At 40.4% G+C, this 115,343-nt stretch carries 98 protein-coding genes (2 of these 98 only partly in view); 16 read left to right on the forward strand and 82 right to left on the reverse strand.

Annotated elements, in window-relative coordinates; translation table 11 throughout:
• From B9Y67_RS07515 to B9Y67_RS07535, 6 genes are all read right to left on the reverse strand, one after another.
• A protein-coding gene (locus B9Y67_RS07515) for a LamB/YcsF family protein (RefSeq protein WP_085506125.1) crosses the window boundary here: on the reverse strand, positions 1 to 618 show its 5' portion. It extends 150 nt beyond the left edge of the window; only the first 618 of its 768 coding nucleotides appear in the window; its start codon is at positions 616 to 618; its stop codon lies off the left edge, out of view.
• Between the two features lie 15 nt (positions 619 to 633).
• Positions 634 to 1,584 (reverse strand): 5-oxoprolinase subunit C family protein, encoded by a 951-nt coding sequence (locus tag B9Y67_RS07520; protein WP_369668753.1) that lies wholly within the window; start codon positions 1,582 to 1,584, stop codon positions 634 to 636.
• A 16-nt stretch (positions 1,585 to 1,600) separates the two neighbouring features.
• The gene (pxpB, locus tag B9Y67_RS07525; protein WP_085506127.1) at positions 1,601 to 2,347 is read right to left on the reverse strand and encodes a 5-oxoprolinase subunit PxpB; all 747 of its coding nucleotides are present in this window, start codon (positions 2,345 to 2,347) and stop codon (positions 1,601 to 1,603) included.
• 235 nt (positions 2,348 to 2,582) lie between these two features.
• On the reverse strand, positions 2,583 to 4,169 hold the full coding sequence (locus B9Y67_RS07530) for a sodium:solute symporter family protein (RefSeq protein WP_085506128.1): 1,587 nt from the start codon (positions 4,167 to 4,169) through the stop codon (positions 2,583 to 2,585).
• Between the two features lie 2 nt (positions 4,170 to 4,171).
• Positions 4,172 to 4,303 carry a hypothetical protein gene (locus B9Y67_RS20980; protein WP_254901743.1) on the reverse strand — a complete coding sequence of 44 codons (132 nt, stop codon included), beginning with the start codon at positions 4,301 to 4,303 and terminating at the stop codon, positions 4,172 to 4,174.
• A gap of 37 nt (positions 4,304 to 4,340) precedes the next feature.
• Positions 4,341 to 6,296 carry an oxidoreductase gene (locus tag B9Y67_RS07535; protein ID WP_085506129.1) on the reverse strand — a complete coding sequence of 652 codons (1,956 nt, stop codon included), beginning with the start codon at positions 6,294 to 6,296 and terminating at the stop codon, positions 4,341 to 4,343.
• Positions 6,297 to 6,511: 215 nt separating this feature from the next.
• Between B9Y67_RS07535 and B9Y67_RS07540 the strand changes: the two genes are divergently transcribed.
• Positions 6,512 to 7,081, forward strand: coding sequence for a helix-turn-helix domain-containing protein (locus B9Y67_RS07540; protein ID WP_139823751.1), 570 nt, complete (start codon positions 6,512 to 6,514; stop codon positions 7,079 to 7,081).
• Between the two features lie 1,175 nt (positions 7,082 to 8,256).
• On the opposite strand, the gene B9Y67_RS07545 is transcribed toward B9Y67_RS07540, so the two are convergent.
• The 23 genes from B9Y67_RS07545 to B9Y67_RS07650 form a co-directional block, all read right to left on the reverse strand.
• Entirely contained in the window at positions 8,257 to 8,907 is a 651-nt protein-coding gene (locus B9Y67_RS07545; protein ID WP_085506131.1) for a bifunctional 4-hydroxy-2-oxoglutarate aldolase/2-dehydro-3-deoxy-phosphogluconate aldolase, read from the reverse strand.
• A 28-nt stretch (positions 8,908 to 8,935) separates the two neighbouring features.
• A complete protein-coding gene (locus B9Y67_RS07550) occupies positions 8,936 to 9,784 on the reverse strand; it encodes an SDR family oxidoreductase (protein WP_085506132.1) in 849 nt (282 codons plus the stop codon).
• A 1-nt stretch (position 9,785) separates the two neighbouring features.
• On the reverse strand, positions 9,786 to 10,859 hold the full coding sequence (gene uxuA / locus B9Y67_RS07555; RefSeq protein WP_085506133.1) for a mannonate dehydratase: 1,074 nt from the start codon (positions 10,857 to 10,859) through the stop codon (positions 9,786 to 9,788).
• A 40-nt stretch (positions 10,860 to 10,899) separates the two neighbouring features.
• A complete protein-coding gene (locus B9Y67_RS07560; RefSeq protein ID WP_085506134.1) occupies positions 10,900 to 11,916 on the reverse strand; it encodes a zinc-binding alcohol dehydrogenase family protein in 1,017 nt (338 codons plus the stop codon).
• Between the two features lie 18 nt (positions 11,917 to 11,934).
• Entirely contained in the window at positions 11,935 to 13,209 is a 1,275-nt protein-coding gene (locus tag B9Y67_RS07565; RefSeq protein ID WP_085506135.1) for a TRAP transporter large permease, read from the reverse strand.
• On the reverse strand, positions 13,206 to 13,691 hold the full coding sequence (locus B9Y67_RS07570) for a TRAP transporter small permease (RefSeq protein ID WP_085506136.1): 486 nt from the start codon (positions 13,689 to 13,691) through the stop codon (positions 13,206 to 13,208). The genes B9Y67_RS07565 and B9Y67_RS07570 overlap by 4 nt, the downstream gene beginning before the upstream one ends.
• A gap of 67 nt (positions 13,692 to 13,758) precedes the next feature.
• Complete coding sequence (locus tag B9Y67_RS07575; protein WP_085506137.1) at positions 13,759 to 14,757, reverse strand: TRAP transporter substrate-binding protein; 999 nt, start codon at positions 14,755 to 14,757, stop codon at positions 13,759 to 13,761.
• A gap of 59 nt (positions 14,758 to 14,816) precedes the next feature.
• Positions 14,817 to 15,827: an ureidoglycolate dehydrogenase gene (gene allD / locus B9Y67_RS07580; protein WP_085506138.1), complete on the reverse strand. Its 1,011-nt coding sequence runs from the start codon at positions 15,825 to 15,827 to the stop codon at positions 14,817 to 14,819.
• A 12-nt stretch (positions 15,828 to 15,839) separates the two neighbouring features.
• Positions 15,840 to 16,391, reverse strand: a complete 552-nt coding sequence (gene hxlB, locus B9Y67_RS07585) for a 6-phospho-3-hexuloisomerase (protein ID WP_085506139.1) — start codon at positions 16,389 to 16,391, stop codon at positions 15,840 to 15,842.
• Complete coding sequence (gene hxlA, locus B9Y67_RS07590; RefSeq protein ID WP_085506140.1) at positions 16,388 to 17,005, reverse strand: 3-hexulose-6-phosphate synthase; 618 nt, start codon at positions 17,003 to 17,005, stop codon at positions 16,388 to 16,390. Before hxlA ends, hxlB begins: the two co-directional genes overlap by 4 nt.
• A gap of 10 nt (positions 17,006 to 17,015) precedes the next feature.
• Entirely contained in the window at positions 17,016 to 17,966 is a 951-nt protein-coding gene (locus tag B9Y67_RS07595; protein ID WP_085506141.1) for a sugar kinase, read from the reverse strand.
• Entirely contained in the window at positions 17,963 to 18,985 is a 1,023-nt protein-coding gene (locus B9Y67_RS07600; protein WP_085506727.1) for a LacI family DNA-binding transcriptional regulator, read from the reverse strand. Before B9Y67_RS07600 ends, B9Y67_RS07595 begins: the two co-directional genes overlap by 4 nt.
• 370 nt (positions 18,986 to 19,355) lie before the next feature.
• The gene (locus B9Y67_RS07605) at positions 19,356 to 20,378 is read right to left on the reverse strand and encodes a TRAP transporter substrate-binding protein (protein ID WP_176223932.1); all 1,023 of its coding nucleotides are present in this window, start codon (positions 20,376 to 20,378) and stop codon (positions 19,356 to 19,358) included.
• A 19-nt stretch (positions 20,379 to 20,397) separates the two neighbouring features.
• Entirely contained in the window at positions 20,398 to 21,675 is a 1,278-nt protein-coding gene (locus tag B9Y67_RS07610) for a TRAP transporter large permease (protein WP_085506143.1), read from the reverse strand.
• Complete coding sequence (locus B9Y67_RS07615; RefSeq protein WP_085506144.1) at positions 21,672 to 22,151, reverse strand: TRAP transporter small permease; 480 nt, start codon at positions 22,149 to 22,151, stop codon at positions 21,672 to 21,674. Before B9Y67_RS07615 ends, B9Y67_RS07610 begins: the two co-directional genes overlap by 4 nt.
• Positions 22,152 to 22,187: 36 nt before the next feature.
• Positions 22,188 to 23,291: an ADP-ribosylglycohydrolase family protein gene (locus B9Y67_RS07620; RefSeq protein ID WP_085506145.1), complete on the reverse strand. Its 1,104-nt coding sequence runs from the start codon at positions 23,289 to 23,291 to the stop codon at positions 22,188 to 22,190.
• Positions 23,292 to 23,310: 19 nt separating this feature from the next.
• Positions 23,311 to 23,757 (reverse strand): ribose 5-phosphate isomerase B, encoded by a 447-nt coding sequence (rpiB, locus tag B9Y67_RS07625; RefSeq protein ID WP_085506146.1) that lies wholly within the window; start codon positions 23,755 to 23,757, stop codon positions 23,311 to 23,313.
• A 1-nt stretch (position 23,758) separates the two neighbouring features.
• Complete coding sequence (gene rbsK, locus B9Y67_RS07630) at positions 23,759 to 24,703, reverse strand: ribokinase (RefSeq protein ID WP_176223933.1); 945 nt, start codon at positions 24,701 to 24,703, stop codon at positions 23,759 to 23,761.
• Between the two features lie 26 nt (positions 24,704 to 24,729).
• Complete coding sequence (locus tag B9Y67_RS07635) at positions 24,730 to 25,719, reverse strand: LacI family DNA-binding transcriptional regulator (RefSeq protein ID WP_176223934.1); 990 nt, start codon at positions 25,717 to 25,719, stop codon at positions 24,730 to 24,732.
• Between the two features lie 472 nt (positions 25,720 to 26,191).
• Entirely contained in the window at positions 26,192 to 26,932 is a 741-nt protein-coding gene (locus tag B9Y67_RS07640; protein WP_085506149.1) for an acetoacetate decarboxylase family protein, read from the reverse strand.
• 12 nt (positions 26,933 to 26,944) lie between these two features.
• A complete protein-coding gene (locus tag B9Y67_RS07645) occupies positions 26,945 to 28,381 on the reverse strand; it encodes a sodium/proline symporter (RefSeq protein WP_085506150.1) in 1,437 nt (478 codons plus the stop codon).
• The gene (locus B9Y67_RS20985; protein WP_254901744.1) at positions 28,378 to 28,500 is read right to left on the reverse strand and encodes a hypothetical protein; all 123 of its coding nucleotides are present in this window, start codon (positions 28,498 to 28,500) and stop codon (positions 28,378 to 28,380) included. The genes B9Y67_RS07645 and B9Y67_RS20985 overlap by 4 nt, the downstream gene beginning before the upstream one ends.
• Positions 28,501 to 28,641: 141 nt before the next feature.
• Positions 28,642 to 30,078 (reverse strand): sigma-54 interaction domain-containing protein, encoded by a 1,437-nt coding sequence (locus B9Y67_RS07650; RefSeq protein WP_085506151.1) that lies wholly within the window; start codon positions 30,076 to 30,078, stop codon positions 28,642 to 28,644.
• A gap of 523 nt (positions 30,079 to 30,601) precedes the next feature.
• Between B9Y67_RS07650 and B9Y67_RS20870 the strand changes: the two genes are divergently transcribed.
• Both B9Y67_RS20870 and B9Y67_RS07655 read left to right on the forward strand, forming a co-directional pair.
• Complete coding sequence (locus tag B9Y67_RS20870; RefSeq protein WP_217807565.1) at positions 30,602 to 31,069, forward strand: aconitase X swivel domain-containing protein; 468 nt, start codon at positions 30,602 to 30,604, stop codon at positions 31,067 to 31,069.
• A gap of 62 nt (positions 31,070 to 31,131) precedes the next feature.
• Positions 31,132 to 32,412, forward strand: a complete 1,281-nt coding sequence (locus B9Y67_RS07655) for an aconitase X (RefSeq protein ID WP_217807566.1) — start codon at positions 31,132 to 31,134, stop codon at positions 32,410 to 32,412.
• 57 nt (positions 32,413 to 32,469) lie between these two features.
• Here B9Y67_RS07655 and B9Y67_RS07660 read toward each other — a convergent pair whose 3' ends face one another.
• From B9Y67_RS07660 to B9Y67_RS07685, 6 genes are all read right to left on the reverse strand, one after another.
• Positions 32,470 to 33,954, reverse strand: coding sequence for an aldehyde dehydrogenase family protein (locus B9Y67_RS07660; RefSeq protein WP_085506152.1), 1,485 nt, complete (start codon positions 33,952 to 33,954; stop codon positions 32,470 to 32,472).
• The gene (dapA, locus tag B9Y67_RS07665; protein ID WP_085506153.1) at positions 33,951 to 34,859 is read right to left on the reverse strand and encodes a 4-hydroxy-tetrahydrodipicolinate synthase; all 909 of its coding nucleotides are present in this window, start codon (positions 34,857 to 34,859) and stop codon (positions 33,951 to 33,953) included. Before dapA ends, B9Y67_RS07660 begins: the two co-directional genes overlap by 4 nt.
• A 21-nt stretch (positions 34,860 to 34,880) precedes the next feature.
• A complete protein-coding gene (gene nhaC, locus B9Y67_RS07670) occupies positions 34,881 to 36,302 on the reverse strand; it encodes a Na+/H+ antiporter NhaC (protein ID WP_085506154.1) in 1,422 nt (473 codons plus the stop codon).
• A gap of 62 nt (positions 36,303 to 36,364) precedes the next feature.
• Positions 36,365 to 37,276, reverse strand: coding sequence for a proline racemase family protein (locus B9Y67_RS07675; protein WP_085506155.1), 912 nt, complete (start codon positions 37,274 to 37,276; stop codon positions 36,365 to 36,367).
• 14 nt (positions 37,277 to 37,290) lie between these two features.
• Positions 37,291 to 38,313, reverse strand: a complete 1,023-nt coding sequence (locus B9Y67_RS07680; RefSeq protein ID WP_085506156.1) for a proline racemase family protein — start codon at positions 38,311 to 38,313, stop codon at positions 37,291 to 37,293.
• Complete coding sequence (locus B9Y67_RS07685; protein ID WP_085506157.1) at positions 38,313 to 39,488, reverse strand: NAD(P)/FAD-dependent oxidoreductase; 1,176 nt, start codon at positions 39,486 to 39,488, stop codon at positions 38,313 to 38,315. The genes B9Y67_RS07680 and B9Y67_RS07685 overlap by 1 nt, the downstream gene beginning before the upstream one ends.
• A 160-nt stretch (positions 39,489 to 39,648) precedes the next feature.
• On the opposite strand from B9Y67_RS07685, the gene B9Y67_RS07690 reads away from it, so the two are divergent.
• From B9Y67_RS07690 to istB (B9Y67_RS07715), 6 genes are all read left to right on the forward strand, one after another.
• Entirely contained in the window at positions 39,649 to 41,367 is a 1,719-nt protein-coding gene (locus B9Y67_RS07690) for a sigma-54 interaction domain-containing protein (protein WP_085506158.1), read from the forward strand.
• Between the two features lie 55 nt (positions 41,368 to 41,422).
• Positions 41,423 to 41,692 (forward strand): (2Fe-2S)-binding protein, encoded by a 270-nt coding sequence (locus B9Y67_RS07695; protein WP_085506159.1) that lies wholly within the window; start codon positions 41,423 to 41,425, stop codon positions 41,690 to 41,692.
• Positions 41,689 to 42,027, forward strand: a complete 339-nt coding sequence (locus B9Y67_RS07700; protein WP_085506160.1) for a (2Fe-2S)-binding protein — start codon at positions 41,689 to 41,691, stop codon at positions 42,025 to 42,027. The genes B9Y67_RS07695 and B9Y67_RS07700 overlap by 4 nt, the downstream gene beginning before the upstream one ends.
• Positions 42,020 to 43,237 (forward strand): NAD(P)/FAD-dependent oxidoreductase, encoded by a 1,218-nt coding sequence (locus B9Y67_RS07705; RefSeq protein ID WP_085506161.1) that lies wholly within the window; start codon positions 42,020 to 42,022, stop codon positions 43,235 to 43,237. The genes B9Y67_RS07700 and B9Y67_RS07705 overlap by 8 nt, the downstream gene beginning before the upstream one ends.
• Positions 43,238 to 43,568: 331 nt before the next feature.
• Positions 43,569 to 45,113, forward strand: coding sequence for an IS21 family transposase (istA, locus tag B9Y67_RS07710; protein WP_139823775.1), 1,545 nt, complete (start codon positions 43,569 to 43,571; stop codon positions 45,111 to 45,113).
• A complete protein-coding gene (istB, locus tag B9Y67_RS07715) occupies positions 45,113 to 45,877 on the forward strand; it encodes an IS21-like element IS643 family helper ATPase IstB (RefSeq protein WP_085506700.1) in 765 nt (254 codons plus the stop codon). Before istA (B9Y67_RS07710) ends, istB (B9Y67_RS07715) begins: the two co-directional genes overlap by 1 nt.
• On the opposite strand, the gene B9Y67_RS07720 is transcribed toward istB (B9Y67_RS07715), so the two are convergent.
• Positions 45,804 to 46,337, reverse strand: a complete 534-nt coding sequence (locus B9Y67_RS07720) for a metallophosphoesterase family protein (RefSeq protein WP_085506162.1) — start codon at positions 46,335 to 46,337, stop codon at positions 45,804 to 45,806. The two genes, istB (B9Y67_RS07715) and B9Y67_RS07720, sit on opposite strands and share 74 nt — an antisense overlap.
• Positions 46,338 to 46,496: 159 nt before the next feature.
• Between B9Y67_RS07720 and istA (B9Y67_RS07725) the strand changes: the two genes are divergently transcribed.
• Complete coding sequence (istA, locus tag B9Y67_RS07725; protein ID WP_085506163.1) at positions 46,497 to 47,999, forward strand: IS21 family transposase; 1,503 nt, start codon at positions 46,497 to 46,499, stop codon at positions 47,997 to 47,999.
• Entirely contained in the window at positions 47,996 to 48,709 is a 714-nt protein-coding gene (gene istB, locus B9Y67_RS07730; protein WP_085506164.1) for an IS21-like element helper ATPase IstB, read from the forward strand. Before istA (B9Y67_RS07725) ends, istB (B9Y67_RS07730) begins: the two co-directional genes overlap by 4 nt.
• Here the strand turns inward: istB (B9Y67_RS07730) and B9Y67_RS07735 are convergent.
• The 21 genes from B9Y67_RS07735 to B9Y67_RS07835 form a co-directional block, all read right to left on the reverse strand.
• Positions 48,706 to 49,014 carry a metallophosphoesterase family protein gene (locus B9Y67_RS07735; protein WP_085506165.1) on the reverse strand — a complete coding sequence of 103 codons (309 nt, stop codon included), beginning with the start codon at positions 49,012 to 49,014 and terminating at the stop codon, positions 48,706 to 48,708. The two genes, istB (B9Y67_RS07730) and B9Y67_RS07735, sit on opposite strands and share 4 nt — an antisense overlap.
• 85 nt (positions 49,015 to 49,099) lie before the next feature.
• Complete coding sequence (locus B9Y67_RS07740; RefSeq protein WP_085506166.1) at positions 49,100 to 49,645, reverse strand: 3-dehydroquinate synthase II domain-containing protein; 546 nt, start codon at positions 49,643 to 49,645, stop codon at positions 49,100 to 49,102.
• Between the two features lie 450 nt (positions 49,646 to 50,095).
• Positions 50,096 to 51,190, reverse strand: coding sequence for a non-hydrolyzing UDP-N-acetylglucosamine 2-epimerase (gene wecB / locus B9Y67_RS07745; RefSeq protein WP_085506167.1), 1,095 nt, complete (start codon positions 51,188 to 51,190; stop codon positions 50,096 to 50,098).
• A 131-nt stretch (positions 51,191 to 51,321) separates the two neighbouring features.
• The gene (locus B9Y67_RS07750) at positions 51,322 to 52,518 is read right to left on the reverse strand and encodes a polysaccharide pyruvyl transferase family protein (RefSeq protein WP_085506168.1); all 1,197 of its coding nucleotides are present in this window, start codon (positions 52,516 to 52,518) and stop codon (positions 51,322 to 51,324) included.
• A gap of 6 nt (positions 52,519 to 52,524) precedes the next feature.
• Positions 52,525 to 54,012, reverse strand: coding sequence for a flippase (locus B9Y67_RS07755; protein ID WP_176223935.1), 1,488 nt, complete (start codon positions 54,010 to 54,012; stop codon positions 52,525 to 52,527).
• Positions 54,013 to 54,218: 206 nt separating this feature from the next.
• Positions 54,219 to 55,589 carry a sugar phosphate nucleotidyltransferase gene (locus B9Y67_RS07760; RefSeq protein ID WP_085506170.1) on the reverse strand — a complete coding sequence of 457 codons (1,371 nt, stop codon included), beginning with the start codon at positions 55,587 to 55,589 and terminating at the stop codon, positions 54,219 to 54,221.
• Positions 55,590 to 55,764: 175 nt separating this feature from the next.
• Positions 55,765 to 56,889 (reverse strand): hypothetical protein, encoded by a 1,125-nt coding sequence (locus B9Y67_RS07765; protein ID WP_085506171.1) that lies wholly within the window; start codon positions 56,887 to 56,889, stop codon positions 55,765 to 55,767.
• Complete coding sequence (locus B9Y67_RS07770) at positions 56,879 to 58,012, reverse strand: glycosyltransferase family 4 protein (protein WP_085506172.1); 1,134 nt, start codon at positions 58,010 to 58,012, stop codon at positions 56,879 to 56,881. The genes B9Y67_RS07765 and B9Y67_RS07770 overlap by 11 nt, the downstream gene beginning before the upstream one ends.
• A 10-nt stretch (positions 58,013 to 58,022) precedes the next feature.
• Positions 58,023 to 58,796, reverse strand: coding sequence for a glycosyltransferase family 2 protein (locus B9Y67_RS07775; RefSeq protein ID WP_085506173.1), 774 nt, complete (start codon positions 58,794 to 58,796; stop codon positions 58,023 to 58,025).
• A 13-nt stretch (positions 58,797 to 58,809) separates the two neighbouring features.
• Positions 58,810 to 59,856, reverse strand: coding sequence for a glycosyltransferase (locus B9Y67_RS07780; RefSeq protein WP_085506174.1), 1,047 nt, complete (start codon positions 59,854 to 59,856; stop codon positions 58,810 to 58,812).
• 36 nt (positions 59,857 to 59,892) lie between these two features.
• Positions 59,893 to 60,993: a glycosyltransferase family 4 protein gene (locus tag B9Y67_RS07785; protein WP_176223936.1), complete on the reverse strand. Its 1,101-nt coding sequence runs from the start codon at positions 60,991 to 60,993 to the stop codon at positions 59,893 to 59,895.
• Between the two features lie 726 nt (positions 60,994 to 61,719).
• Positions 61,720 to 62,937, reverse strand: a complete 1,218-nt coding sequence (locus tag B9Y67_RS07790; protein ID WP_139823752.1) for a glycosyltransferase — start codon at positions 62,935 to 62,937, stop codon at positions 61,720 to 61,722.
• 50 nt (positions 62,938 to 62,987) lie between these two features.
• A complete protein-coding gene (locus B9Y67_RS07795; protein WP_085506177.1) occupies positions 62,988 to 63,857 on the reverse strand; it encodes an NAD-dependent epimerase/dehydratase family protein in 870 nt (289 codons plus the stop codon).
• Positions 63,854 to 64,483, reverse strand: a complete 630-nt coding sequence (locus B9Y67_RS07800; RefSeq protein WP_085506178.1) for a sugar transferase — start codon at positions 64,481 to 64,483, stop codon at positions 63,854 to 63,856. The genes B9Y67_RS07795 and B9Y67_RS07800 overlap by 4 nt, the downstream gene beginning before the upstream one ends.
• A gap of 638 nt (positions 64,484 to 65,121) precedes the next feature.
• Positions 65,122 to 65,202 (reverse strand): prepilin-type N-terminal cleavage/methylation domain-containing protein, encoded by an 81-nt coding sequence (locus B9Y67_RS21135; protein ID WP_085506179.1) that lies wholly within the window; start codon positions 65,200 to 65,202, stop codon positions 65,122 to 65,124.
• Positions 65,203 to 65,451: 249 nt separating this feature from the next.
• Positions 65,452 to 66,330, reverse strand: a complete 879-nt coding sequence (galU, locus tag B9Y67_RS07810) for a UTP--glucose-1-phosphate uridylyltransferase GalU (RefSeq protein ID WP_085506180.1) — start codon at positions 66,328 to 66,330, stop codon at positions 65,452 to 65,454.
• A 21-nt stretch (positions 66,331 to 66,351) separates the two neighbouring features.
• Positions 66,352 to 68,202 (reverse strand): polysaccharide biosynthesis protein, encoded by a 1,851-nt coding sequence (locus tag B9Y67_RS07815; RefSeq protein ID WP_085506181.1) that lies wholly within the window; start codon positions 68,200 to 68,202, stop codon positions 66,352 to 66,354.
• A gap of 41 nt (positions 68,203 to 68,243) precedes the next feature.
• Positions 68,244 to 69,017, reverse strand: coding sequence for a tyrosine-protein phosphatase (locus B9Y67_RS07820; RefSeq protein ID WP_085506182.1), 774 nt, complete (start codon positions 69,015 to 69,017; stop codon positions 68,244 to 68,246).
• 258 nt (positions 69,018 to 69,275) lie between these two features.
• Positions 69,276 to 70,082, reverse strand: coding sequence for a tyrosine-protein phosphatase (locus B9Y67_RS07825; RefSeq protein ID WP_369668747.1), 807 nt, complete (start codon positions 70,080 to 70,082; stop codon positions 69,276 to 69,278).
• A gap of 145 nt (positions 70,083 to 70,227) precedes the next feature.
• On the reverse strand, positions 70,228 to 70,923 hold the full coding sequence (locus B9Y67_RS07830; RefSeq protein WP_085506184.1) for a CpsD/CapB family tyrosine-protein kinase: 696 nt from the start codon (positions 70,921 to 70,923) through the stop codon (positions 70,228 to 70,230).
• On the reverse strand, positions 70,895 to 71,671 hold the full coding sequence (locus B9Y67_RS07835; protein ID WP_085506185.1) for a YveK family protein: 777 nt from the start codon (positions 71,669 to 71,671) through the stop codon (positions 70,895 to 70,897). Before B9Y67_RS07835 ends, B9Y67_RS07830 begins: the two co-directional genes overlap by 29 nt.
• A gap of 405 nt (positions 71,672 to 72,076) precedes the next feature.
• Between B9Y67_RS07835 and B9Y67_RS07840 the strand changes: the two genes are divergently transcribed.
• Positions 72,077 to 73,636, forward strand: coding sequence for a phosphodiester glycosidase family protein (locus B9Y67_RS07840; protein ID WP_085506186.1), 1,560 nt, complete (start codon positions 72,077 to 72,079; stop codon positions 73,634 to 73,636).
• 107 nt (positions 73,637 to 73,743) lie between these two features.
• Here the strand turns inward: B9Y67_RS07840 and B9Y67_RS07845 are convergent, their stop codons facing one another.
• Positions 73,744 to 74,682 (reverse strand): M14 family metallopeptidase, encoded by a 939-nt coding sequence (locus B9Y67_RS07845; RefSeq protein WP_176223937.1) that lies wholly within the window; start codon positions 74,680 to 74,682, stop codon positions 73,744 to 73,746.
• Between the two features lie 450 nt (positions 74,683 to 75,132).
• On the opposite strand from B9Y67_RS07845, the gene B9Y67_RS07850 reads away from it, so the two are divergent.
• A complete protein-coding gene (locus B9Y67_RS07850; RefSeq protein WP_254901745.1) occupies positions 75,133 to 76,161 on the forward strand; it encodes an LCP family glycopolymer transferase in 1,029 nt (342 codons plus the stop codon).
• A 249-nt stretch (positions 76,162 to 76,410) separates the two neighbouring features.
• Complete coding sequence (locus tag B9Y67_RS07855; protein WP_085506189.1) at positions 76,411 to 77,475, forward strand: LCP family protein; 1,065 nt, start codon at positions 76,411 to 76,413, stop codon at positions 77,473 to 77,475.
• A gap of 46 nt (positions 77,476 to 77,521) precedes the next feature.
• Here the strand turns inward: B9Y67_RS07855 and B9Y67_RS07860 are convergent, their stop codons facing one another.
• The 5 genes from B9Y67_RS07860 to B9Y67_RS07920 form a co-directional block, all read right to left on the reverse strand.
• Positions 77,522 to 78,688, reverse strand: a complete 1,167-nt coding sequence (locus B9Y67_RS07860) for a YheC/YheD family protein (protein ID WP_254901746.1) — start codon at positions 78,686 to 78,688, stop codon at positions 77,522 to 77,524.
• A 196-nt stretch (positions 78,689 to 78,884) separates the two neighbouring features.
• On the reverse strand, positions 78,885 to 80,162 hold the full coding sequence (locus tag B9Y67_RS07865; RefSeq protein ID WP_085506191.1) for a peptidoglycan-binding protein: 1,278 nt from the start codon (positions 80,160 to 80,162) through the stop codon (positions 78,885 to 78,887).
• A gap of 200 nt (positions 80,163 to 80,362) precedes the next feature.
• Positions 80,363 to 81,640, reverse strand: coding sequence for a peptidoglycan-binding protein (locus tag B9Y67_RS07870; RefSeq protein ID WP_085506192.1), 1,278 nt, complete (start codon positions 81,638 to 81,640; stop codon positions 80,363 to 80,365).
• Positions 81,641 to 81,819: 179 nt separating this feature from the next.
• Positions 81,820 to 86,034 carry a peptidoglycan-binding protein gene (locus B9Y67_RS20430; RefSeq protein ID WP_139823753.1) on the reverse strand — a complete coding sequence of 1,405 codons (4,215 nt, stop codon included), beginning with the start codon at positions 86,032 to 86,034 and terminating at the stop codon, positions 81,820 to 81,822.
• A gap of 175 nt (positions 86,035 to 86,209) precedes the next feature.
• The gene (locus tag B9Y67_RS07920) at positions 86,210 to 88,750 is read right to left on the reverse strand and encodes a peptidoglycan-binding protein (RefSeq protein WP_085506193.1); all 2,541 of its coding nucleotides are present in this window, start codon (positions 88,748 to 88,750) and stop codon (positions 86,210 to 86,212) included.
• A gap of 243 nt (positions 88,751 to 88,993) precedes the next feature.
• On the opposite strand from B9Y67_RS07920, the gene B9Y67_RS07925 reads away from it, so the two are divergent.
• Positions 88,994 to 89,989, forward strand: coding sequence for a YheC/YheD family protein (locus B9Y67_RS07925; protein WP_085506194.1), 996 nt, complete (start codon positions 88,994 to 88,996; stop codon positions 89,987 to 89,989).
• Positions 89,990 to 90,035: 46 nt separating this feature from the next.
• Here B9Y67_RS07925 and B9Y67_RS07930 read toward each other — a convergent pair whose 3' ends face one another.
• From B9Y67_RS07930 to galU (B9Y67_RS07990), 13 genes are all read right to left on the reverse strand, one after another.
• Positions 90,036 to 91,595, reverse strand: a complete 1,560-nt coding sequence (locus B9Y67_RS07930; RefSeq protein ID WP_085506195.1) for a YheC/YheD family protein — start codon at positions 91,593 to 91,595, stop codon at positions 90,036 to 90,038.
• Positions 91,596 to 91,681: 86 nt separating this feature from the next.
• Complete coding sequence (locus B9Y67_RS07935) at positions 91,682 to 93,325, reverse strand: acylphosphatase (protein ID WP_085506196.1); 1,644 nt, start codon at positions 93,323 to 93,325, stop codon at positions 91,682 to 91,684.
• 41 nt (positions 93,326 to 93,366) lie between these two features.
• Positions 93,367 to 94,992 carry an acylphosphatase gene (locus tag B9Y67_RS07940; RefSeq protein ID WP_085506197.1) on the reverse strand — a complete coding sequence of 542 codons (1,626 nt, stop codon included), beginning with the start codon at positions 94,990 to 94,992 and terminating at the stop codon, positions 93,367 to 93,369.
• A gap of 30 nt (positions 94,993 to 95,022) precedes the next feature.
• Positions 95,023 to 96,447, reverse strand: coding sequence for an ATP-grasp fold amidoligase family protein (locus B9Y67_RS07945; RefSeq protein WP_085506198.1), 1,425 nt, complete (start codon positions 96,445 to 96,447; stop codon positions 95,023 to 95,025).
• A complete protein-coding gene (locus tag B9Y67_RS07950) occupies positions 96,431 to 97,693 on the reverse strand; it encodes a hypothetical protein (protein WP_085506199.1) in 1,263 nt (420 codons plus the stop codon). The genes B9Y67_RS07945 and B9Y67_RS07950 overlap by 17 nt, the downstream gene beginning before the upstream one ends.
• Positions 97,686 to 99,635, reverse strand: a complete 1,950-nt coding sequence (locus B9Y67_RS07955) for a glycosyltransferase family 2 protein (RefSeq protein WP_085506200.1) — start codon at positions 99,633 to 99,635, stop codon at positions 97,686 to 97,688. The genes B9Y67_RS07950 and B9Y67_RS07955 overlap by 8 nt, the downstream gene beginning before the upstream one ends.
• A 24-nt stretch (positions 99,636 to 99,659) precedes the next feature.
• On the reverse strand, positions 99,660 to 101,336 hold the full coding sequence (locus tag B9Y67_RS07960; RefSeq protein WP_139823754.1) for an ABC transporter ATP-binding protein: 1,677 nt from the start codon (positions 101,334 to 101,336) through the stop codon (positions 99,660 to 99,662).
• 63 nt (positions 101,337 to 101,399) lie between these two features.
• Positions 101,400 to 102,176: an ABC transporter permease gene (locus B9Y67_RS07965; RefSeq protein WP_085506202.1), complete on the reverse strand. Its 777-nt coding sequence runs from the start codon at positions 102,174 to 102,176 to the stop codon at positions 101,400 to 101,402.
• Between the two features lie 54 nt (positions 102,177 to 102,230).
• On the reverse strand, positions 102,231 to 103,010 hold the full coding sequence (locus B9Y67_RS07970; RefSeq protein ID WP_085506203.1) for a glycosyltransferase family 2 protein: 780 nt from the start codon (positions 103,008 to 103,010) through the stop codon (positions 102,231 to 102,233).
• A gap of 7 nt (positions 103,011 to 103,017) precedes the next feature.
• On the reverse strand, positions 103,018 to 104,163 hold the full coding sequence (locus B9Y67_RS07975) for a glycosyltransferase (protein ID WP_085506204.1): 1,146 nt from the start codon (positions 104,161 to 104,163) through the stop codon (positions 103,018 to 103,020).
• A gap of 27 nt (positions 104,164 to 104,190) precedes the next feature.
• Positions 104,191 to 105,309 carry a glycosyltransferase gene (locus B9Y67_RS07980; RefSeq protein ID WP_085506205.1) on the reverse strand — a complete coding sequence of 373 codons (1,119 nt, stop codon included), beginning with the start codon at positions 105,307 to 105,309 and terminating at the stop codon, positions 104,191 to 104,193.
• A 251-nt stretch (positions 105,310 to 105,560) separates the two neighbouring features.
• Positions 105,561 to 106,868, reverse strand: coding sequence for a UDP-glucose dehydrogenase family protein (locus B9Y67_RS07985; RefSeq protein WP_085506206.1), 1,308 nt, complete (start codon positions 106,866 to 106,868; stop codon positions 105,561 to 105,563).
• 13 nt (positions 106,869 to 106,881) lie between these two features.
• The gene (galU, locus tag B9Y67_RS07990) at positions 106,882 to 107,769 is read right to left on the reverse strand and encodes a UTP--glucose-1-phosphate uridylyltransferase GalU (protein WP_085506207.1); all 888 of its coding nucleotides are present in this window, start codon (positions 107,767 to 107,769) and stop codon (positions 106,882 to 106,884) included.
• Positions 107,770 to 107,978: 209 nt separating this feature from the next.
• On the opposite strand from galU (B9Y67_RS07990), the gene B9Y67_RS07995 reads away from it, so the two are divergent.
• Positions 107,979 to 109,292, forward strand: a complete 1,314-nt coding sequence (locus B9Y67_RS07995) for a nucleotide sugar dehydrogenase (protein ID WP_085506208.1) — start codon at positions 107,979 to 107,981, stop codon at positions 109,290 to 109,292.
• A 33-nt stretch (positions 109,293 to 109,325) separates the two neighbouring features.
• On the opposite strand, the gene B9Y67_RS08000 is transcribed toward B9Y67_RS07995, so the two are convergent.
• From B9Y67_RS08000 to B9Y67_RS08025, 6 genes are all read right to left on the reverse strand, one after another.
• The gene (locus tag B9Y67_RS08000) at positions 109,326 to 110,417 is read right to left on the reverse strand and encodes a glycosyltransferase family 4 protein (protein WP_085506209.1); all 1,092 of its coding nucleotides are present in this window, start codon (positions 110,415 to 110,417) and stop codon (positions 109,326 to 109,328) included.
• 525 nt (positions 110,418 to 110,942) lie between these two features.
• Positions 110,943 to 111,575 (reverse strand): hypothetical protein, encoded by a 633-nt coding sequence (locus B9Y67_RS08005; protein WP_085506210.1) that lies wholly within the window; start codon positions 111,573 to 111,575, stop codon positions 110,943 to 110,945.
• Between the two features lie 159 nt (positions 111,576 to 111,734).
• The gene (locus B9Y67_RS08010) at positions 111,735 to 112,214 is read right to left on the reverse strand and encodes a VanZ family protein (protein WP_085506211.1); all 480 of its coding nucleotides are present in this window, start codon (positions 112,212 to 112,214) and stop codon (positions 111,735 to 111,737) included.
• A 91-nt stretch (positions 112,215 to 112,305) separates the two neighbouring features.
• Positions 112,306 to 113,565, reverse strand: a complete 1,260-nt coding sequence (locus tag B9Y67_RS08015) for a tetratricopeptide repeat protein (RefSeq protein WP_085506212.1) — start codon at positions 113,563 to 113,565, stop codon at positions 112,306 to 112,308.
• 11 nt (positions 113,566 to 113,576) lie between these two features.
• The gene (locus tag B9Y67_RS08020) at positions 113,577 to 114,845 is read right to left on the reverse strand and encodes a tetratricopeptide repeat protein (protein ID WP_085506213.1); all 1,269 of its coding nucleotides are present in this window, start codon (positions 114,843 to 114,845) and stop codon (positions 113,577 to 113,579) included.
• A 414-nt stretch (positions 114,846 to 115,259) separates the two neighbouring features.
• On the reverse strand, positions 115,260 to 115,343 hold the 3' end of the coding sequence (locus tag B9Y67_RS08025; RefSeq protein WP_085506214.1) for an AEC family transporter. The gene runs 816 nt beyond the window's last position; 84 of the gene's 900 nt are visible here — the last part of the coding sequence; the start codon falls outside the window, past its right edge; its stop codon occupies positions 115,260 to 115,262.

Raw genomic sequence — 115,343 nt, forward strand, 5'->3', positions numbered from 1 at the left:
CTTACCTTCTGTGACCATCTTAAGTACTCTATCAGCTACTTTATCAGGATCATGAATAACAGCATCTTTATTCTTTCTTGAAACCAAAGAAATGTCATTATTGTATTCTCTATCGGCAAAAATCTCTAAAACAAAAGGCAAACCCTTAGCTTCTGCAACCTTGTGTAATTGTGAGTTGGGTTTGACCATTAAGGGTAAATCCTCATTTATTTCTAGAATGGCATCTACAATGTTTGTTGCCATTTCCTCATCGGTATCTGCCATATTGTTCATATTGCCATGTGGTTTCACATGACGAAGGGATACCTCATGTTTTTCACAAAAAGCATTTATTGCCCCGATCTGATAGATAATCACATTCATTAAATCCATTCTTTCCACATCAATATTACGACGTCCAAAACCAATTAAATCTTGAAAGCCAGGATGGGCACCGACCCCAACTCCGTATTTCTTTGCCATAGCCACAGTATGATCCATAATATTAGGGTCTCCACCATGAAATCCACAGGCAATATTCACGGAAGAAATCAATGGGATGACTTCATCATCATATCCAAGTTTATAAACACCGAAGCTTTCCCCCATATCACAATTCAAATCAATCGTTTTACTCATTTTCACCGCTCCTGTTCATCTGTAAGAGTATGTTTTCATAATCGATAAATCTTTTTCTTTCTCCCTCAACAATTCATGAGCTTCTTCAACTGTGGTTTGTTCAAAGGTTATACTATCTCCAGGTTTGACTTGGGCGAGTTTTGGTAAGTCGGTTGTTATGACACCTCCGATCTTTGTATATCCACCTATGCTTTGCCTACCGACTAGAAAAACGATGGGCTGTCTATTTTTAGGCACTTGAATGGCACCGAAAAAGATACCTTCTGAAATAATGTCAGCTCCTGCTATATGCTCAATTTCCGGACCTTCTAACCTACAACCCATTCGGTTTACGTCCTTTGTTGCTTTATAAGTAGAAGTTAAAAATGTTTGAATAGCTTCTTCCTTGAAAGCATTTTCCTGAGGGCCAAGCACAACTCTTAGATGAAAAGTGTTCGTATATTCAGGAATCAAATGATCTGGTAATCGGCGTCTGATTCCTTTGAAGTCTTGAATCGGCTGTTCATTTGAAGGAATAATATCATCTTTTTTTAATACTCTTCCTTCCATACCACCTATGCCTCCAACCGTATCAGTAGATTTACTGCCAAGTACTTTTGGGACGGAAACGCCTCCTCCCGCTATGCTTAAGTACGCTCTGCATCCAGACTTACACCCATTGAATTGAAGGATATCTCCCTCTTTAACCGTTAGTGAGCTCCACAATGGGGCTAAAACTCCATTGATAGTGAAATTAAGATCCCCTCCTGTAACGGCTATAATCGCTTCTTTTATAGCTTTCATTTTTAAACCCATAAGCGTTATTTCCAAAACCGCTGAAGATTCAGGGTTTCCTACAAGAATATTGGCTATCCGATGGGAATATTGATCCGCTGATCCTGCCACGGCAAGTCCATATTTTTGGTATCCCGTCCTACCTAAATCTTGTATGGTTGTAAAAACTCCTGGATTAATTATCTCAAAAATATCAGTCTCCCCCTTTCTAAGAAGTAGCCTCTATATTTTTGTTCTTATTATGCTTGATATTTGGGGTGTAATTTTGCGAAGCAACTTGTTCTTTGATATGTTCAAATTCATCCAATGCCACCTGTTTAAATGTGACATGATCACCGGGATGGAGCAAAAAGGGGTCTTCTGCTTCAGCATTGTATAATTTTACAGGGGTTCGTCCGACTAGTCTCCATCCACCTGGACTTTCCACAGGATAAATCCCTGTTTGATTGTTTGCTATACCTACACTGCCTGGAGGTATTGAAATGCGTGGTTTTTCTAATCGCGGGGTTGCTATTTTTGAGGACATTCCACCTAAAAAAGGATAGCCAGGGGTGAAGCCTAAAAAATAAACTAAATATCGGGATTCTGAGTGAATGGAGATGACTTCTTCGGTTGATAGGTTATTATGGGAGGCGACACTTATTAAGTCTGGCCCATACTCCCCTCCATAAAGGACAGGGATTTCAATTTCTCTCCCTTCATCACGGCTCAGTTTATCTGTTATTACATCTATATTTTTTAGTTTATCGATTGCTTGGGAATAAGAGATTTGGAGGGGATTATATTGTACGAGTAGCGAGCGATACCCAATAATCACTTCACCAAAAACATCCTGCTCATTTTGCTCAATAAAATCAGCTAAACTAATAAGACGCCTATTAGTGCTTTCATTAATTTCTACTTCTAATTCCATCAAAATGGATGAGTCACCAGCAGGTTTATAACTAAATTTCAATATAACCATCCCTTAATTAGAATTTCTTGGTGTTTCACTATGTGAAATAACGTTTTATTTTTCATTTAAAACAATGATAACGGTTAATTATTAAAAAATCAATATATTTTTCAGAATTTTGTAATATTATCGACTATTCAGTCGATTTGTGTGAAGTTTAATATTTAAACAACCAAAAATCCAATCCACACTTAAAAGCTGCCCTTTTTGCCAGGACAGCTTTTACATGTATTTTTTACATATATAGCGGAATATAATAAAAGACTAATGTAAGGAAAATAAGGGTCGTACCACTGACAACTAATATATTTGGGTATTTATTTGTAGTCGACATATCACCTCTGCCCATAAATTCCTTTGGAGGCTGCAACAGTTTTTCCCTGAATATCTTTTCCTCATTTGTAATCGTCCCTAATTTAGAACCGATGATTAAGGAAATTATAGATAAAACCCCACCTAGTATGGCTGAATTTAAATAAACCGGTAAAATAACTCCTGCTTTACTTAATAGTTCTCCAATAATAACACCAACAAATCCCATTATAATTGCCCAAAAAGCACCTTCTTTATTTACATGTTTGGAATAAATACTTGAAAATGCAACCGGTCCCCATGAAGCAGCAAATAAAGTGGCTGCAAAGTACCCTATCCACATGATTGCGGGTGGCTGCCATAGAGCTATACCAAATATGAAAATACTTACTACGAGCATAGATATTCTACTTGACCTTAAAGCGGTTGAATCTTTTCTGTCTTTAAAAATCAAGTCATGGGCGACACTATTCCCTATTAATTGAAGGAATGTAGAGCAAGAAGAGAGAGCAGCAGCCATTATACCTGTTAATGCTAGGATTCCTAGCGAGGTAGGCAATATATTTATAGCTGACCATACAAAGACTTTTTCTGATGGTGAGATTCCTGGGTTTATAGTCGCTACTGCAGAAATACCGATTTGCAAGAAGAAATAAATGAACATTAAAGCGATCATCGCTATAATACCAGACCGAATAGCTACATGCTCATTTTTGGCCATAAGATACCTGCTTGTTTGCCATGGACTTACTGAAACAACCGTTCCCCACACAAGCCCTAGAATAATTGCCCAAATAAGTGCTTCCGTAGGAGTTCCCATATAGGCTGTATCTCCTGTCAGCCCATGCCAAGTCAAAACATCAGGTCTTGACTCGAGACCAGCCGTTTTTATAAGTGCGTCCGGCCATCCACCCGCTACATAAATTATGTAAGGTATAGATATAGCAGTCGCCACTACAAAAATAAAAAACATAATCGTGTCATTGAATAGAACACCTTTTGCTCCTGATAAGAAGGTAAAAGACGTATAGGCAATCCACATAATCACTAAAGCAACGGAGTAAGGTACGTCCAAAATAGACCCTAATAAAAGTGCCCCTCCCTGTGTAACAGCTATTAAATAAGCTGACACACCAACGATAGTCGTAATCCCTGCCGCTCTGCGAACCTTATGAGAATTAAATCTTCTTCCAAAGAACTCCGGAATGGTAAGAGCTTCACTTCTTCTAAGATACCTGCCAAATAAAAAGACACCGAGAACATAACCGCTTGCATTAAAAATCGTTAAGATAAGCAGTAAAATGGGATACCCATCATATGAAAAACCTACCTCTCCCATAAAGGAAACAGTGCTTAAAAAAGATGCAACAAGTGATCCTGTAATCATCAAAGTGGAAGCATTTCTTCCGGAGACATAATAATCAGCAACATTAGATATGTTCCTGGAAAGAAATACACCGATAAGGATATAGATTAGAAACGAGGCTAAGACACCAATAGCATAAACCATGTTTAAATAATCTCCTCCTCTTCATTGATTTTGGAAGAGTCTTTTGTCTGAGTGCGTCTCAACATCCATTTCACAAAGAACGCCATTAGCACAAGTGAACCACCATAAGATAATGTGAATAGAAATTCTCCCATACTCATTCTCCTTCTTCTTTTATTTCATGTAGATGAATTAAACTTTCATCCCTGTGTTGAAGCCCTCCCAAACCGCCTCATCCAATGATCTTGGGCTGTACGCATCTCCTACACGGTGAACTTCTTTCAGCTGTCCTTTTAAACTTCTATACAGTTGCAGAGAATCAGTTGAATCATTCCCAATAGCCAGTACAACAGCCTCTGGGTGTCTTATTTCTTCCCTCCCACTAAACAGATGCTTTAATTTCAATCTATTACTCTCCATATCTACCAACTTAAATTGAGGGGTCTGTTTGACACCATACTTATCCAAATTTTCTAATGCTTTGTGCCGAATATACTGCTGTAATGATTCTCCAATCCCATAGGTTGCAGAAACCAACTCTGTGTTTTTTCCTTGACTTGCCAAGTATTCTGCTGCTTCTACTCCAGGCCAGTCTCCTTTCCAATCAATAACCAAAACAGATTCCTCCATAATTTCTTGACCCTTCAATACATCCCAGGCAGAGTACACGGTATATTCTAAATCTGTACTGAATGCCGGGACTGACGGTTTAGACCCTGTGGCTAAAATTAAAGCGTCTACCTCTTTATTTTTTACCTCATCCGCGTGAAAGCGCTTACCTAAATGGACAGGAATTTCCAGCCTTTTCACTTCATTAATTAAAAAATCATGCCAAGTCTCAACTTGTTCTTTGTGAATCGCGCCTAACATCACCTTTAATTGACCGCCCAAATCTTTTTTGGCCTCGATAATTTCTACTTGATGTCCTCTTTTTTTTGCAATGATAGCAGCTATTAAGCCAGCAGGACCTCCCCCTACCACAGTTACATTGCGGGAAACTTCGGCTGAATCAACTTCATCAAAGTATCGTTCTCGTCCTGTTCTAGGATTCACTGTACACCGGATTGGTAAATGTTCTTGATAACGGCCAATGCAGCCCTGGTTACATGCAATACAAGGAATCACTTGATCTTCTTTATCTTCAAGCGTTTTGTTGGGCATGTGGGGATCTGCAATCAATGCCCTCGTCATTCCCATCACATCACCTATTCCTTGCGCCAGCATATTCTCGGCAATAGCAGGTTGATATATTCTGGAGGTAATGATTAAAGGGAGAGGATTTATAATTTTTCGTACTTCATTTGTTCTGTGAAAAAGGTTATCTGCTGACTCAGTTTGAGGGGGTACAATAAATGAGCTGCCTTTGTGTGTAGCTGAGGATCCTATAACTAAACTCCAGTAATCCAGTAAACCAAGGTCATTTAAATGTCTGATTATTTTAAGTGACTCTTCTGTAGATGCACCAACGTCGTCCATCGATTCTAACGATATTCGCATTCCCAGTGTGAGATCACTCCCAACAGCAGATCTCACCCGCTTGATCACTTCTCTGGCGAACCTCAATCGGTTTTCGAATGATCCTCCCCATTGATCCTTTCGAATGTTCATTTTTGGGCTCCAAAATTGTGCTAATAGATATGCATGAGAACCTACCAACTCTACCCCATCTACCCCGGCTTCCTTACAATGAATAGCCGATTTTACGAAGCCTTCAATAATATCTTCAATCTCTTCTTCCTCGAGTTCTCTTGGAATAGTATGAAACCGTTCTGTAGGGATGGCTGAAGGTGCTACGGTAACTGTTTGATCATCACTCGGATAGGCCTCTCTTCCATTGTGCATTAATTGTGCAAACAGCCGAGAACCGTACTTATGTACATTATCCGCAAGCTCCGAGTGGATTTTTATAATTTCAGGGTTGGATGCATCAATAGCGTGAGGGGTGTTAAGTCCTGTTTTATGAACACCATGAGCTTCCATAACTATTAATCCTACCCCGCCTTTAGCACGTTCCGTATGATAGGCGACAAAATCATCGGTTGGAAGATGCTCATCAACAAGCGTCGTTTGATGCCCACTCGTCATAATACGATTTTTAATCGTTAATTTTCCAATATCAAGTGAAGAATACAAATGAGGATATTTCATTTTTCCACCCTTTCAAGAAATTAATTAAGTATTAGTTAATTAACCTATACTTAATTTTATCTCATTATAATCTCAGGGAATTCTCCAGTCAACACAATATACAGAATATTTTAAACATTGCAATTGTTATAAATGATAATTTTACTTGCATCCATATCCTGTTATATTAATGGATATAGACGTTGACGACACGACATTAAGGAGTGGCAAAAGTGATGGAGGATCAGACAAATTCAATCGGGGAAAAATTACGAGTTATAAGAATGGAACAAGGGGTAACGATTAATAAGCTCGCTAAACAGACAAACCTTACCCCCAGCTTTATCAGTCAATTTGAAAGAGGTATAACAAAAGCATCTGTTGCATCAATCCAAAAAATTACCCAAGCCCTAAATACATCATTAGGTTCCTTATTTGAAAATGGATATGAATTTAAGCCAAATAATGATATTACATTAATTCGTAAAGAAAACCGCCGCCAATTAACATTTCCTAAACCAGAAAATACGAAAGATTATTTATTAACAGGCTTAGAAGGAAAGCTTCAAGTTATATATTCAAAAATTGAACCAGGTGGCGGAAGTGGAACACAGTATACGCATAAAAGTGAAGAAGAATGTATCGTAATACTTACAGGAGAAATGAAATTGTCTATTGAAGAAAAAGAATATATTCTTTATGAAGGCGATTCTATAACATTTTGTAGTCGTCAATTACATGGGTGGAAAAATATAGGCGAAGGCCCCTTGGAAGCCATGTGGATTATGACACCACCAACTTTTTAGCATAAAGCTTCATCACAAAGAAATTGTAGATGCTTTAAAGAACCGGGGTAGGAAGGAAAAGAAAAAGCTAAATTGCTGTAATGCTTAATCTTAATAAATAAAATCCAAATAAAAGTGCCTCCCACAAAATTTAGTGCGAAAACGTACTGGGGTCAGCTTATAATAGCTAATAAGTCAGCAGATAGATTCTTCATAAAAAGACCGACCTTAACAAAAGTTCATTTAACTTGTTTTAAAACGAATCCTAAAAACATATATAAAGGAATTCTCTAGGATGTAAGAGAATCTGCTTCTTTATCTTATAGGGGTGTAGCCTAACAAGTATAAACTTTAATTTCACGTATTTTTTTATTTGCAGGGAAGAATAAATAACGCTGACTCACGAGGTCTCCAATTAGCCTCATGAACCATGAAATATGTGATAGGTAATGACGAATTATCATAAAAGCAAAAATTATGTCAGCTCTTAATTTATTCTTAATAATGTATACGAGCACTTATATGTATCGTGAGATTCATAGATTTATACTGAAAACGGGGATCTATATATGTTATGTCTATTTACTACAAAAGGCATCGAAATTCTCCAACTTTTTCAAATATAGAGAAAACGTATTAAAAGCCTATCCCCATAATAAGGGCAGGATTTTACACTGATGCGTTCATTAATAAGTTCAGCAGTACATCTATCAGAGGGTAATCAGAAGCTTCTATATCTTTTAGTAATCCAGCTAAATTATAAGTCGTCCTTACAATGAAGGCTTGCCCCCATTCTCCCTGATATCTAACAATATATTAGATTGCTGGGCCAATTCATCAAAAGGAAACCAACGATCCGTGTATTGACCACCATTTTTCCATTGAAGACATACTGCTTATGAATATGCCCGTAAATATAGCCATCAGCCAGATGGTGCCATCAAGCGATCTTTCTTTTCTTACCCTGTGGCCTCGGTAAACCACTTCAAATAGGTCAACAGGAAGACTACTACATTTGAAAACGTCTCGAAAAGGAATTGACTGCCAAGCAATGGAAATGTGTAAGGTTACCCCTTAGACGAAAAAAAGCAAAGATGATAGTAGTTAAATCGTGCCTTTCCCTAACTAGGGAGGGGCACTTCCATACACTTTCACAAAAAAAGAGCCTCCTAATCAGAAGACCCTCTACTAACCTATTATTTTTCTGAGCGCACCTCAGCAACTTTATCTACATAGTTTTTAGCTAATTCTTTCAACCCTTGCCAATCCTCTTGTTCAATCATAGTTTTATTCACAAGAGAACCACCGACACCAGCTGCAACGGCGCCAGCTCTTAAAAAGTCGCCCAGGTTCTCGAGGTTGATTCCTCCGGTCGGCATTTTCTGAATATGGCCGAGCGGTCCGTTGACATCTTTGAAAAATTGAGGACCGACTACGGTCGCTGGAAATACTTTCACCATATTTGCTCCCCATTGATAAGCCTGATAGATTTCGGTTGGTGTAAATACACCTGGAATCATGATGACTCCCTGGCTTCTGGTGTATTCAATCGTTTCCTTATCTAAGGTTGGGGCGAAGACAAAGTCAGATCCTGCGTCGATTGCTTCTTTTGCCTGATCCTTATTTAATACCGTTCCGGCTCCAACTAACACCGTATCCCCATAGCGTTCCTTGAGCTCACGAATAATTCGTACAGCCCCTTCAGATTCCATGGTGATTTCAATACTTGATACGCCGCCATCGACAAATGCCTGGACGACGTGATGCACCTTTTCTGTATCTACTTTTCGCACTACCGCTACAATTCCCGATGATACTAGTCGCTCTAATAAAGCTTCCTTACTCATTATAAAACTCCTTTCCGCTCAGACCGTGTTATACACCGGAATATGCCATGAATCCACCATCAACAGGTATAGTAATACCTGTTACAAATCCTGACATATCCTCATCTGCCAGCCAAAGCAACGTTCCAAGTAAATCTTCCGGCTTACCGAATCGTTGCTGTGGGGTATGACTGATAATTTTATCGGAACGTTCCGTTAAAGAACCATCTTCATTCAGCAATAGTTTACGGTTTTGCTCGGTCAGGAAGAAGCCTGGTGCAATGGCATTAACACGGATGCCAACATCGGCCATATGAACAGCCAGCCATTGGGTAAAGTTTTCAATTCCTGCTTTTGCTGCACTATAGGCTGGCACTTTCGTCATCGGAGACGGGGCACTCATCGATGACATATTAATGATTGTTGCTCCCTTACGATTCATCATTTTTTTCGAGAAGACTTGCGTAGGGATAAACGTTCCAACTAAATTTAAATTAAAAACAAATTGAAACCCGTCGTTGGTCATATCAAAGAACGTAGAAATATCCTTGTTCTCTAAATCCTCCGGCTTCAGTGTTTCGTTTGTCGTCGTTCCGTCTGGATGATTGCCGCCGGCTCCGTTGATCAATATGTCGCAGACACCTAATTTTTCCGTAATGATTTGTTCCGCTTCACGAACACTTTCCACATCAAGAACATCGCAGGAAACCGCCAAGGCTTCTCCTCCAGCGTCCACAATATCCTGTTCCACTTGTTTACCCGCTTCAATATTACGGTTTAAAACGGCAACCTTTGCACCCTGACGGCCAAGCTCCCGAGCCATGGCGCTACAAAGCACGCCGCTGCCCCCTGTAATGACAGCTACTTTTCCTTTTACATTTTCGTTCAGAGTCAACATGTTACTCCACCTCTTTTTCCTGTCTCTTGAGGGAATCCCATATGCCCCATAAGTACATAATGCCTAATCCCCGATCATACAGGCCGTAACCAGGTCGACATTCTTCTCCCCAAATGTGACGCCCATGATCAGGACGTGCATAACCAGTGAAACCTATTTCGTGATAAGCTTTTACGATTTCATAGATATCGACGGAACCGTCCTGTGTACGATGGGACGTTTCAATAAAGTCACCATTCTCATAGGTTTTGACATTACGAATATGTGCAAAATGGATGCGGTCAGAAAACGCCCGGACCATATCGGCTACATCATTCTCCGGATTGGCGCCTAAGGAACCACTGCAGAGGGTAAGGCCGTTATACGGATCATCCACCAGCTTTAAGAATCTCTCAAGGTTTTGCTTATTCGTGATAATACGCGGGAGGCCAAATACAGAAAATGGCGGATCATCGGGATGGATCCCCATTTTAATATCATTTTCCCTTGCGACCGGAATCACCTTTTCTAAGAAATACTGAAGGTTTTCCCATAAATCCTCTTCCGTTACGTTCTTATATTTTTCAAATAGATCGGCCAGATCAGCGAGCCTTTCCGGCTCCCAGCCAGGCATCGTATAAGCGGAGTTTTCGGAAATGGTATTCACCAATTCCATCGGTTCGATATCTTTCAATTTATCATTCTCAAAAAATAAAGCGGTTGAGCCATCTTCCATTTCCTTGAATAAATCGGTACGAGTCCAGTCAAAGACCGGCATAAAATTATAGCAAATGACCTTCACACCGACCTTGGCCAGTTTTTCAATCGTTTTGATGTAGTTTTCGATATATTTATCCCGTGTCGGCAGACCAAGTTTAATATCTTCATGCACATTGACACTTTCAACGACATCAATATTCAGTCCGTGGCGGTCCGCCTGTTCCTTCACTTCTGAAATTCGTACCATCGGCCATTCCTCACCGGCCGGAATATCATGTAAGGACCAGACAACACCTTCAACTCCTGGGATTTGCTTGATATGTTCCAATGGGATTCGGTCATTTCCTTCGCCGAACCAGCGCATCGTCATCCTCATAGACTATGCCTCCTTGCATACCTCTTCCAAATAAATAGCTTTATAGATTAATAATCACCTTACGAACATCTGGTGACGCGTTGTCCATTAATTCAAATGCCTTTTCTGCTTCCTCTAATTCAAATTGGTGACTCACCAAATCTTTCACATCAAACTCCAGCGTGTTAAACAGTTCAACTACTTTCGGGAAGCGGTGAGTTTGTAAACGGGAACCGCAGATGGTCAACTCTTTCTTGGTAATATTCACTTGAGCAATTTCAGACATTTTCGTATCAAAACCAAGTAAAACCACTCGAGCCGCGACGGAAGTCACTTCTATCGCTTGTTCCACTGTCTGCGGAAAACCAACGGCATCGATGACAACATTGGCACCCATTCCACCAGTCCAGTTAAACACCTCTTCTTCTACTTTAGAGTTTTGCGGGTTGATAACATGATCGGCTCCCCACTCTTTGGCAAAATCAAGGCGTTGATCATTGAAATCTGAAATTGCGACCTTAGCACCGGCTTGCTTTGCCATTTTCAAACAACATAAACCAATCGGTCCAGCACCGATGATGAAGACATAATCCCCTTCTTGCACTTGGCCGCGATAGATGGACTGTGCCCCAATCGTAAAGGGTTCAATCAAGGCAATTTCAGGCCAGTCCAATTGATTGTTTAATTTATGGACGAGGTGTTCTGGCATGACCATCAATTCACGGCCTCCGCCTTCCCTGTGTACGCCGTAAACCTGTACGTTTTCGCAAACGTTTGGACGATCTTGTCGGCAGGCGTAGCATTCCCCGCAGGAAGTCATTGGTTCGACTACCACTTTGTCCCCTACAGACAGGTCAGAAACAGCATCTCCAGTTTCGACAATTTCCCCGGCAATTTCATGACCAATCACACGCGGATAGCTGGCAAAAGGATTTTCCCCATGAAGAATGTGCATATCCGATCCACATATCCCCATAGCTTTCATCCGTATTTTCACTTGATTGGATTGCTCAATCGCTGGCTCTTCCATTTCAACAACTTTCAGGGTGCCTGGTTCTTTTACTTGAATCGCTTTCATGACCAACCCTCCTTCTTATTAATCAAATAAGCTTGGTAAATATAGCGTTATACTTGGAATGAAACTTACCGCTAATAAAACGAGTAAACTAACGCCTAAGAATGGCAATAATGCCTTAGACGCCTGACCTAAGGATACTTTTCCAATACTGGAGGCAACGAATAAACAAACGCCCACTGGAGGAGTAGATAAACCAATCATCAAGTTGAGCACCATCAACACCCCAAACTGTATTGGGTCCATTCCGATTTCCATTGCAACCGGCAGTAATACCGGAAACAGGATAACAAGTGCTGCGATCGTCTCCATGAACGTTCCAACAAATAACAACAACACATTAAGCAGCAGAATAACGATAATCGGATTTTCGGAGATGGCAAGAATGGAGTCTGCGACCAATTGTGGAATTTGTTCACTAACGAGAATCCATCCAAATAGGTTGGCCATTCCAACTAAAACCAAAATCCCAGCTGTACTGACCATAGAATCCAGGAGAATTTTCGGAAGCATATGCAGCTTAAGGTCACGATAGATAAAAAGACCGACTAGCAAGGCATACACAACAGCCACGATAGATGCTTCGGTTGGTGTAAAGTACCCGCTTAATATTCCGAACAAAATGATCACTGTCATCATCAGAGCCCAAAAAGCGCCAAAGAATGATTTGGCAATGACGGAGAACTTTTGACGTTCGCCTTTCGGATAATTATTCTTTTTCGAAATGATATAAGTAACGGCCATTAAACTAAGTCCAAGTAATAGACCAGGGATTGTACCTGCTATAAATAAATCCCCGATCGATACCGTTGCAAGTGTCCCTAGGATGATCATCGGAAGCGAAGGCGGGATAATCGGCCCAATAGTAGAAGAGGATGAAGTTACAGCTACTGAAAAAGGAGCATCATACCCTTCTTTTTTCATTGCGGGGATCATTACCGACCCGATGCTCGCAGTATCCGCCAGCGCCGTCCCAGTGATACCGGCAAATCCCATGGATGCACCCACATTTGACAGACCTAAGCCACCACGGATATGGCCCACAAGCTTGTTTGCGAAATCGATGATTCGTTCGGTAATACCACCGGCATTCATTAAATTCCCTGCCAGAATGAACCCGGGAATACAAAGTAACGTAAAGGAGTTAATGCCCCCGAACATTTTCTGAGGGATGACATTTAACGGAATATCAGCGATCCATATATAGACAAGGGAAGATAAGCCTAAACTAAAGGCGATGGGAACGCTGAGAAATATTAAAGCGATAAAGGTTACAAACAATATGGCGGCCATCATAGTTGAACACCTTCTTCCTCTTCGTGCTGGCCTGTGAGTAAGGCATAAATATTGATAAAACTATACAGTGCTAAAAACACAAATAAAATAACCATGCTTATATTAATGTAGAACATTTTAATCGAAAGCGTGGCAGACGCCTGATTTTTACCTAGTAAGGAAAACTCATACGCATAAGATACCAGGTAAGCAGAGAACAAACCTACGATAAGGTAAATCAATGCCTCAACATATTTTTTTGCCTTTTTTGGAAGAATGGAGAGGAATAAATCGACTCGAACATATTCCCGTTGCTCCATCGCAATTGGTGCGGCAAAGGCAATGGAAAAGATAAATAAGAAACGTGAAAGCTCCTCTGTCCAAACAAATGTAAACGGGGAGTAACGCCCTGTGATTTGTATGATGACAACGATAACGAGGGCGGTAAAACAGAGAATGGTCAAAAGCTTTAGTATTCGACTAAGAATGTTAACTGCCTGCATGTTGCTCACCCTTTATAATGGGTAACATACCACCCTTTAATAGAATGGTATGTTACCTGGAAAGTTGTTATTGTCCTGCTTCTACAATTCTTTGATAAAGTTCAAGTTGCTCGTCTGACAGGCTTTCCTCCACAGCTGGCTTCATAGCTTCTCCGAAAGCTTCCTGATCTACTTCAACAAATTCCATTCCTTGATCCTTAAGGTCCTGCTCAATTTCTGCCGTTTCTGTTTCATATAGTTCCAAGCCATATTCTTGCGCTTCCGCTGCTGCTTCTTGGACAGCTTTCTGCATATCTTCATCAAGGGAATTGAACTGCTCATTTCCTACAACCACATAGATCCAGGAATATACGTGCTCGGTAACGTTTACATAATCCTGTACTTCAGGGAAGCTGGCACTTTGAATCAAGTCAACCGGGTTTTCCTGACCATCAATAACCCCTTGTTGCAGCCCGGTAAATACTTCACTGAAATCCATTACCTGTGGTCTAGCTCCAGCAGCTTCCCAAGCATCCATGAATAATGGTACGTTTGGTACACGCATCTTAAATCCACCTAAATCTTCCGGGGATTCAATTGGTTTATTGGAAGTCAAGTTTCTAGGTGCACGCATATGATAGTAAAGTGGTGTTACGCCAACATTCTCTTTCACAGACGCTTCGATTTCTCCACCGATTTCGCCCTCTACTACCGTTTGCAAGTGCTCTTGCCCAGTAAAGGCGTAAGGCACGGCCATTAATGCAGCTTCTGGTGCCCAGTTCTGCATCGTTTCACCGGAAATCGTCATATCGACGGTACCAGCTTCAATTCCATTTAGGACTTCAGTTTCAGAACCTAATTGCTCATTAGGATAAATATCGATTTCTAACTTCCCGTCTGTTTTCTCATTAACCAGCTCACCAAACTTTTCTGCTGTTTTATGCCATTGGTGATCTTCGTTAGATAAGTGTCCCATTTTCCAAGTGATTGTCTCTCCAGATCCTGATGCTTCTTCTCCATCTCCGCCACAGGCAGCTAAAACCAAAATCAGTGCAGATACGACCAAAAAGCTTAGTAATTTCTTCATGAAAAGTATCCTCCCATTTTTAATAGATTAATATAAAGCAGAGGTTTTGCCCTCTTAACTTACGAACTCAAATAGTTGTAAATACTTTCTGGAACCGGTATTCCTTCCTCTTTTCTTACTTCTTCTTTCAGCTGTTCCGGTTCCCCAGGCACCATTACAGAATCAAAACCTTCTGCTGGTTTGACGTCATGTAACTCATCAATCATCTTATCCATGTTTTGCATGAATTCTTTTTTATCAATGAACAAACCTGGATTGATGGTTATGATGGTGTGACTTAAGCGACGATAGTTTTTATAGTCTCCATACATGGTGGTAATGTTTGGTCCAAACGCAGATCCAGTTAATACGCCTGTTAACACATCGACAACAAGGCCCAGCCCATAGCCTTTAGGTCCGCTGATTGGCAGTAAGTGTTTCACCTGGTTGGGATCGGTAACTGGCGTACCATTTTCATCTACGCCCCAGTTATTCGGAATCTCTTTGCCTGTTTCTCTGGCATGCAGTACCTTCCCTAAAGCAACATTACTGGTTGCCATATCTAATATAATTGGACGGTGTTTACTTGCTGGAAACCCGTACGCAATTGGGTTTGTCCCAAAATAGGAGTCAGCTCCCCCAAACGGTACGACGGCACTATCGGTATGTGTCACGATCATGCTGATGGTATCCTGCTCTGCTGCTTGTTGGGCAAAATAGGACAATGCTCCACAGTGGCTGCTGTTAACGACCCCGACGATTCCAATGCCGTTGTTTTTTGATAGCTGAATGGCATGGTCCATCGCTTCTCTGGTAATCAAATGGCCCATTCCGTTATCGCCATCAAATAAGATAGCGGAAGAACCTTTTTGCTCGGTATGGAATTCCGGGTTTGGGTTCATGCCCCCTTCTCCCAGTCTTTTCACATAGTGCTCGGTACGCAATACCCCGTGTGAACTTACCCCGCGAAGGTCTGCGTGAACGAGTACATCTGCAACAACCTTGGCGTGTTCTTCATTCACCTTTGCGCCCGTTAATTTTTTGATAACCAAAGACTTTAATTCATCTTTTTGTACAACGATATCTGACATATTCTCTCCCTCTCATTGCAGATTGGCATGATTCCTTTTCATCAAGTCATGAATATCCTTTTCATCGCTGGTCATGGAAATGACGACACCATCCAGTAATAGATGAACCGATTGATCAAATTGATTGCCCATCGGCTGAATGGTCGCTGGCTCCTCTTTTCTACGATGCTTTGTAGCTGCTGGTACAATCACTTGATGGTTGGCTATTTTTTGAATCCTGGATTCTTTATTTGTCGTGACTAGATGAACGTCAGCATTTGAATTAGCTGCCTGCTCGGCTACGAGGGCAACGGAGGGAGTGTTTCCCGACCCACTGATGGCAACAAGCAGATCACCCTCCTGAATACTTGGGGTAATCGTCTCCCCGGTCACATAAACGGGATAACCTGCATGCATCAACCTCATCGCAAAAGCTTTCCCCATCAATCCTGATCGCCCTTCACCACAAACAAAAATACGTTTGGCCTGCTTCAGGGCCTCTATGAAAGAAGTTACTTGTTCATTTTCTACCTGTTCCGCTACTTGCTTCAATTCTTCTATAATTTGAAAATACACGCTCTTCATTTCTTCGGAATCACCCCCTTCATGACGCGGCTGGCTTCACCAGGATCATCAGCGCCCGTGATGTAACCGCCTACAATAAAGACATCAGGATTAAGCTTTTCAAAATGTTGAACGGATTCCGGGGAGATCCCTCCTGCCGCAAAAACCATAAAATCATCCGATAAGCCATCGTATTGGTTTAAGGAATCCCCAGTTGTCTGACCTTGTGTGTCTTTACCGATATGAACGGATACTAGCTCTACTCCTAATTCCTTCAATCTGGCCAATCGCTCGGGTGGGACCTGCAATAAATCGACTAAAACCTTCTTATCCAATTCTTCTGCTACTTGAATGGAATCAAGAATGGTTTGATCATGGGCAAAACCCATTACTGTTGTAATATCGGCTCCCGCTTCCAGCGCCTGGCGGGTTTCATGTTTTCCTGCATCGCAGGTTTTCATATCTGAGACAATCCGCTTTTCGGGAAACCGCTTACGAAATTCACGAATAATATCCATCCCGTACTCCTTGATAACGCCGGTTCCAATCTCGATAAAATCGACATATTCATACGTCTCTTCTGTAATAGAAATACACTCACTTTTAGTCAAACGATCCAGAGCCACTTGAAGCATCTTTTGTCACCTACCTTACAACAGAATCTTTTTCCCCGAGCCTTTCCAGGACGTCTTCATAATACGGGAGGCCTTCATTATCTCCATACACGCCGACGACCATGGCTCCAATGGTATTGGCAAATTGCAGGATTCGTTTTGGCTCCCAGCCATTTAATAATCCACAAATCACTCCAGCATCAAATCCATCTCCTGCACCGACAGTATCAGCTACTTTGTCTACTTTGACCGCTGGGGCTTCGATGGTTTCATCGCCGGTCCAGACTAATGAACCGCCTTCTCCAAGCTTGACGAACAAATGACTGATATTATACTGCTTCGCTCTTTCAATAAGTTCCGATACGTCACTTGTACCAAACAGCAATTCAGCCTCGTCCAGCCCAGTCAGTAAGTAATCAACGTAAGGCATCCATTTCAACAGCGTTTCCCGCGCCTGTTCTTTCGTCCAAAGCTTCAAGCGAATATTCGGATCCATGGAAATTTTCACACCATGTTTATGGGCTAAGGTAACAGCCTGATCAATCACACGAATATTCTGATCACTAATCGCTGGGAAAACGCCTGTAATATGGAGCAGCTTCGCATGTTTAAAGTAATCTTCATTCAAGGTCTCTGGAAGTAATGTCTCTGTTGGTGATTTATGGCGATAGTAAAACGTTTTTCCAGAGCCATCGGCCTGAATTTCTTTAAAATTCAAGGAAGTTGGGTAACCTTCTTCCAGCTTGACCTCGGATACATCAATGCCTTCTCCTCTGGCAAAGTTATATATGTATCGGCCAAATTCATCTTTCCCTAGACGGCCAATCCATCCGGACTTAAGACCCAGCCGGGAACATCCAATTGCAACATTGAATTCAGCTCCCCCTACCTTCCTCTTAAAAGAACCGGAAAACCGGAGGGGACCAGTAGAACTGGGATCAAATGTAATCATGGCATCCCCGATCGTTATGATATCGTTCATAATTGTGCACCTGCTTTCTCTGATGATTTTCTAACAATAATAGAAGGAGCAAACCGATATATTTTAGGATCATTGCTCTTTTTGGAATCGAACTTATGAAGCAGTAATTCTACCGCCTTTTCCCCCATTTCAAAAGTTGGCTGCGCAATCGTCGTGAGAGGCGGGTTATGAATACTCGCGTAAGGCACTTCATCGATGGTGACTAAACCGACGTCCGTACCGATTTTCATATTATGTTCTGACGCATATTTTAAGAATTCCATTAAGGTTAAGTCATTTCCTGAAACAATCGCCTGTGGCGGTTTTTCTAACTGAAAAAGTTCAGCTATCCCATCTTTCATAACCGAAAGATCCATGGATTTGATGTAATCTTCACGTAAAGGGAGCTCGAACCTTTCCATTGCACTCCGATACCCTTGAATACGCTCTAACCGGGGTACAACCGCATTTTCCAGTGAAGTAGTTAATACCGCTATATCTTCATAACCATTGGTTAATAGATGTTCCACCGCCAGATGAATCGCTTTTTCATTATCCAGCATGACGGCATCGGCATTTAAATCACTTACATAGCGGTCGACGAAGACGATTGGAAAATTGGAGTCTGCCAATCTTTTATAGAGCTCCTGGTTTCCGCTGGTAGGAAATACAATCAAGCCATCCACCTGTCTGGCTAATAACGTTTCGATGTATTTCTTCTCTTTGGCCGGATCATCATCCGCATTACAAATAATGGTTGAAAAATCATTTTCATTTAATTTATCTTCAATGGCACGTATCACCTGGGTAGAAAAGGAATGAAGAATGTTCGCCACAATCACTCCAATCGTAGCCGTGCTTTTTAGCTTTAAACTTCGTGCCACGTTGTTCGGTTGATAGTTTAGTTCTTTAATAGCTTTTTCAATTCTTTCTCGTGTTTCTTCTCTCATGTACTCAAATCGTTCATTTAAAAATTGAGATACCGTACTTTTCGATACTTGTGCATGTTTTGCTACATCACTGATCGTCGTTTTTTTGATAGGCATTTAAGTCATCCTTTAACAAAACCGTTTTACTAAATCGGTTTACTAAACCGGTTTAATGAAACTATAACATAATGAAAACGCTTTTAAAATAGAAAAATTAAAATTTTCCCTAGGAGTAATATGTAAGTGCTTAAATTATTAAAATTATCACCTGTAATAATGTGTGGGGGAGATGTGAAGTAAAATATGAAGAAGAGACTGACATAAGTATAAGAAATTATCATTTAAATTTATATCTCACCCTTATTTAACGCTTTAATCTATCATTTTTAAGAACGTCAAATTCAGATGTATAACTTGCGCTGGCCCAGATAAAAACAAGGAACACTTCCATAAAGAAGGTTCCTTGTTTTTAAGGTAAATGCTATTTTGCTTCTTTTATTTTTTTAATGTAAGATTCGTATTCTGGATACTCTTCATATACAGATTCCACAGCTTCTCTAAAACCAGAAACATCAGGATTTGTGAAGGTTACTCCTTGTTCCTCAAGTATTGACTTTTGTTCCGCCCATTCTTCTTCTGCAAGTTCAAATTCATATTCTTGTGCTTCTTCGGAAGCTCTTTGAATTGCATCTTGAACATCTTCTGGGAAGCCTTGATATTTTTCTTCAGAAATTAATACCCAAACTGGAGAGAATTGATGGTTTGTCAAAGCAACATGATCATTAACTTCATAAATATTTCTGGCATTAATAATCGACATAGGGTTCTCCTGGCCCTCAATTACACCTTGCTGTAATGCTGAGAACACTTCATTCATTGGCATTGGGACAGGTGTAGCCCCCATTGCTTCCCATGATTTTGTTACAACATTACTTCCTGCGACTCTAATTTTAAGCCCTTTTACATCATCAACTGATTCAATTGGATTGTTTGTGGTTAACTGTCTACCATCACGTAGGTAAGACATTAATACACGCATTCCAGCTTTTTCTTTTACTAACTCTTTTAATTCTTGTCCTACTTCTCCCTCGTCAACTGTCCGAAGATGTTCCACACTATCAAATAAAAACAGGAAATTATAAACCCCTATTTCTGGAACCCACTGGGTTAATGGTTCGAATACATAGGTCATATCAACAGTGCCAAGTTCGATACTTTCCAAGACTTGTTCTTGAGAGCCTAATTGTCCCGAATCATAAATTTTAATATCTAATTTACCGTCGGCATATTCTTCAGCTAACTCTGCAAATTTCTCAATACCTAACGTCCAACTAAGACCTTTTTCTCCGTTGTGAGCAATTACTAATTCATGTGTGTCACTCGAACCGTTTCCATCATTGTTATTCGTTTCCCCATTAGCCGCCTCATCTTCTCCACATCCTGCCAATAATAAAAATGCAGATAGAAAAAATAATGGTAAAACGTTCTTAAAATTAATTTTCATTTCTTCCCCTCCTAAAAGTTTATTTACCATAAATCAAATCTGGTAAAAATAACGAAACGGCTGGAATAAATGCTACAAGTAACAATACCACCACACAAGCTACCAAAAATGGAATAGTCTGAATCGCAATAGCTCCAACAGACCTTTTACTTACACTCGATATAATAAATAACGCTGGTCCAATTGGCGGAGTGATCGTACCTAGCATAGTTGCAAGTACAATCATGACAACCATTTGGTAGGGATCCATGTTTAAAAATGGCGCAATCGGAACGAGGATAGGAACAGCAATCAATAGAGTAGCCATTCCTGCTATAAAAGCTCCTAATGCAAGTAGTATCAAATTAATTATGATCAAAAATAGGTACTTAGACATCTCCATGTCAGTAACATATTGAATTAGGTTTTGTGGAATTTGTTCATACATTAAAATCCACCCAAATAATATAGCCACCGCTGCGATTAAGAGTACTTCGGCACTAACGATGATAGATTGATAAGCACATTCTCTGACTTTTCTTAAAGTAAGATCCTTATGGATTACACCTAATACCATCGCTGCCAAAACTGCAACTGCTGCGCCTTCTGTAGGAGTAAATAAGCCGAATACAATTCCTCCAATAACTATTGCTGGTAGCACAAGGTCAAGAATAGAGTTTGTAAAACTTTGCATAATGGTTTTGTAAGAAGCACGCTCAAACTTAGGATGGTCCCGTTTTTTCGCGATAATTGCCACTACAACCATCATCGCTAACCCTAGCAAAATCCCCGGTACAATTCCGCCAATAAAGAGTTGGGTGACAGATAATCCAGCCATGGCACCAGCCACAACCATTGGAATACTTGGTGGGATAATAGGGCCCACTACGGAAGATGACGCTGATACAGCAGCAGCATAGTCTGTTTCATAACCTTCATCTTTCATCGCTTTTATCATAACTGTTCCAACACTTGAGGTATCAGCGACAGCAGAGCCGGATACTCCTGCAAAAATCATACTTGTTAAGACATTTACATGTGCAAGCCCCCCTCTAATATGACCAATTAAGTTTCTAGCAAACTTCAATAAACGGCCAGTCATTCCACTTGCATTCATAAGTTGTGCTGCAAAAATGAATAAAGGAACTGCCAATAGTACAAAATCTGTAAGGTAGTTCACCATAACTTGTGAGACTACAGCTAATGAAACATCGTTAATTAATAAATAGAATAGACATGCAATCCCAATAGAAAAGATGATAGGGAAACCCAGGATTAGCATTAATAAAAATCCAGATACCAACAAAGCCACACTCATTTGATTTCCCCCTCCTTCTTCTCAAACAAGGGAGCTAATAAATAAAGTGTCATCGAGAAGAAAATCAATATGCCTATTACAGTTAGTGCACTATATATATAGCTCATGGGTAAGTTTAGGGCAGGTGTGTAAATAGTGGAACCCCGTTTTACCAGTGCCAGGGACCCATAGGCTAATGTTATAGAAAACCATGCCGATAAAACGAAGATAATTATTTTCAAAGTTTTTTTAGCTTTTCCATGAAGCCGATCAATCACCATCCTTAATCCAATTGGTTCTCGATCCAGTATTAGCAACCCAGCACCAAATGCAATTATCCACACTAACAAATAGCTTCCCACTTCCGTTGTCCAAGAAGGCACCTTTGGCAAGAAGGTCCGTGCGAAAATTTGCAAAATCACATTTCCAAATAATAATAATAGAAAGCTTGTTGCCAAGAACTCTAATATTATTTTGTAGTATTTGCTGACTTTCAATTGATCCCCCCCTTATCCCTATTAGGAGTGCAATTATTAATTGTTTAGTTGATTTGAAAACAAATCAACTTGCATTTTTTTATTTTTAAGACTTGTATCTAATGCTTTATAAAGACCATCTGCGGTTTCATCAATTGTTCTTGTACAAACAGTAACATTTCGATTATACGCTGTTGCCTTATCTACTTGTTCAATCCATCCTTGTGGAAGCCCCTCTGCCCCAGAAAGCGCACCCGCCATACCAGCTGCAATAGCAGCAGTACAGTCTGTATCTCTTCCAAAGTTAACTGCTTCTATTATGGATGCCTTTAAATCAGCATTAGTTTTAATGAAGATTGCTAACCCTCGTGATACAACTTCCTCACCTGAACTTTTTCTCTCACCATATTTGTAAATGAAATATTCATTAATCTTTTTTCTCATGTCCTTTATATCTTCATAACCATATGCAAAATCAAAAACGGTTTCGAATTCTTCTTTAACAAAATTATCAAGACGACTAAGCACTTCATTAATTACGGATTCTACAGTGGCGTTTGGTTTCAATGCCTCCGCAATGCCTGCAGCATACGCAGCAGCTGTTTGCATCCCTGTTCCATTAATCTGGTGATAGATACCCCCTATGTTGTATACATCATCTTCTGCTTGAGTAGGATTTCCTGCATTAATTAAACCAATTGGGTGACAACCTCTTGCAAAGGTCACAATTTCTGGCCATTGACTGAATAAACCAATATAACTTGGCGGCATCCCGGCGTTCAACATGTCGAAGAATTGCTTATCACTCCAGTGAAGTGCATATCCAAATTTATCTTCTGTGATATTTCGCTGCCAGCTCCGTGCTAAATCATGGATATTAATTCTTTCTTGTCTCTCGATAATGGCATCAGCAATAAGCTTCTGCCTCTCAATTCCATCTTCAGTGGAACCCTCCATATAAGTAAATTGTTTCTTACGAGTTTCCGGACCATGTGGCCACCGGAATTTTTTAGCATTTTGTTCTACAGATCTCAACTCTTCAATTCGCCCATATTTTCTATCAATATCGTCAATTGGCATGTGTTCTGTAGGCATTGCCATAGAAGATCCGATTCGTGATCCTGCAATACATCCCTTGATTTTTGAATGTAGAGTAGCCATTTTATACACTCCCCCTATATTAATTTCTACGATCCATTTGAGCTAGCTTTTCTACTCTTCTTCGAAAATGTTCCTCTGTGCTAAACTCTGCTGAAAGATAGGAATCTATTAATTCTTTAGCCAAAACATCGCCTACAATTTGTGCACCTAAACACATTACGTTAACATTGTCGTGCTCTACACACTGATGAGAAGAATAAATATCATGGCACACCGCCGCGCGGATACCTGGAATCTTATTGGAAGCAATGGCAGCTCCTACGCCCGTGCCACAAACCATAATACCTCGTTCAGCTTCTCCGTTATTTAAGGATTGACATAAACTTTGAGCGATATCTGGAAAGTCAACTGGGTTAGGGTCGTAGCTGCCATAGTCTTTGACCGTATGTCCTTCAGATTCTAAATATTTAATAACCTCTACCTTTAACGGGTATCCGGCATGATCTCCTCCGATTGCAATAATCATTTTATCCCTCCATTATTTTATAGGATTTATTTTCAATCGAATTTAACTCTTCTAAACTAGGGATTGACTTTTGAGCGCCATATTTTGTAACTGTCATTGCCGCTACTTCATTTGCAAAAATAGCCGCTTCTTTCAAAGAAACTTGATCCACAAGTTTCTTTGCTAACGCCCCCGCAAAAGCATCTCCGGCTGATGTCGTATCTTTGACCTCAACTATATGTCCTTCGATATGGAAATAGGTTAGATCCGAATTAACAACAACTACTCCTTCTTTACCTAATTTCGCAAAAACGTTTTTAACCCCTTTATTGATAAGCTGTTTTGAAGCTTCTATCGCTGAATCTAAATCAATAACTTCAACATCTGTTAACTTTGTCAATTCCGTTTCATTTGGAGTTATGAAATCTATTTTTTCTAGTAAATCCGAAGGCAACTTTTGTGCCGGTGCTGGATCGAGAAGTACAGGGATTTGATTATCAAAAGCGATTTGAATAGCTTCTTTTACCGCTTCTAAAGGAACCTCTAATTGAATTACTAGTAGTTTTGCGTTTTGTATATATTCTTTATTTTGTTGTATGTAGCTTTTGTTTACAGCACCATTAGCACCAGTGCCTAGAATAATATTATTTTCCCCCGTCTTATCTAAGGTGATGATAGCAACGCCACTTGTGGCATCAGCAGCAGTATGAATTGATTCCGTATTAACCTTCGCTTGCTCTAAGTTTGCCATTAGGGTTTTACCAAAGTCGTCATTTCCAACTATTCCGATAAGGAGCGCTTCCCCTCCCAACTTTGCTGCGGCATATGCTTGATTTGCACCTTTCCCACCACAACTATAAAAAACCTTTTCAGCGTGAATGGTTTCTCCAATTTTCGGTCTATTATCTACTTTAATTACAATATCCATGTTTAAGCTTCCTACCACTACGATTTCTGAATAATACATCACCCTTCCCCCCTCCATTTAATTTTCTAAGAAGACTCTCTTTTAATAAGCTCTACATCTAATTCGGTTACATATTTTTCAACTTTTTTACCATCAATTATTGATAACAAAGTATTCATCGCTCTTTTTCCAATTTCATAAATTGGTTGTTTTATAGTTGTGATGCTTGGTATTGTCATTGCAGAAAGCGAAGTATTATCAAAACCAACTAATTTGATATCCTTAGGCACGCTTATACCTCTTTTATTTAATGCCTTAAGAGCCCCAAGCGCCATTAAATCATTCCCTGCGAAAACACCATCGATTTCGGAGTCCTTGTCTAGTAATTCGTTCATTCCATCGAAACCATGTGAAACATGAAAACCATTTTGGTAAGAAATAAGACTAGGTAGATAGCATGTATTTTTCTTACACGCCTCTTCGAACCCAACGAACCTTTCTCTGGAAGCATAAACTTCAAAAGGGCCAGCTATGTGTGCAATTTTTTTACAACCTTGATCAATTAAATGCTTTACAGCAATATAAGAACCTTCTCTGTTTTTTGAAACAATGGCGGGGATGTTAGAAGAATGAAAAATCCTATCTAGAACGACAACAGGGAATCGATCCTGGTATAAATTTAGGATTTGTTGTTCGTCAATGGTGTAGGAGGCAATGATGATACCGTCAACCTGTTTTGTTTGAAGAACATCAATATAATTTTTTTCTTTCTGAAGATTGTCATCCGTATTACAAAGTAACACGGTATAGCCAATTTCACTTGCAACATCTTCAATTGCACGCGCAATTTCAGGAAAGAATGGGTTCATAATATCCGGAATGATAAGTCCCACAGTATAAGTTTTTTTACCAGAAAGACTTCTCGCAATTGTATTTGGCTTATAATTTAGTTCTTTAATAGCTTTTTGAATCGCTTGTTTTGCATCAGCACTCACATACCCTGACTTGTTAATTACTCTTGATACTGTAGCAACTGAGCAACCAGATAACTTGCTGACATCTCTTATTGTTACCAACCCGAACTCTCCCTTATTCAATTGTTTGTGTAATCGGTTACACATTAAAATATTCAGATATCACAACAGCATTATCAAACATGTGTAACCGGTTACATACATGTTAATACAATATTTCAGAATAGTCAATAAATTTTTGAAATTTATAAAAAAAGGCTGGAATCGCTTGCGAAAGGAACTGACTAGAACAAAGCCCTTGTTTAAAGTCTTATCTTATTGAAGAGCTCTCTAATTAATATTTAGATGGCAAATAACAAACAGCTGTTGATGCTGTAAAAACCGGGGCAGAGAAGCGAAGCAAAAAGAAACTGGTTTTAGTATAATTCCTCCCTTACTAATAAAAGTTGCCTGCCCCCAACACACCGGGGGCAGGCAACGAAATATAGTCCGTCAAACGTATTTTTCCTAATATGCTTTTTATTTGTTCCACTTGCATCTTAAGCTCATAAACCATTTCTACTTTGTCACTACTTCACTTCAACCGATCAATGATTTTCCCCCAGCCATTTTCCTCGGTTGCATAAAAGTCACCCACGGTATACGTGCCACCTAAAATCTCCTTAGGCTGAAGGTCTTCTAAAGGTGTAGTTTTATCTCCACCCATCTTGACGGAAATGCTTCCTGTCTGGCTTGAAGATAGCTCGAAATCTGGAGTAGTATCTCTGGCAATAACATTTTGGTATAACACTCCACCTCCTGGGTGCGGAACGGTTTGCAAGTTGAGGTGAGGGGTCAACTTCAATTCAGGAAGCGATACCGCTTCGCTATTTAGACCAAATTCCAGTCGAATGATTTCCTTTCCAGCTTTCACTGCACTAGCCACCACTTTACCATCTGTTCTTTCAACGGATAGTTCCGCATATTTCTTTGGATAGCCCCATAACTCACGCCCTGCAGCAATCGCGAAATCTTCATTTTCGTATTCAAACAGGTATTGTCCTCCAACGGTGTCTTTATACCTTGCTGGAATGACGACAGCACAATCAATAAATGCTCCTTTATTACAGTTTCCAAAATCAGATACAGTGACAATGAACGTATTATCAACATACTCAAATGGAGTTTGTTCCAGGTATTTTTTTATAATAGCTTCATCAGTCCGGCATATGGCAGTTACTGTTTGGTTATTTTTACACTCATATGGTACAAAAGGGTCTGGAAATAGCGGTGATTGGATCGGTACATTGTTTCCTGTCTTATAGGTTGTTGGCATAAAAATTCCTCCTTAATTAACTTGTTCGATATTATTTGCTTCCTCTGCTGTTGATGTAGTCAGCTTACTGACAACGATAATGACGATAAAGGATACAATAACTCCTGGTATTAGTTCATAAAGGTATGCGGCGTAAGGGGTGTTTACCCAAATGATGGCAGTCAATGCTCCGGCGAGCATTCCTGAAAACGCCCCCCACTTCGTGACAGTGTTTGAATATAAGCTTAATATGAGCAATGGACCAAAAGCTGAAGCCAGTCCTGCCCAGGCATATAATACTAACGTGAACACAGCCTGGATATTCATTAACGCCACAGAGGTTGCTACTATTCCTAACAAAACCATCGTTACCCTGCTGATCTTCAGGTACTGTTGGTCTGTAAATTCTTTTTTAACAACACTCTTAAAGATATCACTCGCAATAGCCTGGGTCGCTACCATCACTTGGGAAGAGAAAGTTGACTGGATAGCAGCGAAGATCGCGCCGATTACAATACCGGAAACCACAGGCGGCATAATATCTGATGTGAGTTGTGGAAAAACATATTCCGCATCACTGAGATTGGGAAGCATGATTCTCCCAATTAATCCAAGTAAGTTAGAGCCAGTCATAACGATTATGACCCAAATCATAGCGATGAATGTGCCTTGGCGGATTGATTGGTCATCTTTCGCAGATAAGAATCGCTGCACTATGTGGGGCTGGCCCGGCTCACCTAACCCGAAGCCAATAAGTCCGATTAACACACCGAAACCTAACGCCCCTGTCGCTCCACCTGTTGAGGACAGCAGCATAGGATCGATATTGGCTGCCTGATTGAAGAATGAATTCCACCCACCTAGCTGGATGATCATGTAGGCCGGGAAGAAAACTAATACTCCCATCATGATGAATCCCTGAATGACATCTGTCCAAACAACAGAGCGATATCCACCAAAGACGGCATACCCTAAAACAAACGCTGCGCAAAGCACCAGTCCTGTATTAAAGTTTAAGTTCACAATAGCATCCAGCGCTTTTCCTGCAGCCGTCAATTGGGAAGCCATATAGGCAACAAAGAAAATCACTATAATGATACTGGTTGTCACTTTCAAAAGGTGGCTTTTATCATAGAACCGCTTTTCAAAAAAGTCTGCCAGGCTAAGACAATTCTTCTCCTGCCCATACCTTCGCAGCTTCGGGGCCACGATGAACCAGTTTAGAAAGTAACCGATAACAAAACCCGGAAGCATCCACATCGTGGAAATCCCACCAACATAGGAAGCCCCTGCAGCACCAATGAAAATCCATCCACTGGTATCGGTAGCTCCAGCACTGATGGCTGTTGCCACTGGCCCAAAGCTGCGATCACCCAGGTAATAGCCTGCTTCGCTTTTCGTTATGAATCGCTCAGCCACTACACCAATTGCGAACACTGCTATCAAATAAATAACAAATGTAGTGATCATGTCTGTTTATCCGCCTCCTTTTTCTTCGTCCATTTCAATAAGACCCCCGTAAGAACCAAGCTTACTACCGGTACAATGATATAAAGGAATGTGACAAGAAATGGTACGGAATCTTCCACTCATTTTCCTCCTTTTTATTCAAAATTTACTTTTCTCTTATAATACTTGCAAGTTACATGCCAACTTTTTAAATGTTTAAATTACGGTGTTTTCAGAATAGTCAGCCTTGTAATTACTAAAAAAACTACTCAAAAATTCACTCATTTTTGAGTAGTTTTTATTTCTTTTATATAGTCTTTCAGATGATATTTCTTCAATTTCTTATCTAAAGTCTGCTGGGGGATATCCAATTCTCTTGCAGCTCGGGAAATGTTACCGTTAGTTTTTCTCAATGCTTTCTTAATCAAATCTGCTTCCAATCGTTGAACTTCCTGTTTTAATAATATCCGTTCCGTAGAGTCAGCACCTTCTGCTTTAGAAGGTTTCGGCATGCTTAAAACGGAATGTGGCTGAACATCATCCAAACAAATTTGCTCACGGTTCGATAAATTCATGGCCCGCTCTATCATATTCCTTAACTCTCGTACATTCCCAGGCCAGTCATGATCAAGGAAAAATGCCATCGTATCTTCGGAAACTGACGTTACCTTTTTTCCTAATCTATCGTTAAAAGAACGAATGAAATAGTCAACCAATAATGGGAGGTCTTCCTTCCTCTCCCGTAGTGGAGGTACCTCGAGATACAAAACGTTCAATCGATAATACAAATCTTGACGCATCTCCCCACTTTCCAAAAGTTCTTCCGGCCTGACATTCAAAGCAGAAATCAACCTTACATCAACGGCTTTTTCCTTATGGTCCCCTATTCTTCGCACTTTTCCCTCTTGCAAGACACGAAGAATTTTTGTTTGCAAAGTAATAGGCATGGAATTGATTTCATCCAGGAAAAGCGTTCCCCCATTAGCTGCTTCAAACAATCCAGGCTTATCCTCAGCCCCTGTAAACCCTCCTTTAGCTGTGCCAAATAAAATGCTTTCCAGCAGCGTTTCCGGAATAGCCGCACAGTTTTGGGTTACAAGGGGTCCGTTTTGCTTTGAATGAATCGCTTGCACAATCAGCTCTTTCCCAGTCCCTGTTTCTCCGTAAATCAAAATTGGTGAAGGACTGCACGCAACCATATTTATCGTTTCTTTCACTTTTTTTATGGCAGGACTCTCTCCAATTATAGTTTGTTCCATAGTATATGTATCATCACTAGCAATGGAGCCTGGAGAATGTTCGTTTCTATTTATCTCTTGTAATTTCTCGGACATGTCTTTCAAACCAGAAATATCCGAGAAGACTTCAAATACGCCTACCACCTCTTCCCCTCTAATAATAGGGTAGGTAGACGTTACTGTTGTCTTTCTTTCCCCTCGATAGGTTACAAATGTTTGTATTTTTTCTTTAATAGGTCGTTTCGTATGAAAAGCATTAATGATCGTGCTATTTTCCTGATTTAAATCAGGAAAAATATCAAATATACTCCGCCCGACTACCGCATTTTCTTTGAAGCCCATCGTTGTGGCTGCTTCATTCAGGTAAATTGCCTCATATGCCTGATTAACGATAATGATTCCTTCTCTCATCGAAGAAAAAACATCTTCTATATATTCCTTTTCTTGAAAAAAAGAATTCAAATCAAGTGAATGAGCCAAGCCCTCTCCCCCTATCCCGCAGTTACTTTACAAGTATTCTATCATAACTCAATGGACTTCTTTCTATGGGAGGTAGAAGAGATAGTGAAAAATAACATAGATGAATAAAATGAATGGAAAGTATTCTTCAAGGGTGGCTTGTAATACCCATTTTTTTCCTATACCACTTTTCACTAAGAACAATATAGTGGCATTTGACTTTGCCCCTTTTTGCTAACTGCATGTTTAATAAAATACATTTTTAAACACTTGTGTAAAAATGTCATCAATAAATATCTTCTATATCAAAATTGAAATAGTATATAATTACGCATCTTAACGATTGGCACGAAACTTGCAAGTATAGTAGCATAATAGATTTTTCATAACTGATTTTTTGGGGAGGTGGAAAACAAAATAATAGAAAATTCCAATAGAACAAGTAAGAATTGACATTAAAGAAAGGTGAAAACATTTTATTTAACCAATCGAATGTGGTAAATCCAAACACTCTTTAAAATTATCTCAAAGGTGGGAATTCATAATGGAGAACAACAATGAACTTATGGATGAATCGATGAGACCGTTGAATCAGGCAAAACATGTAACAGGAAACGTTATCGTCGCAGGAAAAGGAGAGGGAGAGGTTATTGCAACGGATGTCCCCTTAAGTTTTTGGGGAGGATACAATTCTGAAACGGGTGATATTATTGATCACCATCACCCACTTTACGGTGAAAATCTAAATGGGAAGGTTTTTGTCTTGCCTGCAGGCCGAGGTTCTTGTACTGGAAGTATGGTTCTACTTCAGGCCATCTATTCGCACAATTCTCCGGGTGCTATTATTTTAAAACAAGTGGATGAAATCATCTCATTAGGGGCCATTGTGGCAGATGAAATATTTAAAATGAAGCTTCCGATCATTGCACTTAACGGACCCGATTTTGCTTTGGCTCAAAAAGCAAGCTATATAAAAGTCTCTGAAGATGGAAAAGTAGTCATCAATCATTAATTAATATTGGTAGATTTATATTTAATCCTATTAGAAAATCCAATACATGGGTGGTGCTAGTTGTGTCGAACATTAAATTATCAGAGTGGGATAAACGTCTTTTAGAAGGAAAAGAAGGTAAGGCTAAACAAATCGCCATGCAAATTATTGTAAGAATGGCTGATGTACAAAAAGCAAAACAGCTAATTGGTATTTCTCAGGCTCATATTGACGGTTGCATTTATACAGGAGAGGCTAGTCTTAAATTCGCAGAAACATTAGCAGACTTAAATGGGGAAGTCTCTGTTCCGACAACACTAAACTCCATCTCTGTTGACCAGCAAAGGTGGAAAAAACAGGGTGTGGATTCAGGTTTTGCAGAATTAGCTAATCGGTTAGCCCAAGCATACGTACAAATGGGTGCAAAACCATCCTTCACTTGTTCCCCTTACCAATTGCCTGAAAAGCCAAACTTTGGAGAACATATTGCATGGGCAGAGTCCAACGCAGTAGTTTTCGCCAATAGTGTGATAGGAGCAAGAACTAACCGCTATCCGGATTTTATGGATATATGTGCTGCATTAACAGGGAGAGCCCCGTTATCAGGTTATCATTTAGATGAAGAGCGTTTAGGCGATGTGTTAGTTGAATTGCCAGGTCTTGACCATATAGATGATTCTTTTTTTCCAGTGTTAGGGTATTTAGTGGGCGGGAAAGTGGAGTCTCAAGTTCCAGTGGTTCATGGTCTCAACTACAAACCTACTCGCGATGACTTAAAGGCATTCGGTGCAGCTGTTGCTACATCAGGAGCGGTAGGAATGTTTCATATAGTTGGAGTTACACCAGAAGCACCAACTGTAGAGGAAGCGCTGGGGCAGAAAACTCTTACAGAACACTGGAAAGTAACAATGGAAGAATTGAAAAATGCTTGGAAAGAATTGAATACAGCAAACGATCAGAAAATTGATCTTATCGCCTTTGGTAATCCGCACTTTTCAATTTCGGAATGTTCAAAACTCGCTGATATTTGCCGGGGGAAACGGAAGCATCCGGATGTTAACGTATTGATTACAACAAGCAGATATGTCTATGAGGAAGCTAGAAAGCAAGGGTTAACAGATGAAATAGAAAGATTTGGAGCAGAATTCATTACAGATACTTGCTGGTGCATGATTGAAAGACCAGTTATTCCTGAACATACACAAACCATTATGACTAATTCAGCAAAATATGCCCACTACGCTCCAGGACTTGTAGATTGTAACGTTTATTTTGGAAGCATAGAGGATTGTGTTCGTACTGCAACCTCCGGAAAACCTCAAGTTTCTGAACCAAAATGGTTACAAGAAAACACGTATACATGAAACTTAAACAGGCACCTTCTCCATCGAGAAGGTGCCTGTTCAAGTATTCATTTAGCTTTATTTCAAGTTCACCCAAACACTTTTGACTTCTGTATAATTATCTAAGGCATAAGTGCCCATTTCACGGCCTATTCCTGATTGCTTATACCCCCCAAATGCAGCTGCAGGGCTTTCCTGGTTGGTGTCATTAATCCACACCGTTCCTGCCTTCAAACGACGAGCAACTTGGTGCCCGGTTCGAATATTTTCCGTCCAGACCGCTGCAGCCAGTCCATACTCGCTATCATTAGCACGGCGAACCGCTTCTTCCGTCGTGTCAAACGGCAGCACCACGACGACAGGGCCGAAGATTTCTTCCCTCGCAATCCGCATCTCGTCTTCTACATCTGCAAAAACAGTCGGCTGTACAAAATACCCTTTATCATATGCTCTTTCCCCGCCAGCTACAAGACGGGCTCCTTCTTCTTTTCCAATGCGTATATAGTCAAGTACACGATCCCGTTGTTCTTCAGAAACAAGTGGACCCATTTCCGTACTTTCATCCATACCTGGTCCAAGCTTAGTAGCCTTGGCTCGTTCGGAGAGCTCCTCTACTACACGCTCGTAATGCTTGCGATGAACATAGACACGTGAAGTAGCACTGCAATTCTGTCCGTGGTTATACATAATGCCACCGAAAGCACCGTCTATGGCCTTTTCAATATCAGCATCTTCCAAAATCAAGTTCGGTGATTTTCCTCCTAATTCAAGCGTTACATGTCGGAGGTGGTCGGCTGATTTTCGCATAATAGACTTTCCGACTGTAGTGGAACCGGTAAACGCAATCTTATCGATTTGTTTATGATTGACAATCGCCTCCCCAGCAACTTCACCAAATCCAGGCACAATATTGACGACCCCATCAGGGAAACCAGCTTCTTTGAACAGACGCGCCGCATACAGAAGAGAAAGTGGAGTCTGTTCTGCCGGTTTCAATACAGATGTACATCCCGTTGCCAGTGCTGCCCCGAGCTTCCATGACGCCATAGACAATGGAAAGTTCCATGGAATAATCTGGCCGACCACTCCTACAGGTTCATGCTCGGTGTAATTCAAATAATCTGGTGACAGTGGTGTTGTCTGACCAAGCACTTTGGTAGCCCATCCAGCATAATAGCGGAAATGTTCAATGGTGCCGTCAATATCATCTTCCAGTGCAACGGCGTATGGTTTCCCGTTATCCAAGGACTCAAGCTGGGCCAGCTCTTCTCTGTTTTGCTCCAATAAATCGGCAAACTTGTAGATAAGATGAGCACGATCAGCAGTAGCTATCGTAGACCATTCTCCATGCTCAAATGCTTGTCTTGCCGCCTGGACAGCCAGGTCAATATCTTCACTTTCAGCCTCACTTACTTTTGCAAGCACCTCTTCTGTCGCCGGATTATAGACGTTAAATGTTTTCCCACTTTTGGAAGGAGTATATGCGCCATTAATATACAATTCAATATTCTTTTCCAAAAAAGCTTTCACCTTTGGTTTTAATTCAATATTAGATGTAATCATTTAATCCCCTCCTGGTTAGCATTTGCTGTAAGCTGATTTAGAATCTCCTGTAAAGTGGCATCTTCTTCTTCCGTCAGCGGCAGGCGCGGTCTTCTCGATGGACCACCTGCCAGCCCTTGCAGGTCCATGGCTCGTTTGACAATTTGCACATACTTTCCGGATCCTTCGATAAAGTTACATAACGGTAGAATCTGATCATACAACTCCCATGCGCGGTCAAGATTGTTCTCTTGCACAGCGTTGTATAAATCAGTGACAAGTCTTGGAGCGATGTTTCCAGCTACAGAGATCCACCCGGTAGCCCCTACCAAAAAGGATTCTAGTGCCAAGTCATCCGACCCACAAAATGTGTTGAGATATCCTTTTCCTTGTTTGGCAATATCCCGAGCTTTGCGAATGTCCCCACTCGACTCTTTGATATGAGTAATGTTCTCCACATCTCTGGCTACGTTTAATATCGTTTCTGTCCCAATATCGACCCCTGAGGTGAACGGGTTATTATAGATCATGATCGGGAATCGAACAGATTCCGCTACCGCTTTAAAATGTTCATAAATCTCTTCATCTTTTGGATGAGCATAATAGGAGTTGATCAGTAAAGCTGCATCTGCCCCGGCAGCTTCCGCCTGTTGCGTGAACATAATCGCATCCTGCGTTGTTTCGGCAGCCGTGCCGACAACCAATGGAATACGGCCATTCACTTGTTCTACAGCTATTTCTGTAATCCTAAACTTTTCTTCTTTCGTTAAACTGACAAACTCCCCTGTACTGCCATTGACGACAATACCCGCAACACCTTGACGGATAAAATAATCAATATTTTCTCTTAGACCTTGTTCATTTACTTCTCCGTCTGCATACATCGGTGTGATTAATACCGGAAACGCACCTTCTAAATTTTTCATTATAAATTCCTCCTCTTTCCCTTAAGAATTGATAGCTTTTTGTTCTTGCTTCGTATGGTCGATTTCTTTGGTATACCAGATGAATTTATTGGTAAAACCATAAACAAGTGAAATGATGACTACTAAAAAGTTGAACCATAAGAATGGAAGATACGTAAGCGTAGAAACGCCCAGCGTAGCTGCCATGAATACACCGCCATCAGACCAGGGAACCATCGGTGTTGTCACTGTTCCTCCGGCTTCTGTATTTCTCGATAATACCCGCCTGTCGATATGGAGCCGTTCATAGTTCTCCTCTGTAATTTTACTGGCCGTTATAATCGATACATAAGCAGCTCCGCCAAAGAAGTTACCGAAAAATCCCGACAGCATGGTGGTCAACGTTGTCTTCCCTGCATTGTTTGCCCAGGAAAGCATCGTCACACAAATCATTTTTAGAATCCCGATTTTTTCCATTAATCCGCCTACCCCAAGGGCAAAAATAATGAGCACGATGACTCCTAGCATGAACTCAATTCCGCCTCGGTTCAGGAGGTTATCGATGAAAGCTACACCGGATTCGATATTGTTACCTGAATACAAGCTGTTAACGGCGTCCAGAAGAGGCATGTTTTGAAATAGGAATGCCCAAATGGATCCGAGCAGCGCACCAAACAGAATGACTGGTATCGATGGTTTTTTCAGTGCCAATAGTGTAATGATAAGAACGGCGGGTATGATCATATACCAGGAAATGTTGAAGTACTCATTCAGCGAGACCATCGTCTGTTCTGCCTGACTCAAATCGCCGCTTTGGTCATGAGAGATAAACCCTGCGCTTAAGAAGAGCACACCGGCAACCACAAACGCTGGAGCACTGACATAAAGCATGGACTTAATATGCTCGATCAGGTTCACTTTAGAAAGAGAAGCAGTCATGACGGTCGTATCGGATAATGGTGACAACTTGTCCCCGACATAACAGCCCGAAATGACAGCTCCTGCAACTAAGGCAAGTGGAAAGCCAAAGCTTTCGCCGATCCCCATCATGGCAATTCCTGCTGTCCCTGCAGATCCGAACGATGTTCCCGTGGCTAAGGAAGTAATTGCACAAATGATGAAGGAAGCCATCAGGAAAATAGAAGGATCAATGATCGATAATCCATAATAGATGATGCTCGGAACAACCCCGCCGGCAATCCACGTACCAATCAAAGCCCCGACAGAAATTAGGATAAGTACAGCTTCTAGCCCGTCATAGATGCCTTTCATTATCCCCTGCTGCATCTCCGCATAGTTGTATCCGATCTTGAGTCCAACCGCCATAATGACAAACCAGGTAGTCAATAAGGCTAATTGGATAGGGATGCCAAACTGTACCACGAACAAAAACATAATGACGATGAAAGAAACTAATACGAAGACGACCTCCGACAATTTGGGTAATCTTTTTTCGGTATCCATGTGTCACTCTCCCTTTTTATAAATAATTAGCAATCGCTTTCACAAACCGGTAAAGAAAACAATCACTTTAATAAGAAACCTTGGGCCAAAGGATCCGATTTGTCATACATAAATTGGTGCTCCCCCGTTACGAACGCCCGTGTCTGTATGGAAAAACGAACCGAAGAACCAGGCAGGCGACTTGCCTTTAGAAAACTTCCAAAAATACTGTAATTGACTAAATGCCGCAAGCTTTCACCTTCTTGAAGCAAAACAGTATAAATAGCAAATGTCGTATCGATGCCAGGTGACCGGACAATTGCACCTTCCAGGTCAAACGTTACCGAACGGACTTCCCCGTCCGAGCATCTTTCCAGTAAAACAATTCCTTGGACAGTTGAATCCTCTGGTAAACTTCCTGCTGTACGGCTCCCCCACTCAAGTATCGAATAATAATAGTCCATGGTAATAGAAGGAATCGATTCAGGCAGCGGGTAGACCAGGTAATGTCTCGACTCTTCAACAGCTACCGTATGATAATCCGGTTGTGATTCGACCAGCTGACACGGCCCACTCTCCACCGTCACCTGTTCCACTACATCTCCCTCACATTCCGCCTGCACATCATAAACGCCATTACTGGTTTCCACTTGATAACTGCCATCTTTTTTTATGTCTAAATTCCCCATTTCCAGTAAGGCGGTTAACGTGGCCACCACTCCGCTGTAATTGAAGTGGCTATGATTTTCATGATTAACCAACAGCAATCCATAGTCCGCTGTCGCAGATGGGGTGACAATACAACCATTGATGGCACGATGGCCTCTCGGCTCATTTAATAACAGCGATCGCTCCTGTTCATACTTCTCCAGCAGTTTCTCATTCCTGGTTTGAAGATCTTGCGCATTCAGTTGCAGAGCGGAATGGACCACTATCCGGAATGTTTCCCCCGCCACATGGGTATCAATGGCGGCAAACATCTTTTCTACATTCATACAAATCCTCCTCTCTAATGTCCTTCCATCGGTGGAATCATTAAATATCCTTCTTTCAATGGATCATTTTCCTGGTAAAAAAACCGGTGCATTCCCATCACCCAGGCAGAACCTGTCACCTCTGGCAGGACGGCAGGGTATTCTTTGATGGCTGTGGTTTCAAGAATTTGAGCTCGGAACAATGTCCCTACGATACTTTCGTAAACAAATGGCTCCCTTACCCCGATTTCGGAACGAGCGAATAGGGTTGCAAGCTTAGCAGAAGTACCTGTCCCGCATGGAGAACGATCGATCCCCCCGGGCGGCACCACGACGGTATTCTTCAGGTCGGCCTCCGGGTGAACAGGATCTGTAAAAAATTCAATATGGGTCAATCCGTTAATAAAAGGAAATTCCGGATGAACCACTTCTTCTGTTTCATTGATAGCATTTCTGATTGCTATCGCTTTATTGACTATTTCTGAGGCACGATTGGTTGTTAATTCTAATCCTAATTTTCGTGCATCGATGATGCCGTAAAAATTGCCGCCATAAGCGATATCACATTCCACATGCCCGACTCCTTCCACATCAATCGCAATCGATTTCAGTAAAAAAGACGAGACATTATTAAAGGTGACATCGATCGCTTTTCGGTCTTTTACTTTAACTTTGGTTTTCACAAGACCAGCTGGAGTGTCCAAAGCAATATACGTATAAGGCTCCTTTACTTCCACCATCCCTGCTTCAATTAAAGCTGTGCAAAAGCCGATCGTATCATGGCCGCACATCGGTAAATAACCGCCTGTCTCGATGTAAATGACACCAAAATCAGCATCGGGGTGACAGGCAGGCACCATGACCGCGCCGGACATGACATCGTGCCCCCGCGGTTCATTCATTAAAAACTTCCTAACCCAGTCCTCGTGTTCCTTCATATACAGCATTTTTTCTGACATCGTCTCGCCTTTTAATTCGGGAACACCGCTTAATACGGTTCTCGTCGGATTACCGCCTGTATGGGTATCAATAGTAGTAAACAACCGCTGGAAATTCATTAGTTTGTCACCCTTTCTTTGAAGCGGTCGTGGCGCAATGGTTCCATCGGGATGGACGTTTCTTTTCCTGAAATCATCTCTTCCATTACTTTTCCAGTGATGGCAGCCAGGCTGATGCCATCTCCTTCATGACCAGCCGCTACATAAAATCCTGGTACTTCGTCTACGTGAGATATGATCGGTAAATGATCTTCTGTCCACGGCCTGAGCCCGGCGTAAGTACGAATAACGGTCATATCGGCCATGCCAGGATAAAAGCGCATCGCCCTTTTCGCTATACAGCGAGTCACTTCCTGATTCACCTTAAGATCAAAGCCGTTAAACTCCCTGCTGCTGCCAATCAAAAAATTCTGGCTTTCCGTCGGTTCAAATACGAGGGCTACGCCATATTGGTCCGTTAATGGATCAACGATCCGTTCCCCGCCAAACTTGGAAATCAGATAGCCTAACTCCATCACTTTTCTTAGACCAACCGGCTGTTCCCGCGAAGCGACGATCAATTGCCCTTTTCTTGGTTCAATCGGTATAGAAACCCCGAGCATCTCGCCAATTCTTGGCGCCCATACGCCTGCCGCATTGACAACTTGATTGGCGGTCAAGGTTCCCTGATTGGTTTCAATGACGAAGCTGCCCGTTGCATCTTTGGAAACATTCTTCACTTCTGTTTTGGTATAGATGTCTGCGCCTTGCCTGACTGCACCATCGAACATGGAATAGGTCAGCATATAGGGGTTCACTGTAGAATCTGTCTTGCATTCCAGCCCGCCATAGAGATCATCTGCAAAATACCTGGATTCATTGCGCAAATCTTCCCGGTCCAGCATACAGAAGTCAAGCCCGGCAGCCTGCTGTTGATCCACCCATTGTTGAGCTGCCTCCAACTCCTGCTCGTTTTCACAAACAAGAATACTTCCGGGATTACGATATTCAAAGGAAATATCCAATTCCTCGTTCAATTGATGGACAAGCTCCTGGCTTTTTAATGACATCTGACTATCGAAACCAGGGTCTTTGTCGATCGCAAGGATATTTCCATCACAACGGGAAGAGGTACCGCTTGCCAGTTCATTTTTTTCAAGGACGGTGATGTTTATCCCTGATTTCGAACAGTAATAAGCAATTGCTGCCCCGATGATCCCTCCTCCAATAACGACCACATCATGATGACGTTTCATAAAATCCTCCCCTCTACAAACGTTTCAATAATAACTAATGCAAAACGCGTGCCAACTTTAATCTTCCATATTTTCCGAATTTTCATTGAACAATAAAGAGAACTGTGTAAAAATATTTTAAAAGTGTCAAATAAATTAAACATATCAGGAGGGAAGAATAATGATTGCTGATGAGATTTCGATACAACCCATCATAAAAAAATCATTTCTTTTTATAGTGGAAGAAAAAAGTGACGAAGAACTAAAACAACTGATTATGTCCTCTTCTGCAGCCAAAACCTTTATACGAAGAAATGAAAGCGTTTACGAAGTCAGTCTGGCAGGTGACAAAAAAACACTGCATTATCAGCACTGTACACCCATCCATGGGGAGGAATCATTCGAGGATATCATGACCTTTGTTTCTGATAATCACTGTCTTGTCATGATGGATGGAGACAATAACGTCACCGGCTTTGTGGAGCCATCAGATATCTGCCATCATTTGTTTAGGAAATATCAGCATTTACATGCCTATATCGACACTATCCTTCATACAACTGAAGAGTCCTGTACGGTGATCGACAAGAACCAACATGTTATCGGTTGGACGAAGGGAGCAGAGAAGCTCTTCTCCATGGAGCGAGAGCAAGTTATCCAAAAACCGATTACAGATTTTTTCAATCCGGAACACCTGGAGATCCTTAACACGTTAGAAAAAGGGACATCCGTTTATCATAGACAGCACATAGCCAGAGAAAACCAAGTGGTTTTAATTAACTCGAATCCTGTCTATTTCCAAGATGAAATCATTGGTGCAGTCGTTTCGGAAACAGATATCACCAGTCAAATAAAGTTGAATAACGAGCTATATAACGCCAGAGAGAAGTTGTTTCATCTAGAAAAAGAAGTGACAAAATTGACAGCCTCCTCCGATCCTTTCCAACGTATCCGGGGGAGAAGCCCTGCCATGAAGAAGACGATCAATAAAATCAAAAAAGCTTCCTCCACTCAAACAGGGCTGTTGATTCAAGGGGAAAGCGGGGTCGGGAAAGAGTTATTTGCGAAGGCCGCCCACCATCTGCGCGAGGATAAAGACGCTCCATTCGTAGCTATTAATTGCGGTGCCATCCCCCATTCTCTATTTGAAAGTGAAATTTTCGGTTATGAGAGAGGAGCTTTTTCCGGTGCCGATTCCAAAGGGAAGAAAGGAAAAGCAGCACTCGCAAAAGGAGGCACGCTTTTCCTTGATGAAATCGGTGAAATGCCGTTAGACATGCAAGTGAAAATCCTGCGACTGCTGCAGGAAAAGAAATTCTATCCTGTCGGAGGGACAAAGGAATTAGAAGTAGATTTTCGTGTGATCGCTGCTACCAACCGTGATTTGAAAAAGATGGTCGCAGAGAACGCGTTCCGTGATGACCTTTATTACCGGTTGAATGTTGTCAGTATCGATATTCCACCGCTAAGGGAACGGCCCGAAGATATCATTGAATTAACCCATTATTTCTTACATGAGCTTTCCATTACCTACAACAGACCGATTCATGGGATTTCACAAAATGTCATGCAGTGCCTGCTCCACCATGACTGGCCTGGAAATATTCGAGAACTGAAAAATGTAGTGGAAAGACTTGTCGTTTTCTCAGAAGACGGAGAAATTAAAAAAGAGGATCTCCCTTTTGATTATGAAACACCTGCCATCCCTACGTCTGAGCTTTCCACTTATAAAGGAACGGAGAGCCGTTCCCTGACGGAGCGACTGAACGAAGTAGAAAAGAAAATGATCATCAATGAATTAGAAAAAGTGGAAGGCAATAAGTTAGCATGTGCGAAAAACCTGCACATAACAAGAGCGACACTTTATAATCGCCTTAAAAAACTCGGGATCACTAATTAGTGGCACAAATCTTGCATTCATTTTCAGGTACAGACTACTTGAAGAGGTGATAAGAATGAATCAGCAAGATTTCTTAGTATGCCGCTGTGAAGAAGTAACCTATAACGAATTAATGGAAACAGCGAGCCGAAATGGATGTACGGCAAGGGAATTGAAGCTCCGTACACGTGCAGGAATGGGATATTGCGGTGGCAGAACCTGTCGCCCGCTTGTCCAGCAAATTACCAAAAAGCTTGAACAAGCTCCTCATACCCGAGTCACCTTAAAGTATCAGCCGCCTGTCCGTCCAATCAGCTTCGGCGTTTTGGGAGGTGGAGAGGAATGAGTGAACGCATTACCAATCATCCTGTCCTCGGCCCTATAGATATGAAAAAAGAAGTCTCCTTTATATTCAATGGAAAAATCTATAAAGGATATGAAGGAGAGTCGATCGCCGCTGCTTTATTGGCAAATAACATTCGCACCCTGCGTTATCACGAAGAAAGCGGCTCTCCAAGAGGCATTTACTGTAATATTGGTCATTGTTTTGAATGCAGAGTAACGGTCAACGAAAAACAAGGACAACGTGCCTGTCTCACCCCTTTAAAAGAAGGAATGGCGATACAAAGCAGTGGGATGCTTCCAACACCGGTGAAGGAATGGAGGGAGACCTATGTATGATGTGATCATTATTGGTGCAGGTCCTGCAGGCCTTTCTGCTGCAACCACGAGTGCTAACGAGGGATTAAATGTGTTGGTAATCGATGAATATATGAAAGCAGGAGGACGTCTCCTTGGTCAACTCTATGAAGAACCAGACGGCACGTATTGGAACGGTATCAAAGAATCGAATCACTTATATGAACAAGCCAGACGATCCGGCGCAGAAATAAAGCTCAGGAACTCGGTCCATAACATTGAAAAATCCGGAGATGTTTGGCTGGTATATACGGAAAGGGCCACCTATGAAACCAGCCATTTGCTATTAGCCACAGGAGCAGCTGAATCGCCCCTGCCAGTTCCCGGCTGGACGCTTCCTGGTGTCATGTCCGTCGGCGCAGCACAAGTGATGACGAATGTCCATCGAGTCAAACCAGGAAAAAGAGGGGTCATCATAGGAGTCAACCCTCTTGCAGCCGTTATTGCTTCTGAACTGCAAATGGCGGGTGTAGAGGTTGCCGCCCTTACCTTACCGCAAATGAATGGATTAAACGAAGAAGCCGCTAATCCAAAACAAGTGATGAACCAACTGCTTCATGTTGCACACATGGCTCCATCTGCACTGATCAGGCAAGGAAGCAAATGGATGAAGCCTTCCATCATGCAGCAGCTGGGGATTACGTTTTACCCAAAGAGCGGGTTCAAGATGTGGGGCATTCCTGTTCATCTTCGGAAGGCAGTGACAGAGATACTAGGAGATGAAAAAGTCGCCGCTGTCAAACTGGCAACCGTCAAACCAAATGGAGATGTCATAGAAGGTACTGAAGAAATCATTACCTGTGACTTTGTTTGTATCGCAGGTGGCTTATATCCATTAACAGAACTAGCCGCGGTTGCCGGCTGTCCTTTTTACTTAGTAGAAGAACTTGGCGGTTATGTGCCGCTTCATAATGAACGGATGGAAACCGCATTGGACGGGCTATACGTCGCAGGCAACATTACGGGAATAGAAGGAGCGAAAATTGCAATTGCCCAGGGAGTGACAGCTGGCCTGACCATGGCTTCCAACCATGGCGTCCCAGGGCTCGAAGCTAGAATCGATCAGTCTATTAAGGAGATTGAACATACGAGAGACAGCGCACCATTTCATTTTCATCCTGACGTGAAAAAGGGAAAACAGATAGTTCAGGAAAAGTGGGAGGAAATGATGAAGGCAGAACAACCGCTTTAACAACTGGGGAACTCTATTACAAAAAGAATAAGGATTATTATTAGAATAATAAAAAACAGTTCCTCCCCCGTGACTTTCGCGTTCTAACGTACGGGAGAGGAACTATTTTTTGCTGATGCTGATATTCTAGGGACAGACCTTAAACAGATGCGTTTATTAATAAGTTCGTAAGTACATTTTTTTGAGGATAGTCAGAAGCTGTAAACGCTAGAATAAAGTTGACAGTTTTCGCTTGATAGGATTTTACACTTTTGCTCTATCAGCCTATTACTTTAGTAAAATAGTTGGTGACGTTATTTTACTGGAGGTTAGGATTTTGGAGGAGAAATTAGTGTTGTATTTAAATATCAAAGACCTACATAAACGGAAGTTTAAAATAGCACAAATTGCTAAGGAGCTTAAGATTTCAAGACCAACTGTCTATAAATATTTAGAGATGACTTTTGAAGAAGCCAAAGCTTATACGGAACAACCGATTGGGAAGAAAAAGAAATTAGACAGTTACAAAGATTGGATACTCGCCTGGTTAGAAGAGTATCCCCACTTGAGTGCTGCGCAGATACACGATTGGCTTTTAGAGAGATACCCCGACCTAGCGGTCGGTGGAAGTACAGTGAGGTCATATGTTAGAGAAGTCAGGGAAGTCTATCAGATTGAGAAGAAGCAATTGGTTCGCCAATATGAGGCAGTTCCTGAACAACCAATGGGGAAACAACTTCAGGTAGACTGGGGTGAAACAAAACAGAAGACAACTGACCGCAAAGAGATTAAGTTGTATTTCATTGCGTTTGTACTCGCCCACTCCAGACAGAAGTATATGGAATGGCAGTCAAGACCATTTACCACGAGAGATGCGATTCGCTGCCATGAAAATGCCTTTCAATTCTACGGAGGATGTACAGAAGAAATCGTATACGATCAGGATCATTTAATTACGGTTAGTGAAAATGCAGGACAGTTGCTTTTAACAGCTGAGTTTCAAAGTTATGTGAATGAACGTAAGTTTACGGTTCATTTGTGTAGAAGAGCTGATCCGGAATCTAAAGGAATGATTGAGAATGTAGTGAAGTACATTAAAGGCAATTTCGCAGACAGTCGAGTGTTCAGTGATATAGAGGATTGGAATCAGCGGGCTGTACAATGGCTAAAGCGTACCGGAAATTATCAAGTTCATCAGACAACGAAAAAAAGACCAGCTGAAGTGTTTCTCGTCGAAAAGCAACACTTAAAGCCGGTCTCTTCCCTACTTTCATTTGAAAGTACCAATAATCAAAGTATATCAAGAAGTGTAAGCAAGGACAATACAATCCGGTATAAGTCCAATCGATATTCCGTCCCTCTAGGGACTTATCAAACAAACGCTGATAATCATGTTTTGATTGAAGTTATAGGCAAAAAACCGTCTACGCTCATAATTCGAAAGGAAGCAGAAAGTGAGATTATCGCCGAACACTGTATCAGCTTAGAAAAAGGGAAGCTGATTCAAAACCGCAACCATACCCGTGATCGCTCCAAAGGGATTGAAGAATTCAAACAACGGTTGATCTCCTTTTTTGAAAATCAAACACAGGCAGCTACTTACTTTGACGAGATTAGCAAAAGATACCCAAGGTATCGTCGAGACCAGTTTGCGATCATTCATCAGGTCATCCAACAGTACCCAACGGTAATCGAAAATGTATTGGCCAAATGTATGAGAGAAAAGCTGTTTAGTGCGAATGACTTTCGTGATATTGCCCAGCACATTCATAGATTACCTCATGACCAGGTAAAAGAGATAAAACCCTCTAATGCCTATCCAGCAAAACATTGTTATATTAAAACTTCTACACGATCTTTAAATGCTTATACCAGCATTTTAGGAGGTCGATCATGATGAACAAGACAGTAAATGAATTACAAGATCAGTTTCGTCAGTTACGTCTATCAGAAACGGCGGAGGAGCTTCCGCAGCTTCTTCGCGAAGCTGAAAAATCCTCATGGACCTATTTAGAATTTCTAGAATCTATAACGCGATATGAACTAGCAAAGCGTGAAGCAAAAAGCCTTGAAAAAAGAATGAAATGGGCACGTTTCCCTTTCGTGAAGTCATTAGATGAGTTTGAACTGAACGGTCAAAACGTTCTGACTGCCCGCCAGCTAACTCAACTTAGAGAGTTAAGCTGGCTGGAACAGCAGTATAACTTAATTATCCTCGGTCCACCCGGAATAGGAAAAACGTATATCGCAATTGGGCTGGGACTCGAAGCTGTTTCCAGGGGATTCAATGTTTACTTCGCTACAATGGGTGAGCTTGTACAGCTCTTAAAGACGGAAGAGTATCTGAACAAATCAAAGGTACAACTGAAACGAATGAGAAACGCTGACCTTGTGATAATTGATGACCTGATGTATATGGCGATGGATCAACGAGAGGCGAACCTGTTTTTTCATTTGATCAATCATCTATACGAACGAAGTTCGATCATTCTGACCTCAAATAAAAGTCCAGAGGAATGGGGGCATTTGATTGGCGATCAGGGAATTACGACAGCGATTTTAGACCGTTTACTCCATCGTGTGGAAGTTATACATGGCGGAGAAAATGAGGAAAGTCATCGTATGAAAAATAGAAAAAGCATATTTTCAGCAGAAGTGTAAAGGGGAAACGAGCAAAAAGTGTAAAATTCGACTTGACGTCTACAGAAGCTTCGATATCTTCTACTAATCCAGCTAAGTCATAATTAACCCTTACAATGGATGCTTGTACCCCATTATCTCCGATATCGACCAACACGTAAGATGGCTGGGCCAACCCATCGAAAGGAAGACCAACGCTCCCGGTATTGATCACCATTTTTCCATTAATATAGCGGATATACGGCTTATGAATATGCCCGTAAATATAGACATCAGCCAATGTATTTGCCATCAGACGATCTTTCATTTCTTCGTCAGTGGCATGCGGTAAAACCACTTCAAACAGGTCGGCAGGTGTCGCGTGGAATCCGTGGATGTTGATTCCTTTGTACTCTTCCGTTATCTCTTTTGGCAGCTCGTTCAGATAGTTTACTGACTCACTCGTCATATTGGCATGTGCCCATTCTCTCTCCTGATTCATACCTGCGATCACTTTATCTGTTTATGGCATTCTAAAAATGTAAGGTTTGGCAGCTAATCTATGTAATATCTGAACATAAAAAAAGTCACTTGCCAATCACTCCCAATAACTTTAAACTCCTCGTTGGACCAACAACGTTCGACAGGAGGCTATTAGGAGATGTTAGCAGTGACTGAAATTAATTATATCAGATATGAAGCCAATCAAAAAGGCGAATCCTACGCAGATATAGGGCGACGCATGAAGGTCGATCCACGTACGGTTAGCAAGTATGCCAATCAGGAAGAGTTCAGGCCCAGAAAGAAGCAAACACGCCGTTCACCGGTCATGGATCCAGTCAAACCTATTATTGAGAAGTGGATCAACGAAGATCTTAAGAAGAAAAAGAAGAACCATCGCACGGCCAAACGCATGTACACACAGCTAGTAAAGAATCATAGTTTTACAGGTTCATATAGAAGTGTTCGTGACTATGTTTCAAAGAAAAAGAAAGAATTGAAAGCGTATGTGGAAGAGGCAGCTCTTCCTCTTGAATCTATCCCTGGGACTGCCCAAGTAGATTTTGGGGAAGCACCATTCATCTATCAATCGAAAGTGATTGATCTTCCTTACTTAGTGATGTCCTTCCCCTACAGTAATACCTTTTATTTTCAGGTTTTTCCTTCGGAAAATACAGAGTGTTTACTGGAAGGTCTTCAACGTATGTTTCATTATATGAGAGGCGTGCCACACACGATACGGTTTGATAACCTTTCACCAGCTGTAAAGAAAATTGGAGCTAAGGGGGAGCGTGAGCTCACCAATACATTTGAACGGTTCGTATTACATTATGGCTTCAACTATGAGTTTTGTAATCCAGGGAAAGGAAATGAAAAAGGGCATGTGGAAGCCATGGTTAAATATGTGCGAAATAATTTCCTATTGCCTGAATGTACCATCCTGGACCTTGATCACTTCAACGAGACTTTATGGGCATTAGCCGAAGAAGACAGAGATCGTATGCATTATGAGAAGGGTATTTTACAAACACACCTTCACTCAGAAGATAGAGATAAATGGTTGATGATCCCCGTTAAATCTTTTGATTGCGTAAGGCATGAAACGTTAACCGCAGATAAGTATGGAATGGTCTCTGTAGACCAAAGACAATACTCTACTTCCCCGCGTTTTGCCAAGCAGCAAGTAAATGTCCAAATCACTTATAATTCTGTTGTCATTCTAAATGATCATAACGAAGTGATTGTGAAGCACAATAGATTGTATGGAATAAAGAGAAAGTCGATGATCTGGCAGCCTTATTTGGATTTATTGTCCAGACGTCCAAGAGCAATCAAGTATTCAAGCTTGTATGAGCAGTTTCCGCCAGTATGGACGAAATACTTAAACCGTTGCACAGAGCAAGAACAGAAAGAAGCCTTACAATTACTCGGGAAACTGTTGAAGAATAATGACTTTGAATTATTGAATCAAGCACTTGAATTAGCAATGAAGCATGGTCATCCTAAAGCAGATCAGATTAAGCATTGTTTCTATTCGATCATCCAAGGAGACAGCAGCTATCAAACAATTACGCCAACAATGAAAGTTCCTAAAGTGCCGGCAGCCACCAGGGGATTGTCTCACTATGATTCCCTTATGGAGAATAGAGGTGACATGAAATGAATCATCAAATAGAAGTGTTGGCGAAACGTTTGAAATTAAGTTGGATTCGAGAGCATTATCAGGAGGTCCAAGCCGATACGAATGAAGAATTCCTTCTGGAATTATTCAAACGAGAAGTAGAGAATCGGGAAGAAAGAAAAATCAACCTATTACTTAGTCAGGCTCAACTACCCAAGACAGGTACACAACCATTTCAGTGGGAGCATATTCAAATCCCACAAGGGATTATCCGAGAATCTGTGTTGAATGGAGACTTCGTCCATGAAAAAGAAAACCTCATTTTATATGGAGGGGTTGGCACAGGAAAAACATATTTGGCAACGTTAATTAGTTTAAATGCCATACATAGGTTTGGCAGTAAAGTAAAGTTCTTTACGGTGGCATCTTTGGTGAATCATCTCATTGAAGCCAATCAAAAAGGGGAACTTCAGAAAGTAATGAAGCAGATTAAAAAGCTTGATTTATTAGTGTTAGACGAATTAGGCTACATACCATTGAATAAAGAAGGAGCAGAACTACTCTTTCAAGTGATATCAATGTGTTATGAAACTAAAAGTATTATCATCACAACAAACTTACAGTTTGGGCAGTGGAACCACGTATTCGGAGATCCAATCTTAACGGAAGCAGTGATTGATCGATTGATTCATCACTCCCATCTACTGTTATTTACCGGAGAGAGCTTTCGATACAAGGAATCTTTAATCTAATATGCGGAGTGGCAAGTGGCATACATTTTTAACTGCCATTTACTACATTTTTTACTTGCCAAATACACTTTATCAGGGACTTCGCCTTCCTGGACTCCCCTGACAATCCATTCATCTGCGTTTCCTTTGATAACTTGAGCATCAAGCCCACGTACCAATTCAACCGGACGCTCTGGCTCAAGCCCTCGATAAGCGATATCACCAAGCACAAACAATTGGTCGACGTTTCGATTATCGATATTTTCCAACACAGCTTCCAGGGCACGTGCGTTTCCATGAATATCGGATAGGAATGCTAATCTCATAACTTTCTCCTTTCTTTCAAGATCTTCTTAATATATAGCTTATCAAGAATACCAAAAGGATGTCAGGCTAAAAGTTGTGAGATCATCACTTTTCAACAATTACCTCATCGATTTGTTCTCCTAAGTGACGGCCTGGCTTATCTTTCAGTCCAAGGATGCGATCGCCAATTTCTAACTCTTCGATTGATACTTCTCCCTTGTTTTCTTCTAATACATGAACACTCGTGGATTTCTGTAAGGTAGCAGACACGATCCCTTCCTCGCTTTTACATACCACTCTAACAAATAGACGCTTTTCTATTTTTACACGGCCAAGCGGAAGTTCTCTTTCTTCCTGCTCACCTTCCACAATCACTTTCTCTCCGGGATTCAGTTCTTGTAAGTAATGGGTCTTATTTTCCTGATATAAATATTGATGAAACGCACCACAGTTAATACGAAAAGGTCTGGGAGGATATTTTTCTGACTCCCGATTTTCAGACAGCACTTTCACATAGCCATGCCCTGTATTTCCGACATACACGCCATCGTGAGTATCTAATATATCGATAAAATCAAGGCATACCCTCATCCCTTCTCCAACTTCCTCAATCTTGATAACTTCCAAATAATCTTTTTCTATCCTAGCCATCTAACCGACTCCCATCAAGTTTTTTTATCTAACTTGATTATAGGAGTTTTGCGAGCGTTTCCTCAAGCTAATCCAATCAGTGGGTCAAACTCCCGTGTCTAATTCCTGGAGTCTGGCCCGCCATACAAAGCGCTTTGCATCTCAAGTATCTTTACCAGAAAAAGCTTCCCTCAATATAAGGCTGCCAGGTTCAGACACCACGCGCCTTCGCCTACCATCCTGACGAATGCACCCCAGTTACTTCCATTTTTCCCTGAATGTGGTTCAATGAAAGTGCCATCGTTTTGATCTCCTTTTTTGGGATTGTAAAACTTGAAGTTCTGTGAAGAGTACTTCTATTTCACACTGAAAACAGTGGTATTTTATGTTTTAGCTATCTATTTACTACATTGGGCACCGAAACTGAGCACAATAGCTGGCAATTTTTAATTCTCTTATGCTTTAATTTACTTATTTCTCCAAGACATCAACAATTCTTTTACTTGCAAAACCATCACCATAAGGATTACTTGCTTTACTCATTTTTTCATACTCTTGCTTTTCTTCAAGAAGTAATTTGAAATTTTTATAGATATTCTCTTCATCTGTACCTACTAATTTCAGTGTTCCAGCTGCTATACCTTCAGGGCGTTCTGTTGTATCACGCATTACTAGAACCGGTTTACCTAAGCTTGGTGCTTCCTCCTGGATACCACCACTATCAGTAAGTATTAAATATGATCTTGAAAGGAAATTATGAAAGTCTAGTACTTCCAATGGTTCAATAATTCTGATTCTATCACAATTTCCTAAAATTTCATTAGCAACTTCTCTAACAACAGGATTCATATGTATCGGATATACTGCCTTAATATCAGGAAATTCATCAACAATCCTTTTGATTGCTTTAAACATATTTCTTATAGGCTCACCGAGATTTTCTCGTCTATGAGCTGTAACCATAATCAGTCTACTATCCGATGCCCATTCAATCTGATCATGAGAATAGTCTTCTCTAACCGTTGTATTAAGTGCATCAATAGCAGTATTACCTGTTACATATATAGATGATGGAATTTTCCCCTCTTTTAATAGATTATCTTTCGACATTTCCGTTGGAGCAAAATTATACTTCGCTATAATTCCCACAGCCTGACGATTAAACTCTTCTGGATAAGGAGAGTAAATATTATAAGTCCTTAAACCCGCTTCCACATGTCCAACAGGTATTTGTAAGTAAAAACACGCTAAGGACGTAACAAAAGTTGAAGATGTGTCCCCATGAACTAACACTATGTCTGGCTTAACTTCTTCAAGCACAGCTTTCATCTTTTCTAATATATTGATTGTTACATCAAACAGCGTCTGTTTCTCTTTCATTATTGATAGATTAAAATCTGGAACAATATTGAATACATCCAATACTTGGTTTAACATTTCTTTATGCTGACCTGTAACACAGACTACAGTGTTTAAATTATCTCGTGTTTTCAGCTCTTTAACCAATGGACACATCTTAATAGCTTCAGGCCTTGTACCAAAAACTACCATTATTTTTTTCTTCATGTTTTTCCAACTTTCCCTTATAATTTAATTTTTCCGAGAATCTTAGCAGGATAAAAACAACTAATGATAGCAAAAAGATTATCTTAAACTACATATATATTTTGTAGTAAAAGTAAACCCTTATGGTATAATTATCTTTTGAAATTTTTAACCTTATTTATTCCTTGGGGTAAAAATAACATAAACATTTTATATACATTTTTTATTCCCTGATACTTGCTAGAAATATGTTTTGTATTTAGTAAATTTTCTGTTCCTATTAAAATTTTATTTTTAGATAACTTCAGATTAGATATAAGCTTATTTCTATATTCATCTTCATTGTTTAGTAAGTGTGAAAAAGTAGTTATTAAGGTTTTTGACTGGAAATTTTCTAGCGATAATGCATATTCTGATAAACCATTTTGGTTTAAAAAACTTCTAACTTTTGGATCATATACTAATCCAATCCCCGGAATACCGTAGCTACTTCCAACTATTAAACCATGTAACCTCATACTAATTATGTAGTTCATCTCCTTAATTTGATTAACTACATCAATTGGCTTTACCGCATCATTACTGTATATAGTTACCTCTTCTTTCATCATAGAAGAAATTTCACGACATAATTTAATATCTGTTTTAGGTTCCATTGGAATTAGGAATACATCATAACCATGGTTAGCAACTATATTATCAAGTGCTTTTGAAAGCTCTGTCTTGAAATTAGAATCTATATTTAATTCTCGAATGGAAACCCCAACTCTTTTATTATCATTTTTATTTTCATTTTTATTTTCATTTTTATAGAAATCTGAATGCATAATTACCGGATCTCCAGTAACTGTTATTTGTGTTTTTTTTACCCCAATTTCCTCCAGATATTCTTTGGATTTCATATCTCTTACAAAAATAATATCAACATCATTACTAATTATCCTTGTAAGGTACTTTAATAACCGCCTTTTGATTGGTCCTACTCCTAAGGAAAAATAAATCACTGGCTTTTTTAGAATCTTAGCAAAAAGTGCTATTGATAAATATCTCGGTATAGTTCCAACCCAATGGACATCTTGGAGTAGCCCTCCTCCTCCAATTATTACATAATCCGCCTCACTTATACCTTTAAATACAGCAATTAATCTTTTCATATTTAGTGATAAACCCGGCCAGTATATACTATTTACACCGTGTAATTCCTTAGTTGTTTTAGGATCGATAGATAATACTGTAAAAACCGCATCCTTTTCAGCGCTCTTTATTATGTTCTTGATACTGTCAAGTATTAATTCGTCTCCAATATTATCTGCACCAACAAACCCAGATATAAGGAACCTTTTATTCAAAGTACTTCACCTCAATTTTAGTCGTTTAATATCATCTATATTTACTATCTTTAGGATAAATATGATGAAAATAAAAAAGAAGAAACCTAATAAAGCAGTTACTAAAATTTTTACTACTACATTCACGAAAAAGGTTGATATAAAAAATAGTAATAGAATATAAGTTGTTGTAAGTGTTATAAATTTTATAAATTGTATTGAAAGAGTTATCCCTATTTTTTTTATAAAGAAATACTTTGTAATTAATAATGAAAAATATGAGATAGCTGTGCCTAGTGCAGCTCCCGTAATACCCCAAGATGGTATCAAAACCATATTTAAACCGATGTTGAGTATTACTGCTATAACTCCTCCATAGATATTCATTTTGAGTTTATTACTTACTTGAAATAAAGGAACAGTAATTCTAGATATTCCAAAGCCAATAGTTCCTATAATCAATATTTGCAAGGGGATCTTGGCATTAATAAACTCTTCTCCAAAATATAAGAAAATAAAAGGTTCGGCTAAAACAAATAAACCTCCACCTAAAAGAATAAGTCCTAACGTTACATATTTCATTAAGTCAGAAGATATACGACTGATTCTTTGTATTTGATTTAATGCCCACAATTCTGAAAAAGCTGGGACTACAGCACTTTGGACTACCTGTGGAACAATCCATAGTATTTGGGATGCTGATAACGCAGCTTTATATAAACCAACATCATAAGAAGATAGCATTGTTCTTACCATAATAACATCTGCTTGATATAATAATTGGGCAATTATTACACCAATAACCATCCATCCTCCAAATGATAATAGTTCATTGGTATAGGCATTATTATTTTTCTCTACTTTTTTTGTTTTTTTAGTTAATGCATTAAAAAACGTGTTACCTTTTAACCTATATAAAATAAACAATTGTATAAGAGAAACTATTATAATTCCTAAAATGTACCCTGCCAAAACGCCTTCAACACCAAGTCCAATGTAAACTAAAATTATACCAATACTATATTGAATAAAGAAATTCAACACATTTAATGGTTCAGATAATTTTTGCATATGTAATCCAAAGAGTAATGCTTGCAAGTTATTATACAAAATACTAATAACAACAATAATCAATATATAAGTTAATATATTGTTTTGATTATATAAATCATTAAATATATATATTAATAAAACCCCTATAGTTAGAGTACCCAAAATTAGAGATAGAGAAATTTTAGTAATAGTAGAATAAAATCTATATTGTTCTATTATATTTTCCCTATCAACAATAGGAAGATATCTGCGTATTGCATCCGCTTGACCAAAGTTAGCAATAACCATTATCAAGCCAATAACTGACATAGCAAATCCATATTCACCATAGCCTTCAACACCAAGCATCCTAACTATAATGGGAGTAAAGAAAAACAGTAAAATAGTCTGGCTCATCTTACCCATAAATACAAATTTAATTGCATTTATAATCTTTTGGTTGTTAAGTTTTAACTGTTGCAAGCACATCCACCTTTTCAAGTTATATTACTTTAGTCATTTTAAACTATCCAGCCACCATAAAAAATCCCTGAACTCTTGTATTTTAAGTCAATCATACTATTAAAGTAAAAATTCTAACCAAATATTATAAAATAAAGTATTTCTCCGAAATTATATAGCCCCACTGAGCAACCCTAAGACCAGCGAGGCCGTTTTATAACTAGCTTTTATTTCACATGTGGTTTACAATGCTCTTCTACTTCCTCCCAAGTCATAAATATTCGAACAATATCTTCTTCAATAAGTTGTGAACCAGTCTGTACTTCAATAAATTCCATGTCAGTAATAGCCTTAATACCATGTTTCGCTTCAACTGGAATGACTAAAACATCACCCGGTTTTACATTTCGGATTTCCTCATTTAAAGCAAATTCACCTTCGCCTTTAATAATTGTCCAAACTTCACTTCTTGCATAGTGTTTTTGATAACTTAAATTCTTACCAGAATTAACTCCAATTCTCTTTGTTAAAACTTCATTTCCTTCTTCAAACTTGCTATGATCAAGTACTCTATACCATCCCCAACGTCTTTCTTCGTACATAGGACGTTGGTCAAACCCTTTCAGAATCTCTTTAATTCTTGGACTCGCAACTTTATCAGTTACTAAAATTCCATCCGGACTTGCAGCAACAACAGCATTTTTTATACCTAATACTGTAACAGGAATATCTAACTCATTTACTATATGAGTATTAGTTGAATCCTTACTAATAACACCTTTTCCTATTTGGTTAGTACCCATCTCTTCTGTTAATGTATTCCATGTACCGAGGTCTTTCCAACTTCCACTATATGGAAGGGCGGCGATTTTTTCTGCCCTTTCAACAACTGCATAATCAAAGCTAGTTTTTTCAAGCTTTTTATAATGCTTAGCCAACTCATCATATTGCAGTGGTAATCCTTGAGCCTCTAATAAAGAAATAATATAATCAAGTTTAAAAGCAAAAACACCACAATTCCATAAAGCATTTTTTTCCATTAGATCTATTGCTTCTGTTACTGACGGCTTTTCTTTAAAGTGACTTACTTGAATATATTCCTTAAGTTTATTTTGTGTTGGAACTATATAGCCATATTTTTCTGATGGAAAAGTTGGGTTTACCCCCATTAAGGCAATCTCAGCATCGGATGTGTTTAAAACACCCTCTAAATCTTTTATTCTTTCAAAAAAACTAAGTTCTACAAAAGGATCAACCGGTAATACTCCTACTACTTCATTTAAACTACTCCCCTTTACAGAATAAAGATAAGTAGCTGCTAAAGCTATAGCAGGGAATGTATCACGACGTTCTGGTTCTATTATTAACGGTACATGATTACCTAATTGACTATGGAGCATATCGACTTGAGACTTACTAGTTGCAATTACTGTTGATTCATGTAACTGCAATTTTTCTAACTGACTCCATACTCTTTGCACCATTGATTCCAATTTATCATCCTTGTCCAAAACTTTTAAAAATTGCTTCGATCTTGAATCATTAGATAATGGCCAAAGACGTTTACCAGATCCACCTGAGAGTAAAACAAATTCCATGTAAGTTGCCTCCTCTTATAATAAATCATTATTTTAGAAATTTTGTTAGACAATAAAATTCATTTATCTGTTAATTACCACAAAAACTATTTAAATTTTAGAATAGGGATAAAAGCGCCCTTCATATAATGTCAAACAAAAACACTTCCCCCCACCTTAAACTAAAATCAAAAGGCTAGTTTAATAAACTGTCATTCTTTCTCAAATTTAATAAAGGAAACAAAAACATTATGAATGAAATTGAATTTTGAATTTCAAACATTATATTTGCGGTTATAAAGAATATTAATGAATATCCTATTATAAGTAGGGGGTACAATTTATTATTTTTTGCCGTAAATATATTTAATACTAACAATGAAACTACAGCTAGTGCACTAAGAAATCCCCCACCAACAAACAGTGCATAATACGAATTATCAAAAGGTAACCCAAGATAACCCTCAAAATTACCTCTTCCAATTAGAAAATCCTTAAAACTACCATTAAGAATTGCATTATTAAACTTTTCAAATAAAAAGTTAGTTCTCAATTCCCATGACTCATCAGTTGCTAATCCTTTAATTCTATTAAAATTATTTAATAGAATTTTATTAAATACTTCTAGTCTTTTCATAAAAAAGCTCAGTATTAAAGTTATACTTATTATATACATAAAGACCCTTAAAATTTTTCCTACGGATAAACTTCTAACATTCTTCACACCAAGTATAATTAATACAAAGCTAAATGCTATTATCCCAGTAGCCGATCGGGATAAGACAACTTCAACTATTGTTATAATTAAGAGTAATATATTACTCTTCTTAGACATTGAGCTGAAATTTGTTAAGAATAGGTAATTCCCTATAACAAAATATGCAAAATGATTCTTAGCACCTGTGAATAATCCATACCCTAGGGTATATAAATTAATTGGATCCTCTATACTTAAAAAATAAGTAAAAACAAATCCAATAGGTAAAACTAGGAATTGAATAGTATAAAGGGACCTGTATAAAATATTTCTTTTTAGAGTAATAAAGACAATTATAGCAACCAAGATATGCATAGTATAACGTAACAAATATAATATATTGTCTAATTCTAATGATATAAGTGCTGCTATATATAAAGGTGCCAAGTATAAAAAAATAATATTAAGACGTTTTGGCAACTGATCTTTATAATATATAATGAATAATACTAAAGATATAAGGCCAATTATATCTGAAATTAATGGGTAACTTGACCATATAAAAATTATAGAGAAAATATAAGTTACTAGAAAAAAGTTATATAATGATTTTTTATAAATCATTATAAAAGTCCAACTCCTCTCTAACAATATGATCAATATTACATCTATCTAACATAAATTTACCGGCATTTGCGGAAAGTTTTTGAAATAAACTTGGACTCTCAAGAATTTTATAAATTGAGTCGACAAAATCGTTTACACTATTACAAAGTTCTCCATTATACCCACTCATTACAAACTCAGGTATAGCTGTATTATATGAGTTAACTGTTACTAGACCATTCATCATTGCCTCGCACATAGTTACCCCTTGTGCATCTTGACGTGTTGTATTTATATAAATTCCACTACTATCAAATACATCTGACATTTCTTTGTGATTTAAAAACTTTTTATATAAATTTACATTTTTAAACTTTTTTAATTTGTTAGTATGTTTATCAAACAATTTTCCATCTCCATAAACTTCGAACACAAGTTTATCTTGGTATTTTTTAAATCTAACATCTCTGTTAACCTTTGCTATAATTTCTTGTAGAATATCAGTGCCGTATTTATAAGATCTAAAAGATTTAATCGAGATTATCCGAAACCTTAATTCGGTAGATTTCCCTTCATTGTAAAAAAGTTCTTTATCAATAGGATTGGGTATTAATCTAGAATTATTAAGCTTTAACTTGAGATCTCTTTCTGTAACAGACTTCATCCAAGATGAAGGGAAGATAAAACCTACTTTTTCAACATTACTATTTTTTATATATCTATTTAATAAATTTCTCTGCTTTATACTCCATAAAAAATATTTTGAATAAGCCAAAAACCCTTCGCTCTTAAAATTAAATAGCCTTCGAAATCCACTAATAACTTCTGTACCATGTACCCAAATTAATATCGGTTTATTGTAGTTTAATGCGAAAAGCTTTTTAGCCAATTTATGACTTATAAAATGTATAAAAATCCCCTCATAACCTTCAATCTTATTAAAAACAGAATCAATAGTACAATAGTTTACATTTACCCCTTCATAATAATCTATATATTCTAAAGACTTATCTTCTACAATTACAAAAACATCTATTTTCATCCCTAAAGAAATATATTTTTTTACTCGCGTATGAACAAATCCAAGATTATATTTATTATCATTTGAAGGATATCCTGGTGTGATTAATGCTATAGTCATAAAATATTAGTCACTCCTTACTATATATATTGCCATTTAATTTTAAACTTCTAGCTAGGGATAAGCTCAGAAACCTTACTATAAAACTTGTGAAGCTTGCATGGAATCCAGATACCCCATCCATTATCCAAGCTTTTATTATCAATCTATCAAAAAACACTAATAATGGTTCAACTATTAATTTTGTGAGTGATATATCATTTTGGCCAATATTTCTAGCTTCCATTTTTACATATAAGTTCATTTTTGTTAGATATTGTTCAAAGTTTTGATATGTAAAATGTCTAATGTATCCGCTATTTACATTTTTACGCTTTCCAGTTACTAATAAATCTTCGTGTACAAGAATCTTAGTATCATATCTACAGTTATTTCTGTTAATTAACCTAGGTTGATAATCACTCCACGCACGTTTTAACTCTTTTCCAAAAGCAATGGTCTTTCTTCTAAAAGAAAAAGAAGATATGTTCTCTTTTATACCTAACTCAATTAACTCTGGAATGTTAGTTAGTAATTCATCAGTTAATCTTTCATCAGCATCAAGAAATAAAACCCAGTCAGTTTTTGAATTGTCTAAAGCATAATTCCTCTGATCAGCAAAGCTTTTTAGATCCCTATGTAATACTTTACAATTGTATCTTTGTGCAATACTAAGCGTATTATCTGTACTACCCGAGTCTACTATGACTTTTTTTGCAGCTAAGCTTTTAATATTGTCAAGTAGATCATTCAGATTATTTTCTTCGTTCTTAGTTAAAACTATAACAGTTAAGTCTACACCCATTATATAAACTCCTCTAACAAGCTAATATGTGTTTTTCAAAGAAATTCACGTAAGTTTCTAACCCATTTTCATATATAAAGAAAAAGTCATCTTTTTTGTTATTTACTATCATGTTTTCTGGCATACTATCTATAGCACGATAAATACTTTTTTCGGATTTAGGATTGAAATAGGTAACACCCTTTACATCTTTAAGGTATTCTTTTACAGTTGGTAAATTTGAAACAGCCATAGGTATACCGACTACTGCTGCTTCTAAAGCAGTTCTACCAGTGGTTTCAAATAAAGATGGAAATATTAAACCTTTTGAATTAAACATAGATTTGATTAAAGATGGTTTTTCCATAAACTTTACATAGGTGAAAGTTTCAGGATATTCACTTATTAACTTTTCAAATTGCGCTGTATAATCTTTATATTCGGCATTTTTCCTACCTACAAAAACGACATGTCCTTTGAATTTATACTTAATTAAGCTGTTAATGATTTTAATCTGATTTTTTAAAGGCTCAATTCTACCAACGCAAATATAAGATTTGTTTATTTTATCTATTCTTATTTCTTCTAAATTAAAATTCTCATTTTTAAAGAAATCGATGCTATTGGAATTAATCATATTCGGTAAATTATATAAATCACTTTTTATGCCGAATGCTTTTCTTAAGCTTGCTTTTTCTGTATTGGTATTTGTAAAAACATAATCTGCTGTTTTAAGCATTTGAGAAGTAATTCTAATTGTAGATTGTGGCCTTTTTATCCTAGAAAATAAATTATATATTAATATGTTAGTATTTTGGACAAATACACTAGAAAGTATTATTTTTAAATCTGTTCGCTCTTTTATATATTGGAAAAAAGGATAGTTTTTATAATGAGCACCATAAATAATTACAGCTTTTATATTCTCTAAGTCATTTTCATTATGTATCCTTACTATTCGAATATTAATATCATTTTTTTCCGCATACAAATTAAACTCATTTTCGAACTCAACTGCTCTAACTTCTGCCCCTCCATATTTCTCGTGGAACGGATATACAAAATAACCAATGTAGTCCATTAGGAACCTCTCCTATCAATTATACCTTTGCAAATTTCACATATTCCCATACAAAAACTTTTCCATTTTCCTTACTAAAATATCAGGATCATACTTGCTTTGTAGTTTGATTACATCGATTGACTCAGGTCTTTTAAAACTCATTAAACATTTGAATAGGTTATTCACTTCATTACTGTAGTTTTTATCTAACTTAAAATAGTTTGGAATATCTCCAAAAATCTCTTTAAATACAGGTAAATCACTTATAATAACAGCCTTATTATAAAATATTGCCTCTAAAGGAGGTATCCCAAATCCTTCTGCATAGGAAGGATATATGAAGGCTGAGCAGCTTTGAAATAAAATCTGCTTTTCTTCATTACTGATATATCCTCGATAAGATAATTTACCTTGGAGCTTAGTAATTAAACTATTTAGTTTTTTTTCAACGTCTTCCTCTCTAACATTTCCAGCAAGAATTAACTTAAGGTTACCACCGTTTTTTAAATATTTTTCGTACGCATCCAAAAGAATTAATATACCTTTTCTTTTTTCAATGTTTCCTACGTAAAGAAAATATCCTTCATCGTTTGTATCTAACAAATCAGGAAAATTCACAAAATTGTTTGTTACTAAACTTGGCTTAACATTTATATTTTTATTAAAGAATTTTTCAGTTTCAGTTTTTGAATGTTTTGATACATAAAAAACTGCATCTGCAAGGTTTAAAGTCTTTCCAACAAAATATTTAAAATAAAAAGAGTATAATTTAGGAAAGAATTCTGGATTACTTATCGGTAAAACATCATGAATAGTAACTATTAATTTAGTTTCATGATTTAAATTTTTTAGGTTTAAAGGGTAAATATGATTAGGTTCCCAAAAGAAATCTGGCTTTTTATTCTTAATCATATCTTTTATAAATTTAAAATAACTAAAAACTTGAGTGTTTCTTTTTATCTCTTTTGAATAACTTAAAATATTTATACCTATATCCTTTAATTCTTTAATTTGTGGACTTTTACAAACATCTGTTACACCTATCACCTTTAATGAGTTTGTTAACTGCAACCTTTTTACATACTCATATGTGTAAAAACCTATCCCACTTGGTTTAGTAGATAAAGTCCTTAAATCAACCATAATTGTTTTCATAATGGACACCACAATCATCTTTAAATTTATATTAATTTAATTCTTTTAAATTATCATTTTTTAAATTTTTATAGTACACTTAGTTGTGAAATTTTAGAAATGAATAGCCAACCCTAACTGAATTAATCACTTCTCCTTCTATATTTATAAGGCTATTAGCATGAGGATCATTAAATCTGGATAAGGTCCGCTTTCTTTTAATAATTCGTATATTTCTAAGCAAGTAGATTCTATCAAGCTAAAATTAAATCTTTGAATCTCTATTAGGTATACTAATGCTATTTAATTGCTTCACTGACTTTCAATAATACATAAAGGGGCATATTCTTGGAGCTAGCTTCATATAAACTTACTCATTTCAGCAAACCTTGAGGCGGATACGGGTACCACTTTATTAATCACTGTTTTATTAATATTTAGACCTTGTTCTTTACAGTTTTTTGTTGGTTCCCCAAGTACATATCAGGTTCCTAAGATTTAACGTCGAATCCAATTACATTATATCCTGCTTGAGCAAACTTGAGAGCTAAAGGTAATACAACAATCCCAACCTTTTACCCCTATTTTTGCATTCTTTTCATTTATTTTTTCTTTAAGTTTTTTTAATAATACATTAATTATTTACTGAGATCATCCTAGAATCCACCCCTAATTAATTGCTATTGTGAAAGGGTAAAAGTGGAAATATATAAATACTTGCTATATCCACCATATTTAATTCCTAATTCAAGAAGCAGATCTCGAATTATTAACATTTAAAGCCTCTAACATTTGTTGTTTAACTCCTTCATAAGAAAAGTAATTCAGAATATAATTCCGAGCATTTTCACCTATCTCTTCGCGTTTATATTTATTATCGTCATCCAAATAATATAAGATTTGATTAATCAAGTCCTTTTTACCTTCCGCTATAATAATTTCATTTCCTTCTAAATTTGGAAGTCCTTGCGCGCCAATTTTGGTTGTGATGACACATTTCCCAAGCTTCATAGCTTCTAAAATCTTATTTTGTACACCTGCACCACTAATCATTGGTGCAACAAATAAACATGATTTCTTTATAATAACTTCCGGTTTTTCAACAAAACCTCTTACATTTACCCCATCAATTTCATTTAATCTTTCGATTTCTTTCGATACAAATCCACCTAGTATATCCATTTTCACCCCTGATTTTTTTTGTTTTAATTTGGGCAACACTTCTCTACAAAAATAAACCATCGCACTTACATTAGGTTCATAATTCATTGCACCTATAAAAGATAAGCTACTTTCATCCATAGAGATCACCTTAACTTCATCGAAATCTTTCACAAAATTGGAAATTACTGTGAAATTATTTTCCCCACCGTGTTTAACGATGTGCTTTTTGTCGGCCTCTGAAATAATGATATTTCTATCAAATATTTTACTTATTTCAACCTCATAGTTTATCAACCTTTTACTCTCGACCTTATAAATTTTTTTCCATAATAACTTTGCTCCTATTTGAGCAGTAAGGTAATTCATTGATATAGCATCTACGAAGTCAACTACTTTTGTAATATTATAACAGTATTTTTTAACATATTCTGTAGTTCTAACATGATTACAAAAAACAACATCATACTCATTAATTCTTTTATCAATCCACTTTTGTACTTTTTTAAAATAAAAATAATTAACTTGTAAAGGTTTTTTATTTCTAAGAAATCCAAATACAACATTTAAAATATACATTATATTATGAAAACGAAACTCTTTTATGTTATTACAATATTTCTTTATTTCATCAAGATCTTCTTTACACGTCTTTTCATTTGTTAAAAATAACAAATCTATATCATATTGCTCACTAAGTATTTTAAGATTATTAAAAACTCTTATTCTATCTCCTCTGGTTAAGGGGTATATTTTTTTAGATGAAATGAATAATAATTTTTTTCGCATATTTTTACCTTCCATTCCTAAATATATAAAGTTCAAACTCAAACAATTATTTTTATTAGTTAGAATTATTTTCCGATAGTTCTTTTTATCGATTCCTTCAATTCTACTTTTTCATATTCCCAATCAAAATGATTAGATATTGTTATATCATAAACTTTGTTACCAAAAACCTTATTTATAAAATTATTTTTTTTACTTATTAGTATAACTAGGGAATTAATAAATCCGATATTTAATGTTTTCTTCCCCATCAATATTCTAACTTCATTAATAATATATTTTGTAGACAGGTATTCTTTATTTTGTGGGTAAAAAACACCTTGTACGGAATTATCAACACATAATCGTAAAAACTCACATAAATTGTCAATGTATATCATACTTCTTTGATTTTCTATATTTAAAAAGACTGGAGAAATCTTAGCTAATTTTACCAACTTAGGGAAGTTACCTTTACAACCTGGTCCATATATCACAGGTGCTCTAATTATTACTGTCTTGAACTTATGATTACCTAATTCCTGAATAGCTAAATCAGCCTCTAATTTACTTCTCCCATAATAATCTAAAGGTGAAAATTCAGTATTACTTGATATTACCCTTTTCTCTCCTACTGCTCCATCATTCCCATAGATTATAATACTACTCATAAAGATAAACTGTTTTACATCTTCATTCTTTGCTTTTTGTGCAACTTCTATCGCCAAATCTTTATTAACCTTATAGTATAGTTCCTCTAATTTCGGTTTTTTTGAAACATGGGCTATTCCAGCTACATGAAATACAACATCATATTTTGAGAAGTCTTTCTCCTTCCATGAAGCATCTCTTAAACTAACTGAATCTATTAAATATCTATCAGAATAATTTTTAAGCCACTTCTCTAATCTCTTCCCTACATAACTGTTTTTCCCTGTTATTAGTATTTTTTTCATTTAGAAATGCTCTCCTTACTACTAGCAACTTCATTTTTCACTCCAGTCCCGCCTTCAACTATCCCGTCACTTTTCGCAACACTAACGATTGTCCCCAAGAAGCACTTGCCATCCATCCAAAGACTAATCTTCTCAACATACTCACCATCTAGTCGCGCCTTTAATTCAATAGGAAGTTCATCTCTACCATTAATCTGAGCCCAGCCAGTAAGTCCAGGCGGCACATCATTAGCGCGATACTTATCACGCTCTTCTATCAAATCATATTGGTTCCACAGCGCTGGTCTCGGGCCGATAATGCTCATTTGACCAACAAAGATATTCCATATCTGTGGCAGCTCATCTAGTGAAGTCTTTCTCAAGAACCTGCCCATTTTAGTAATATACTGTTCTGGTTTTTCTAGCAAATGAGTTGGAGTGTCCTTAGGGGTATCTATTCTCATTGTACGAAACTTTAATATATTGAAATATGTCTTATTGATTCCAACACGTTTTTGTTTAAACAGGACTGGACCTCTTGAATCGAGTTTAATAGCTATAATAAGAATCAAATAAATTGGTGACAATACTATAAGTCCTGTTAAAGAAAGAATAATATCTATTAATCTTTTAACCTTTAAATACATGTCTGCTACACTCCTTATAAAGTAAATTAGGACTTGATTGGAACCTGTTAATTCTTCCATTCCAACCGACTACTAAACTACTAAATCAATCTACTTTAAATAATATACTCACCTAGTAATATCTATTCAATCTACCAAGCAAATGCGAAATAGATATTTCCCTCATAATTACGCTTAAATGAGTTTCTTCTTAATTATATATAACATTCAATGAATCTATATATATCACTTTCAGCTTTATAACAATAATCATTTCTTAACTCCATTCAATATTTCCCATATTTCAGGCTAGCAAAAAACCAATAACAACAACTTTTTTAAAATAAAGGCTATTTTATTTTGATACACTGACATAATGGTATTATGTTATATAGATAAATTACATATATTGTATATCTCCCCTGAAAATCACATAACATGTAGCGGTCATCTATTAAACATTCTTACTTCTTAACATCATATAAACACAAAAAGGAACACTTCCTCCATCGTCTACTTGTGGTTCATCTTTAGCCGGGTGAAAAGCACAATCTGCTCCACCTTCTGTTTATATTAACTCATGTTTTCTTTACTGGCCTCTTAGAATTCTCCCTTAAATACTGTCTATACAATAAATCGCCATGAATAAGATTATTCATTTATAAATGGTTAAGTAGTATACTTATAACAGTTAGTACTACCATCATTTCTATCAAAGTAAATCTTCTCATTGAATTCATAAGTTTATTTAACTCTTTTATTTAAATGTGGCATGAACCCAGGCTCCTTTATTGGAGAAATTTCAAGTAGAAAATTATAAAAAACAGGGCATCTGACTTCCCCCACCAATCCCTTGATGATAAAATCTAAGGGGACCCTTAACCACCCAAAGAACAGCCGAGTGCCTCCCTTTATAAAGGTGAAGGGACATTGCCTTATGTATTTCCATACGCTGTGTAAAAGCATGATAAAAAGTTAAACCCGGCGGTTTAACTCTTCATCTTTTCTGGTAACAAATCTTGTAGCATCAATTGTACTTGAGAACCAAGCTCCTCATCTTTCAAAGCAAATTCAATCGTTGTACGAATAAACCCTAACTTCTCACCTACATCAAACCGTTCACCCTCGAAGTCATAAGCGAAAACATTCTGTAATTCATTCAGTTCCTGGATCGCATCCGTCAACTGAATTTCTCCGCCAGCACCAATTTTCTGCTTATCAAGGAATGAGAAGATTTCAGGATTAAGTATGTACCTGCCCATGATAGCTAAATTAGATGGCGCGCTACCAAGCTTTGGTTTTTCAACAAACTGATTGACCTTATAACGGCGGCCTTCCTGAGAAATAGGTTCAATGATACCATAACGATGGGTTTGATTATCTTCTACCTGCTGTACACCAATAACTGATGACCCTGTTTCTTCGTGTTGAGTAATCAATTGTTTTAAACACGGAGTCTCTGATTGAACAATGTCATCACCAAGCAGAACAGCGAACGGATCGTCACCAATGAATTTGCGCGCACACCATACGGCATGTCCCAATCCCTGTGGTTCTTTTTGGCGGATATAATGAATATCCACATTGGATGACTTGTTCACTTTTTCCAATAATTCGAACTTTTCTTTTTTAATCAGGTTATCTTCCAATTCAAAGTTGTTATCAAAATGATCCTCAATGGCACGTTTCCCTTTTCCCGTAACAATGATGATATCTTCAATTCCGGATTCAATCGCTTCTTCAACGATATACTGGATAGTAGGTTTGTCGACAATTGGCAACATCTCTTTTGGCATTGCTTTTGTAGCGGGTAAGAACCTTGTACCCAACCCTGCCGCCGGGATAATCGCCTTTGTTACCTTCTTCATAAATTCACTCCTCACTCCCGCTTACTTTGCCGCTACATAACTCTCTACAGGCTTTTCATTCGCTAACGAAATAGCATAACTGCTCAGTTCTCCTTGACTCATAACATGCTGATTTCTTATAAGGTAATTCACTTTCTGTGCATCAAATTCAACCGAATTCCCAATGAAAATCTTAGGGAAGACCGGTTCTTTATGAACTTCTTTCTCATTCAATAACTCTTCATACATTTTTTCTCCTGGACGAATACCTGTATATTCAATCCCGATTTCATCGACCTCATATCCGGAAAGTGTAATCAGATTTTTGGCAAGATCAACAATCTTAACCGGTTCTCCCATATCAAGCACAAATATCTCTCCGCCACGAGCTAACGCTCCAGCCTGCAGCACAAGTCTGGATGCTTCCGGTATCGTCATAAAATAACGGGTCATATCCGGATGGGTAACCGTAATCGGACCACCAGAGGCAATCTGCTTTTTAAATAGCGGAATGACGCTACCACGGCTGCCAAGTACATTTCCAAACCGCACCGCAACAAAATTTGTTTTACTGGTTTGGGCTAACTGCTGAATCACCATTTCGGCAATTCGTTTTGTCGATCCCATTACATTTGTCGGGTTGACCGCCTTATCCGACGATACTAATACGAATGTTTTAACACCGGCCGTATCAGCCGCTTCGGCAACATTTTTCGTACCAACCACGTTATTCTTAACCGCTTCTTTCGGATTGGCTTCCATCAACGGTACGTGCTTATGGGCTGCCGCATGGTAGATATAAATAGGCTTATAATCGTTGACGACCTGGAACATCCGGTCGCGATCCTGTATATCGGCAATGACTGGAATCAGTTTGGTTTCAATATCAAGTTGCTTCAGTTCCATATGAATCGAATAAATACTGTTTTCGCCATGGCCTAACAGAATCAATTCTTCTGGACCGAACTTGACGAGCTGACGACAGATTTCCGAGCCGATCGACCCGCCTGCGCCGGTAACCAGCACCGTCTGTCCTTTGATTTCATTGGAGATAGACTCAATATCGAGTTCCACTGGCTCACGGCCAAGCAAATCTTCAATCGAAACATCACGGATTTGACTTACGGAAACATACCCAAGAGCGATGTCTTCAATCATGGGCAACGTTTGCACACTTGGCACGACTTGTTGCGCTTCCGTGATGACGTCTTTGACACGGTCCCGTTCGACCGATGGCATCGCAATGACAATATGGTTAGCGGCTTTCTTTTCCACTATTTGTGCTAAATCTTTCGTACTTCCCAATACCGGAATGCCGTTAATGGTAAGGTGGTGAAGGGTGAAATTATCGTCCACAAACCCGACAACATTAAAGTTGTGATCACCATTCCCTTTCATCTGGCGAGCCAGCATCTGTCCTGCAGATCCAGCACCGATGATCAATGTCCGCTTTTGATCTGTATTCGCTTGTGCCTGCTTAACTCGCTTGCGTCTTGGTGCCAGTGTAAGTCCATAGGTCGTGTAATAACGCCAGGCGAACCGGACACCACCAATTAAAATGATATGTAACATCCACGTGACGGTAAGCGCACGTTCATAGACATTACCATACATAACTTTCTGTTCGACTGCTGTTACGATAATCGAACCAGTTACGGCAATAAAGATACCAATTAATTCTTCTAAACTGGCATAGCGCCACACTTTTTTATACAAATCCAATATGTAAGAAAAAACATGATGTGTTAGTAATAGCGTAATCGATGCTACCAGCATCCTTGTATCAAATACCTGGACGTATGGGTTCAAGAAAAAGTGCGACATGAAGATCGAGAACGATACAATGACCGAATCAATCAATATCAACAATGCCAACCGTTTACTATACGTCAAACTCACTCACCCTTTCTGTCCTCGCGAAACTTCTTTTCTTATTATCCGAATATCCCGAATAGCTTTTTCTTCTTTTTGATCGGTTCTGGCGGATCTGCCGCCAGCATTTGCCCTTCTGCAACAAATTTCGCATTTTCCACAAAATAATAAACCATGGATGGTCCATAGTTTTCCTCGATTTCCTGATAGGCATGTTGGACACAAAACCCCCGGGTCGTGGTGTTATGTGCATCGGATGCAATCAGGTGCGTCAGGTTGGCTTCAATTATTTGCTGCGTAAATTTCTGTATGTTCTTTCCGAACCGTCCTGTCATACTTGCTGCTGTTATTTGCGTGTAGGCTCCGCTTTGGACGAACTGGTATAGGGAGTCCGGTTCCTGGATCAGTCGTGCATTCCGTTCAGGATGCACGATGATCGGTTTATAGCCTTTCACCTGCAAGTCGAAGAGCATCTGTTTTGTATAACGCGGTACTTGATCGGAAGGTAATTCTACGAATATATAATTGCTAGATTCATTGAGAGGCAGGATCGTTGCTTCTTCTACTCCTGATAGGAAGTCACCATGAATACGTGTTTCCTGGCCTGGAAAAATGGTTAGTGGGATGTGAGCTAGATTTAGTTCTTCGTTTAGATGCTGTACTGCTTTTAAAACCGTTTGTCGATCATTATCATATTTTCCATTTCGATGATGCGGGGTTGCGATGATGGTATCGATTCCTTCACTGACGGCTTGTCTCGCCATCGCCAGGCTGTCTTCGATTGTCTTCGCCCCATCATCCAATCCGGGGAGAATGTGGCAATGGATGTCAATCACGTTATGTATATCTCCCTTCTGAAAACGAATCCTATAAAAATATGTTTCTCTTATACATCTATTCCGTATTATAGCAACTCCTTCCAATAATTTGTAGGGTATTTTACAAGATTTTATAATTTCTTCATTAATTACCCCTATAAAACGCTTACACATGTCGAACTTTCGTTTTTTGTTCATAAAAATAGCTCGCCAGCCTTAAAGTAACTCCCTCGATGGCTAACGAGCTATTTTTATAGGTATAAAATTTTACATCTATTAGAACAAACCAAGAAACTTCTTTTGCTTGATGCGCTCCGGCGGTTCAGCCGCCAATACTTCTCCCTGTGTAACATAGTAGGCATTTTCCATGAAGTAATAATTGGATGACGACCCGTATTTCTTCCGGATCTCTTGATGCGCTTCTTTCATAAAGAAACTTCTTCCTGCTGTATTATGAGCATCGGAAGCAATCAAGTGTGCCTGGTTCGCCTGAATTAACTGATGCGTGAACTTCTGAATATTTTTTCCGAACTTTCCTGCTACACTTCCTGCTGTCACCTGTGTATAAGCGCCGCCCTTTACAAAGTGGTAGAGCAAGTCAGGGTCTTCGATTAATTTTTTGTTACGCTCCGGATGGACAATGATTGGCTTATAACCCGCCCGCTGAATATCAAATAACATCTGCTTTGTATATTGAGGGACTTGATCAGAAGGGAGTTCGACAAAGACATATGTACTGTCCACATTAAGCGGCAGTATTTCTTCTTGTTCCAGCCCGGTGATCATATCACCATTGATTCGAATTTCCTGACCAGGTAGGATAGTAACTTCTATTCCTGCCTGCTGCAGGGCTTCATTCAATTCTAAAACTTTATGAAGAATAGATAAACGCGGATTCTCATACTTACCATTCAAGTGATGGGGAGTCGCGATAATCGTATCAATCCCTTGATCCAAGGCTTCTTCCGCCATAATAATGCTGTCTTCCATTGTTTGTGCTCCGTCATCTACACCTGGGAGTATGTGGCAATGGATATCGATCATTTCTCTCACCTCACCTATCTTTCTCCTAATCTCGCTCACTTCAAACCTTCTTTTACAAAATTAGGCTTGATTTAATACAGTATAGCAGAATAGCAGTTTTTAGAAAGAGGTAAATATTGTCGTTACTTGTCTATTCAAAACGAAAGACCCCGCTCTTTCGGTTAAAAGAGCAGGGTCTTTCGTTTTATGAACCGTAATAATAATAATAGTTGGAATGCTTCGCTTCTACGTCATTTAAGACGGCGCCTAATAAGTTGGCGTCTACTTGTTTCAGCAAATCGACTGCCTTATTCCCAGCCTCAACTTCTGTTTGCTTACTCCGCGTGACCAATAGAACCCCGTCGCAGATACGCGATAGTATCTGACCATCTGTAACAGCTAAGACTGGGGGCGTATCGAATATGACCATGTCATAAAAGTTTTTCGCGGTAGCAAGGAATTTCTCCATCGCTTTAGATCCTAATAACTCGGACGGATTCGGTGGGATAGGACCAGAAGGGATGAGATGCAAATTATCCAGATCACTTTTCCGGACAACCTGCTCGATGCTTTGGTCTCCTATCAATACACTGCTTAGTCCAAGACTGTTATCTAAGCGGAACGTATAATGAAGGGTAGGTTTTCGCAAATCAGCATCAATCAGCAATACCTTTTTCTCCTGCTGGGCGAACGTGACAGCAAGGTTAGCAGTCGTCAATGACTTCCCTTCCGAGGGTCCAGCTGAAGTAACCATCATACTACTTAAATCTTTATCAACAGAAGCAAATTGCAAGTTTGTTCGGATCGTACGATATTGTTCAGAAATCGGAGAACGTGGATTCATCTTTGTAATTAATGTACGTGCTTTGTTGTTAGATAGATTCTTTTTGCTGCGACGCATAGTTGATTCGTCCTCCTTTCGCACGAAGCGAGGTAGCACCTGGACGCTCAGCAGCTCGCTTGATTTCTTCATCTCCGATGTGGGTGACGATACCCATTACTGGAATGCCCAGTTTTTCTTCCAAATCCTTCTCCGTTTTGATTGAGTTATCCATATACTCAAGCAGGAATGCGATACCTACACCTACCATCATTCCCAGCACTAGGGCAATTGCTATATTAAGCATTGGCTTTGGACTTACTTGAGTGGCTTCAGCATTCAATTCCGCTCCTGAAAGGACGTTTACGTTGTCTACATTCATCAGGCTTGGAATTTCATCCTGAAATACTTCAACAGTCGTGTTTGCCAGCATGGCGGCTCGTTCATAATTCTGATCGGTGACGGTTACGGTTACGACCTGTGAATTCTGTTCGCTGGAAACACTCAATTTATTTCTAAGTTCTCCTGCTGTCATGTTAAGGTTCATTTCTTCAATAACTTCATCGAGAATTCTCGGACTCTTAATTACAACATTATATGTATTTATAAGTTCGACATTGGTCCGGATATCATTAACACTGAACTCTTCGCTCCGCTGACTCTCATTCTGATTGACGATAAACTGCGAGGTTGCTTCATAAGTCGGTGTCAGGAAAAAGAAGCTTATAAGAGCAGCAAGTACAACTGCACCTGCTGTAGTAGCAGCAATAAGTAAAAAGCGCTTTTTCAGGACTTCAGCAATCTCTTTCAAGGAAATTGTTTCTTCCATCTAACGTGTCCCCCATCTTTCTTGGTGATTTTTTGAAAACAAACTAGCACTATTATATCACAGACTATCGACAAATTTTGTTATTTTTTTCAAAACTTCCAATCTAATTCCTATGACTTATTTGTAACTAGCTTGATTATGTTACTTTCCTTTATTGATATCGTCGGGTTTCTATTAATCTTAAACCCACATAACCAAAAAATAACTTTTAGGAAATATTACTCACCACACCCCAGGTCCTCCAATATCTGGAGGACCTGGGGTGTGGTTCTCTTCCTTAAGGCTTTTTGTCTGATTTTGTTGGTACATTCTTACCTATTTATGATTATCAATAGGAATCTGCTCTTTAGATATTTAACTAGTTAATGTAGTATTACCAACACTATAAAAAGGGAGCTGTGTAAAGTGAACAGAAAACGTTTGTCTTTGTTGATCCTCATCATAGGACTGGTTCTTATGATGATTGGCGGAGATTTCGCCGGGAACTCTACGTCAGCACAGTCATCACTAAACGGAAAGCTGAAGTTAGGTCATGCAGGTCTTGAAGAAACAAGAGAAACGGAAGAAATTGCTCCTGGAGTTACTTACACACATATTGAACGCGGGCATGAAGCAAAACAGGACGTATATACTGTCCATGTCGACCTTGTTGAAACCAGGAAAGAAAGCAAGAAACTTGTAAAACAGCTTAAAGCAGACGGTTATAAGCCTTATGTCACCCAAATCAAAGACCACAAATATAACGACATCGACGAAAACAAGATCGCATACCTCGTCCGGGTCGGAACGTTTGACGACGTTGATCCGGCACAGCAGTTAGAAGCAGAATTGGAGAACGACGGTTACACAAGTGCCAGCACCCTTTTTACTGCCTTTGACGGAACAAAGACAGACGGCCCATGGTCAGTGAATATCCTGGAAGTGGACCCGGAGGTCTTTGACGGTACCGTCACATCCACCCTCGCTCAAGATGAGGTGCAGGGAAAAGAGAAAGTAACCGAGATATCGGAACGAACAGATGCACTGGCAGCTATCAATGGCGGGTACTTTGTTGTCGGTTCCCGTGACGGGACACCGGGAGACCTGGCCGGCATTTCCGTGATCGATGGAGAGCTGGTCAGTGAGTCTGTCAGCGACCGCACCAGTCTGATTTTTTCGGAAACCGGGACAGATATCGCGGAAGTGGAAACGGAACTGATGGTTGAGTCTTCCGATGGAGCATCCATTCCCCTGGATGGCATCAATCGGAAACCTGGGTTGATCCGCAGCTGTGGCGGTACGGGTGGAGATGAACCGACAGAGGAACCGAGACACGATGTCACCTGCACCGATGACAGTGAGCTGATTTTATTCAAACCTATATTTGGTGAGAATACACCAGCTGGTGAAGGACTGGAAGTAGTTTTAGACCCGGATGGAGAGGTTTGGGAAGTCAGAAGCCAAGGCGGACACATCCCGGTAGATGGTGCCGTACTTGCCGCTACTGGCTCACACGCCGAGTGGCTTAGGGAACATGCACAGCCAGGAACCAAGCTGGATGTGAAAGAAAGTTTACTAGTAGATGAAGAAGCGTCAACGGATGATGCGATAAATAGTATTGTAAATGGCGGTCCACGCCTGATTGAAAATGGAGAATTGACGATACCTGCCGCTGATGAGGGCTTCTATTGGAGTACAGACTTCCTGTATAACTTTGCTATCAAGCGACACCCTCGGACGCTTGCCGGTATCAAGGAAAACGGCAACCTTTTGTTTGTTACTGTAGACGGTCGTGCTGACAATAGCATCGGCGTCAACTTCCTGGAAAGCGCCGAGCTGATGAAGAGCCTGGGAGCCGTTGAAGCCATGAATCTCGATGGCGGAGGATCGACTACCATGGCGATTGGTGATGAGCTTATCAACCAGCCTTCCGATGCTTCCGGAGAAAGACCAGTAGGAGACGCAATCGTCATACTGCCAGAATAAACTCGTTTTAGTTGCACCCCAGGTCCTCCAATTTCTGGATGACCTGGGGTATTTCCTGTTTCACCCCGGAGCCCTCCAAATTTTGGAGGGCTCCGGGGTGCATTGTTTTATCTGGCGTTTTCTGCCATTCGTAGTGGTACGATTTTGTTTTTGTTCCATATTTGTTCGAATGCGCTCGTTGGCAGGTGCCGCTCGCCTGGATAAGCACCGATTTCAATCGTCAGCCCGGTTCGCTTGAACTCATCGACGAACCAGTCGGTATAGCCACCACCTGATGGATTCGGCTCAGGGCTTACTGGCTTATATCCGGTTATTAAGCCGATATTTTCCACTACCTTTTTATCCCGGTCGTATTGATTTCCATCCTGATTGAAGTACCAATAGATGATTTGACCGGCGGAATGGTAAGCAATGGTTGACCGTGGTCCAGTTTCATAAGTGAAACTGGCAAGGTGCTGGGATTCAACGGCTTGCATCGGATAGTATCCTTTAAAATCCTTATAATAAGGTTTTCCGCTGCTATGTTTGATGTTCTCCCAGTCGGCCGGATACTGGCGGTTCAGGTCTTCCCCTTTGGCATTCGCTTTCCAGCGGGTAAAGTCAGAGCTTCCGTCATTCATAGCCCTTAGGTTATCATGCATAGAGGAAGGGAACGCTCCTAATCCCTGCTGCTGCAGTGTCACGCCGTCTGGATTGACCATCGGTACAAACCAGATTGCTACATCGTCAAGCAGTGGCCGCACCTGGAAACCATTAATCGTCGTGTTATTGGAATAAGCCTTCGCGTACTCCTCTACCATTTTCATATTCAATGTTGAGGTCAGCCATTCCCTGGCATGATGAGAACCGTTGACAAGGATATTCTTCTCCCCGCTTCCTATTTTAACCGCCCAAATTTCTCTCCCATATGGAGATGTACCGATTGATTGATACGTAATCGCCTCTGGATATCGATCTGCTAATGCCTTGATGTCCTTTGTCAGTACGTCATAGGAATACGCAGTGTCAGGATTAACCTGTGAAGCGGATGCCGTATCCTCTGTCAATCCTAGTCCTCCTGAAAAAACAATAAAAAACGAAAATAGACCAACTATCAAATTCTTGTAGAACAAACGATGATTCCTCCCTGTTTCAAGATTCGACACATTTCCCTGTTCGTTATCTATTAAACTATCGCAATATTAGAGCCATTTCATCACTATTACAAAATGTTACGAAAAATAAATAGAACGAGCCATTCCGCTCCTACCATTGAAATAGCCCGTTGTTACTTCAATCCATACATTTAATGGATGTAAGAGAAGGTCTTCTTATTTCAACAATTTATGATACACTTTCTTCTGTGTGTCGGCTTTTGTTCTTTTAGATGACTAGTCATAGGAAAAAAGGGGTAAGGATTATTAAGAAAGTATCAATTTTCTACAATACACCCCCCAGAGTCCATACTACGATTGTTCAGTCACTAAACCCATAAGCTTTTCATGAGGAGATTAATCATGCCTAAACCAAGACAAAAATCAAAAGGCTCCGTAAAGAAAATATTTTTAACAATCGGCATTGTACTGTTATTTCTTGCTGGGATCGGAGGTGGCTACGCTTTCTACCTCTATAAATCTACTTCCGATATGGTTAGCGGTTCTTTTGAGGAGACCGGAAGAGAAGAGGAAAAGTCTGATCTGCGGGATAAGCCGGTCGATCCGGTAGAGGATAACGTTTCCATTTTATTCATTGGGGTCGATGACAGTGAGCACCGCGACCAGGAAGATACCCGGTCGGATGCCCTCCTTCTCGCCACGTTTAATCAGGAACAGAACAATGTCAAGCTGCTGAGCATTCCAAGGGATTCGTATGTCTATGTTCCGGAAGTAGGTTACAACACGAAAATCAACCATGCCCATGCTTTCGGAGGAACACGGGCAGCTATGGAAACGGTAGAAGAGTTCTTACAGGTTCCCGTGGATTATTATGTACGAATGGACTTTAACGCATTTGTCGATGTTGTCGATGCTGTGGGCGGCATTTATTATGACGTACCTTATGAATTTAAGGAATCGAATTCAGACGATGAAAGAGACTCCATTCATCTGTATAAAGGCTACCAGCACCTGAATGGCGAAGAAGCACTTGCGCTTGCCAGGACACGGAAACATGATAGCGACGTAGCCCGCGGTAAACGTCAGCAGGAACTGTTGATGACGATCGCTAAGAAAGCGACATCTGCTGAATCGGTGTTAAAAATAGATGATGCCATTGGAGCAGTCGGCGATAATATGAGTACCAACCTTACCTTCCCGGAAATGAGAGGATTTCTTTCTTATGGGTTGGATCAAAACGTGGAAATGGAAACGATCAATTTGGATGGTTCAGGCGGGTATAGCCAAAGTGGTGCCTGGTATTATTATGTTCGAGACGAAAGCAGACAGGAAGTGGCAAGCACCTTGCGAAACCACTTGGAAATAGAGGATAGTGAGGAAGTAACCGACTATGCTTCTCAAAAAGAAACCCAGCAGTCAGCTTCTTATTAAACGTTCCGGCCTTAAAAACCGGAACTTTTTTTATGCCACAGGAAGTCTATTTTTCACATGCATGCATAGAAATATCATGGAATATTTTCTGAAGTTAGACTATGAATCTCACTCTCTAGTTTTTTACCACAATATGCCTGAATGTGATTTACTATTATGTCGAATCATAGTAGAATATGGAGTGATGTTTTATTGAATTTTTTTACCGGTATCATGTACACCGGATGATAGATAAAAAGGAGCAAATCTATGGCTAAAAAGACTGCTGCGCCTTCACGGACCATGCGCAGAAAGAAACGAAAACTCAGGAAGCGAGCGTTCTTCGTCCTCATTCCATTACTCGCATTTTTCGCTGTCGCTGGGTATGCGGGGTACTTGTACTTCAAAGCAGAAACGGTATTTTCCGATTCGTATGTAGAAGAAGAACGGGAGAAATCCCCATTGCGAGACGCAGAAGTCAATCCCAGTCTTGACAATGTATCGATCCTGATCATGGGTGTCGATTCAAATGATCACCGGGATAATGCAGGCAGTGCAAGAACAGATGCCTTGATGCTTGCCACTTTCAATAAAGATGAGAAAAGCGTCAACCTGCTAAGCATTCCACGTGACTCACTCGTCTACATTCCGAAAGTAGGTTACGAGGACAAAATCAACCATGCGCACGCCTATGGCGGACCAACTGCAACGATTGAAACAGTCGAGAATCTATTAGATATTCCAGTCGATTATTATATAAAAGTAAACTTCCATGCTTTCGTCGATGTCGTCGATGCCTTAAATGGTGTGACCGTGGATGTTCCTTACGAGTTCAAAGAATCCAATTCCATGGATAAACGGGATGCCATCCACTTATACGCCGGCACTCAGAAGGTCAACGGGGAAGAAGCACTTGCCCTCGCCCGGACAAGAAAGCTTGATAACGATATCGAACGAGGCAAGCGTCAGCAGGAAATTATGAGCGCTGTCATCAAAAAAGCTACTTCTGTTAATTCCCTGCTCAACTACGATGAGGTGTTGACTGCTGTCGGCGATAACATGACAACCAATATGACGTTCAGTGATATGAAAACATTCATCTCTTACGGTTCCAAAGGAACGAACCTGGATATCAACACCCATACACTTCAAGGGTACGATCATCAGCCAGGCAGCACCTATTATTGGGCGCTTGATCAGCAGGCACTAACAGAGACTCAATCCATGCTCCAGCAGCATCTGGAAATCAGCAATCCAGTAGTTGAGAGCAGTTCTTCCAGTGAATATGCCGAGCCAGCCCAAGAAGATACCACCATAGAATCAGAGAACTATTAAACCAAAAAAACAACCAGCCTGCGTTATTAGGCTGGTTGTTTTTTAGTTAATTTTTCTTTAATAACTTTCCAAGTATCCGCAGTGGAGCAGTTACTCGCCAGGACGTGCTTTGTTCCATAGTTCGCATCCTTTTTTCCAACTGTTCGTTTTTTTGTTTTAGCCTATCGATTTCTACATCTGAGTTAGCATGCTGCGTGTCAGGTCCTGAAATAACTTCGTTCAGTTCGTTATCTCGAATAAAAGTATAGTATTCTACATTCAGTAATGCAGAGTGAGCTACCAACGGTGTTGTATTAGGGGCCCCGTTGGATTCAAATAGATACAAGTCACCGCTTTTATCAATGGCAACATCAAAGCCAATTGACATCGTCGGGGTCTTTTTGAGCTGTTCAATTTTGTAAGGAAGGGTCTCCCCTAACTCAGTCAGGTTATCCTCGATCTCTTTCCATTTGTCGTCAAAATTAGCTTTCAGGAAAGGCTTCGTATCACTGATTCCGCCGCCTTGATTGACGTTGGACATAACCTTCTGGCCAATGCCGATCCTTATATATTTTTTTGCGACCTGCCATTTTCCATTACGATTTTTTTGGACATGGATTCTGCAGTCAAATGGATCACCAGCTTTGGACCGGGAGGTAATGTATTTTTGCAGGATATAATTTTTCCCTGAAATATTCGTTTGAAAATGCTTTTCCAGTTCGTCACGGGTCAGCCGCTGCTCTTCTTTTTGATAGCCAAGGAGATATTCATCCCCATTCTGCTTCAACTTATATATCCCTTTTCCCTGCTGGCCATAGACAGGCTTCATCACAATGGTGGAATATTTCTCTAAGAAAGCTTCGACATCCTCAAATGTCTTTGCTTTGGCTGTTGGGATAACTAAATGCGAAAATTCTCCGTCTTTAGCAAGCTCTCTTTGTAACTTTGCCTTATTTAGGGCGTTCTTTTTATCAAATGTAAGGCGGACATTCTTTCTTAAATACTCCATCAATTCTCTGGTTTCTTTCATAAAACAATAGGCAGAGATATCAATTAAAGCAGGGAGATCTTTTGTAACCTCCACCCATTTATTATTTATATACATCCTGCCCCTTACGGTATTATTCGCCATATCAATATCCTTCGGCCTCATATAAATAAGTTCAAAGCCGTAATAATGGCACATCACAGCCGTTATTTTGGCTATGAAGGGAGGGTTTTCTGCACGTCTCATATAACCAACTAACATAATTACTACCTCTTTTTCTGAATGTATTCTCGTGTATTGGCTTTATTATACCACCGGTTGGCAGCTTAATAACTTCTGTTAAGGAATTGTTCCATGATTTTAATATTCCATTCTATGTATTTTTAAAAGAACCCTGCCTATGGAGCGTTGTTCCTCGATAGTGCAGGGTTCTTCTTTTTAATTACCCACGGATATATTTTTCAGCCGGACGATCTTTGAATACCGGTATTTCTAAATATAACGTATAGGAATTCAGTGTCTGATATATTTCATACAGGACTTCTAGTTGATTGGTAAGCCAATTGATATCCTTTTTTGGTGTATCTGGATCTTGCTTGTGAAGGTTAGTCGGATCGAAATATATTTTATATAACGTATTATTAGAAGTGCCATACTCCTCCTGCAGGAGCTTCGCATCATTGATTATAACTGCTTCCAAATCGCTGTCCGGGGTGATATTGCAGTTTTTCACCACATGGGAAACAAGGAACACTTCATTGATATTCCACGCTTTTGCAATTTCAATAAATAGATGCCCTTTCCCTTCCAGCAACCCTTTTCCATCAAGTAGGTTATTCAGTTCAGAAACAGTTGTAACATTTGTACGGAATAAATCGATAAAAAGAAATTTCATCTTTTCATCATTTATAAAGTTATTCGGGTTAAGCATAATTGGATGATTATCCATACCCACTTCGCTAATCGACTGTTTCTTGAGTACTTCCTCAAAGGTGATGTCGTACCTGCTATAAGTTACTTTTTCTTTAATTCTTTGTGCATTATTTAACTTCTCCATTGTAATGTCATCAGCAATACCACTTACAGGCAGGCCATAATCCGCTTGGAATTTCTTTACCATTCGCTCTGTTTTTTTACCGAATTTAGGTGTTAATTGTATCCGTCCATAGCCTAGAGAATTCAACTTACTCTTCAATGTAATGACTTCCTGATGCTCTTCACCAGTCTGGTAAGGGCTTGAAAGAATATCATTCATTTTAGAGAAAGTCACAAAATCCAGAGATCCTGTTACTTTTAATTGGTAATGTTTTTGAAAATCCATTAAGCACCTTTTTAGTTGGGCTTTATTTCCAATCTCACCGAAGCCGAGTCTCTCCAATGTAGACTGGAATCTACGTATCCTTTTATATTTGCTGTCCGGACGGAAAGCTATCGCAAAAGCTTCTTTTATTTTTCTGTTTGTACGGTAATCAACCATCCCCGTAGCTGCTAACTCATGATCTTCTTGAAACTTCATGACTTGATCTTTAAAATACGCACCGAACTTAGTAGTAATCTTACTTTGACCATAGCCAAGCCAATTCAGTTTCATTTTGGCTTCTACCAGGTCTGTATGAACCATTCCTTCTTTAAGCAGGTAGGAAGATTCAGGCTCAATTGTGACTTCACCAGCTGTATATCTGACAGGATTTTCAAACAAATCCCTGCTTTCCATTGCCATGTTACACACCTCTTCCGCTCATTTTTCATCTATCCATATCATTCGACATTATTCGCTCTTTTACGTCGTTCAGTGTAAAAGGATTTGATAGATGAATCAATAGGATTAGGCTATTTACCATCACTTACATAGATAAGGAATACTCTCCCAATTAAAAAGGCCATCCAAACTACTGACTTGTAGTTCGGATGGCCTTTTAGTTATCCTCGTATATATTTTTTAACGGGACGATCCTTATAAACGGGGATTTCCAGGTACAAGGTATAAGAATCCAGTGCTTGATAAAGTTGATATAAATTTTCCATTTGCTTCGTTACCCATTCCACATCTCTATCGTTCTGGGCGTTTCCTTCCTGAATTTCCTCTGGGTTGCAATACATTTTATAGAGCGTATTTTGGTTGGAATCATAGTGGCTCTTTACCTTTCCCGCCCAATCCGAAAGATCATCGCCCTCCACTAAATACGCTTCAGCGTGAATAGGGTAAAGGGCATGAGTAAGAAGAAATAATTCATTGATATTCCATCGAACAGCTGCTTCCATGATCGCCTGCCCTTTTTCTTTCAAACGATCGTCCGATTCCAGCACCTTGTTAAGAGTTGAAATAGAACCTACAACATTGGCACGGAATAAGTCTACAAAATAAAACTTCTTCTTGTTGTCATTGATAAAGTTATTTGGATCCAGTCGGCTCATCACATCATCTTGCATTGTTTCCTGCTTCTGTTTTACCGCATCCTTTAAGGAAACGTCATAATTGCTATAAGTTACCCGCTCTTTCACCTGCTGTGCCATCTTCAATTTGCTTAAAGTGATTTCATCGGCAATTCCACTGACAGGCAGCCCATAATCCTGCTGAAATTTCTTCAGCTTCTTCTCCATGAGTGAACCGAACTTGCTGGTCACTTTCAACCGTCCATATCCTAAGGCATTCAACTTCTGCTTCAGCTTCATGATCTCCTCGCTTTTTTCTCCCAGTTGGTATGGGCTTAACAGCAGAGCCTTTATTTTGGAGAAGGTTTCAGGATTGATATTTCCTGTAGGTTCCAAGTGATAATAGTTTTGAAAATTTCTGATAGAAGACTCCATTCGTTGCTTATCGGGGGAAGATGTTTCCAGTGCTTCACCAAATCCCAATCTTTCCAGCGTACTGGCAAGCATTTGTAATCGACCTTCTTCGTTGTCCAGACTATCCAGTTGCAGCAGGACACTATCTATCTTTTCTTTCGTCTCTCCATCGATCTTCCCGGTTATCGGTAACTGGTAATCCGATTGGAACTTCATCACTTGCTCTTTGAAATAGGGGCCGAATTTCGGCGTGATTTTACTCTTGCCGTAACCGAGCCAATTCAATTTCAATTTGAATTCCTTGATGTCATCATGGTGCATGCCTTCGGTCAGCGTATGTAAAGCACCAGTCCTTAACTCATTATTTTCTCCAGTTTCCGAAAGCTCTTCTGTTAGTACATCCCTTGCCATTTTCCATTTCACATCCTCTGCTAGATTTGTCTACCCCATTAGTGAATTCCATTTCGAGTATAAAAGAACAATAGTTGGCATTCAATGCAACTTTTACCATTTAACAGTAATTAAGAAGATTGATAACTAGGAACCATGTAAAAAGTCCAGCCTCCCTCTAGAGAGACTGGACGTTTGTTTTACCTGTACTGTGAAATATTGAATTTAAATAATGGATCATCCAATAGCTCATACATATTCTTGATATTTGTCACCTGCTTAGTTGCCCAGGCAATATCAGTAGCATATTGAGGGTATCCTGGATTGACAGGATTCCAACGCATTTTGTAGAGCGTATTCTGGTTGTATCTGTTATGCACATATCGCTCACCGATGAATTTTGCACCGCCGATAATTGCCTCTTCAGGAGAGAACCAGCCTTCCTGATAAGCTTTGACTGCTCCTGCTCGGTGGGCATCTCCATCGATGGCACCGATACCGAACATGTTGAATACGGTTTGAATGTCCGTCAGGTTATCACGGTTGTTACTCGTGACCAATATCTCTTTTCCATTACTATCCTTCCCTACTTCTATACCGGTAGCGAGACTGGAAGTTCCATGTCCCGTTTCCAGCAAGGCGTGGGAAATCAGATAAATCTCATTGACACGGTGTTCTGCTGCTGCATCAATGAATGCCTGTGCTTTCCCTTCCAACACGCCTTTGCCATCCAGTACGTTATTTAACTCCTCCGCACCGACGTCAACGCTGGAAGAAAGCTCCAGGTGTTGGAAAATGTCATTGTTATCTGGATTCAAGTACTTTTCTACATCTTCCTCTGTCGGATTCCTCCATGTCTTATAACTGATTTCATACCAGTTTCCTTCCTGACCATAGATGGTCACCCGTGATCCGGATGAAAGCTGACCAAAGACATGATAACCTGTGCCAGCACCAGAGCGTACATTCACTTTTGCAGTAGTTTCACCGGTAATCACATCCGGATCTACCAGAGAGGAGTGCGCATATAATGTTTGATCATTATAAGTAAACTTATACCATGTGGTGCTGCCATCATAAAGTGCTCCCTCGACAGTGCCCTGGATATTGATTGCTGTTCCTCTTCGGAGTGTCGCATAGACATTATTACCAAACTCTGGAGCGGTCCGCACATTTACACTATCTCCTGAAATGGCACCGGATTGGGTGATATCCAAATAGCTTCCATGTACAAATGCAGGGTCATTGCGATATTTATCGGTCTGCTGCAATTGGCTCATTTGGATATCAAGTGCTTCATCCAAGGAATAATTAGACTCTGTATACTCGTATACCTCCCGGGAAGCAGCTGCTGCTTTCTCCAATTCAATCATCGTCTTCTCATCTGCGATGCCGCTGACAGGCAGGCCATAATCAGCCTGGAATGCTTTTAAGTGCTCTTCAGTTGTTTCGTCGAAAGCAGTATCGACTTCCTGCTGGCCGTAGCCTAACTTGTTTAGCGCATCTTTGATTTTCTTGACATCTTCATGGCTGTTCCCAACCTGAAGTGGAAGAGATAGAATTTCTTCTATCTTGTTCCATGTCGGTTCATCCGCAATTCCATGGGTATTCAAGCCATAGTAGGATTGAAAGTCTGTGACTTTCTGTTTCATATAAGAACCATATAACGTAGTCGTTTTAATGGTGCCGAAGCCTAGACGGTTGAGCTTTTCCTTCAGTTCAGGCGTGTCTTCGTGACGCTGTCCTTCCTGGAAAGGACTGGACAGCACTTCGTCCATTTTCGCCCACGTTGGTCCATCGACAATTCCATTCACTACCAATCCATAATACTGCTGAAATGTCTCTACTTGTTCTTTAGTATAAGATCCGAAGTAAGTAGTTACCGTAATGTTGCCGAATTCCAGCTCGTTAAGGTTTTTTTTCAGCTGAATCGTATCTTCATGGCTCTCTCCTTCCTGAAAAGGACTGGACAATACTTCATCCATTTTCGCCCACGTACGCTCATCAGCGATTCCAGTGGTTCTCAACCCGTAGTACGCCTGGAATTCTTCCACTTTCTGTTTAGTAAGAGAATCATAGAGATCGGACGCTGGGAGTTCACCGAAGCCCAAATGATTCAAGTTCTCATGAAGTTTAATCGTATCTTCGTGGCGTGCACCTTCCTGGAAAGGAGTTGAAGCCACTTCCTCGATCTTATTCAACGTTGCGACATCAGCCTTCCCGGTAGCCTCTAATCCATAGTATTCCTGGAACTGGCTCACCCGCTCGGCAGTAAAGCTTCCATAATAATCAGTAGTTCTAATTCCTCCAAAACCAGTGTTGTTCAGGAGTTTTTTCATTTCACTGATGTTCTCATGGGAACCGCCTTCCTGGAATGTCGCTGAGAACAATTCATCAAGCGTTGCTCTTGTTTTGTAATCAGCTATCCCGCTAACCGGTAACCCTTGATCTTCCTGGAAGTCTTCTACTTTCTTCCCTGTATAGGATCCGAAATAGTTTGTGACGGTAATATTGCCATAATTAAGCCAGTTTAACTTATGTTTGAATGGTATGATGGCGTCATCTTTTCCACCTGGCTGGAAAGGACTGGCTAAGATTTCGTCAATCTTATCAAATACAGCTTCATCTACAACTCCATCCACTTCTAACCCGTAGTAGTCCTGGAATTGTTTGACCTTCTTCTCGGTGTAATTCCCAAACAATTCAGTCACCGTAATTTGTCCGAATCCAATCCGGTTCAGATTACGCTTCAGCTCAATCATAGCCGGATGGCGATCTCCCTGCTGGAATCCTTCTGACATGATGCTGTTAAGCTTCGCAAGCGTCACCTCGTCGATCATTCCATTGACAGCTAAATCATGATTCTCCTGGAACTTTCTGACTTGCTTCGCTGTATAAGCACCATACAAGGTAGTTACCGTAATAGGGCCATAGCCTAAGCGGTTCATATCCTGTTTCAAATCGATCATATCTTCATGGTGGTTGCCTTCCTGATAAGGTGTGGCAAGAACTTCGTCGATCTTAGCCCAAGTGACTTCATCTCCAATACCAGTGTCTCTTAAATCATAATACTCCTGGAACTGCTTCAGCTTTTTCTCTGTATAGGAACCAAATAATCTGGTCACCGTAATGTCCCCGAACCCTAATCGATTCAGGTCACGTTTCAAGGCAACCGTATCATCATGGCGTTCCCCTTTCTGGAAAGGGCTGTTGTAGATCTCATCCAGTTTATTAAGAGTCGTCACGTTGGCTTTACCTGTTGTATTAAGATTATAATATTCCTGAAATTGTGAGACCCGTTTAGCTGTGAAGCTGCCATAATAATCAGAGACGATGATACCCCCGAAACCGATATGGTTCAGTTTTTCCTTCATCTCAGAAATAGTGCTATGCTTGTGACCCTGCTCGTATCCGACTTCGTAAATCTGTTTGATTCTTGTTCTCGTCAGATCATCCGCGATACCATTCGGCTCCATTCCGTAAAAATCCTGGAACTGCTTCACTCGTTTTTCTGTAAAGCCGCCATAATAATCACTGACAATGATGCCGCCGAAGCCTATGGCATTCAGCCTTTCTTTCATCGTACCGGTCTCCGCATGTCTTTCACCAACCTGGAAAGGGCTGTTATAGACTTCATCCAGCTTATCCAGGGTTATCTGATCTGCTACACCTGTAACCGGAAGTCCGTAGTTCGCCTGGAAATCTTCGACACGCTTAGCCGTGTAAGAACCATAGTAGTTCGTCACGCGGATTCCGCTAAAACCAATTGCGTTAAGCTTTTCCTTCATTTCAGCAATGTCTTCATGTCTGTCGCCTTCCTGGAAAGAGTTACTGCTTTGGACAGAAAAAGAACTGATTCCCATTTCTTCCGAAGCCTCTTCTTCCTCTGCTTCTGTCTCGGAATTTTCCTGTTGTTCTTCTTCAGCATCCTGATCGGTTTCCTCTTCTAGATCAGTCTCAGTGTCCTCAGAAGAGTCTTTAGCTTCATTTTCGTCTGTGGATTCATCAGTTTCAGAATCAGGCGCCGATGTTTCCTCTTCCTTGGCGTCTGCTTCATCTTCGGTAGTTTCTGTATCTGTTTCTTTTGTAGCTGCGTCATCTGTTGCTTCTTCGTCTTCTTCACTAGTCTTCTCTGAAGTTGCGTCATCTTCTGCTAGATTTGTTTCCTCTTCTGTACCTTCTGTCTCTCCTTCAGTATCTTCTGTTGAATCCTCACCTTCTTCCGCATTCTCAGCATCTGAATCCTGCTCTTGATCAATAGATTCTGTTTCATATGTATCCTGATTGTTTACATCTTCCTCTGATTCTTTTTGATCATTCGCTGGATTTGTTGCTGCCTCTGCTGTGTGTTGACTAAAGTTGATAACAGAAAATAGTAGGGCGATTGATAGAATGATAGAATTTCTCAGTATCACTTTAGTTTCACCTCCCTGCAATAATTTACATACTAGTCCATTATTAGCCAAAATACCCAAATTTTCAACATGATTTTAGTAGGATGCAAAGATTATGTTGATAACAAGGTTTATTTGTCGAATAAAAAAAGAGACGGGACTTTTGGCCCTCGTCTCTTCATGGTAGATTCGCTGGTTATTTTCTTCCAATTCCAAAAGATTCAGCAATCGCTTTCGCCGTGATCTCTCCTAAATAGGTACGGTAACTGGAGTCCCTCAACATCTCGTTCTCCCTCAAATTATCAATGAACATATATTCTAATAGTATTGAAGGCATATCGGTGTTTCTCAACACATTGTAGTCTGCCTGTTTCATGCCTCGGTCTCCTACATCGATTCGGTCAATCAAGTAGCTGTGGATGTCCTCTTGGCGTTTCTCTGTTTCTTTCGATACGTTTCCATCATGGATATACGTTTCGAACCCACTTCCTTTACCAAGCCATGCGTTCGTATGATAACTGACGAAATAATCAGCCCCCCAGTTATTGGCCATTTCCGAACGCTCTTCCAGTGGGATGAATGTGTCATCTTCCCGGGAGAACTTGATATTAAAACCTTTGTAGCTTCTGTTTAAGGTATTTGCTGTACGTAAAGCGATATCGAGTACCACATCTTTTTCATTCAACCCGTATCCTTGACCGCCTGGATCATGATCGCCATGACCAGGATCAAGGAAGATCTTGACCACTTTGCTCGCGATTGTTTCCCGTGTGAGGGGGTCTACAATACCGCTTACAGGCAGGTTATAATCACGTTGGAACTCTTTGACACGCTTTTCGGTAAAGGAACCAAAATAATCCGTGACAGTTATCCCGCCATAGCCAAGTGCATTCAGGTTCTCCTTAACTTCACTCAAGGAACTGTGTCGTTTTCCGACTTGCAATGGACTATGATAAAGCTCATCCATTTTTGCCTGCGTATATTCTTCGATGATGCCATTAACCTTCAGGTCGTAAAATTCCTGGAATTCCTTGACACGTTTTTCGGTAAATGAACCAAAGTAGTCGGTCACAGTAATGCCACTGAACCCAAGTTTATTCAACTTTTCCTTTAACCCGCTTAAGTCTTCGTGCCGCTTTCCTTGCTGAAAAGGAGAATGATACACTTCATCAAGCTTATCGAGTGTTATTTGATTCGCTTCTCCTGTTTCAGGAAGTCCGTAATAACTCTGGAACTGACCGACACGCTTTGCTGTAAACGCCCCATAATAATCGGTTACAGTAATGCCGGCGAAACCGATGGCATTCAATTTTTCTTTCATGTCACTGATTCTGCTGTCTCTGTCCCCTTGCTGGAAGCTGGTTTCAGCAAGCAGTTCATCCAGCTTCGCTTGCGTGACATTATCAATAATTCCATTGTCTATCAAACCTAAGGTACGCTGCAATTCTTTCACACGTTTTTCGGTGAATTCCCCAAAATAATCTGTAACACGAATTCCGCCAAAGCCTGCTTCATTCAGCTTTTCCTTCCATTCACTGGTTTCGTTATGTCTTTCCCCCAGCTGGAATGGACTGTTATAAACGGCATCAATCTGTTCTAACGTCTCTGCATCCGCATCGCCGCTCACATTCAGCCCATAGTAATCTTGGAATTGTGTCACCTTTTTAGTCGTATAGCTGCCGTATAATTCTGTCACAAGGATCTTGCCGAAGCCAATGCTATTCAACTTCCGCTTCATATCCTTGATCGCTTCGTCTCTGTCGCCTTCCTGGAACTCTGACGGTTCGTCTGCCTGCAGTTTAGTTTGCTGGTTGGCAAGTTGCTGTAATCTTTCTCGTGTTAATGCATCCGCTATCCCATTCGTCTTCATATTGAGATGGCTCTGCAACTCTTTGACACGTTTTTCCGTAAACGAACCAAAATAATCGGTGACCGTTATACCACTGAACTGCGTTTGATTGAGCTGTTCTTTCAGGTCGATGACACGGTCATTTTTTTCGCCGGACTGGAAGGGACTGTTGTAAACTTCGTCCAGTTTTTTCAGCGTGGCATCATCGGCTATACCGTTTACAGGCAATGCGTAATTTTGCTGAAATTGTTCGATACGTTGTTCCGTGAAGGCACCGAACAATTCCGTTTCCCTAATACCCCCAAAACCGATGTTGTTCAGTTTTTCTTTCATGTCCACGATAGCTGGATGCCTATCGCCAAGCTGATAGTGCTGGTTACTCTGGACAGAAAATGCCGTTGCTTCATCATCGGTATTTTCCGGCTCAGCTTTTTCCTCTTCCTTTACCTCTTCATCCTGGGCAGTGTTCTTGTCTACCTCTGGATTTTCCTTTTCTTCTTTTTCATCCGAGGCTTGCTCAGAAACATCATCTTGTTCATATGTAGCTTGATCTTCTGTTTCATCTGCGGCGTTTTGCTCTTCTATGGTATTTTCTTCAGTTGTATCGTCATTGTCATCCTTAGACGTCTGCTTTTCTTCACTAACATCATTAGATGAGGTTTCTGAATCATCGCTGTCAGCTTCTTCTTCAACCATTATTTCTTCTGTATCTGTTTCTTCTCCTTCTTCATCAGCTTCCATCTCGCTATCTTTTGCCTGCTCGTCTTCCACTGTCTCTGTATTTGCTTCTTCTGCTTTCTCCTCGCTTGAAGCAAGTATAACTTGTGGACTAAAGTGGAAAATTAAGCATAATGCCGAGATCATGGTCATCACTCTAATTAATTTCACTTTAGTTTCACCTCCTTTATTCAATTGTTAAATATATCGGTATTTTCCAATATTTGTACATAAGACTAAAGTATTGTTTTAACTATTTTCTAGTGAATATGTATTATAAATCACCTTTTGAGGGTATAAATAATTACTTCATCCCTTAATAGTTATAAAATTCTACGCTTCTACTACCCAGAAAATAAATCGTGATAGCGAAGGTTACTAATACACGAAAAAAATATAAAAGGAGATACACCAATGCAGATTTGTTATATGCGTATTTTCAAGAAACCTCCAAAATTTGCAAGGCTATTATCAAAAACAAGTAAGTATTACAATATAGAAATCGTTTATGCTCACCCTGAAGATGTAAATATTGAACAGGAAGTCATTCACGGCCAAGTATTGGTCGATAATGAATGGGTTGAGAAAGATGTCCCCATTCCACCCTATATTGATTTGAATACGTATTGTTACCGCTACAAAGAGGAAATGAAATTTTTGAAAGAGAGAAGTCATTTGTCTACCAATGGCATGTATGGTGGAAAAGAAAAAGTATATCGCCTGTTAGAAGAAGATGGAGAATTCGCCGACTTGCTTATACCCTCACGGCGTGCAGGGAGTTTTGAGGAGTTTGCCCCTTTCATTCATGAACACCAATCCATCATCCTAAAGCCTAGAAATGGCCATAAGGGTCAAGGTATTTATTTAATAGAGAAAGTCGGCCAGGACTACATCTGGTATCACGGCAATGAAGAAAAAACAATGTCTGTGGGTGAATTAAAGACATTTATAGAGGAAATGGATGATAAATATCTATGGCAAAAATATGTAAAGTCTACCACCCCTAAAGGGGAACCTTTCGATACCAGATTACGCTTAGAGAAAAACGGCAAGGGTAATTGGGAAGTCACGACCTACCTGGTCCGGATAGGTGCTCATCAAAAAGTTGTCGCCAATGTCGCCCAGGGGGGCTGCGTCAGTAAGCTGCAGCCTTACCTGAAAGCAAACTTTGATAACTGGGAAGAAGTAAGTGAGAAAATTAAAACCATAGGAAAGAAACTCCCTTATAAAATCGAAGAGTTGTCTAATAAAAGAAATATTGCGATGGGGATTGATTTAGGCATCGAACAATCAGGTGAAGTCTATTTATTTGAAATCAACTCATCTCCCGGAACCGAATTCGGAGAAAGCGAACTCGCAAACATCAAGCCCGATTATTACAACTATATATTGAAACAACTTCAAAAATAAGAAAAAGGCAGGTTAACATTAGTTGTTAACCTGCCTTACGTTTGAATTACTTTTTAATTCCTTTTCTGATTGCACGCAATGGTTTTGTTACTTTCCAGGAAAAGCTGTTTTCTAAATACTCGTTGGCATTTTCATATTTTTCCTTCTCTTTCTTAAGCTTGTCCACTTGAGACTTCAGTTTCTTCACGTCACTACGTAATGACTCGTTTTTTGATTCCAGGTTTCTGATAGTGGATGCGACTTCTCTTTTTTTCAGGTTCCCTTTCAGGACCTTTGTTTCTAACACATGCTTGTAGTATCCAGCTCGTAAATAGGCGGACTCTGCTTTTAGTTTTCTTGCAGCTGGTGCTGAGTTTGCTTCAAACAAGTAAAGGTCACCTTTTTTATCAATCCCTACGTCGAAACCCAGGGTCAACAGCTCCTGCTGACGGATTTCTTCTAACTTATAAGGAAGCGTCATGGCCAGCTCAGTCAACTTGGCATCAATTTCTTCCCATTGATCAGGGAAGTTAGCCTTTAGGAAAGGAACAGGGTCTGCTACTCCCCCTCCCTGTCTTACATTTGATATGACTTTCTGAGCAATGCCGATTCTTATATAATTACGGGCAATTTCCCATTTTCCTTCCCCGTTTTTTTCCACATGTACACGACAATCAAATGGGTCACCCTGTAATGTACGGGAAGAGATATATTTTTGAACGACATATCCTTTACCTTTGATTGATTCCTCGTAAAACCGCTCAAAATTCGATTCAGACAAGACTTCTTCTTCCGTATTATGGCCTATATGGTACTTATCGCCATCCTTACGCAGGAAATAAATCCCCTCTCCGCCTCTGCCATATTCCGGCTTCATTACGATGGAGGAATGTTCTTTGATAATATCTTTCAATTCGCTCATATCTTGTGGCATATAAGTAGGGATCGGCAAGTGGCTGAAGTTAGGATCGTCCTTCAATGCACTCTCCAGCTTCGCTTTCGACACACGATTCAGACCATTATCCGATAAGATGCTGCGATCACGCAGGTAGCTTGTCACCTCTTCAAATTTAAACACAAACGGAGAAATATCAATAAAAGGAGGGATGTCTGTATTGACTCGTACCCACTCGCCATCCACAAGTTTCTTCCCTTTGATTATGTTCTTTTCCATATCAACATCTCTTGGACGGAAGTAAATCACTTCCATTCCATAATGGTCACAGACCATAGCAACCATTTTTGCAATGAAAGGGGGCTGAATAAAGTTTCTTAAAAAGCCGACCTGAATATTGCTGTCAGTATTATCAGCAACGGGACCTTTCTTTTGGCTTTGTTGCGATTTAGCCGTCTTTTTTATGATGAAGCCTTCCTTCACTGATTTCGGATAGGCTTCCTCTTTGATCCCTTCAACCTCCGCTTTCGATGGGCCTTCGTTTAATCGGTTTTTGAATTCTTCCAGATCTTTGTCTGTGCCAGCTGCTATCACTAGCACTCTGCCACTCTTTAAATTTTTTACATAGCCGTCGATATCAAGGTTCAACGCTTGCTCTTTCACCCATTTACGGTAACCGACCTTTTGTACCTTTCCACTAACATAAAATTTTTTCGCCCTTTTTTCACTCATGGCTCAGTTGCCACCTCGATTCATTTTTACAACGCCAGGATTGATAACCCCGTGTAACCAAAGGTACACGGGGGGATATTACCCTACTAAGCGTCCTTTTTTACCAATGACTTTACTTTCCTCAATGGTTCTGTAGCTTTCCAGGATGTGCTGTTAAGGATATGTTGGTTGTCTTTTTCAATCCTGTTTTTCTGTTTCGTCAGATATTTCAAATCTTTATCCATCTTTCGCAAAGCGTGCTGTACAGATTTCAGGTTGTTGGTATTGTATCGTTCGGCAATTTCAAAGCCGACTGTAACGGGGTCCTCATGGTTTTCTTCCACTACTTTATTGACCTTGGAATTTTGTGGATATTGCGTGATCAGCTCTTTGAATTCAGTAAGTGCTGACCTATCTGTACCAGCAACTACGATTTCAATTTCATCAAACACCATATTTTTTACATATCCATGGAGGTTACGATCCATAGCTTGTTTCTTTAACCAGCGATGGTAGCTTTGCCGTTGCACCGTGCCGTACACTATGAACTTCTTGGCATACAATTTTCCCATCGGAGCAGGGGCCACTTCTACTTCGAGCGCTGCCCTGTTCTCTAATGGTTCAAGAATATTAATTAAATCAAAGTAGACTTTGGATTTTCTGGTGTCCATTCCCTTTGTCTCTGGAAAATAATAATCAATGATAGCTGCAGGGATATCACGCGCTTTTCCTTTCAATGGGAACAGCGCCCCGCCAATTTGGGCAGTCGGGTTCAATTCAATGACAACACCCGCGACGTCCATCGACCGGTTTTCATTAGCAATGATATCGACACCGCCATGATCCAGACCAGGAACAGCTTTGAGGGCATCAATCGCAATTTGTTTCATTTCCTTCGACATCGTATCGGTGACATCGATCGGATCGCCACCGGATGAGACGTTCGTTTTCTGCCTCAAGTAAATTTGTTCCCCTTTTTTCGGAACACTGTCAAGCGTGTAGCCGGCGGATTGAATGTACTCCAGGATTTCTGTATCCATGTGGATCAGGCAGCTGTTCAACCTGGCATTCTTCTTCCGCTCCCTGTTCTTCAAATCGATCAGTTCTTCGATGGTATGTTCCCCATCACCAACAATGTTAGCTGGCTTACGATTATAAGCAGCAATCACTTCGTCTCCTACCACGTAGACTCGATATTCTTCTCCTTCGACATGCTGTTCAACAATTACCTCGTCATACCCTAGCTCGTGGCGTACATACTGCATCGCTTTCAAAAATTCTTCATCACTATTGATATTGGTGACAACCCCGTTCCCAAGGCTGGCGTTCGTCGGCTTCAACACAAGGGGGTAATCAATCGTTTTACTATAGGCGATGATTTCTTCATCGGTTGCATCCGGATCAAAGCCTTTCCCTTTAGGTACAGGCACGCCAGCTTTATCAAGGACGACCTTGGTATCATCTTTCTCCGATGCTACTTCTACTGCCTCATTAGCAACAATATCTCCCCGTGTTCGGAAGAAATAATGGGTTCTTTCTTCAGAACTGAGGGAAAAAAGCCTTCCCGGCGGATTGACACCGAAGATAATCATATCTTGAAAGTGCTCCGAGTCTTTTGTGTACCACTTCAGCTTCAGGCCTCTTCGCCATCCTTCCAAGGCTACTGCAAAAGCATCCAACCTGGTTTTTCTCGCATTTTTGACAATATCATTGGTAAGTTGGGGAAGACTGATTCCCTGCTGCTCACTCATTTTCTATTCCTCCTAAAACCGTACCTTACAGATGGTTGCTGTTATGATTTGATCTTCTTGACGACTGCTCCTGCCAACCGGATCGGTTTTGTTGCTTTCCAGGAAAGGCTCTTATGGAATTTCCTTCGCTGGAGTTCTGCTTTCTTCATGGCGTGTTCTGTCACTTCCAGCTCCTGTCTGAATGCCTTCAGTTCTTCAATTTGTGTTTTCAGATCGGCTTTTATTTCAAACCCTACTTTGATCGGCTCATAAAAAGGCTCTTCCTGAATTTCAATCACCTGGGCTCTCTCTTCGTCTTCCCAGATTCCATTTTTGAAGTCATCTACCATTTCAGGATCTGTTCCTGCCACCACGATTTCGATATCTCCATCGTCCCGATTCATAACAAACCCATGCAATTCGCGTTCAAAGGCTTGCTTCCGTAATCCGCGGTGGTAGCCAATATCCTGCACATCCCCACTGACGATATACTTCTTCGCAAAAATTTCTTCCTTAGGAGATGGGGTGACCGTAACTGCAACTGCGTCTTGTGCTTGTAGTGGATCGAGAACATCCTGAAAATCGAAATAAGTCTTGGTCTTGTTCAGTTCTATACCCTTCGTTTCCGGAAAATAGTAGTCCATAATTGCAGCTGGGATATCCCTCGGTTTACCCTTCATTGGATAAAGAAGCCCTCCAATTTGGGCAGTAGGGTTCAATTCGATGACATATCCAGTATTCTCGTCACCTTCAGGCTTAATGAGATCGACTGCTCCATGAACCAGTCCAGGAACAGCCTTGATTGCATTGACCGCAATTGCTTTGATATCCGGGTGCAGTTCATCTAACACATCGACCGGATCTCCACCAAGAGATATGTTGCTTTTATCACTCAGAAAAATTTGCTCACCTTTTTCAGGGACCATGTCCGCGGAATATCCTTTGCGGCCCATATATTCGATAACATCCTGGTTCATTTCAATCGGACAGCTGACAAGCCTCGGATTGAGGCCGCGCTCTTCATTTTTCATCTCGATCAGTGCCTTGATATCATTGACACCATCACCCATTACATTAGGCGGGATACGATTCATGGCACCTACTACTTCACCCCCTACCACGTATAGCCGATATTCCGGTCCGGGAATGTAATGTTCGACGATAACGTCTGGATAGTCGAGCTCATTTCGAACATACTCCAGGGAGTAGCGCAGTTCTCCTTCGCTGGTGATATTGGAAATGACACCACGTCCGAAGCTGCCATCCGTCGGTTTTAAGACAACAGGATAGCCGATTTTATTGGCAAACGCTATGATTTTTTCGTTATCTACGTCTTCCGTAAACTGCTTTCCTTCAGGTACGGGGACACCATACTCTTTCAGTACCTGTTTTGTCTTTTCTTTATCCCTGCCGATATCCACTGCTTCATTGGAAACAAGGTCTCCTCGAGTTCGGAAGAAGTAATGTGTTTTCTCACCGGAACTCAAGGAAAACAGTTGTCCGGGCTTGTCAACAAACCACGTCCTCATTTCCTTGAACTTCTCTGAATCTTTGACATGCCATCTTAATTTAAGTCCTCTCCGCCAACCTTCCAGCGATACGGCATAAGCATCCAACAGGTTGCCGTGAGCAGCTGCTACGATTTGACCGGATAGGTGCGGCAGCCATTCTGTGTTGTTCTCGTCCATCAGATTTCCTCCTAAAACTCTATACATTCTTTAAGGGGTCAAATTTTCCTTCAACTTTTCATAGTCACTGAACTTTTTACCGGCAACGAGATCTTCCGTTAGGCGGGATTCCGCTTCTAAGAACAAATCTCCCAGCCACCTGTCTGTTCGCTCGTCAAATTCATCGTAGTTGCCTGGTTTCGGTGTGAATTCCCCAAATACCAGCCCTTCTTCCGATTTCAGAAAATCGATTCGGATGAAAGGCGCTGGAATCTCTGTGCTGATTTCTGCAGCAAGCTCTATTTCAGCTACTGTTACGCCTTTTCCTTTATAAGGATCGTCCTCATATTTGCCTGTCTTCACTCTCTCGCCATCTGCTGTCCACCAGCAATATTTCAATTCGGGGTAGCGGATAATTTCCAGGATAAGTCCGACCTTGCCATAAAAGCAATAGAACTTGATGTCGCTGGCTGGAGTCTTCTTCTCTTTATTTTCTAAAATGAGCTCTTCCATGTACCAGCTGTCTGCTTCTACCATGCCGGACTGGAGGTCCTTTTGCATCGTTTCTTTCAACTTGCCCCAGCGTTCGAGTTTTTTCAATCGCTTCACATCGATTATATCATCCAATGCATATACCAGATATACACCGCGTGAACCGGCACCATTGGCAGGTTTGATAACGATTCCGGTTTTTTCAGGGATATCTTTCAATCGATACGTCTCTTCTGTCGTCCATGGAACACGCACATTCATTTGCTTCATAAATTGATAAGCTGCCTGCTTCTCGTCGAGCAGCATCTCCGGGAGCGCCCCGGTCAGCTGGAGTTTCCTCATTCGCATGTTAAGGCTTGCCCGGTAGGATGCAGCAGGTGTCAACGGTATTGGGTTATCTGTGAGTCCTTCCCGGATAAGAAACTCTGGTATTTCTTCGACTTGAAAGCCCTCTAGTATTTCTCGGTAAGCCAGCTTCCTGTATTCCGGTTTATCATTCATCCACGTTCTTGCGGCATATCGCAGCGCTTCATTATAGTTTGTCTCATGCTGGCGTTTTTGTTGCACCAGTTTTGTAATGTATTCCAGGAGTTTTCCTTCCTGTTTCTGCTCTTTAACCACTTTGAGGGTTTCATGGCTTTTCATGTAGCGATCATCGAGCATAACTTCCGCCAGCTGTTCTTTCGTTGCTTCTAACTCTCTTTGGAGTACTTGTTTTGTTTCCTGCTCTATCTCAAGGAGATGCTTGTCTGCTTCCTCTTTGTTTCCTGTTATCCTGCTGACTAGAGCTTTTATTTTACGAAGCGGAGCTGTATACTTCCAGGCTTTGCTTTGCTGCAATTGTTTAATTTCCTTATGGTTTTGCTTAAGCTCTTGTTCTTTTTTTGCAACCTCTGCTTCAACTTGAATCATGTGTTTAAGGTAAGCCTGTTCCTCACCCTGAGGGGAAGTTTGTTGTTTTTCTTGATCATGATTGTCGGTCATCGTCTTTCACATCTCCCCTCGGTGGTTTTACCAGCCAGTCATCAAGAAAAGCTTCGTAGTTGCTCCCGTTAGAGCTATGCCAGTTCTGGCTTGCCAATTTAATATATTTCAGTTCCCTGTTTTCCTCATTGGTTAACATCCTTCTCACTTGTTCGTTTTTGGGATGCCATCTTGCCTGCTTATCCACATATTCCAACAAATTTCGCGAACAACGCCTTAGTGAATACCCATGATGGCTATCTCCTGGGGGTGTATCCATGACAACCCTTACCATCCTGGCTACGATTCTTGGCAGCATTTCCTGCTTTTCTTCCAGCACTGGTGGGTGTTTGATGATAAGTAAATCGCAATTGATTTGCTTATTACTGTCGAGCAATTCTACTACTTCACCATCAATCAATTTTTGAATCGCAGGATCGATTGTTGCTGGCAGGCGAAAATCATAGGTTGCCAATTGGACAAGTGCGGTTTTTAACCCTCGCTTTTTGTTGATATGAATTTCTTCTAACGTATCTGCCAGCTCATTTTCTGACAGACGGAAATCGGTGGCAAACACTATATCTACTTGTACTTGCGCTTCAATCATTAGGGTGGGTTGCTGTTTTCCCTTACCTTCTTCCAGGGATAACAATGCTTTGTGCAGTTCTGGATGATCCCAAAATGCAAGAGCCTTTTGTAAAACCTGTTTCGATTTTTGCTTATGGTTAAGCAGGTGCAGACTTTCTGCTGTCAGAATAGCAGCTTGTCTGAGCAAGTCTGGATCACTTGTTCCCTTGACGGCTGTGGGCAGGTAAGCCAATGCCCTCTTTGCACCTGGTTCCGTCTTTTTACTGGCATACCAGCGGGATAGCTCCAAGGCTGCCAGCCGCTTCATGTGCTGGTCACCTGTTGTTGTATATATTTTTTCAAGGTCTGCTAAAACACGTTCGGTAAAACCTAATTCATATAAATAATAACGATAGGATTCCATTTGCTTCGTTCCTGTTTGAAGCCTCGTACCTCTCTGAAATAGAGTGAGAGCTTTCTTTTTTCCTCGAAGCACCTGTATGACATCTTTTATGAGTACTTTCACTTTATTAGCCTTATGAAGCAGCCTGAGAATATTACTGTTTTTCATGGCATAATAGCTGCCTTTTATTTGTTTCAGCTTGTTCTCACTGCTTGCCAGTTCCTTTTCTTTTTCGGCCAGTTGACGCTGCAGCTGCTCATACTCTTCTGCATAGCTTCGTGTCTGAGCTTTAGCCATTGCTGGTCCGCCTCTGGTCGAGCAGCTCTCTGGCAGGTTGAATTTCTCCGAGCAACTCTTTTACATCATCGGAAAATACACTGTTTTCACTTGCATACCAGCTTGCATTTTCACCGAAGTATAAGTTCAGGTGAAGCTTTGCCTGCTTTAGTTTTTCCTCACCTGCTTCTGACACATGGTGATCCGCAACGGCTACTTTTATATCTTTTGCATCTACTTCTGGGATATATTTTTGCTTATCTTCCAGCACACTTGAGTCTAAAATATACATTTTATTCGTTACAATTTTTTCACCATAGACAAGCATGTGTACTTTTTCACCATCAAGCAGGTCTCTGACTTTTTCGTGGATTGGTTTCGTTATGCTGAGATCGTACCCATACATCTGCACTAATCCAATACGCTTATCGGCGCGTGCAACCAATTCTTTGATTAGCTTCAGCTTCTTTTCCGGCATGACCCGGAAATCGGCTGCTATGACTTTCTCGAAATGACGTTTGCCGTCCTGCTTCTCCTCACGCTCCGGCCACATCGGTTCCGGGACCGGGAACGGGCGTGTCATTTGGGGATACGGGTAATACAAGCTGTCTGCCTGACGGTGATGATGCTCCAGGCTTTCGACGTATTCTTTTCTTACTCCCATGAAAAACCCGTTATAACCAAAAGCAGAACTTCCAGTAAGAGAGGAAACAGACTGCCTTGGCAAGGATAATGGGCCGGTTTCAAGGTCAACGTACTTCTCCTTGCCAAAAGTTTTAACCAGTCTCCGCTTGAACTCTCCATCTGCAGCAAATCTCACACTATCCCAATAACCGACTTTCTCCATCACTGGTTCACGCCGGAACATGATGGAAGACATGTTCGGAAAAATATATTTACCTGGAGTCCCGCGGCGGTACAATTTCAAGTCTTCGGTCAACCGGGCGTGGCCAGACGTGTTCGCGATTATGTCGGGATTCTCGATCAAATGGCTGACCTGCTTCTCGATCTTCTGCTCATGAGACCAGTCATCTGAATCATTAATCGTAACAAACTCTCCCTTAGCAGCTTGGAGAGCGATATTGCGTGCTACATAAGGTCCACTGTTCTGAGGAGTAGAAAGCAGTTTTACCCGCTTGTCTTTAGCGACGTACTCCTCGACCACTTTACGGGTATCATCGGGACTGCAATCCTCTACAACTAGCAGCTCGACATTTTGCCACGTTTGCGAAAGAATCGATTCGATGGCTGTCTGAATACCATCCTCCGCTTTGAAAGCTGGAAGAATGACGGAGATCAACGGACCATCGGTGATTTTCTTCTCACTTGCTATGGTTGTAAGGTCGTCATACTCGGGTTTCTGTTTAGAAGCAAACGAAATAGGCTGCAGCTGATAGGCTTCCATCGCCTTATTCATCCACTTCAGCCTATCCTCTATGTTATCTTCTAAATTTGCCATTGCTAAATAAAGGTCAGGATGCTTCTGGTTTGCCAGCATTTCTTTAATCGTTATTTGGCCTTGATTCTGATTTCCCAATATGTCATGGCATTCTGCCTTAATAATCGCAATTCTTCTAAGGTGATCGGGGTTGGATTCCATACGAGCCGCAGCGGGAAGATATTCCAACGCTTTTTCTGCTCCTTCTTTGGAGTACTTATTCGCATTCCAGAGCACTAATTCCCAAGCGACAAGCCGTTTGATATCGTCACCTTTCACTTCCCTGTAGAAACTTTCTAATTCTTCCAAAGCACGTTCGGTGAAACCAAGGTTATACAGGTGGTGCTTCAACTGCCGTAATTTCTTTCTTTGGAGAAACTTCTTGCCATGAAGAATTTCTTTCACTCGCTGCTTTTGTTCCTGTGAAAGAAGGTCACCAAGCTTTTTCCGCTGCTTTTCGTTTAATACTGTGTACAACAGCCAGTCCATCGGGCCGGCTACCACTTTTTTCAGAAGACGTAACATATCGAGTCACCACCTGATCCCTGTTTATGATTTTTGATCTGCTTCTGTAGTGTTCGTCGTTTTATCTTTCGGCTGGTCGTTCGTTTTATTGACCGTTTTCGTCGTATCTTTTGCCTGCTTCGATGTTTTGACGCTTTTTCCATTCTTAGCATTAGCAGCCTTGTTACCTTTGACGTTCCTTCTCTTCTTACGTACTTTCTTTTGGACGCCTTGGGATTCGCGGTATTTAGCCACTGCTTCTTCGGCACTGCCGTCGAATTTCACCTGTCCTTTTTCCATCCAGATTCCTCTCGTACAAATCTGTTCAATGAACGTCAAGCTGTGCGAAACGATGATGACGGCCTTGGCACGTTCCATCATTTCCTGGATCCGTTCGCTCGCTTTCTGTTTGAATGCCATATCACCTGTCGACAATGCTTCGTCAATAATGAAAATATCCGGCTTTAAAATCGCTGCGATGCTGAAGCCGAGCCGGGCTTTCATACCACTCGACAGGTCTTTGACCGGCTTGTGGATTTTCTTTCCTAACCCTGAAAATTCCACGATTTCGTCATATTTCTCATCGACACGTTTTTTCGGAATGCCAAGCAGCATAGCGTTCAAATAGATATTATCGGCACCGCTTAAATGCGCGTTGAATCCTGTACCGTAGCCAAGTAAAGCTGAAGTCTCCCCATGAAGTTCGATTGAACCTTCATCTGGTGCGAGAATTTTCGTCAGAACTTTGCATAAGGTACTCTTCCCTGCTCCATTATGACCGATGATTCCCACGACTTCTCCTTCTTTGATTTCAAAGCTTACATTTTTTAATGCCCAGAAGTCTTTATTACTTAGCTTGAACCGTACGCCGAGGTTTTCTGCCTTAATAATCGCTTTATCCGTAACATCCGTTTCCGTCTTTTCCAGCTGCAGGTTACGTTTTCTTCTTGGTGGTCGCGGGGGTACAGAAGCTTTATAGTTTTCTACTACTTCCGCTGGATCACCGATTTCCCGTACTTCTCCGCCATCGATCCACATAAGCCGGTCACAGTTGCGCCGGGCATAGTTAAGACTATGGGTAACGATGATAACCATCTTCGCCTGCTGTACGAGCTCCTTCATCTTAGCAGCCGCTTTTTTACTGAATTTCGCATCTCCGGTATTCAATGCTTCATCAAGAATAAGTATCTCCGGCTGCAGGTGGGCAGCAACACTGAATCCTAGTCTCGCCTTCATTCCACTGGAGTAATATTTCATCGGCTGATAGAAAAATTCGCCAAGATCTGAGAATTCATGGATGTCACTAATATATTTCTCAATCATTTTTTTATCAATGCCGAGCATCATCCCATTCAAGAAGACGTTCTCTTCGCCGGTCAGCTCTTTATTAAAGCCCATGCCAAATGAGAACAAGGCGGTGACCTTGCCGTCTACCTCCATTTCCCCTTTGTCTTCCTGAAGGATGCCCGCAATAATTTTACTAAGCGTGGTTTTGCCCGCGCCGTTCGATCCGATAATGCCAAGGATTTCCCCCTGCACACCTTCAAAATCGATATCCGTCAGCGGCCAGACCAACTTATCTTTTTTATTGCTTCGTCCTTCTTTGAAAAAACGGAGCACTCGGGATTTATAGTCATCCTTGTAGTTTCCGCCAAAGAAAGAAACTCCGACATTTTTTGCCTTTATAACTTTTTCCTGCGTGTTGTCTTTATTGATAGACAATTGAAAAACCCTCTTTTTATTCAAGTTTGCATTCCTGTTTAAACACCAGAAAAGCGAATCGTCTTACAATGCCTTGATGATTTTATGTTCGTTATTGCTGTAGTAGCGGACCATGAAGATAATGGCAGCTACCGACAGTACGAAAATAACCAGCAGTCCCGTGAATGCAGGATTGTTTTGATGCATCAAGACAGCACGATAGGACTCGACAATGATGGCGATGGGATTGAAATCCACTGCCCAGCTGTACTCCGGCGGCAGTCTTCCACCCTCCCAAATAATCGGGGAGGCATAGAAAAATATCCGAATAACGTAGGATAACAGATTATCAATATCCCGAACGAATACAGTCATATAGCCAAGAATCATTCCAACTCCTAAAAGGAAAACCGTCTGTACCAGAACAATCAATGGCAGATAAACGACCTGCCAGCCTGGCATAACACCATAGATAGCAAGGAAAGCAGCTACAACTACTAACCCGAAAGCAAAGTTGAACAGCTGCGTGAGCGTAAATGACAATGGAAACAGCGACTTAGGTAAATAGACTTGATTAATGATAGAACTGTAGCGTGTGATCGATTTTGCCGAAGTATTGATCGTGGCACTTATCGCACGCCATGCTACCAGCCCGATCACAAGGAACAACGGGTAATTCTCCCCGCCTCTTCCGAGAATAACAACTACTAGGAAGTAGTAAACGAGTACGTTTAATAGCGGATCAAGCAGCCACCAGAAATAGCCGAGATAGCTGTTCCGATGCTCTGCTTTCAACCCGGATTTCACAAGATATATCAATAAATCCTTACGTTTAAGCATTTCCTGTAAATATGTTTTCATAGCTTCTCTTGACACCGTCCAATTTCTTCACAGCCGGAAGGTTATCCAGCCAAATTATTGTGAGATTCGATATTTAATAACATCTCTAATAGATAATATCGCATAATGAACAAAATACCAGATGCTTTTCGGAAAACTTTGCTTTTCGACTTCCCGGAAGACGCGCCAATTCTGTTTGGCTGCCTTCCACTTGTTGCTGGAAATCGAATTATCGACGACACGATATTTCGATAACACTTCCGGTATTCCATAAGCCAGAAACCCACGCCTAGTCAAATCCAGCCAAAGAGCATAATCCTGACGCGTCCGGATGTTGACCATTTCGACGCTGCCGGTTCTTTTCGTATCGAGCATTACGGTGAGACAGCCGATGACACAGCGCTTCATGAGCGCATCGTAGTGAACTGTCGCCGGTGCTTCTGTAGTCGCATTTGTCTCTGTACCGTCCTCCAGCATGCGGCGATACTTTGTGAATGAAAAAGCGACACCTGTTTCCTGCATAAACTTCAACTGACGCTCCAGCTTTTCCGGAAGCCATAGATCATCACTATCTAAAAACGCAAGATAACGACCGCCTGCCTCACGGATCGCCGTGTTACGTGCCACCGCCGATCCTGAATTTTCTTCCAGCACAACCAGACGGATACGCGGGTCTTTTCTTCGGTATTCTTCAACAATTTCGACCGTCCGATCCTGTGACCGATCATCGACAATGACCATTTCCCAGTCCGTGAACGTCTGATCGATAACCGATTGGATTGTCTCTCCGATAAAACGCTCTGCATTATAAGCAGGCGTAATGACGGAAACTAATGGAGTCTGTTCGTTTTGCATTGTTATCCTAACCTTCCATCTTAGCCGGCTGTTCGCCTAACAGGCGCTGGTACCAGCTGATCAGTTTCTGTTCTTGTGTCTGCCAGCCCAATTCCTCCATGACAGCCTTCTTGCCATTCTCGCCCATTTGCTTCGCTTCTTCCGGGTGGGCACGCAGGTAGTCGAGAGCATTGCGAATAGCCTCGTCATCATATGGATCCACCGCAATGCCACATTCATGCTTCTCGATGAACTCCTTCCATACCGGGAAGTCAGAGCAGATGACAGGAAGTCTTGCATTCATATACTCAAAGAACTTGGTCAGTTCTTTTTTCATGTAATGTTCCGTAGGTGGAAACAGGGCGACCCCTGCCAGCCAGTTGCGACTGAGGTAGCGGTCTTCTATCACTTCTTTTTCGATGAAGCGATCGATTCCTTCAATCACCAGTTGATCTTTGCGATCGCCTGCCACTTCATACATTTTCTCGGCTAATGGTTTTGGGCATTTACCGACAAAGTGAACGGATAAAGATTCATCAATTACCGGCAGTTTGGCATGAAATAAAGCTCCACGTACCTCTGTGACATTACCGGTGTAGATCACTTTGTCTTCTGCTTCCCCTTCACGTTTATGGTTGATGAACTTCTCGTTAACGGTCGGGTAGTTCAGGATACACGTCCCGGTTGGATAAATATCTTTATAATATTTTTCCGCAAGGCACAGCTCCATCTTACGGGTAAAAATCTTTTCCATCACCTTATAAACAGCAGCCACTGCTTTCTTTACCGCCGGTTTCATATAATCCTTCTGGAGGATGCTCGTAATATAGTCCTCATGGATGTCGTAGATGACGATGTTGTCTTTTTTCTTCAACAGCCAGCCGACCGGCAGCAATTCAGGATCATGGAAGTGATAAACATCCGCGTCCATTTTTTTAGCTTTCCGGTAAACCTGCCAGGTTCCGAAAAGCATTCGTTTCAGCTTACTATTATATTTTTTCACGGGAATGTGGCGGATCGGTTTGTCTGCCAGTCCACCATTATCATCTTTCTGTGCGATCAAAGTAACGTCATACCCTGCACGCTGGAGGGACTTGCATTCCTTATGAAAAATCCTTGGATCATATGGGTGGTGGACCGTAGTAAGGTGCACCACCTGTTTTGGATTCGCCATGCTTCTCATCCTCTGTTGGTTCGTTTCCTATTGTTCTAGTGTTTCGATGAACATTGTTTCGTATTCTTCGGCAATTTTTCTCGCATGAAAATCATTCGTGCGTTCGATGCCTTTTCTGACTATTTCAGCGCGCTGGTTTTCTTCCAATATAAGCAATTCGTAGATTTTCTTTGCCATATCTGCTTCGTCCCCAACCTTACACATTGCTCCGAATTCTCCATTGTTCAGTACCTCGACCGCTCCAGGGCGGCAGCTTGTAGAAACAATTGGCGTCCCTGTCGCTAGAGCTTCCGCCAACACGTGGCCGAATCCTTCTCTTTTAGAAGAAAGAACAAAGGCATCGGCATGATGGAAATAAAGATAAGGGTTGCGCTGGAAACCAAGGAAGTGAACTTTATCAGCGACTCCAAGGGTGTTAGCAAGCTGCTTCAAGTCTTGCTCTAGTTCTCCTTCGCCCAGGATGACCAGTCTGGCTGCAATACGCTCGTTCACCTGCTTGAAAGCTCGTAAAAGCGTCCGATGATCCTTATCATTGACCATTCTGCCAGCAGTAATGAGCACCTTGTCATCTCCTGCAAAAATAGGCTGGTGTTCTTCTGGCAAAGCTTCTTTTTTCATCATGGTACGGATGGTATCAATATCGACAGGATTGTAAATGACGGTTATTTTGTCAGGCTGTACATTGTACCGTTTCACGATATTCTCCTTTACCCCATGTGACAAGGCGATAACCCTGCCTACACGGCGGTAAAGTAACCCATAGAGCTTCAGTTTAAAATCCGCCTTAAAACTTCCGCCAAGATAAGCTGCTTCCCGTACAACATTTTTCGCCTTCGTCCCTGAAATGATCGTCGCGAGAATTGCAATCGTATTATAATTTGGAATCGTGCTGAACACGATATCTGCCTTTTCTTTGCGGATCACTTTCGCTAGCGGAATGATAGCGGAACGCAGCCGCTTCGTATCCAGCTTAATGAACGTAACGTCTGGATCCAGGTAAGACTCATAGCTTCCATTATAATCCAAAGTGACAAGAATCGGGGTGAATTTTTCCCGGTCCATGTTGTTGATGATATTCAAAATTGTGCGCGCTGCACCGCCCGCACCTAGTTGATAGATAAAAAACAGAACTTTCTTCTTTTTCATTTCGGCTTCAGCCTTTCGTTACATAAAAAGCACCATTATACTTCACGCATTATATCATAGCCAAACTGATAAATAAATTGTCGGAAAGATTACAAAACAGCAACATTAAGCAATTACTTTTCCCATTAATTGGAGGGATCCGGGGTGTGATTTAACACACCCCGGATCCCTCCAATTATTTGATATTTATTTCAATATAAAAAAGCTCACAGGATATTAGTTTCCCTGCAAGCTTTCTAGCTAATTGGTGATTATCCGTAAATGACCGGGCGGCCGATGGAGTGGTACTCGACGCCGCTGTTTTTGACCTGGTCGAGGTTGAAGCAATTACGTCCGTCAAATAAGAGCGCTTTATTCATTCTTTCTTTATAGCCGGAAAGCGGGAATTCTTTGATTTGCTTCCATTCTGTAAGAATGATTGCAACATCAGCATCCTGCACCGCTTCTTCGGCAGTTTCGGCATAGTTCACTTGATCCGGCAGCACCTTTTTCGCGTTGTCGACAGCAACTGGATCATAGGCTACAACAGTTGCGCCTTCTTCGAGCAGTTTTTCGGTTACGGCGATCGACGGCGCTTCCCGCATGTCGTCCGTGTTCGGTTTAAATGATAGGCCAAGGACAGCTACATTTTTGCCTTTCAGGTCATAGATGCGTTTGAGCAGTTTATCGACGATGATGCTGCGCTGACGTTCATTGACATCCACCACATTTTCCAGGATCGGCATGTCATAAGCGATCTCCTTGCCGATGGATATAATAGCCCGTGTATCTTTAGGAAAACAGGAACCGCCAAAGCCGATCCCGGCATTCAGGAAGCTTTCCCCGATACGCTTATCCATTCCCATCCCTTTAGCAACATGGTCAATGTTCGCACCGATCTTCTCCGAAAGGTTCGCCATTTCATTAATGAAACTGATTTTCGTTGCCAAAAATGCATTAGAAGCGTACTTGATCATTTCGGCACTTCGCAAATCCGTCTTGACGATCGGCAGGTTGAACCCGGCATTTACTGCTTCCAATAGTTCTAAGGCTTCTTCATCATCGGAACCGATCACGATCCGGTCCCCATGAAAAGTATCATAAACAGCAGAACCCTGACGTAGGAATTCTGGATTCGAGGCAACTTTTATATGTACCTCATGCACCAGGTTCGCTTCAATCGTTTCCTTAATATACTCATTGGTTCCGACTGGCACGGTACTCTTGGTCACGATGACCGTGTCGTTCTCCAGGTGTTCTGCAATGTCACGGCTCGCCGCTTCAATATAGGTCAAATCAGCGGAGCCATCTTCTCCCTGTGGTGTGCCGACAGCAAGATAGACAAGCTGTTTGTCCTTCAGGCCTTGCTCATAATCGGTGGTAAAATCAACCTGTTCACTGCGGAGATTCTTCTGAAGAAGTTCTTCCAGTCTTTCTTCATAGATAGGGCTTTTCCCGCTATTCAGCTTTTCTACTTTTTGTTCATCAACGTCGATGCAGGTGACATGATGGCCAAGCTCCGCCAGGCAGACACCGGTGACCAGGCCGACATAGCCTGTGCCGATTACTGCTATTTTCATAAGTCCTTCACTCCTAGTTGTTTCTTAGGTTGTCCAGCTTCTTTTCCATATAAGCTTTGATTTCTTCATGTAAGTCTTCCCGGTTCAAGGCGAAGTCGATCGTCGCCTGGACGAAGCCGAGTTTTCCTCCGATGTCATATCGTTTCCCGGTAAAATTGTACGCAAGTACCTTTTCCCGGTCATTCAATGTTTCAATTGCATCGGTCAGCTGGATTTCGCCGTCTTTGCCAGGAGCCTGTGTTTTTAAAATACCGAAGATTTCCGGCGACAGCACGTAACGGCCCATGATGGCCAGGTTGGAAGGTGCTTTATCGACCGGTGGTTTTTCTACCAATGATTCAGTTTCCTGTACGGCTTCTGGGTAGCCATTTTTATCAGATGGGTTAATGATGCCATATTTCGAGACATTTTCCCAAGGGACATCCTGAACGCCGACCACAGAGTGACCGTACTGATCATAGACATCAATCAGCTGCTTCAGGCATGGCTCCTCCGCCTCCACAATATCGTCCCCTAACAGGACGGCAAATGGCTCATTGCCCACAAAGCTCTCAGCGACACTGATGGCATGACCGAGCCCTTTTGGTTCTTTTTGTCGGATGTAATGGATATTGGCCAGACTGGAAATCGACTGGACCATTTCCAGCATGTCTGTCTTTCCTTTTTGAGTGAGTTTTTCTTCCAATTCATAGGAAGTATCAAAATGATCCTCAATGGCACGTTTACCGCGGCCGGATATGATGATAATATCTTCGATGCCTGACTGGACCGCTTCTTCTACGATATACTGGATGGTCGGTTTATCGACGATTGGCAGCATTTCTTTCGGCTGTGCCTTCGTAGCAGGTAAAAAACGAGTCCCAAGCCCGGCAGCCGGGATGATTGCCTTTTTTACTCTCATGGTTACTATCCCCTTTTTCAATCACGATAGTTTATATGCTAGTAGCTATTCTATCATAAACCATCCCCATTGAATAAAACATCAACTGTCATTAAATTGTTATATACGTATAATATTAACCGCTACACAAATGTTATAGATGCATGTATGATATTATTGTTGTACTATATACGATAAAACTTCCCATATAAAGGCAGGAATTTAAAATTATGAGTCTATATTCAAAGTTACAGGCAAAAGAAGAAAGAATTGCGGTAATTGGCTTAGGTTACGTCGGACTTCCACTAGCCGTGGAACTGGCGAAAGAATATGATGTTGTCGGCTTCGATGTCAACGAAGCGAAGCTGGACAAATATAAGTCTGGTATCGATGTAACAGATGAAGTCGGTAATGAAGCTTTATCCCAAACTTCCATGACCTTCACAAATGATGAAGATGAATTAAAAAGTTGTAAGTTCCATGTCGTAGCTGTTCCTACACCAATCAATGTCGATAAGACACCTAACCTGAACCCTGTAATTGGTGCGAGCAGAACAGTTGGCCGCAACCTGACAGAAGGTTCGATCGTGGTCTATGAATCAACCGTGTACCCGGGGACTACGGAAGAAATCTGCATTCCTATTTTGGAAGAGGAGTCCGGCTTGTCTTTCGGCAAAGACTTCAAGGTGGGCTATTCTCCAGAGCGAATCAACCCTGGTGATAAAGTGAATACCCTAACCAAAATCACCAAAATCGTTTCTGGATCCGATGATGAAGCACTACAGGAAATCTCTGCTCTATATGGTTCTATCATTGAGGCTGGAGTTTTTGAGGCAGAATCAATTAAGGTTGCTGAAGCCGCTAAAGTCATCGAAAACTCCCAACGTGATATCAATATCGCATTTATGAATGAATTATCGATGGTTTTCAACAAAATGGGCATCAGCACAAAAGCCGTACTGGAAGCTGCAGGAACCAAATGGAACTTCCTGAAGTTTACACCTGGTCTTGTTGGCGGTCACTGCATCGGTGTTGACCCTTATTATTTCACTTATAAAGCAGAGCAGCTTGGCTATCATTCGCAAATCATCCTGTCTGGTCGTAAAATCAATGACGACATGGGCAAATATATTGCAAGTAACGTCATTAAGAAAATGATCAAGGCAAAACAGGAAGTGGATGGAGCGAAAGTAGCCGTGCTCGGTCTTACATTTAAAGAAAATGTCGGCGATGTTCGGAACACGAAAGTAATTGACATCATTGAGGAATTGAAAGAATATGGTGTCGAGCTGCTTGTCCATGACCCGGTGGCGGATGCAGAAGAGGCACAAAGAGAATTCGGCATCACCTTGGTTGATAAAGAAGAACTGACCGATTTGGATGCGATCGTCTATGCTGTTCCTCACCGAGTATTCAAAGAAGCATATCCTTTAGAACAGCTTGACAGCATGTATAAAGATGACCGAAAAGTACTGATCGATGTCAAAAGCTCCCTGGAGCGTAAAGAATGTGAAGATAAAGGCTACCATTATTGGAGCCTCTAAACGAAACGCCCTGCCTAACCAGCAGGGCGTTTTTCATGAGGAATCCTTTTCTTTTTTAGATGACTTTGATGCTGTTTTTTTGACCGTATCAATGACGGGTTTCTTTCCTCCCCTCAGAACTCCGGTCATTTCAGCAAATAAGTGCAGAAGGACTAATATTAAGAACGTGAGTCCTAACGCCAGCGCAAAGGATGCATAGGAAAAAATTACTCCAAGGAATCCAAAAAATGCACTGAAGCCATATAAAATCAGAACTGTCGTCCGATGACTCAAGCCGGCTGCAATTAACTGATAGTGGATATGCTGGCTGTCTGGAGACATGATATTCTGTTTATTCCGAAGCCTCCTTAAAATAGAGAACATGGTATCGAAGATCGGGATTGCCAATACAAGAATCGGAATGATGAAACTGAAGAAAGTGATACTCTTCATTAAACCGACAACAGAAATGACTGCAACAGAATAGCCAAGAAATAAGGATCCTGTATCTCCCATGTAAATCTTCGCCGGATAAAAATTATGCGGCAGGAAACCAAGATTACTGCCAATCAATACCACACAGAACATGACGGCTGCAGCATGATTGTCAATAAACGCCATCACCGTAATACTTGTCAATGCGATGGTTGTAACTCCTGTAGCGAGCCCGTCCAGCCCATCGATTAGATTGATCGCATTTGTGACCCCGATAATCCAGAAAAACGTCAGGATGACACCAACAAAATGATTCAATGGAATCTGACCAATCAATGGAATCGTCAGGTTTTCCATAACCAATCCTGAAGAAATCAAAATGACAGCTGCAATGATTTGACCAGTAAGCTTTACGAGTGGACGCAATTGATAACGATCATCCAGTAATCCGGTAAGTGTCACAATGGCAGCTCCGATAGATATCGGCCAAAAAAAATCGTTGGTAGGCTGGAAATATACGAGACCAGCCACAGCACCGGCAAAGATTGCCAGGCCTCCCATCCGAGGTGTTACCGTTGTATGTATCTTTCTAAGCTCCGGATAATCCATGACTTTCAGCTTCTGAGCCAGCTTACGCACTGGAAAGGTCAGTAAGAAGCTTGTTCCAAAAGAGATTACCAGTCCAATAAGCAAATTATTTATAGCAAGCATAGGGGGACCCCACTTTATCGTTAATGTTTGATTATCTAAGTCAGACCTCTTTCATTCTACATGATTATCTTATAATCATAAAGCGGGCATATGAAATTTGAGTCCCCTCACAATCGATTTGAAACGATTCAACCTAATTGTTGAATCAATTGCTCAATCGCTTCCTCTGTCGTTTCGATTTCTTCCATTTCACTTTGCCTGATTATATTTTGTAACACTTCACTCAAATTTATATCTTCCTTCATTGTAATTAGCTCCTCTTCCCTTTTATTTATACATATGCATCTTTCGGTTGCTTGGTTTATACTACATATATTTACATATCGATACGACAGTAAACTTCGATTTACGACTGTATCAGTTAAGATAGGGTATATTTCTCCATTAAAAAAACTTGGCTTATTGCCTAGCCCTTATGGCAAAAGCCATTGTATTTTCTTATACTTTAACCTATTAACAAAAATAAATTTCCGAAAGTATAAAAAAGGTTTGCCTTTACCAGGCAAACCTTCCTTTTGATTTTTATCAGCAAGTCGTCCTTGCCCTTTGACGTCTACTTTTAATATTCACTACACATTCAGAAGTATTCAAACGGACAATTTCGACTCCTTGTGCAAGTTCGAATAATTCTTCAACATACCTGTCACTCTCTTCTAAGTTTCCGTGACAATGGTATTTCATTGCTAAATAATGAAATAAAGCTTTGTCGAACATTTTATTATGCTTGATAAAATCATTTGACTTATCCAAAAAATAGCTTAAATAATTATCTTCAATCCATGCTGCATGCTCGAACATCTGCTTTTGATAATGGTAGACCGTCAGCAGCAGATGATAGATCATTTCCTGATGAAGGGATGGAATCGGCTGATAAAACTCTATCTCAGTAACGACGGTATCAATATCCCTTTTCACTCCTGCAAATAAAGCATTTTGCAGCTTTTGCAACAAATTATGGAGATACTGATCGGTCATCTTATGGTCTGCAAAATAGGATACAGGCCTGTCGAAGTATTCGCTGAGGTACTGGATGCTTGAAGGTGGCAGTTGAATCAATCCCTTTTCGAGCATCTTTATTTCCTCACTTGGGATATCAAGCTCGTCTATTGTAACCCCGTTGATATGACATAAATAATCGATCCTCGACTTCAAATTCATCATAACGCCTCCCGCACTGGATGTCTGTTAATGATTAAACCCAATGTATCACAAGGCATTTAAGAAGTTTGTCATTTCTTGTAAGGATATTCTGTTTATTGTGAAAAGTTTTCGACAAATACGGGAGATTTCCCGGGAAATAGTTGATTTCAGACAAAATTATTTTTCTGATTTTCGAAAGGATGACACAATAAACAGGATTCCCACAGCAATTGTCGCACCTGTCGTATCTAATAATACATCACCGAAATATGGCGTGCGGTTGGGCGTCTGCCCTTGATGCCATTCATCAAAGGCAGCGTACAAAACAGTCAAAATCCACGCTATGAGCATTAATCCGCTAGTGGCCAGACGAGTAGATTTTTTCAAAGCATAATAGAATAACAGCGTCAGAACAAGAAACACTGTTATATGAGCACTTTTTCGGATAAAAAATTCTACTAAACCCGCCGTCCCTAACGCTTCAAGACTTACTTCAGAATGGTGATAAGTAAAATGGACCGGATCAAGAACAGGATTTAGAAAGGATAAGTCTATATATTCCGATAACATCGGTTTAATATCCTGCTCTTGATATGGCTGGGAGGAAGAATAAAAAATGCCCGCCATCCATAAGACCGGTCCTATCCAATATTTCATGTCTGGCTCCTCCTTTTCCTAATGACTTAATTCGATGAAAGTTTAACGTACTTATCTGCATAGGAAAACCTGCAAGCTAATGCTTGCAGGATCAGGCATTTTTCGAAGTGATATCAGATTCCGCCTTATGAAGCCGTTCATATTTCTCCTGGAGCTGTTTCGCTTTCTTTTCATATAACATCGCAAGGACTGGATATATTTCATCCAATTTTCTCTTGATTTGGTGATTTTCGTAGTAAGCAATCAGTTCTTCGTAAACAGTTATCGCCCGGTTGATATCCGTTCTTTCTAATATTTTCGCCTGCATTTGTTTCGCTAAGGATTCTTCCCATTCGTCGGCAGCTTCTTGTATCGCTTTTTTCCGATACATATCGGCGGCCGATATGTCATCTAAAGCAAGATACATATTGGTTATATTAATGTAGCCATGAAATAACCCTTCCTTCAGATTATATTCCTGTTGCAGGCGTATCGCCTGGCGATATCCCTTCAGGGCGTCAGTGTATTTTCCCGTTTTCTTATAAATGATCGCTAAATTATTTTGTCTGCGCGACTCTGTCAATGGATCCAAGTCAAGGGTCCCCATTTGTTCAAAATACTGAAGCGCCTTTGGATAGATTTCTTTCCACATATAAAAAACACCCAGGTAATTCCATGCGATCGATAAGCCACGCGTTCGCTTGTGAGCTTTACTATACTCGCTGAGCCGCTTCATATAGTCTATAGCCAGATCATAATCCTTACTGTCTCTTAATATTAATGCGAGATTTTGCATGATAGAGATGACTTCATCCGGATTTTTTGTTTTTTCTAAGAGCCGTTCGAAATAAGCGAACGATTCTTCCCGGTTGCCTTCGGAATAATATTTGACACCGTAATAATAAAAGAGGGCTTTTTGAAATACGCTCGATTCCTTGAGCACATTATATGCCGGAAGCATAAATAACAAATATTCCTTTTCGATACGTTCCGCTTCCTGTTGCTGGTTTCTTTTGTAAAGGTGTATAGATTTGAGTAAGTGAAAAATGACCTCCTGGGTCACATCCGAAAGCCTCCATGGTTGATCCAGCTGTTCCACTATGTCAGCCGCTTCACTGCTATTGGTAAGCAGGGCATGCTGTAATAATTGAAGTTGGCGGAATGTAACCAGATCGTTTTTATCGTAATCGTTAAAGTAGGATACAGGCACACCCCACCATTCAGCCAGATGCACAGCCTGGTGTGCAGTCAGTGGGAGTTGTCCGGAAAGTATCTGTTCCCACTCCTCTTCTGTTATAATACTTTTATTTAAATATGGGGGTGGAAGGCGATCTATTTCTATTAAACGTTTTAACCGTTTTGCAATTTTCATTGAACCATCCTCTAAGCGTGTTTTGTCTCTTTTTGCTTTTTATGCAAAGCCTCATGGCGTTTTTTATACAAACTTTCCATATCACTATTTCCTATCATTTTATACAGCTCCGCAAGCGCTGGGTATAGCTCATCCAACTCACTAATGAACTGGACTTTTTCGTAATATTTTAATGCCTGTTCATACAAGTCAATCGCCGTTTTCGGATCGCTTTCTTTTTTCATCTCCGCTTCTACCTTTTTAGCAAGTGATGTTTCATCTTCATTCCCTGCTGTTTGATAAGCCAGCTTGAGATAGTGGTTAGCATCATCCTGCTGTTTGGCTAAGAAATAGTTTCTGGCTAATGCGTGATAGGCTAAGAAAAGGTCTTCCGTCAGTTGATTGGACTCTTTGATGTCCTTCGATTCAAGAAACATTTCAATCGCTTCCTGGCGACGCTCTTGCTTGCTGTAAAGGATACCAAGGTTATGGTACATCCGTGAACGCATGAGCGGTGTCAGATCCAGATGTTCCATTTTTTCAAAATAATAGATAGCTGTCGGATAATTCTCTTTTAATAAATAAAGAACCCCAAGGTAATTTCGTGCAATGGCAAGCCCTCTATTCACTTTATTTGTTAAGCTGAACTCTTCCATCCGTTTCGCAAAATCAATCGCACGGTCGTATTCCTTATTTTCATTAGCGATCAATGTGAGGTTCTGAATCAGTGAAATGACTTCTTCCTTATCACTCGTCATCTCCAGCAGCCGTTCAAAGTAAGCGAACGACTCCTCTCTTTTACCCTCATAATAATATTTAAAGCCATAATAATAAAACAGTGCTTTTTGAAAGACACCGCTTTCTTTCATGATCTGATTGTTCGGCAGCATATAGCTGAAATATTCTGACTCCAAAACAGCTGCATTATCCAGCTTATTTTTCTTATAAAATTGGACCGCCTGTAATAGCTTGAAAATCACTTCCTGCATTAAGGAGGGAATACTGTAAGGAGCAGAAAGTTCACTTAGTGTAACCTCTGCCTGCTTATTATTTGTCAGCATATCATGCTGCAGGATTTGGAGCTTGCGGTGTATATCTATGTCAGTTTTATCATAATCCGTCAGATAAGCATATGGGATCTCCCACCGTTCAGCCAAATAAATGGCCTGGTCTGTGCGCAGTGGAAGTAAGCCAGCAAGAATGGCCTCCCATTCTTGCTGGAGAAATGGACAATGATGAAAGTCCGGGTGTATGAAGTTCTCTGATTCCAGCAAGTAATTCAATCGATCGGCGATATTCATCGTTAGTTCCATCCTCTGAGTGAGATTCATGCTGTACTAATCATCAAACGATCAGCATGTTATTTGTTTTTGGGAGTATGTGTATGGTGGTATAAGGGTTATGAGAAGGTCATGGTGTAAGTTTCGCAGATTTAATTGACAGTTAATTCTTGGGACAGCTTTAATTCCTCAAGGATAATTGGTCCAATGAACAAGTACCGTTTTTTTGAAGTTTATGGAAATAACTGATATATTTGAACCGTTTTGCAGAGACTGGTTTAGCTCCTCTTCCGTCTCATAAACTATCATTCTGGGTCTATCATATCACACTATTATAGCACATGATTTTACAAATTATTACACAATTTTTAACGGAAATTACTATAAAACACCCCGGATCGCTCCAAAATTTGGAGGGCTCCGGGGTGAAGTTGTTTAAGCGCCTAGTAAGATTAGAAGTATTGGAAGGGTGATAATGCTTAGCAATGTGGTGACTAACGTAATACTTGATACTAATTC

It is taken from the genome of Thalassobacillus devorans, assembly GCF_900176565.1.
Taxonomy (GTDB): domain Bacteria; phylum Bacillota; class Bacilli; order Bacillales; family Halobacillaceae; genus Thalassobacillus; species Thalassobacillus devorans_A.

Excerpts from the sequence above, each read along its gene's own strand:
- B9Y67_RS07530 (WP_085506128.1), bottom strand. The coding sequence starts at position 4,169 with ATGGTTTATGCTATTGGTGTCTTAGCCTCGTTTCTAATCTATATCCTT.
- B9Y67_RS20980 (WP_254901743.1), bottom strand. The coding sequence starts at position 4,303 with ATGGGAGAATTTCTATTCACATTATCTTATGGTGGTTCACTTGTGCTA.
- B9Y67_RS07535 (WP_085506129.1), bottom strand. The coding sequence starts at position 6,296 with ATGAAATATCCTCATTTGTATTCTTCACTTGATATTGGAAAATTAACG.
- B9Y67_RS07540 (WP_139823751.1), top strand. The coding sequence starts at position 6,512 with ATGGAGGATCAGACAAATTCAATCGGGGAAAAATTACGAGTTATAAGA.
- B9Y67_RS07545 (WP_085506131.1), bottom strand. The coding sequence starts at position 8,907 with ATGAGTAAGGAAGCTTTATTAGAGCGACTAGTATCATCGGGAATTGTA.
- B9Y67_RS07550 (WP_085506132.1), bottom strand. The coding sequence starts at position 9,784 with ATGTTGACTCTGAACGAAAATGTAAAAGGAAAAGTAGCTGTCATTACA.
- uxuA (WP_085506133.1), bottom strand. The coding sequence starts at position 10,859 with ATGAGGATGACGATGCGCTGGTTCGGCGAAGGAAATGACCGAATCCCA.
- B9Y67_RS07560 (WP_085506134.1), bottom strand. The coding sequence starts at position 11,916 with ATGAAAGCGATTCAAGTAAAAGAACCAGGCACCCTGAAAGTTGTTGAA.
- B9Y67_RS07565 (WP_085506135.1), bottom strand. The coding sequence starts at position 13,209 with ATGATGGCCGCCATATTGTTTGTAACCTTTATCGCTTTAATATTTCTC.
- B9Y67_RS07570 (WP_085506136.1), bottom strand. The coding sequence starts at position 13,691 with ATGCAGGCAGTTAACATTCTTAGTCGAATACTAAAGCTTTTGACCATT.
- B9Y67_RS07575 (WP_085506137.1), bottom strand. The coding sequence starts at position 14,757 with ATGAAGAAATTACTAAGCTTTTTGGTCGTATCTGCACTGATTTTGGTT.
- allD (WP_085506138.1), bottom strand. The coding sequence starts at position 15,827 with ATGTCAGATATCGTTGTACAAAAAGATGAATTAAAGTCTTTGGTTATC.
- hxlB (WP_085506139.1), bottom strand. The coding sequence starts at position 16,391 with ATGAAGAGCGTGTATTTTCAAATTATAGAAGAATTGAAGCAAGTAGCG.
- hxlA (WP_085506140.1), bottom strand. The coding sequence starts at position 17,005 with ATGCTTCAAGTGGCTCTGGATCGTTTGACTAAAAGTGAGTGTATTTCT.
- B9Y67_RS07595 (WP_085506141.1), bottom strand. The coding sequence starts at position 17,966 with ATGAACGATATCATAACGATCGGGGATGCCATGATTACATTTGATCCC.
- B9Y67_RS07605 (WP_176223932.1), bottom strand. The coding sequence starts at position 20,378 with ATGAAAATTAATTTTAAGAACGTTTTACCATTATTTTTTCTATCTGCA.
- B9Y67_RS07610 (WP_085506143.1), bottom strand. The coding sequence starts at position 21,675 with ATGAGTGTGGCTTTGTTGGTATCTGGATTTTTATTAATGCTAATCCTG.
- B9Y67_RS07620 (WP_085506145.1), bottom strand. The coding sequence starts at position 23,291 with ATGGCTACTCTACATTCAAAAATCAAGGGATGTATTGCAGGATCACGA.
- rpiB (WP_085506146.1), bottom strand. The coding sequence starts at position 23,757 with ATGATTATTGCAATCGGAGGAGATCATGCCGGATACCCGTTAAAGGTA.
- rbsK (WP_176223933.1), bottom strand. The coding sequence starts at position 24,703 with ATGTATTATTCAGAAATCGTAGTGGTAGGAAGCTTAAACATGGATATT.
- B9Y67_RS07640 (WP_085506149.1), bottom strand. The coding sequence starts at position 26,932 with ATGCCAACAACCTATAAGACAGGAAACAATGTACCGATCCAATCACCG.
- B9Y67_RS07645 (WP_085506150.1), bottom strand. The coding sequence starts at position 28,381 with ATGATCACTACATTTGTTATTTATTTGATAGCAGTGTTCGCAATTGGT.
- B9Y67_RS20870 (WP_217807565.1), top strand. The coding sequence starts at position 30,602 with ATGGAGAACAACAATGAACTTATGGATGAATCGATGAGACCGTTGAAT.
- B9Y67_RS07660 (WP_085506152.1), bottom strand. The coding sequence starts at position 33,954 with ATGATTACATCTAATATTGAATTAAAACCAAAGGTGAAAGCTTTTTTG.
- dapA (WP_085506153.1), bottom strand. The coding sequence starts at position 34,859 with ATGAAAAATTTAGAAGGTGCGTTTCCGGTATTAATCACACCGATGTAT.
- nhaC (WP_085506154.1), bottom strand. The coding sequence starts at position 36,302 with ATGGATACCGAAAAAAGATTACCCAAATTGTCGGAGGTCGTCTTCGTA.
- B9Y67_RS07675 (WP_085506155.1), bottom strand. The coding sequence starts at position 37,276 with ATGAATGTAGAAAAGATGTTTGCCGCCATTGATACCCATGTGGCGGGG.
- B9Y67_RS07680 (WP_085506156.1), bottom strand. The coding sequence starts at position 38,313 with ATGAATTTCCAGCGGTTGTTTACTACTATTGATACCCATACAGGCGGT.
- B9Y67_RS07685 (WP_085506157.1), bottom strand. The coding sequence starts at position 39,488 with ATGAAACGTCATCATGATGTGGTCGTTATTGGAGGAGGGATCATCGGG.
- B9Y67_RS07690 (WP_085506158.1), top strand. The coding sequence starts at position 39,649 with ATGATTGCTGATGAGATTTCGATACAACCCATCATAAAAAAATCATTT.
- B9Y67_RS07695 (WP_085506159.1), top strand. The coding sequence starts at position 41,423 with ATGAATCAGCAAGATTTCTTAGTATGCCGCTGTGAAGAAGTAACCTAT.
- B9Y67_RS07700 (WP_085506160.1), top strand. The coding sequence starts at position 41,689 with ATGAGTGAACGCATTACCAATCATCCTGTCCTCGGCCCTATAGATATG.
- B9Y67_RS07705 (WP_085506161.1), top strand. The coding sequence starts at position 42,020 with ATGTATGATGTGATCATTATTGGTGCAGGTCCTGCAGGCCTTTCTGCT.
- istB (WP_085506700.1), top strand. The coding sequence starts at position 45,113 with ATGAACAAGACAGTAAATGAATTACAAGATCAGTTTCGTCAGTTACGT.
- B9Y67_RS07720 (WP_085506162.1), bottom strand. The coding sequence starts at position 46,337 with ATGAATCAGGAGAGAGAATGGGCACATGCCAATATGACGAGTGAGTCA.
- istA (WP_085506163.1), top strand. The coding sequence starts at position 46,497 with ATGTTAGCAGTGACTGAAATTAATTATATCAGATATGAAGCCAATCAA.
- istB (WP_085506164.1), top strand. The coding sequence starts at position 47,996 with ATGAATCATCAAATAGAAGTGTTGGCGAAACGTTTGAAATTAAGTTGG.
- B9Y67_RS07735 (WP_085506165.1), bottom strand. The coding sequence starts at position 49,014 with ATGAGATTAGCATTCCTATCCGATATTCATGGAAACGCACGTGCCCTG.
- B9Y67_RS07740 (WP_085506166.1), bottom strand. The coding sequence starts at position 49,645 with ATGGCTAGGATAGAAAAAGATTATTTGGAAGTTATCAAGATTGAGGAA.
- wecB (WP_085506167.1), bottom strand. The coding sequence starts at position 51,190 with ATGAAGAAAAAAATAATGGTAGTTTTTGGTACAAGGCCTGAAGCTATT.
- B9Y67_RS07760 (WP_085506170.1), bottom strand. The coding sequence starts at position 55,589 with ATGGAATTTGTTTTACTCTCAGGTGGATCTGGTAAACGTCTTTGGCCA.
- B9Y67_RS07765 (WP_085506171.1), bottom strand. The coding sequence starts at position 56,889 with ATGATTTATAAAAAATCATTATATAACTTTTTTCTAGTAACTTATATT.
- B9Y67_RS07770 (WP_085506172.1), bottom strand. The coding sequence starts at position 58,012 with ATGACTATAGCATTAATCACACCAGGATATCCTTCAAATGATAATAAA.
- B9Y67_RS07775 (WP_085506173.1), bottom strand. The coding sequence starts at position 58,796 with ATGGGTGTAGACTTAACTGTTATAGTTTTAACTAAGAACGAAGAAAAT.
- B9Y67_RS07780 (WP_085506174.1), bottom strand. The coding sequence starts at position 59,856 with ATGGACTACATTGGTTATTTTGTATATCCGTTCCACGAGAAATATGGA.
- B9Y67_RS07785 (WP_176223936.1), bottom strand. The coding sequence starts at position 60,993 with ATGAAAACAATTATGGTTGATTTAAGGACTTTATCTACTAAACCAAGT.
- B9Y67_RS07790 (WP_139823752.1), bottom strand. The coding sequence starts at position 62,937 with ATGGAAGGTAAAAATATGCGAAAAAAATTATTATTCATTTCATCTAAA.
- B9Y67_RS07795 (WP_085506177.1), bottom strand. The coding sequence starts at position 63,857 with ATGAAAAAAATACTAATAACAGGGAAAAACAGTTATGTAGGGAAGAGA.
- B9Y67_RS07800 (WP_085506178.1), bottom strand. The coding sequence starts at position 64,483 with ATGTATTTAAAGGTTAAAAGATTAATAGATATTATTCTTTCTTTAACA.
- B9Y67_RS21135 (WP_085506179.1), bottom strand. The coding sequence starts at position 65,202 with ATGAATTCAATGAGAAGATTTACTTTGATAGAAATGATGGTAGTACTA.
- galU (WP_085506180.1), bottom strand. The coding sequence starts at position 66,330 with ATGAAGAAGGTAACAAAGGCGATTATCCCGGCGGCAGGGTTGGGTACA.
- B9Y67_RS07830 (WP_085506184.1), bottom strand. The coding sequence starts at position 70,923 with ATGCGTCGCAGCAAAAAGAATCTATCTAACAACAAAGCACGTACATTA.
- B9Y67_RS07835 (WP_085506185.1), bottom strand. The coding sequence starts at position 71,671 with ATGGAAGAAACAATTTCCTTGAAAGAGATTGCTGAAGTCCTGAAAAAG.
- B9Y67_RS07850 (WP_254901745.1), top strand. The coding sequence starts at position 75,133 with ATGCCTAAACCAAGACAAAAATCAAAAGGCTCCGTAAAGAAAATATTT.
- B9Y67_RS07855 (WP_085506189.1), top strand. The coding sequence starts at position 76,411 with ATGGCTAAAAAGACTGCTGCGCCTTCACGGACCATGCGCAGAAAGAAA.
- B9Y67_RS07860 (WP_254901746.1), bottom strand. The coding sequence starts at position 78,688 with ATGAGACGTGCAGAAAACCCTCCCTTCATAGCCAAAATAACGGCTGTG.
- B9Y67_RS07865 (WP_085506191.1), bottom strand. The coding sequence starts at position 80,162 with ATGGCAATGGAAAGCAGGGATTTGTTTGAAAATCCTGTCAGATATACA.
- B9Y67_RS07870 (WP_085506192.1), bottom strand. The coding sequence starts at position 81,640 with ATGGCAAGGGATGTACTAACAGAAGAGCTTTCGGAAACTGGAGAAAAT.
- B9Y67_RS07925 (WP_085506194.1), top strand. The coding sequence starts at position 88,994 with ATGCAGATTTGTTATATGCGTATTTTCAAGAAACCTCCAAAATTTGCA.
- B9Y67_RS07930 (WP_085506195.1), bottom strand. The coding sequence starts at position 91,595 with ATGAGTGAAAAAAGGGCGAAAAAATTTTATGTTAGTGGAAAGGTACAA.
- B9Y67_RS07935 (WP_085506196.1), bottom strand. The coding sequence starts at position 93,325 with ATGAGTGAGCAGCAGGGAATCAGTCTTCCCCAACTTACCAATGATATT.
- B9Y67_RS07940 (WP_085506197.1), bottom strand. The coding sequence starts at position 94,992 with ATGGACGAGAACAACACAGAATGGCTGCCGCACCTATCCGGTCAAATC.
- B9Y67_RS07945 (WP_085506198.1), bottom strand. The coding sequence starts at position 96,447 with ATGACCGACAATCATGATCAAGAAAAACAACAAACTTCCCCTCAGGGT.
- B9Y67_RS07950 (WP_085506199.1), bottom strand. The coding sequence starts at position 97,693 with ATGGCTAAAGCTCAGACACGAAGCTATGCAGAAGAGTATGAGCAGCTG.
- B9Y67_RS07955 (WP_085506200.1), bottom strand. The coding sequence starts at position 99,635 with ATGTTACGTCTTCTGAAAAAAGTGGTAGCCGGCCCGATGGACTGGCTG.
- B9Y67_RS07965 (WP_085506202.1), bottom strand. The coding sequence starts at position 102,176 with ATGAAAACATATTTACAGGAAATGCTTAAACGTAAGGATTTATTGATA.
- B9Y67_RS07970 (WP_085506203.1), bottom strand. The coding sequence starts at position 103,010 with ATGCAAAACGAACAGACTCCATTAGTTTCCGTCATTACGCCTGCTTAT.
- B9Y67_RS07975 (WP_085506204.1), bottom strand. The coding sequence starts at position 104,163 with ATGGCGAATCCAAAACAGGTGGTGCACCTTACTACGGTCCACCACCCA.
- B9Y67_RS07980 (WP_085506205.1), bottom strand. The coding sequence starts at position 105,309 with ATGAAAAAGAAGAAAGTTCTGTTTTTTATCTATCAACTAGGTGCGGGC.
- B9Y67_RS07985 (WP_085506206.1), bottom strand. The coding sequence starts at position 106,868 with ATGAAAATAGCAGTAATCGGCACAGGCTATGTCGGCCTGGTCACCGGT.
- galU (WP_085506207.1), bottom strand. The coding sequence starts at position 107,769 with ATGAGAGTAAAAAAGGCAATCATCCCGGCTGCCGGGCTTGGGACTCGT.
- B9Y67_RS07995 (WP_085506208.1), top strand. The coding sequence starts at position 107,979 with ATGAGTCTATATTCAAAGTTACAGGCAAAAGAAGAAAGAATTGCGGTA.
- B9Y67_RS08000 (WP_085506209.1), bottom strand. The coding sequence starts at position 110,417 with ATGCTTGCTATAAATAATTTGCTTATTGGACTGGTAATCTCTTTTGGA.
- B9Y67_RS08005 (WP_085506210.1), bottom strand. The coding sequence starts at position 111,575 with ATGAATTTGAAGTCGAGGATCGATTATTTATGTCATATCAACGGGGTT.
- B9Y67_RS08010 (WP_085506211.1), bottom strand. The coding sequence starts at position 112,214 with ATGAAATATTGGATAGGACCGGTCTTATGGATGGCGGGCATTTTTTAT.
- B9Y67_RS08015 (WP_085506212.1), bottom strand. The coding sequence starts at position 113,565 with ATGAAAATTGCAAAACGGTTAAAACGTTTAATAGAAATAGATCGCCTT.
- B9Y67_RS08020 (WP_085506213.1), bottom strand. The coding sequence starts at position 114,845 with ATGAATATCGCCGATCGATTGAATTACTTGCTGGAATCAGAGAACTTC.